The sequence below is a fragment of the Paenibacillus sp. cl6col genome (genome assembly GCF_900102125.1).
In the GTDB taxonomy this organism is placed as follows: Bacteria; Bacillota; Bacilli; order Paenibacillales; family Paenibacillaceae; genus Paenibacillus_B; species Paenibacillus_B suaedae.
The window spans coordinates 1-105,505 of the sequence record NZ_FNAZ01000008.1; the positions used below are offsets into that span (position 1 = coordinate 1).

Below are 105,505 nucleotides of genomic sequence, written 5' to 3' on the forward strand. Positions count from 1 at the left end.
TCAAGTCCGCTCGACTTGCATGTATTAGGCACGCCGCCAGCGTTCGTCCTGAGCCAGGATCAAACTCTCCGTTAAAGTTAAGTTTGAACTGCTCATATCTTTTGACGAGGTATTGCTACCTCATTCACAAACGTTGCTCGTTGTTCAGTTTTCAAAGAACAATTTTCATTTCTTGCTGCTCCGACATTTTTCAACATCTTTCGCAACAGGAACTTTATCTTATCACAGGAGCTAATTTGTTGTCAACACTTTTTTTAAAAAATCTTTTTTAGAAGATTCGTTTGAAGCGTTGAAGCTCTACTGCGCCGCCGCATCTCGCGACTGGATTTATAATATATCATGGCCTGTCCCATCTTGACAACAGGAAATATCAACCATGAATATTCTGCTTAATGCAGTCTCTCTCATAGTTGATACTCCAGCTTCCTTTGGACTATCCGTTGATCCACGGAATGCTTCTCGAGTTCACGTTAGAACGCTTCTGCGCCGTTTTCTTTTTTTCCGTGCTCTTCTTTTTTGTCGTCCGGGAAGGCGACCCTTTAATCCTCGCCTGTTGTTCCTTTTTTGTACCTACACTGGATACATGCCCTTCTTTGTCCGTTGTGGATGCCGATTCTCTGTTGAACTCCACTTCATGTTCTGCACGTTTGCCATGACCACCCGCTCCGATTGAAGCGTTACTCCCCAAAGACGAATTGGCGAATCCCGGAATGGATCCGTATAAGTTTGGATTGTAGAAGTGCATACCGTCCGAACCATACCCTGTTGGCTGCTCATAAGAATCGTTTCCTTGTGCACCTACTGGGGCGGCATTCATTAATGACTGATTCGCATATGGATGCTTGCCATGCTCTTCTCCACAACCACAAGCATACACAAATGGTTGAGCAATCGGCCCCCATACTGCTGTTGGTACTGCAGCCGGAATTGCAGAAGGAATATATCCCGGAACCGTCGATACTGCACCACCATACACAGGAGGATATGGCGGATAGATAGCAGTTGGTACAGGCGGAAAGCCAGGATTGCAGAAGACGGGTGTCGGTGGGCAGTAACACTCATAAGGAGAAAACGGTTGATTCGACTCTGTGATCGGCGATACATTCGGCTGTATATTCGATTGTACGTAAGGCTCGATATTCGGTTGAATGTTTGGTTGGACATTTGGATAGATGTTCGGGTGGATGTTCGGTTGTACGTAAGGTTCGATATTCGGTTGGATGTTCGGTTGTACATTTGGATAAATGTTCGGTTGGATGTCCGATTGTACGTAAGGTTCAATATTCGGTTGGATGTTCGGTTGTACATTTGGATAAATGTTCGGTTGGATGTCCGATTGCACGTAAGGTTCAATATTCGGTTGGATGTTGGTAGGGTACCAATTACTAGCTATATGATTACAACCACAAGGCTCATACTGTACAGGGGACACATATTGCGGCATAACTGGGACAGGAATTTCGTAGCTTGGCGGAAATGATGGAACTGGGGCGGCATAAGGTTGTTGCATGTTTGGCTGGTTTAGAAAAGATTGATTCCCCATAGATGGGTCAAAGTTTGACGGGTAGTTCATAGGCTGATTGTACCCTACCCATGGATGCGCATGTTGGGTACTTCCATAGTCCACCTTTTCCATTTCATATACAAATTGAGTTGCATGGTGTGGTTTCTTGACCTCTTTCTTGGGCTGTACAATCTCTTGGATAGGTTTTAGCTCATTCACTTGCTTGTTCTCTTCGTTCGGTTGAGGAACTTTGGTTTGCGGCATAACTTCTTTTTTCGGCTCTACAATTTCTACTTTTGGCTTCGTGATTTCAACCTTTGGCTTTTCCACTTCTTCCTTCGGCTTCATGACCTCTTCTTTCGGTTTCGTTACTTCTTCTTTCGGCTTCACGACCTCTTCTTTCGGTTTCGTTACTTCTTCTTTCGGCTTCACGACCTCTTCTTTCGGTTTCGTTACTTCAGACTTGGGCTTCGTCATTTCTTCCTTAGAGGATGGCGGTTTATTAACATTAGGGGCCGGAACATTGCTATCTGACTGCATTTTAGGGATGTTTACAACTTGACCGATCACCAGCACATTCGGATTTTTGAGCTGCGGATTCGCATCGATTAAAGTTTGAAGAGGTATTCCCCACGCTTTAGACAATTTCCATAGGGTGTCCCCTTCCTTTACAACGTGCTTGTGAACGATCTCATGTCCACTTGAGGGAACCGGAGTCGACGGGACTTTAATTTTCATGCCAACATCCAGTTCGTTCGGGTTAGCAAGCTGACTGTTCATAGCAATAAGTTCTTCTAAAGTAATTCCGTATTTTTTCGCCAGCGCATATAGCGTGTCGCCTTTCTTGACAATGTGTATTTTCACTTCATGCAACCTCCCACACGTTCGTCATCCTACTCTTACCGGACATAAGCCCGAAATCACCTACTTTATCCTATGCAGCAAATAGGCGTTTGACATCCATGTGTGCAATAAAATCAAAAAAAATCCTCCCTTGTTAGGGAGGACAACGATCCGGAATACTCGCACAGCACTACAAAACTACTTATATCATTGCAGCTTGCAGCGCTGTTATTTGTCTTTAATATATCTTTTCCCTCACCCATTTGAATCCGCTAATGAGAACTCATACGAATAACTTGGATAAGAACCAAGAATACGAACTTGGCAGCCGATCGCTTCAATTTCTTCGATGGCAGCAGGGAGCAGAACGGTATCTAACGCCATTTCTACATCAATGTAAAAGTAATAACTGCCTAATTTCCTCTTGGTTGGACGGGACTCAATGCGAGATAAATTAATCCGTCTCCAAGCAAATGCAGACAAAACCTGATGAAGCGCCCCCGGGAAATCCTCAGGCAAGGTAACCAAAATGGTCGTCTTATGTGCAGTTGAAGGAGGTAATTCTAGTGGTTTCCTCCCAATGAGCACAAATCGAGTAAAGTTGTTATTATGATCCGTCACTGTTGGCGCCAATATATCCAACCCATGCGTATGCGCACCTACAGTCGTTCCAATAGCTGCCCAGCCGCGACCTGGATTCTGCTTCACAATATTGATTGCTTCAGCTGTACTGCTCACATGTTCGAGTTCCGCATGCGGCAAATACTTGCGAATGTACTGCATGCACTGTGCCATCGCTACAGGATGTGACATTACTTTTTGAATACTTCCCCAATCTCCCTGCAGTTCCTCACGGCGTCCAATCAAATTCTGAATAGACGGAAAGACCCATTCCGCTTGAAACGGCAAATCCACCTCATGAACAATCCAGTCCATATGTAGGTTGACCGAACCTTCAATTGTATTCTCAATGGGGATGACACTATATTCTGAATCGCCACGCGCAGTCGAAAGAAACACATCCGAAATCAGCTTATAGTGTACAAATTGATGATCATGTCCTGCTAAATGCAATGCCGCTTCATGCGAAACGGAGCCTTCCGGCAATAATGCAATTCGTGCCATGTATGCTAACTCCTTCGTAGACTATTCAAGCATGCGCGCAGATAAGATTGATTCCATATCGCTCCATGTACCAATACATACTGCACCTTCATGACTCGGCTCCAATTCCTTTACAACAACATCGATTCGATGCTCACTAAATGTATCTCGCATAAACGAAATGAGTTCTTGGCTGTCACTGCGCTTGTCAATAAACGCAAGCAGAGTCGGGCCCGCGCCGCTGAGCGCGACACCAAGAGCACCATGCTGCACAGCATGCTCCAAAATATGAGTCATACCTGGAATCATCGGAGCACGGTATGGTTGGTGGAGACAATCCTTCATCGCTTCAGACAAGATGTCGTATCTCCCACTGCTCAACGCAGCTACAAGAAGTGAAGACCGACTGATATTAAATACGGCTTTGGCCATGTCTACTTGGCTCGGCAGCACACCTCGAGCTTGCTTTGTTTCAAGCTGGAACTGAGGGATAGCGACCACAGTGGATAGGTATCTATCCGGCTCAACACGAGCATAAGTCGTATGTTCTCCATCCCATGCAGCTGCTACAATCCCGCCTATGAGGGATGCTCCAACATTGTCAGGATGGCGTTCAATAGCCGTCGCCATGTCGTAGAGACGACCCGCATCGAGCGGTTCACCGATCAGCTGATTCGCCGCTACCAAACCGCCAATAATAGCTGAGGCACTGCTTCCGAGTCCTCTTGTCAACGGGATTTCACTATATACTTCCATTTCAATCGGGCGACGATCAATTCCCGCTTCATCAAATACTGATTGTGCAATTCGATAGATAAGATTGCTCTCATCCGTCGGTACCCCCTCAAGATCAGAGCCGTGCAATCGAATGATAGCTTGATCCGCTGGTTTCATCGCAACCCACAGATGAAGTTGAAGCGCCATGCCCAGTGTATCGAATCCTGGCCCTAAATTCGCGGTGCTCGCCGGTACACGCACGAGCACCCCTTCTTCCCGCCACATTATTGTTCACGCTCCAGCTTCGCAATTGCTTCCATAACAGCTTCTTCTGTATCCTGAACGACGAGCGGTTCCTTCGCTACTGTCTTAATTGCGATATTCGGATCCTTCAGACCGTGTCCAGTAAGCACGCTCACCACAGTCTCTCCGCCCTTGAAGTATCCTTCCTTATGAAGCTTCAGCACACCAGCAAGCGAAGCAGCAGAGCCCGGCTCAGCAAATACCCCTTCCCTCGCAGCCATTAATTGATAAGCTTCAAGGATTTGTTCGTCGGTTACGTAATTAATTTGGCCAGCCGATTGTTCAGCAGCTTCTACTGCTGTCTTCCAACTTGCCGGATTACCGATTCGGATAGCAGTAGCCACCGTCTCCGGATCCGAAATCGGTTCACCCTTTACAATCGCCATTGCACCTTCTGCTTCAAACCCTACCATTCTCGGCAGGGAGTCTGTCTTGCCGGCAGCATGATATTCCTTGAACCCTTTCCAATAAGCCGAAATATTGCCAGCGTTGCCAACCGGAATTGCAAGCACATCGGGCGCTTTCCCCAATTGATCACACACTTCGAAAGCCGCCGTCTTCTGACCCTCGATTCGATATGGATTTACCGAATTCACGAGTGTAATCGGGTGCTTGGCCGTAATCTCTCTCACGATCTCCAACGCACGGTCGAAGTTGCCCTGAATCGCAATAATTTTGGCACCATAGATCATTGCTTGAGCGAGCTTGCCGAGCGCAATATTATTGTTCGGTATGAGAACGATACAATTCAAGCCAGCACGAGCTGCATAAGCTGCAGCCGCAGCAGATGTATTGCCTGTAGAAGCACACATGATTGTGCGGCTCCCCTCCTCTACTGCCTTCGCTACTGCCATAACCATGCCGCGATCCTTGAACGATCCAGTAGGGTTCAATCCCTCATATTTGAAATACAAATTCAATCCAAGCTCTTCGGATAGACGATCCGCGCGAATGAGCGGTGTATTCCCCTCATGCAGTGTCAGCTTTGGCGTATTGTCGTTGATAGGCAAATATGATTTGTATGTTTCTAGTAGTCCCATGTATCTCATCGAAATAACCCCTTTTCTGCTGCCTGATTAGTGGATTAGCCTTCTACCCGATATGCACTCTTGATGGATTTAATAACATCCAAGTTTTCAAAATGCTTAAACACTTTCTTCATGTTCGCCTGGCTGGCTTGATGTGTGATAATGATAATTTCAGCATCTGGATGATGCGAATTCGGCTGTTGGACGACGGAATCAAGGCTCACATCGTACTCCGCGAATACTTGCGTAATCTGTGCCAATACCCCCGCCTTATCTTCCACATGAAGAAGAATAAAGTTCTTATATGAAATTTGATCATCTGTTTTTAATTTCTTTTCCTTATATGGAGTCAGCGCCCGCAATCCGTTCACGCCGAGCTTCATATTTTTGATGACAGCCGCCAAGTCTGCGACAACAGAAGTGGCTGTAGGCATCTCACCAGCACCAGGGCCATAGAACATCGTCTCGCCAACGGCTTCGCCATACACATATACAGCGTTGAAGACGCCATTGACCGAAGCAAGCGGATGAGCATTGCTGACCATCGTAGGCTGCACAACAACACTTATCTGATCATCCTGACGTTCTGCGATACCGAGCAGCTTCATCTCATAACCGAGACGCTTCGCAAACATAATGTCTTCTTTTTTGATTTGTGAAATTCCGCGAACTTCAACATCCTCCAACGCCACGTCCGCGTGGAAGCCAAGTGTTGCTAAGATGGCCATCTTGCGTGCAGCATCAAGCCCTTCTACATCCGAAGTAGGGTCAGCTTCTGCATATCCAAGCTGCTGCGCTTCCCTCAGCACTTCCTCATAGCCCGCGCCTACCTTGCTCATCTTCGTCAAAATGAAGTTCGTCGTTCCGTTCACAATCCCCATAATCTTCTTAATCCGGTCAGATGAGAAGCTCTCCATCAAGGTGCGGATAATAGGAATGCCTCCAGCTACACTTGCCTCGTACAATACATCGCAATGATTCGCTTTCGCTTTGGCCATAATTTCACGCCCGTGCAGCGCCATTAAGTCTTTGTTCGCCGTAACCACATGTTTGCCGCGCTCCAGCGCATCCATGATATATTGCTTCGTTGGCTCAAGACCACCCATGACTTCAATCACAATATCAATATCCGGGTTGTTAATAATATCTTCTGCATGTTCTGTTAGCTTATGTTCAGGAATGCTAATGCTGCGCTCCTTATGAATGTCATTCACGAGTACCTTCTCAATTACAATCGGCGAGCCCACTTGGCTGGACAAATCCTCTTGATGCCCCTCCACAATACGTACAACACCAGTTCCTACCGTCCCCAATCCTAGCAATCCAACTTTAATCGGCTTCATAAATCAGTTCCTCCCCTTCTCCCAGCAGCTGTCTGTATCTAATGTAGTTATAGAGTAATACCGATGTAATTAAGCAAGTACACTTACCCTTGTCCGATGATCGTCACACGCTTTACCCCAGGGATATCCCGAAGCGCATCCAGCATATTGCCGAATGGCTCTGCGATAAGTGACGTTTCAACCGAGATTACAACATTCGCAATTCCTTGCAGGGGTATCGTCTGATTGATTGTCAATACGTTTCCCTCATAGGAAGCGACAGAACCAAGCACTTTAGATAAAATGCCTGAACGGTGATCCAAATCCATTGAGATCGTTACAATCCGTTCGCGCTCCAATTGATTGAGCGGAAAGATACCGTCTTTATATTTGTAAAAAGCACTGCGGCTCAAATCAACTCGTTCTGCAGCTTCATGAACCGTCTTCACTTCACCTGTCGCGAGCAATTGCTTCGCTCTTACCGTCTTCACTACCGCCTCTGGCAATATGTCTTCTCTCACCAAGTAATATCGCTCTGCCATGATTGAGTCCTCCGTATAAAGACTTTTGTTTATTTATAGAGGACATTATAGCGGATATGTGCGCAAGTTGGCAATAGGCCAATCTATAAATATTTTCTCTAATCCATTTTACAGGCATAAAAAGTTTAATCTATTATACACGATTATCCCTATCGTCTTCCTTGTTTTTATTTTAAAGTAATGAAAAAACGAAAAAAAAAAAAAAAAAACGAAACCTTCTCTTCCCTTCACAGTAACAGTATAAAATGATTAAATTTGAAACTGCTTCATTTTTCCATAGAGGAGGTAAAGTTATTCATGATGCACACACTGCTTGGTACTACTCAAATACAGGTGTCAAAGCTCGGCCTAGGATGCGCTCCACTATCTGTAGCTGGCAGACCTGACCGAGGGCAAGCGATCGCGACCATCCAAGCTGCCTTCGAAAGCGGAATCACGTTATTTGACACTGCCGATACGTACTGCCTTGATGATCACGATCTCGGCCACAATGAACAATTGCTGCAAGAAGCACTATCTGCCTACTCCACGGAAGAGTACCTAATTATTACAAAAGGGGGGCTAGCTCGTCCGAATGGGTCCTGGATATGCGACGGCCGACCCGATTCTCTTCGCTCTGCATGCGAGCTCAGCTTACATACTCTAAAGCGGGAATGCCATCCTCTATACATTTTGCACGCTCCCGATCCTTCTGTTCCTATTGAAGAATCTGTTGGAGCGTTAAGCCGACTTCAGGAAGAAGGCAAAATTCTCCATATAGGCCTATCTAATGTTACTGTGAGCGAGTGTCAGCGTGTCCAGCAAATCGCACCCATCACTTGTATTCAGAACCGTCTCCATCTTCATGACAGACACTCGAATGACGTGCTTCGATACTGTGATGAGCATAGCATCAGCTTCATTGCGTATAGCCCATTCGGTGGGCCGAGCAATTCCATCCATTTGCAGAACCATCCTGTATTGTCAGAACTGGCACAGAAGTATTCGGCAAGCCCTTATCAGATTGTGATTGCGTGGCTGCTTGCACTATCCCCTAATCTCATTCCCATACCGGCAGCCACCAAGCCTTCCTCTATTCAAGACAGTGTACGCGGAATGGATATTCTGCTGGATGAAGCTGACCTGCTTCGTCTTACGAATATTGATCAGGCCAATACTCCTACTTGATCGAAGCGCGCCACTTCCATTGGCTCAATAAACAAAAAAAAGAACGCCCGACCCAAAAGGGTCAGGCGTTCTAATCATTTTCTTATGAACTTCAATAGTAGCTGCTGCCTTCTACGAACTCAAATTCAAAATCAGCAATGCGGACAATCGTCCCATCAACTGCACCACGCTTGCGCAGCGCTTCATCAATTCCCATGTGGCGCAGTGTCCGCGCAAAGCGCAAGATCGCATCATGAGAGTTCATTTGCATGCGCTTCAGCATATTCTCAACAGCTTCGCTCTCAACTACGAACGTATCGTTCTCGCGGCGAATTGTAAATTCTGAATCATGTCTTGTCTTCTCGAAGCGATAGATTTTACGCTCATCAACCTCTGCCACTGCTTCGACTTCAGGAGCATCAGGCAACTGCTCAAGCAACTCCATCGCTCGGTAGAGCAGCTCTTGAATACCTTGCCGTGTCAGCGAGGAGATTGGCATAATCTCAATATCGCTTCCCGTCATCTCGCGAACCTTCTCACGGAATACCGCTAAATTCTCTTCTGCCTCAGGCATATCCATCTTATTAGCAGCGATAATTTGCGGCCGCTCGGACAACTTCTCATTGTATAACTTCAATTCCTCGTTAATCTTCACCCAATCATCGAATGGATCTCTACCTTCCATGCCCGCCATATCCACAACATGAACAATGATGCGGGTACGTTCAACGTGACGAAGGAATTCATGACCCAATCCAATACCCGTATGAGCTCCTTCAATCAACCCAGGAAGATCGGCCATAACGAAGCTGCGTCCTTCTCCGACATCCACCATGCCTAAGTTCGGTGTAATCGTCGTAAAATGATAAGCACCAATCTTCGGCTGCGCCGCAGATACAACAGACAGGAGAGTTGACTTGCCGACACTCGGGAATCCGACCAAGCCGACATCAGCCATGACCTTCAATTCAAGGATAACCCAGCGCTCCTGACCTTCTTCTCCATGTTCTGCAAGTTCCGGTGCAGGATTGTTCGCTGTTGCGAAGCGGATGTTGCCTCGTCCTCCACGGCCGCCCTTGGCAATAACAACCTCTTGGCCTTGACGGGTAAGGTCAGCAATAACTTCCTTCGTATCATCATCGATGACTACCGTACCAGGGGGAACGCGGACAATCATATCCTCCGCATTCGCTCCATGCCGGCTCTTATTCCGGCCCTTCTCCCCGCGATCTGCCTTAAAGTGCTTCTGGTAGCGGAAATCGACAAGCGTACGCAATCCTTCATCTACACGGAAAATAACGTCGCCGCCATGTCCTCCGTCACCGCCAGCGGGGCCACCCATTGGCACATACTTCTCTCTGCGGTACGAGACGATTCCGTCGCCTCCGTCGCCGCCTTTAACATAAATCCTCGTCTTATCTACAAACATGCTGTCACCTCATTATGCACTGCATGGCACGACTATTTGGTAGGCGTCCTGCCCATCATGATGATTCGCCGACAACTGCTCCAGCCGCACGCCGCGTTCCATCGCAATTCGTCTCAGCTTCTCGGCCACTTCGCCCGGCCGAAGCAGTTTACCCTCTAATTGATATTGAATGTTAAGCTGGCTCGATTCACACCATATCGCAAGCTGCAGCGGGCAATAAGCGTCCCCCTGCTCCTTGGATGCGAAGCGGAATGTGTTAACCGTCTCGATAATCATATTCGTCAAGCGGACAGTGTCCACTTCCAGGTTCAATCGGTCGAGTTCAAGAGGCTCTGGTATCATTACCTTGAGCGGCATCGTACCGCCAGAGGTACGGTGCTGCATCAAAAACATAACGAGTTCCGGAAAACCAAGTTTGGCAATTCGGCTTTCCTCCGCCATTCTTTCTTTTATTGTTTCCACGCAGTCCGGTAATTTATCGTACTTTTTCAAACGAACATATCCATACAGAAGCTGCAAGTCGTTCATCCAATCATGCCGCTGATGATTCATTAAGTGAATTGCCGCTAATTGGGTTTCTTGAAGCATTCGTTCTCTTTGTCGTTGTTGTTGTCGCGAGAATAGCAAAAATGCTCCGCCAATACTGGCAGCCACAACGAATGCGAGTCCAATACGCCACCCGATGTGCATATTCCAACCAATGATAGCTGCTGTCCCAGCTGCAGCGACAGCCCAGCAACAGCCGATCCATAAGCTTGTCCTATTCATCACTTCGCTCCCCGATACTCACACATTTCCAGTTATGTACAAACTCCCCGAATTTCAGTATATCACGCGCCTGAAACCTCGTCCAAACAAAATCATACTAAGAAATAAAGGATTTGCACAAATCATTCCAGTAACAACAGAATTAGAAACAATGTGGACCGCGCTGATGGCGGCATTATGCGGGAAATAATGAGCAGACAAAAAGGAATTGATGTGGCATAGCCCCTTCGAAGCATTTCCTCAGATGAGCGACTATGTTATCTCTCGAACGAACAACAACTTCGGCTTTGCACAGGCTTGGTACAAGCTTGGCATAAGCTCTACATAAGCTGTGCACAGGCTCGACATATCTTGCACTTTGCCAAACAACGCATTGTCGTCTCTTATTCATTAAAAAAACCCCCGGCTCAAGCCGAGGGTTCTTCAGTCGTCTTAGTTCTCCACAGCTGCTGCAACAGGTGCAACTTCAACCGGGTAGACGCTCGCTTTTTTGCGATCGCGGCCCCAACGTTCGAACTTAACAACGCCATCCACTTTCGCGAACAGAGTGTCGTCCTTACCGATGCCCACGTTGTTACCTGGGTGGATTTTCGTACCACGTTGACGCACCAAAATGCTGCCAGCAGAAACTACTTGACCGTCGGAGCGCTTCACACCAAGACGGCGACCGATACTATCACGGCCGTTCTTTGTGGAACCTACCCCTTTTTTGGATGCGAACAACTGAAGGTTCAGTTTCAACATTATAGTCTACCTCCTTGCTCACTTAATTGTCTTCTATTTGAAGATACGAATCGTATGAAGTTTCGATCGTGTGTAAACTGACGATCATCGACTCCAACAGCAATTGAACCTTAGCTTCGATATCCGGCTGATTAATGCGTGGAACACGTCCACTCAAAAATCCATCCTTCATCTTGCATTCCAGCTCAATGCCCGTCAATGCTTCAATGGCGTTCACCGTACCCACCGATACCGAAGAGACTCCCGCACATACGATATCCTCTCCGTGGCGAGCATAATTCGCATGTCCTTCAATGGAGAAGCTCTCAATTGAATGATCCGGCTTGCGCCGTATTGTAATGCGAATCATATGGCACCTTCTTACGCCTGAATGTTCTCAATCGTCACTTTTGTATACGGTTGACGATGACCTTGCTTACGACGGTAGTTCTTTTTCGCTTTGTACTTGTACACGACAATTTTCGCGCCTTTTCCATGCTTTTCAACTTTCGCCGTAACAGTAGCACCGGATACTACCGGAGTACCTGTGACCAAGCCGTTGTCATTGGATACTGCCAATACACGGTCAAATGTCACGCTTTCGCCTTCAGCAGCGTTCAGCTTCTCGATGTACAATACATCACCAGCTTGAACTTTGTACTGCTTGCCACCTGTTTCGATAATTGCGTACATTGTGTTGCACCTCCTCATGTCTCAGACTCGCCTAAATCAGGTGGTGAAGCATCGCTTCACACTTCATACCTGTCTGGAGCGGTTACAGCATGTGCAGCACTAGACTTAACACATACCCGTAGATCTTAGCACACTCTGCAATAAAAATCAACGTATAATTTCCGGTTCCCGTTGAGAAAGCGAGGACAAAACAACTCCGCTTCCCTCGCACTCGGCACAGGGTTGGAACAGTTGATGCATGACCTGCTCACGAACCTTCTTGCGTGTCAGTTCCATTAGACCAAGCTTCGTCCAACCGACAACCAAGCACTTCGTACGATCCTTCCGCATCATCGTTTCCAATCGCTCCACAATACGCACTCGATGTTCTTCCGTATCCATATCGATGAAATCAACAATGATAATGCCGCCGATATCGCGAAGACGAATAAGACGCGCAATCTCTTCGGCCGCCTCCAGATTCGTTAAGAATACGGTCTCCTCCAGATCGCTTGTCCCCGTATATTTTCCCGTGTTCACATCAACAACCGTCAGTGCTTCCGTCTGATCCCATACTAGATATCCTCCGCTCTGCAGCCATGTCTTACGCTGGAAAGCCTTATCTAGCTGATCTTTCACCCGATAACGGGTAAATAGCGGCTCACTGTCTTTGTATACATGAATCCGATTTTCCAATTCAGGGTCAAACGAACGAACAAACGACTGCACCTTTTTCAATTGGCGAACATCATCAATGAGCAGTTGGTCAATCTCGCGTGAGAACGCATCCCGAACAAGCCGCTCCACCATGCTTAGATCACGGTGCAGCAACGCGGGAGCCTGAGCTTCCTTGGCACGATAACCAATCGTCTCCCACAATTCGCGGAGTGACTCAATATCACCCTCAAGCGTCTCCGTCAATTCACCTTGAGCAACGGTTCGAATGATCAGCCCCTCTTCGCCCTGGCGAAGCTGTTCAGCAAGCTGCTTCAATCGATTGCGTTCTGATTCCTGCTCAATCTTCTTAGATACACCGATATAATCGGCATATGGCATAAACACCGAATATCTGCCAGGTAGAGAATAATGCGTGGTTACACGCGCCCCCTTGCCTCCTAGCTGATCTTTCATCACTTGCACGATAAGTTCCTGTCCAACTCGAAGCAGACTCGTTATCGGCGGTTTCTGCTTAGGCTGCTTCTCCAAATGAGGATGTAAACAATCATCGACATATAAAAATGCATTTTTCTTCTGCCCGATGTCCACGAACGCAGCCTGCATTCCAGGAAGCACATTCACTACCCGCCCCTTAAATAAGCTGCCGACCAGCGTTGTGCCAGTTGCACGTTCGACTGCAAATTCGACGAGCCGACCATGTTCAAGCAACGCCATCTGCGTCACTTGTTCCTCACAGTGAACAATCATCTGATTCATGGTATCACCTCTACTACAGCGCGTCATCTTCCATTGTAACATGAAGCAGGATAAGGTGAACATGCCGGTTTATGGAACAGGCTAGAAAAAATGATAACCGTTTCTTTTCACCTCCAATATTGTGACCGAACTTACCTAGATAGCGCTCATGATTTCATACGATTCTGAGGCGGAGGCTCATCGAAGAAGGCATCAATTAATTGCTGTTCTGGAACGATCCGTTGGATTCGCCCTTCATCACCCATTACATAAATGAAGTGGTAGTCATCTCTGCGGAACAGACGAACGATTCGAGACAACGAACGCCCCCCTTCTGTTACAATTGGGCGTCCTAGTGCGACCGAACTCTCCCACTCGCGCAACCTCGTTGGACGATTCATCAAAAATCGTATGAAACGAAAAGGAACATTCCGATGTTCCACCCAGTTGGTCCACAGCAAAAAGAGAGCTAGCATCAAGAGATTAATATTCAGCTTGCCTCCCACAACTACCGGGCACACACTGTACAGCAGCATAATGGCACTGCATCCAAGGCTGACCCTCGCACCAACAAGCAAGGTTCGATGATAGCTCATCCACAACGAACATGCTGCTTGCATCATCCGTCCGCCGTCAAGCGGAAGAATCGGCAGCAAATTGAACAATCCAATGAACGCATTGGCCTGAATAAACCCTTTCGCCCATTCTGGACTACACCAACCCATCGCTTCCGCATACCATGCAATTAATATCATGAGACCATTTTGTAATGGCCCCGCTACCGCTACAATCCACTCTTGCCAAGCAGGCGATAGTGCTCCATCATCCGTCTCCGCCATCCCTCCGAAGGGCAGCAGCTTCACTTCCGTGATGGTCCATCCAAACGCCTTAGCACAAGCTACATGTCCCAGTTCATGAATCAGCACGATCGTAAATAACGTAAGCAATTCAAATATATAGCCTGTAGCTGCAGCTGCAGCCATAAGGATCACAAATAGCGGATGAAGTGAGTAGGTGGTCCCCCCCCATTTAATCAATTCGTATCACATCCGCCGGGTCAATATAAACGCCGCGCTGCTGCATCGCAAATGTAAGTACAGGCTCAGCACCTACCCCCGACTGGTTCTCCTGACTCTGTATCGTACCAATTGTTGCTCCGGGCTCAAGCCAGTCATCCTGTTGCACGGAAGTCGCTGTAAGCCCACTATACACCGTAACAAGACCATCGGCATGTTGGACAGTTACTGTAATTCCTGACTTCTCGTCTGAAGTTACCCGTTCAATTTTTCCCGTAGCAATATTCTGAACCTCAATCGCCGCACCACTCGCATGATCGGGAGCAATCGCGACAGACTTCAGATTCATAGCAAACGGCTGCACAATCTGCCCCTTAATCGGGGATGGATAGGTATGTGTGGACTGTACAGCCTTCGTTGATTCCTTATCTCGTGGAAACAAAGGGATGAACACAGGTGTTCCGGAGAAAGTTCGCTCATACCACGCCGCAATCGGCCGCATGTCCATCTCATCATGAAGGGACAATTGAATCCAAGCGCGCATAGGTGCATTCCATTCCGCCGGGAAGGATGTGATTCCATAAGCTGCAGCGAACAACAAGATGGTTACGAGAAGTCTGGAGCGCAAGGAGCGCCATACATTGCCTCTTCCTGTAGGAGGATCTTCCCAGCCGTAGCGTTCATTCCACTTCGAACGGCTTATCTTCCACTGCTGCTCTGGATCATACGTATACTCTTGATTGAATTCGTAGTCCACATGCTGCTCTCCGTTATTATAGACAGCCGTTGCAGAGGGAACATTCAACACGACATCCGGTTGAACAAGTGAATGGGAAGACAGATTACCTTCCACAGCTTCCTTCGCATGCGACTTACGTTTCATCTCTTCAGCCATTAGAATATCACGGATTCGTTCTTCTCTTCGGCGTCGAATATCTTCTTTCATGCTCGTCTCATCCCTTCTTAACCCATTTCAACAATATGCATCAGCTGAATGATGTGCTTATCACATGTGTATGACAAGCCTACAGCAGATATGAGCAGTGAGCCTGAGAACAAGCAGATGTACGCAAAAAAGCGGCACTACATCCGTTATGGACGTATTGCCGCCTTAGCGCTAATTTCGTAAATGATGAGACCAAGACCCTAATCTTCGACTCCATTAAGGCTCAATCTGATATTTCTCTTGATAAATGTGTATGCTCATCACCAGTCCAATACAAATCATATTCAAGAGAAGTGATGTACCGCCATAACTGATGAATGGCAGCGTAATCCCGGTAATCGGCATAAGACCGATCATCATTCCGATGTTCTCGAATATTTGGAACACGAACATCGACACAATGCCGATTATCATGTACGACCCTCGCAAGTCATAGCACTGGAAGGAAATGAGAATCATCCTGTATATCATCAGGAAGTACAGCAGCAGCAGCAGGGCCGAGCCCTGGAACCCGAACTCCTCACCGATTACCACGAAGATGGCATCCGAATACGTATACGGTATGAAGCTGCGCTGCTTCAATTCGCCCTTCATGTAGCCATCACCGCTGAGTCCGCCTGAACCGATCGCAATCATGGCATAGTTGGATTGATGCTTCGCATCGTTGGTTGCTTCCGCTGGGTTGATAAATGTGTTTATCCGCTCATACCAATGCTTCTTCTCGATCTTATTCACGAAGAAATCCTTGACTTCTTTATTGAAGGTCGTGAACGATACGTAGACCGCTCCCCCTATGACCGCAACACAGAGGAGCGCCACAAGGACATGCCGGTATTTCACCGCTCCGATCCATAGCATACCAATCAGTATTACAATATAAATAATGGCGTTACCAAGGTCAGGCTGAATCACTACTAGTCCAAATGGAAGGATCGTTACCAATCCAATTGGTAGCAAGTCCTTCGTAAGTGAGAGTGGATCACCATTCCGTCTTCCTAGCAATTGCGCTAACGCAAATATGAGCGTAATCTTTGCGAGCTCAGCTGGTTGAAAAGTCTGCCCACCGGGAAGCTTATACCAGCCAACAGCCCCGTTAAGATCCGCCCCTAGGAAAAACACGCCAACAAGAAGCAGGATTGTGATCCCCATTGAAATCGGCCAGCTCTTCAATAGCAATCGATAATCGAACAGCGCTACGGCAAACATAAGGATAAATCCGAGAATATAGAATATAATCGTCTTCATCATCATGGATGTATCGCTGAACATTGCATCCCCATGCGTTGCACTTAGGATGACCAGTGGGCTGAACACCGAGAACACGAGCAAAATACCGACTATAATCCAATCAATTCGTTTCAGCTTGTTAAACACTGATTAATCATCCCATTCCAAAAAACTTCTTCACACGGTCTAGCACGCCTTTCTTCTGTTCAAGCGGCATCAGTGGTACTGTATCCCCCAAGATGCGGCGCGCGATATTCCGATAAGCCACAGCAGCAGGAGCATCTGGATTCATGACCGTAGGTTCACCAGAATTAGCCGCTTTAATAACCATTTCATCATCAGGAACAACGCCTAGCAAGTCGATATTGAGCACTTGCAAAATATCATCCAGCTCAAGCATGCCGCCATCCTTCTTCATCATATTGGCGCGAACACGGTTCACAATCAGCTTCGGCGAGGAGACTTCCGAATTCTCCAGCAGTCCAATGATCCGATCAGCGTCACGAACCGCAGCATTCTCAGGCGTCGTAACAACGATGGCATGGTCTGCTCCTGCGATCGCGTTTTTGAATCCTTGTTCAATGCCTGCTGGACAGTCAATAATAACGTATTCGAATTCCTTCTTCAGTTCCAGAACGATATCCTTGATCTGTTCTGGAGACACTGCCAACTTATCCTTCGTCTGAGCGGCAGGCAGCATATACAACTCATCAAAGCGCTTGTCCTTCACAAGTGCTTGATTCAATCGGCAACGGCCATCCGCAACATCGCAGATATCATAGATGATACGATTTTCGAGCCCCATCACGACGTCTAAGTTGCGAAGACCGATATCTGTATCGATCATGCACACTTTTTTGCCGAGCAAAGCAAGCGCGGTACCAATATTCGCGGATGTCGTCGTCTTGCCGACGCCGCCTTTGCCCGAAGTGACGACGATTGCCTCTCCCATCCTTCTACACTCCTTTGAACATATTGATGTCCTTGCGAACGCGATGTAGCTGCGAGATTTTATCAATTTGCATGACACCTTCATGCACATAAGCAAATTCCATATGCGATTGGGTTACACCCCATTCATCTGGCGGTCTGCTAATAATTTCCCCGATGCGCAGTTGCGTCGGTGCAAATAACGAGGCCCCAATAACGGCAGATAGCTCTCCTTCTGCCCCTGCATGAACCATTCCACGCAGCGCTCCTAGGACCATTACATCGCCAGTGCATATAATCATTCCGCTAGGATTGACATCTCCCAAAAACAATAAATTTCCTTCGTGGCGCAGCACCTGTCCAGAACGTACCATACCGGTTCTCGTCTCAATACGATACCCCTTCTGCTCCGCCTTCTTGTCCTCAAAAGATTCAATCGAACGTACGAGTAAATTCCCCCGCTGACGCAGTACATCCAGCACTTCAGTCTTCTGCTCGTCTGTTGCAGCGCGGGCTCCTAACTTGACATCGACATATACAATCGGTCCGTCGAAAAAATGCGGTGTATGTTCAAGCTTGTCGCGCAATTCGCCCAACAAGACTGCAAATTCACACTTATCGTCAAGCAGGAACACTAGGCCGTCCTTCATGCCTTTAATCGTTACCAGTGACTTGGCCGTCATGAAAGGTCCCTCCCCAATTTTATCTTTTTCGAGATGGAAGAGGAAAGTTCCTGCAACACCGGGTTGAAAAAGAAATTATCGATAACAAAAAGGCATAAGCCGTCTGGAAACATATTCCAAGACGGCTATTACCCCTGTTCATCTTCGGCAGACTTCTTCCCAGACAAATGGTCGAACCATCTTCGCATCGGAACATATATGGCCAGCGAGAAGACAAGCTGTACAATCAAGCTTGGAATCATAAAATCGAATATCGCATATTCGAATGTCATTCCATGCAAGCCAAACAGTCGGTAAGCTGCATACAGCATCGTCTGATAGGCAAAACTGCCGAATACAGAAATGATTATCATCGTAATCATGGATGTGTTGCGAGACGCAAAAAGTAATCCTGTCAAATATCCGAGCAGCCCCATGCTAAATGTGTGTGGGCCCAGCATATGGCCATAATATACAATATCCTGCAGAAACCCGAATCCCAATCCCATCATCAACGCAGCATGCCGATGATGATATACGGCATGATACAGTATTACGATGAATACCAGTTGCGGGACAATCCGTCCTTGCCACGCATCTGGAATAAATACAGGCAGCAGCGAACCTTCCAGCAGGAAGAGAATGAACATAAATACGATCATCCAGTTTCGATTCATTGCTGCGCCTCTTTCCCCGTCTCCTTCATGTCCGGTGTGATAACGATGAACAACTCACGCCAGTCACGATAGGTTGCAGCAGGCTTAACCGTAGCAGAATGCGTCAATCCGATGTCCCCTACTTGCCGCGATACAACTTGGCCGAGAACGAGACCTTTCGGGAATGAACCGCCAAGGCCGGACGATACAATGGTATCTCCTTCTTCCAGCTCATCATCCTCTTGAATACGTGTCATTAAGAATGTACCACTGCTGTGGTCATAAGACTCAATCACGCCGAAAGACTTGTTTTCTTTTCCAAGTACAGTAGCTGATATTGCTGGTGAGTTCGGATCCTTCTCATCCATATTCGTCAACAACTGGACTGTGGAGGAGAATTCGAATACGCGGCTGACAATCCCGACTACGCCTTCCGTCGATATAACCGGCATTCCTTGACGAACTCCATTTTTCGAGCCAAGGTTCAAGTTCAACGTCTGGTTAAATGGATCGGCCACATTGATCGACGTCACTTGTGCAATTCGGTATTTATAAGGCATATTCATCTGCTTCTGACGCTCCGTAAATTCCAGATCGTCTAGAAGTCTCTTATTTTCTGCCGCAACCGAATTGTAGTAGGCCTTATCCCTTGTATATTGCGCGAGCATCGTCTTCAATTGCTCATTTTCTTCGTGCAGTTCCTTCAGACTGGAGACATCCTTCACGAAATTCGATACATACGATGCCGGTCTGTAGAATATTTGCTGCACAAAGGTTACCGTATCATGCACAAATTTCTCTGGCCAAGTAAGGTTTAGGCGTCCGCCTAGTGTAAACCCCATTAACGCAATAAACAAAATAAGGCCAAACAACATCAAAAATAAACGTTTGTTCCCCAGAAGCTTAAACAGTATTAACACCTTCTCATCGTAAAGAGGTACTCGTTCCCTCAGAAAAGAGGTCGCTCACGATGTCCACATGCCATCATGAAGTCGTTTCCGCAAGCTTATGCCCAAGCATCAGGCTTGGCAGCAACCTTCAGTGATAACAATGCCCGCGTCGTTGGAACGAATCGACGCGGGTATCAGACTCCCTCATGGGCGTATTCTTATCGTTTGGAACGAAGCGCAGAGCTGCTGCGTCCCTTGAACAAATGAATATTATCAAGCGCGCGTCCAGTACCAATCGCTACGCAATCAAGCGGATTCTCTGCCACGATGACCGGCATGCCAGTCTCACGAGCAAGCAGCTTATCCAAATTGCGAAGCAAAGCGCCGCCACCTGTCAATACAATACCGCGATCCATAATATCAGCTGCAAGCTCAGGAGGACATTTCTCCAATGTTACCTTAACAGCTTCAACAATAGAGCTCACTGTATCAGCCAAAGCATCTGTAATTTCGTTCGAGGAGATCGTGAGCGGCTTCGGAAGACCTGTCAGCAAGTCGCGACCGCGAATCTCCATCTGCTCTTCTTCATCAAGCCCCATAGCCGAGCCGATATCCATCTTCAGCTGTTCAGCTGTGCGCTCACCAATCATCAAGTTGTATTGGCGCTTAATGAATTGAATAATTGCTTCGTCCATTTCGTCGCCTGCAACACGAACGGAACGGCATGTCACAATACCTCCAAGGGAGATCACCGCTACTTCAGTTGTACCGCCACCAATATCTACGACCATACTTCCTGTTGGTTCCCATACAGGCAAGTCAGCACCAATTGCTGCCGCGAACGGCTCTTCAATCGTATAAGCTTCTCTAGCACCTGCTTGCTTCGTAGCATCTTCAACTGCACGCTGTTCAACAGCAGTAATACCAGAAGGCACACATACCATTACGTTCGGATGACGCGGAAACAGCGAACGCTGCTTCTGAGCTTGCCGAATAAAATATTTTATCATAGTAGCAGTTGTGTCGAAGTCAGCGATGACGCCGTCCTTCATTGGACGGATTGCACGGATATTCCCCGGCGTACGTCCAATCATATTTTTCGCTGATTCTCCTACCGCTTCAATCGTCTTCGAATCTGTGCGGATTGCTACCACAGACGGTTCGCGCACGACGACACCTTTACCGCGTACATAGACCAATGTATTAGCAGTTCCCAAGTCAATACCTAAATCTTTCGTAAAGCCACCCAACATGATGTTAATCTCCTTTTTATAACCTTCAATCTCAATCATTATATTACATGAGCCCGCGTTCCTTCAAACTCACATATTGGTTATCGCCAATAACCAAGTGATCCAGCAGTTCGATACCAACAATTTCTCCAGCTTCCATGAGCCGCCTAGTAAGCGCTACATCCTCTGGACTCGGTGTTGGATCTCCGCTTGGGTGATTGTGAGCACAAATGATGGAAGCTGCACCACACTTCAGGGCAGCCTTGAAAACTTCGCGGGGATGTACCAAAGATGCATCCAGGATTCCGATCGTAACCGTCTCCTGTGCCATAATTCGATTCTTCGTATTCAGAAACAAACAAATAAAATGTTCCTTGTCATAGTATCGCATCGACTCCATAAGCAGATCGGCTGCATCTTGCGGCCGTCGTACCTGCAGTGCATCCTCAAGACGAGAACGCGACATACGGCGTCCAAGCTCTAATCCTGCTTTTAGCTGCAGTGCCTTAGCGTCGCCAATACCACGAATCGCTGTCAACTCTGTCACAGACATATCGTGCAAATGCCGAAGCTGTCCTACGTGATTCAATATTCGCTGCGCTAATGTAATGGCCGATTCATTTCTCGTGCCTGTACGCAGTAATATTGCAAGTAATTCAGCATGACTTAATGACTCTGCCCCATATTGCATCATGCGTTCTCTCGGACGTTCTTCATGGGGAAGATCGCGTAGAAGTGGACTATGTCCCATCTTACAACCCCCTGTAGTCGATTGTCCGGTCGCCATCATGCACCGACGAAGCACCATTGGTCGGCATCCGCTGTTCCTAGGACCGTCTTGCATTCAACATTTCATACTCATCTTATCTCATTTACAATTACTGCTCCACCTTGCTGCTCCGTACTGGCAGCGCCCATTACGGGATGATAATGCCATACGAAGCAAGCATGTCGCTAACAAGCGACAACGGCAATCCAACTACGTTGAAATAACAGCCTTCAATTTGCGTGACAAGTGTTGAGCCAATTCCTTGAATCCCATAGGCCCCTGCCTTGTCCATTGGTTCACCAGTTGCAACATAGCGATGTATCTGTTCATCTGTCCATGGCTTCATATGGACTGTGGTTACACCATGCGCAACTTCTGTATGTTCGTCCGCTGAATCAATCATCGCCACGCCGGTATACACCTTGTGCGATCTTCCCTGCAGCCTAGTCAACATACGAACCGCATCCTCTTCATTCACTGGCTTGCCCAGCACTTCGCCATCCAAGACGACAATGGTGTCGGAACCGATGACAATAACGTGCTCACCAGCCGCCTTGCGGACATCTGCTACCGCCTGTGCCTTGCGCAGTGCCAGCGTCTCAACAATACAGTCAGGATCCAGATTGGGATCCACTGTCTCGTCTGCATCGCTAGGATGTACGACATAAGGAAGACCGAGTGAACGGACAAGCTCTTGTCTCCGTGGTGAGGAGGAAGCCATTACGATCGTTGGTCGCTCGAATTTGGATATACTCATTTTCGTAGTCGCTCCTCGCCATTTTTTGACACTGTTCTATTATACGCGTAACTGGCTGTCGAAACAAACATTCAAATGAGGATCTTTGCAAGATTTAGATGAACAATTTATGGTAATCTATGCAACAATCCCAAATTCATGCAGTTTTCTATCCTTCCCCTCACAACAATGCGAATGCAAGTTCTTATATACAAAACAGAGCCCCTTCAAAGAGCTACGCTCCTATCAAAAGACTCTGTTCCCAACAATATAATTGGCATGTGATCTATTCCGCTCTCAGCTACACCTTCATCGTACCCAACCAAACCGCCTCTGCATTCCGATAATGCATAACCGCCTGCTGGATACTCCATAAATGTGAGGACGAAGGCTGCTTATTATACTCATTCACTGCACTGATTGCTGTGTTCATGCTCTGAACCAGCTCCGTCCAAGCTTTCTTGGACTGGTCAGGAATCCCTTTTTGCACGTTGCTCATTTGCTGTGTCCACTTCTGATGCTCCTTCCGAAGCTGTTCCGTGATCTCTTGAGTGAATGCTTCGGTATTGGTTTTTTCTAAATACGCAATCGATTGAGACATTAACCATTCATTCACCACGTCACTTTGGCCTAAAAATTGCTCCACGGAGGCTGAGTCACCTTGGAATGCCAACTTTGTAATCGCCGGACGGTTCAAGGTTCTCACATACAAGTCCACCTGCTTGTTCTTCAGCAACGCGCTCAACCCCATCGCATCCTCCTTCGAAGGTGCGATCGCGGCATACACGCGATGCTGCTCTGACTTCTCCTCCATCGCAGCCAGCCCGAGTTCTCTCAGCTCCGTCGCTGCCTTCTGAGCCCCTTCTTCCTGGGCGAACACACCATATTGCAGCATGTAAAACACTTTCTCTGGAATATTCACATCCGTCACATACAGACCTGCTGCGGCTGCAGCCGAATTCTCTCCATTGCTAGTAGATGAGGACTTGCTTCCTGAATCCCCTGCCTTCACCGTTCCCTGTTCGTTCAATGCCGTGTCCTTAGATGCCGGCTCTCCACCTTTTCCTTGCTTATCATTCGCGAATACTGGAATAGCATCACTTGGATTAGGCATCGATACTTCGCCCTTGAATAGAGACAGAGCGAGAAATCCGAACAAGGCACCCGTTGCGAGCGCGCCCGCAACGGAAGCAACGACTCTCCACACCGGGGGCTTGCGAGAACGTGTATGAATACCATGCCATAACAACTCGCCTTGATCACTAAGTGAACTAGAGGCAGGATCTTCAATAGAGGTTGGGATCGCATAACCGTTCTTCGGAATGTCATATTCAGGCTGACGATCCGACTCCCGAATCCAGCGCTCCACTCGTTCATCTTCGCTCTCTGCCTTTTCTTGTTCCCGGTCATTGTTCGGAGCATCTATTTCGACCTTTTCTATATGATGCCGATTCTCTATGGGAGTTGATTCACTATACTCTTCAAGTTCTGATACGCTCGCCCGCTCAACTGAAACCCCATTCACAATCGTACCATCAGACATCTCCTCCCAATCTGTAAGCCGCTCTTTCTTCTTGCTCGCCTCTATGCCCTGAATCTCATGTTTATCCTTCACAGGCTGGGAATCATCGAATCGAAACGTCATCTTCGTTCGCATGTTGGTCATATCCGAACACCTACCTTGTCCTATTGGTTACTAGTAGATTTATGCTAGATTCGAATCCAATAGAACCTACCTTACAAATTATTGACTAGAAAGTGCGTCCGTCCTCCTATATGCGTCCTATCAAATCTTGCAACGCTAGCATATGATATACAATCCCGCAGCAAAGGAGGGAATAGAATGAACAGCAAGAAAAGCAAGAAAAGCAACTTGCGTTTGACCCCAGCTGAGGTACGTCGATTCGTTAGACGAAATATCGGCCGTCGCGTGATTGTCGTTCTTTTTACTGGAGAAGTACTGGTTGGCAGAATCTTATCCTCGGGGCTTATCTCCTTCCGATTACGTGTACAGCGCCGGGGCTTTTTCTTTATTCGTCGTATTCTATTTGCAGCTGTAGTTGCTATTAGACTTGTGTAATCCACTCAGACAAAGACAATAAGTCAACAGAAAAAAAGATCGAACGAAGGGCCAAAATCCTGACCCCCAGCTCGATCTTTTCTTGCTATTCTAGTTGTTTACAGACTTACATCCCACTGTTGGAACATCGCTGACTTACTGCCAGAGATACTACGATTTCAATGCCTCAGTTAAGTCACGCGCTGTCTTCCAAATATCACCTGCACCCATTGTGATTACCAAATCTCCGGACTTCACAATTGATTTCAGATGCTCTAATGCATCATTCTTATCCGCAATGTACTGTGCGTTGCTGTTGCTGTTTTCGCGAATCCGGTCAACCAGTTTCGAAGAGTGTACCCCTTCAATCGGCTTCTCCCCAGCTGGAGAGTAGATATCTGTCAGAATCAGTTCATCTGCACCCTCAAATGCCCGGCTGAACTGATCGAACAGGAAATAAGTCCGCGAATAACGCTGCGGCTGGAATACGGCAACAATACGACGGTTTGTTGCTTTGGCAGCAGTAAGTGTTGCCTCAATCTCCGTCGGATGGTGAGCATAGTCATCTACAACAAGTACGCCCTGCTCTTCCCCAATTACTTGGAAACGGCGCTTAGCGCCAATAAAGTCCACGATAGCAGCAGATGCCTGTTCAAACGGAATGCCTGCACGCATAGCAACAATAATGGTCGCCATTGCATTCAACACATTATGCGTACCTGGAATAGACAATTGTACTGTGCCAAGCGCCTTGCCTTGATGATTCATCGTAAAGGTCATGCCGCGATCTTCCGCAATAATCTCTGTAGCTGTATAATCAGCCGCTTGTTCAATGCCGTATGTCACAACACCTGCGCCCAAGTTCGGAAGCATAGAACCAACAATTGGATCATCCGCACACACTACAGAGCATCCTTCCGGATTTACTTGTGACAGGAACTGTACATAAGCTTCCTTCAATCGCTCGAAATCCCCGCCATAATTCTCTAAATGATCTGCCTCTATGTTAAGTACAACCGCTATATGAGGGTGATAATTCAAGAAGGAGCCATCACTCTCATCCGCCTCAGCTACTACATATTCACTATTTCCTGCTTGGGCGTTTGTTCCTAGGTTCGTCACTTCGCCACCAATAATATAAGTCGGATCTACGCCACAGCGTTCCATGACAAAAGCAATCATGGAAGATGTCGTCGTCTTCCCGTGAGCACCAGCTACAGCGATGCCTTTCTTAGCATTCAGCAAGCGCGCCAGCATCTGTGAGCGGTGAATGACTGGAATCCCTTGCTGTTCAGCTGCAACTCGCTCTACATTATCTTTCGGACAAGCCGTAGAGTATACTACTGTGTCTGCGTTCTGAACATAGGCAGGGTCATGCCCGATATGTACAGTCGCTCCCTTTTTGCGTAACTTTTCCGTCAAATCCTGTTCGGCCACATCGGACCCCGTGACGGTGTACCCCATTTCCAGCATGACACGAGCGATGGCGCTCATCCCATAGCCCCCGATGCCGATAAAATGAATATGTTCCGTCGTATTCAAAACGAACTCACCAACCCTTTTCAGATTCGGTCCGATGCAGAACGAAAGAACGCACGTCTGCAATCAGATATAATGTCCCCGTAACTACTGCTAAATCTCCAGGCTCTGTTATCGCTTGTAGCTGTTCCAAAGCCTTATGCCAATCCGGCTCTACAAGAATGGTTGGACATTGTATATCGCCCTCGCCCTCCATCACTTGCTCGGCAATATGTTTCAAGCTCTCCGCATCCATCTTCTTGCGGAAATCTGGTTCTGTAAAAATAACGGTATCTGCTAAAGGTAGTATATGTCGTAGAACATCGGGATGATGCTTTGTCGACAGCATACCCATCATAATATGAAGCCGTTCATACCGGTACGTATCGCGCAGCGCTTGTGCAAGCGTCGCTGCCCCCTCCGGATTATGCGCTCCATCGAGCAGCATGCGAGGCTTCTCGCATACCATCTCTAAGCGCCCTGGCCATGCTGCACGCTTCAGTCCTTCTCGCGTGGTAGCATCCTCTAACATGAAAGCCATATATTGTCGCAGCACTTCAAGCGCCATTAATGAGGCGGCCGCATTCTTCAACTGATGTGCCCCGTTCATCGTGAGCGACATTCCTTCCATCGAACGGAATGGGCCGAAGAATGTGAAGTTCTGTTCATTTTCAATCGCATGGAGCAGTTCCACCCGGAACTGTTCGTTCATGACATACAGTGTAGATTGGTTTTTCTCAGCAGCCTGCTTAATCACTTCAAGCGCTTCTGGCTGCTCCACCGTCGTCACCGCTGGCACCCCTGGTTTAATAATTCCTGCTTTCTCGGCAGCAATCTTCTCAATCGTATCCCCAAGTATGTCCATGTGATCATGGCCGATATTCGTAATAATCGATACGATCGGCGTCACGATGTTCGTTACATCAAGCCGTCCGCCAAGTCCTGTTTCCCATACGACGACATCCGGGAACGTCACTGTCGCATAGTACATAATGGCGAGCGCAGTTGATACTTCAAACGTCGTCGGCGAACCGAGCGGCGTTTGTGCGATTTCATCCACCAACGGCTTCAGCTTGTTCACAAGTTGAAGCAGCGTATCTTCAGGAATGTCCTCGTTGTTGTACTTTAAACGATTCGTATACTTCTCAATATAAGGAGAAGTAAATGTGCCGACATCATATCCGTTAGCAAGCAAGACACTTGTTAACATCGCACAGGTCGAGCCTTTACCATTTGTGCCCGCAACATGAATGAACTTCAAGCGACGGTGCGGAGAACCTAACCGCTCCATCAACAGTTCGATCCGATCCAATCCAGGACGGATTCCAAAAGGAATTAAAGAATTAATCCAATCAATTGCGTCTTCTACCCGAACAAAAGGAAAATCGGTTGCTTCCGTCTCGCTTGTCGTAGGCATAGTTCCTCATCCTTTATCAGATGTCATTAAACGACCGAACCGGCATGTGACAGCGCTCACGTCCGGATCGGTCGTACATATCGCACAGGTTGTTTACGCTTCTTTCAATTCGGTAATACGCGCCAGTACTTTATCTCTCTTCTCACTGTAATCACGCTGCTTGGCACGCTCTTCATCAATGACCGAAGCAGGCGCCTTCGCGATGAAACCTTGATTAGCAAGCTTCTTATCGACACGCTCCACTTCTTTGTTCAGGTGCTCGACTTCTTTTTGAAGACGTGCAATCTCCTGATCAATGTCAAGAAGGCCAGCGAGCGGCAAGTACAACTCGGCTCCTGTCACAATAGCGGTCATCGCTTTGTTCGGAGCAGCAGCTTCTATGCTTACCTCCAGCTTCGAAGTACCGCAGAAGCGTTCCACGAACTCAAGGTTGTTCGTAATGTTCGCTTCTACCATACGATCAGTCGGCTTCACAATCAATTCTACCTTCTTGCTCATCGGAACGTTCACTTCAGCACGAATATTGCGTACTGCGCGAATCATATCCATAAGAAGTGTCATCTCGCGAACCGCCTCAGGCGCTTCGAATTCAGCACGGTATACTGGCCATTCCGCAAGTGTTACCGTCTCGCCGGAGTGCGGCAGATGCTGCCAAATTTCCTCTGAGATGTACGGCATGAACGGATGGATCATGCGCATTGTATGGTCAAGCACGTAAGCTAAAACGGATTGCGTCTTCTTCTTCGCTTGCTCATTCGAGCCATACAAGCTAAGCTTCGCAAATTCAATATACCAATCGCATAGATCATCCCAGATGAAGTTATTGAGTACACGGCCTGTTTCTCCAAACTCATAAGCATCCATCAAGCGTGTAATTTCGCGGGCAGTCTCGTTCATACGGTGGAGAATCCAGCGGTCAGCTGTGCCCAATTCGCCTGTGATGTCGATATCCGCATAAGTGAACCCTTCCAAGTTCATCAAAGCGAAACGGGATGCATTCCAAATCTTATTGGCAAAATTGCGAGCCTGTTCTACACGTTCCCAGCGGAAGCGCAAGTCTTGGCCTGGTGTACTGCTCGTCGAAATCATGAAGCGCATTGCATCAGCACCGTACTTCTCGATAACTTCAAGCGGATCGACACCATTCCCAAGCGATTTGGACATTTTCTTACCATCAGCATCACGCACCAAGCCGTGCATCAGCACATCCTTGAACGGAATTTCGTCTGTAAATTCCAACGCCGTAAAGATCATGCGGGATACCCAGAAGTAAATGATGTCATAGCCTGTAACGAGCACATTCGTTGGATAGTAGCGCTTCAGATCTTCTGTCTGTTCCGGCCATCCAAGTGTGGAGAACGGCCACAATGCAGAGCTGAACCATGTATCGAGTACATCTTCATCCTGCTTCAAGTGGTTGCTTCCGCATGACGTACATGCAGTCGCGTCTTCTTCTGCAACATGAATGTGTCCGCAATCCTCACAGTACCATGCAGGGATGCGATGTCCCCACCATAGCTGGCGGGAAATACACCAGTCGCGTACATTCTCAATCCAATGCAAATATGTCTTCTCGAAGCGATCAGGCACAAAATTAACACCTTTGCCAGACTTCTGTGCTTCGATTGCACGCTCCGCGAGCGGCTTCATCTTCACGAACCATTGCGTAGACAAATACGGCTCTACAACTGCGCCGCTGCGCTCGCTGTGACCAACTTGATGCACATGATCTTCAATCTTGATCAGCACGCCTTGTTCTTGCAAATCCTTCACGATCTGCTTGCGGCAATCTGCACGATCAAGCCCTTGATATTGACCAGCCAGCTCGTTCATTTTACCGGACTCATCCATTACCGTAATTTGCGGCAGTTGATGGCGGAGTCCCATTTCGAAGTCATTCGGATCATGGGCTGGCGTAATCTTAACCGCACCACTTCCGAAGTCTTTATCTACATAATCATCAGCAATGACCGGAATCTTTCTGCCAACAATCGGCAGTACCAGCATTTTGCCAATCATATGCTTATAGCGCTCATCCTTAGGGTGTACAGCTACTGCTGTATCGCCAAGCATCGTCTCCGGACGTGTTGTCGCCACAGTGATTGTGCCGCTGCCATCCTTCAGAGGATATTGCAGGTGATAGAGATGCCCCTGCACTTCCTTATATTCAACTTCGATATCAGACAATGCCGTACGTGCTGCCGGATCCCAGTTGATAATATACTTACCGCGGTAGATGAGACCTTTCTCATAGAGCTTCACGAATACTTGGCGAACCGCACGAGACAGACCCTCGTCCAGCGTAAAGCGCTCACGGGAGAAGTCCAATGACAGTCCCATCTTCGCCCATTGCTCACGAATCGTATTCGCATACTTCTCTTTCCAATCCCATACACGCTCCAAGAATGCTTCACGCCCAAGATCATAGCGTGTGATTCCTTCTTCGCGCAGCTTCTGCTCTACCTTCGTCTGCGTTGCAATACCTGCATGGTCAGAACCTGGAAGCCACAAAGCATCATATCCTTGCATCCGCTTGAAACGAATCAAAATATCCTGCAATGTAAAGTCAAGTGCATGACCAATATGCAGCATACCCGTAACGTTCGGAGGCGGGATTACGATTGTGAACGGTTCAGCATCCTTGCGTTCACCTGCTTTAAAATACTCGCCTTTCATCCAGAAATCATACCATTTCTGCTCCGCTGCCTTCGGATCATACGTCGTAGGCATAGACAGTTGCTCTTGATTCTCTGCCAAGCAAATCCCTCCGTTACATAATCATGAGTATCTAATCGACAATGTTCAGCCTATATAATCGAAGCAAAGCAAATCATACTGCTCGATCCATGCATGCTTCTCTAAGCGTATAGCTCGGTATTTGCAAGGACAATTCGCTTACGTAGGCAAATAAAAAAACCTTACGCCGCAAAGGACGAAAGGTTTAGCTTCCGTGGTACCACCTTTATTCCGCTCCCAGTAAAGATCCTTACATCTTACAGATCGTGTGAGCGGCACTTCAGTTGCAAATAACGGCTGCGGCCGGCCTATTCTAGCGTATCCGGAACATGATGAACATCGTGTTCATACATTACCGTGACACGTTCAAAAGGGCAACTCCCAGGTGACTTCAGCGCGGGACAATCCTGCAGGCGTTGCACCGTGTCGCTCTGCTCTCTGTAAGGGGCCAATCGCTTACTAATCCTGTTCATAGTCTTTCAATCAGATCTTTATAAAAATAAACAATAACATTTACGATATATTGTACCTTCGCATACCGAGCGAGTCAATAGACGAAGCACAAAAGGATACTGACAAATGCTTTCCCTATTAGAGGATGTTCAAAAAGTCCGCTTTTGATCACGAAGTAAATCATGAAGTGGACTCGGCATCGAATCTTGAATTCAGCCGGGCCTAAGCAGATGCTTACGAAGTATGTTTCCTGCGGAAACATCTCAGGTGCTCATGTACCCAAAACGTACGCTCCGCTCCTCAGGCCCTAGCTTCATCCAACTGAGGCGTTTTGAAAAAACGCACATCGGAAGCATAAGCTTCGGTGCTGAAAACCGGCCTTTTTGAACTCGCACTATTAGTCATATCCTGTTTTTCATTTTTCATAACATGTACTATAGGAGGTGTTTTACATGGAACGGTGGTGGTGTCGTGTTCGAGGTTCCATTAAAGGGGTTCTTTTCCCCATCATTTGCTTGCAATTTGTTCGCACGTTGCTTCTGCCAACAGCATTTGACGTATTTTTGCTATTTGTATTATTCCTCATCTTCATTGGATTTTTGTGGGATGTATATTGAAGCTTGTACTCTTGTACAACTGCATTCAGACACAAAGAAACCCGTCGCTCATTGAGCCATACGGGTTTCTTGCCTATCTATAGGGAGTGGAGATATCGTTACGAGGTGGGAATATACAGAACTTGCCCTTCGGATATATCCGATTCCGCTAAGCGGTTGTAGAGCGCAATTTCTCTCGAGTTCATGCAATAGCGATCAGCAATTGTATCGAGTGTTTCAGAACGCTGCACAATACACAAGCGCACCTTCTTGAAAGCCCGCTCATCATCAATACGCTGCAGGAATAGCGACTGCCACTTTACTTCCTCACCAGTTGTCTCCTCATTCATTGCTGCTAGCTGCGCTGCCTCTTCTTCCTTCTGGATACGTTCCAGTTCTTGAGACTCCCGCTTCTTCTGCAGCAACGAACTGAATCCAACTGGTTCCGCTGCTTCCGGCTCACTTTGTTTCGACTTGCCGATTGCAACCTTCATCTCCTGCTTGGCAGCTGCTGGAACATCCTCCGGCTCATTCAATGGAGCAGCTGCTTCAATATCGTCCCGCTCCACTTCCTGATTCGAGGCGAGCGATTCACCTTCACCCTCTGATTGAACAGCTGCATCTACTTCGATGGATTGCACACTTTCCTTTCTCGCAACAGGCTCATTCGTATTTGCATCATTCGAGAGGGTCGGTGAATGAGACTCCAACTGAGTCATTTTCGCTGCTGGCTCGTGTTCTGCGCTATCCGTGGCAGCACTTGCTCTGCCCGGCGCTCGCCCTGCTTCGCCTTGCCCCTCGGCACTCTGAACCTCTAACCGCTCCTCCTCATCTCGCGTCTCTCTGGCCCACTGAGAACCACTCCATGTGAGCGGAATACGTTCAGATTGGGGAGTATCTCCATCAAATGCATCATGATTGGTTTGTGCAGGCAGCAGCCTCTCCCCTTCGAATTCGCGAACCTCCACGTCTTCAGCAGCTCGATCGAAGTTCTCTTCCAACTCTTCTTCTGCCTGATCCTCCATCTGTTCCTCTGCCTGTTCTTCTGTTTGTTCTTCTTGCTCCTGTTCCTCTGAAGCCCTAACAGGACTGAAATCTCTATAATCAGCTTCTGTTTCTACTTTCGATTCAGTCGCAACTTCCGATTCAATTGCAACTTCTTCAGTCACATGCTCTGCTGATTTCGTGAACGCCGGTGTGTATGTACCGTAGTCACGCAGCCACGCTGGCTCTTCCCCATCGTGCTCGAGCTCCGTTTGATGTACAACTGTAAATTGCTCCGGCTCCCAAGCCGCTGGCTCTATACTTTCCATTGAGATGCCGCGCAGCGATAAAATTCCTGTAATATTTAATGTACGTGTTGATAAAAGGTCTACATCGAAGTGCTCAATATCGACCGAAATATCATCCAAGCTGCGCACCCGATTTAAGGGGAGTGTGATTTCAACAGGGATCCAATGCTCAAGCGAATGACTGCTGCGCAGTTCATCAGCACCTACATATGCCCCAGCCAGCAGCAAGCTGCCACGCACTGTCACCTGGTCACCAGCAGGAATGACCTGAATGTGCGGTGTCAACTCCACTTCTTCCAATTGATCAATGCCGACCACTTCGTCGGACAAGTGCACACGTTCATAAATATCAAAGCGCAATCCATATGATTCTTCGTTCACAGACCGCTCCTCCTCCCGCAGTTCATATGCCATCTTCCCTTGTGACCAGCGTACATGCGATATGGCAACGATGTTAAGCTACAGTCGCAAAGTCAGACTCGTATCACTACTTCATCTATATGGGAGGAAAGAGAGGAGCATGACTATATTTTTTGCCGCAAGCGCAACATGTCCTCAGGCCACGGGGCGTCTACAACAATCTGTTCTCCTGACAGCGGATGAATGAAGCGCAAACTCTCCCCATGAAGCGCTTGTCTGCTAATGAGCTTGCCATCGCCCCCATATTGCGTATCTCCCGCAAGCGGATGCCCCTTCGCACTCATATGCACCCGAATTTGATGTGTCCGACCCGTCTCCAGCGTTAGGCGCACGAGGGACAGTTCTGAGCCGGGCTGCAGTGTTTCATAGTGGGTAATCGCAGGAGCTCCGCTATCGCTTACCCGATATTTGCCGCGATGATGACGATCCTTCCCTATGGGCGCATCTACCGTTCCAGAAGCCGGCGTCAGCGTTCCCTGAACAATCGCATGATAGATGCGCTCAATCTTCTTCTCGCGCATCATCTCATCCAGAATCACTTGTGTACACGGCTGCTTCGCGTACAGCACCGGCCCGGTTGTATCAACATCTAAGCGATGTATATGCAGCACCTTGGAAGCCTGCCCCGTCCATAGATAGTGGCATGCCACAGCATGGGCAAGACTATCCCGCCTCTTATCCTGCTCCGGTGTCGTTGGATGAACCGCCATACCTGCAGGCTTATATACAACCAAGCAAGCATCATCTTCATACAGCACCTCGGCAGGTGCGTCAGCGGGCTCATAAGCATCCGATTCAGCAACAAACCATTTCACACGCAGCCTATCTCCTGCAGTGCGAATATCTCCCGCATGATTCATTCTATGAACGAAATTCTTCGGCAAACGCAGCTCGCTAATCAGCCATGCCAGTGTAGATTGTTCATCTTGAAGCGCTGCTTTGCCAGGCATGAATTCTATCCATTCTCCTTGTCGTCTCCAATATCGTGTCATAACGCACCTCCTCCGTTTCTATCCATTTCAAAGCCGGTCTCCACTTCTAACGCGGAATCGCCGGGCTCGTATTCGTCCTATTTATGCGTATAGATTGACCATACCATCCTATATTCAAGCCTGCATATTCTTAGATCGATTTCTTTAGTGCAGCATAGTTGGCTTGAATTGTAAATTCAATGTCCTCATCGGTATGAGCCGCCGACACAAACATCCCCTCGAATTGCGAAGGCGCTACATTAACCCCTTCATCGAGTAGATGCTTAAAGTACGTGCGGAACAGCTCTTGATTGGACGTGCGAGCCGTATCAAAATTCGTTACCGGCTCATTCGTAAAGAACGGGCATACCATCGAGCCAACACGGTTGATTGTACACGGCACTCCCAGTTCTTGCGCATTGCGGATAAAGCCTGCCTCAAGCTTGGCACCCTTACGATCCAATTCTGCATACACCTCCTGCGTAAGCAAAGACAATGTCGTATAACCGGCAGCCATAGCCAGCGGGTTGCCGCTAAGCGTACCTGCTTGATAGATCGGGCCACTCGGTGCAATTTGCTCCATGTACTCGCGTTTGCCTCCGTATGCACCTACTGGCAGTCCACCACCGATAACCTTGCCGAAGCAAGTCAAGTCCGGTGTGACGCCAAACAACCCTTGCGCACAGCTGTAGCCCACACGGAATCCTGTCATAACCTCATCGAAAATAAGCAGACTTCCATATTGCTCCGTCAAATGCCGCAGGCCTTCCAAGAACCCTTCCTGAGGCGGTACAACCCCCATATTGCCTGCAACCGGCTCTACAATGACACAGGCAATATCTTCGCCATATCGATCAAAGGCCAGCTTCACTGCTTCCAGATCATTATACGGAACCGCAATCGTATTGCTGGCAACCCCTTCAGGCACCCCCGGGCTGTCTGGTAGTCCCAATGTCGCTACACCCGAACCAGCCTTGATGAGCAGGCTGTCTCCATGACCATGATAGGAGCCCTCGAATTTAACAATCTTACTCCGCTTTGTAATACCGCGCGCCAATCGTATTGCACTCATCGTCGCTTCCGTTCCGGAATTCACCATACGAACGATGTCTACGGAAGGTACACGCTCACATACCAGCTTCGCCATAGCCGTCTCAATCTCCGTAGGCGCACCGAAGCTTGTCCCCTTCGCTGCCGTCTCTTGGATCGCACGCACAACTTCGGGATGCGCATGACCCATAATTAGCGGTCCCCATGAGCATACATAATCTATGAATACATTGCCATCGATATCATACAGCCGGGATCCTTCCGCCCGTTCAATATAAGCGGGTGTCAGACCGACGGATTTGAATGCGCGTACAGGGCTGTTCACACCGCCAGGTATGTATTTCTTTGCTTCTGCAAATGCTGCCTGCGAACGTGTGTCTACACGGCCAGATTTTTTTTCAGACATGTTGGTTGCTCCTTCTTATTTATTCCTCTGTTCTATGTTACACTAATAAAAAATCGGCTTGGCAAAGAGGGGAAAGTCATGATTGAATTGCTCAAACGCGTCCCACTGTTCTCTGATTTGACTGATGAACAGCTGGAAATCGTATCGTCCATCACATCCCGCCGGGAGTATGCCCCACATACGATCTTGTTCCAGCAGGGAGATCCAGGGCACACATTCTGCATCGTATTTCGCGGTGCCGTCAAAGTATACACATCCAACAAGAAAGGCCAGCAGAAGATCCTTTCTGTCTTTCAGAGCGGCGACAACTTCGGCGAGCTTGCGCTTATTGATGGCAAGCCGCGTTCTGCAACAGCAGAGACATTAGAGGATACGGTTCTCTTTACCGTCACATCCGAGAGCTTCCACTTACTGCTGCGCGCCCACTACGATATTGCGAAGCAGGTTATGATTCAACTATGCGGTCGACTGCGCTCGACGAACGGATATGTCTATGACTTAACGTTCTTAGATGCACCAAGCCGCATCGTAAAGAACATCGTTCGCATCGCTCAGCAGCAAGGCGAGCGCCGCGGAGATAAAATCTACATCCGTGCCGCCTTCGACGCTGATGCCATGTCAGGTCTTGCTGGCGTACATCGGAACGTATTAGAACAAGTGATTCGTGATCTCGAGCATCAGCGTATCCTGACGCTGCAGCCGACCGAATACACGCTGGACGTATCCCGACTGTTCCAGAGTCCTTACGTTAGCTAGCTCCATACATCGGGTAGACAATCTCCCCGTCGGCACATTCAACGAACTTTGCCACGGGGAGATTGCTATTTATACAGAAGTCGCTTCTTTTAATCAAGCCCCACTGCAACAATTGTTACGCTCGCTCAGACAGCCAACGTGCAGCATCCTTCGCATGATACGTAATAATCATATCTGTTCCCGCGCGCTTCAGACCAAGCAGCAGTTCGCTCACAATAGCGCGTTCATCAACCCATCCAAGCTTGCTCGCTGCCTTCACCATGGAATACTCGCCGCTCACATTGTAAGCCACTAGCGGCAAATCGAATTGATCCTTCATCACACGGATAACATCCATGTATGCCATGGCTGGCTTCACCATAAGCATGTCCGCACCTTCCAGAACGTCCTCTTCTGCTTCACGAATTGCTTCGCGCACATTGGCAGGATCCATCTGATAAGTCTTGCGATCACCGAATTGAGGCGCGGAATGAGCCGCATCTCGGAATGGACCATAGAATGCCGATGCATACTTCACCGAATAGGACATGATCGGCACATCATGATAACCTGACTCGTCAAGACCTACACGAATCGCATGCACGAATCCATCCATCATATTGGATGGCGCTATAATATCAGCCCCCGCTTCTGCTTGAGACACCGCCGTACGCACTAAGTACTCGAGCGACTCGTCATTATCAATCTCGCCTACCTCGCATCCATTCACTTCATGCACATGAACCATTCCACAATGCCCATGATCGGTATATTGGCATAGACATGTATCCGCAATAATAAGCAGGTCAGGGTGAGCCGCCTTAATTCGTCTTGTCGCTTGTTGGACGATTCCATCCGCGGCGAATGCAGAGCTTCCGACAGCATCCTTCGAAGCTGGGACACCAAACAGCACAATAGCTGGTATACCCAATTGAACAATTTCGTCTATTTCTTCATCCATACGGTCAAGGGAGAAATGATAAACTCCCGGCATGGAGCTAATCTCTTCCTTAATCCCTGTACCATGCGTCACAAATATAGGCATAATCAAGTCATTGACTGTCAATACAGTCTCGCGAACCATATTGCGGAGAGCTGCCGTCTTCCGTAGGCGGCGTAATCTTGTAGTTGGAAATACCATGTTAGCAACCTCCTTGAATGTGTATATGCGCCTTGTCAGCACTGCTAAGTCTGCACATCTCGTCCACCATACTGCTAATGGTAGATCGTTCTGCGACTGCAGCAACCTGCAAGCCTGCATCACGCGCCGTGCGCGCTGTAATCTCCCCGATGCACACCACTTGAGCGCCACCAAGCTTCGCTACAGGGTCAGGAACCCCCATGCGTTCGAGTGCGGCGATCAGGTTCGTAACCGTCGAGGAACTTGTAAACGTAATCAGATGAATCGCGTTCTCTTCCAGCAATTCCACTAAATAAGGATCATCGTACTCCGGCAGTACGGTCTCGTACAAATCCACCTCATCCACAAGAAGGCCATGCTGCTGCAGCATCTCCTTCAGCCAAGGGCGCGCCAGATCACCCCGCGCAAGAAGCACGCGCTCTTCTGGCGAGATTAATGGACGAAGGGCATCCCATACCCCTTCTTGACTATACTGAGCAGCAGATACATCTGGCTGCACTCCATATTCGCGAAGCGCTTCAGCAGTCTTGGGGCCTACCGTTACGATTCGTACATTCGCCCATTGGCGAATATCCTGCCCTTGCTCCTGCAAGTGTTGGAACCAATACTTGACGCCATTCACACTTGTCAGAACTAGCCATTGATATTGCTGTGCATGGATAAAAGCCTGATGAATCGCTTGCTGTTTCCCAAGAGAGACAGGCGCCCGCATCTCAATGACCGGGTATTCATACGTCTCCCCTCCAAGCTGTTCAATGGGCTTAACAAGCTCGCTAGCCTGCGAACGGCTCCTCGTGACAAGTACTCTCTTACCGAACAGCGGGCGCTCCTCTGCCCAAGCTAGCTGTTCTCGCAGCTTCACAACATCCCCTACGACAATGACTGCCGGCGACTCGAAGCGAGCACGCTCTGCCTCATCCGCAATCGTCGCTAGAGTCCCTACGAGCGTGCGCTGCTCAGCCCTTGTTCCCCAGCGCACTAATGCAACAGGCGTATCCGCTGCCCGTCCATGACTCATCAATCGTTCGGCAATTACACGCAGCTTGCCGATACCCATAAGGAACAGCAAAGTTCCAGCACTTTGGGTCATCTGCTCCCACTCGATGAACTCATCCAACTTGTCCGGGTTCTCATGACCTGTCACTACACAAAAGGAAGACGCATAATCCCTGTGAGTCACAGGTATGCCTGCATATGCAGGAACCGCAACAGCAGAGGTGACCCCTGGAACGATCTCATACGGAACTCCATGCTGCTTCAGTACAGCTACTTCTTCTCCCACTCTTCCGAACACACAAGGATCGCCCCCCTTTAAGCGAACGACCTTGTTTCCTTCCTGTGCTAGATCAGCAAGCAATTGGTTAATATCCGCCTGCTTCATCGCATGTCGATCAGGCAGCTTGCCCACATAGATCCTACGAGCTCCCCGCTTCATATATCTGAGCAATTGAGGGCTAGAGAGACGATCATAGACAACAACATCCGCCTCCTGCAGACAATTCAAGCCTTTGACCGTTATCAACCCTACGTCACCTGGCCCAGCGCCTACCAGATAGACAATACCTATTCCAGAGGAATGCCGCTCCATTCATATCAGCCCCTTAATTGGGATAGCATTTGTTCCGCCCCTCGATCCAGCAGCCGCTCTGCAACTGCAATGCCAAGCTCCTCTGGTTGTCCACCTTCCATTGTGTCACTCAGTATCGTATTCTCTTCCGCCGATCCGACAAGACCAATCAAGCGTATCGTGTCATCTGCCTTATGAAGCTCTGCATACGCTCCGATCGGCACTTGGCACCCGCCATTCAAACGGCCTAAAAAAGCTCGCTCCGCCTGAACGGTACGAGCAGTATTTACATCGTGATAACGCGCAAGCAGCGACAATACTTCCTCATCATCTGCACGGCATTCAATCCCCAATGCCCCTTGCCCTACCGCTGGGAGACACAGTTCTGTCGGCAAATAGGATGTGATACGATCCTGCCATCCCATCCGATGAAGTCCTGCTGCAGCAAGAACGATTGCATCGAATCCTTCCGTCTCTAGCTTCTTCAACCGTGTATCAATATTGCCGCGCAATGGCTCGATCTGCAAATCCGGTCTATACGCCTGCAATTGACAAGCTCTGCGCAGACTGCTCGTGCCTACCTTCGCACCTATAGGCAAATCCTCAATCGAGGTGCCAGACTTCATAATCAAGCAATCTCTTGGATCTTCCCGCTTGGGCACAGCGCCAACCGTCAGTCCATCCTGAAGTTCCCAAGGCATGTCCTTCATGCTATGAACCGCGATATCCACTTCCTTATCCATTAACGCTTGTTCAATCTCCTTCACGAATAACCCTTTGCCGCCTACCTTGGACAAGGTGACGTCCAGGATGCGATCTCCTTTCGTTACGATCTTCTTAATTTCGAATCGGAACGGAAGGTTGTTCTCTTTGCAAATGGTCTCCAACGCCGCAATCACATGCCCGGTCTGCGTCAACGCCAAGGCGCTCTGCCTTGTCCCAACAATGATAGTACGCATCTAGTTGCCCCTCCTGCTTGCCTAAATTATTCATTCATTTATTGATATTGGGCGAGCCACGCCATGACCCAGTCCTCCCATTTGGGAAGTGTGACATTACATTCATAGGCCCGCCAGCATTCTTCTGCATAGTGCCGCATTGCTCGCTGGCGATCTACCGTGTCTGGCAGCACATCATGCGAAGCCTTGCGTGCATGCAGCAGCATCTCTGCTACTTGCGCCAACTCATCATCCATTAACTTGGACAGCTTGGCTAATATGCTTCTCGTCAAGGTTGGACTAGCGCCGCCAGTCGATACAGCGAGATGGACATCTCCGTGCTGCACCGTCCCAGGATTGGCGAAGTCACTCTGTTCCGGACTATGAGCAATATTGATGAGCGCCCCACAGCGCCTTGCTTCCTCAGCTACTCGCTCATTCACTTCACAATGATCTGTCGCAGCAAATACAAGCAGCGCTCCAATGGCGTCCCCCTCTTCATACTCTCTTGCGATATGAACAATGCTGCCTTCATGGACAAAGTGCCAAAGCTCTGCAGTCAATACGGGACTGACCACTTTCACTTCAGCACCACTCGCCAGCAAGTGACGAACCTTGCGCGCAGCTACCTTGCCGCCGCCAATCACCGTACATGGCTTGCCAACAAGCTTCAGCATAATCGGATACAGAGGGGAATCACCCATTCGCTACACTCCAATCCAGCGATGAAATGTCGACAATGAATTCAATGCGAAATTGAGCATCATTACCGCATAACATCCTAAATTCAACAAAGAAAGTCGAAATCCTGTTGAATCATTACGCGAGCGTTTCACAATATAAGAGCCATAGAATAAAAGCGCTAATAACGTAAACCATATCTTAAAATCAATCAGCAATTCCGTACGATTGTCGAGCAGAATAGCCCCAACTGCTACGGCAAGCGACAGTAAAATCATCGGAATGCCAATTACGACAGCTAGAAACGAAAAGCGTTCAATTCGTTCAAGACTAGGCAAGCGCCGCACCGCGTCAGACCATTGCTTAGCCTTCAACTTATGATGGAGAAATACATACATGCCCGCGAATACGGCACTAATCGTTAAGGCCGCGAAACCAAAGGCTACAAGCGAGATATGGAAAGAGAGCAAATTGCGCATCATCTCCCATTCCTTCATCGATGCAGGCATTGTCGGGTCGTTAAGCATATTCACGAGCAATAAGGCAAACCCAATAAGATTGACGAAAAAAACGATAAATTCGATATGAAAGAACCTGCTAATGACAATGGATACGGTCACGAGGAACCATGAAAACAAAAACATAAATTCAAAACTACTAAAAACGGGCACATCCTGATGCCTCACCATTCTTACAATCAAGAAGATCGTCTGAAGTACCCATACAAAAGTAAGAAGCCCTGCGCCCATCCGCTTCGCTTTCCGATTGACTCCTACCACATCGGAAAAATAAAACAGAAGGCTCAGGGCGTATGTGTAGATAATCGCATCGTAAATCCAACTATTCGTAACCATCGATGCCTGCCGCCTCCTGTTCTTCCTCTACCATGTGACGGCTGCCCAAGACAGCACAGACTTCCCCCGCTCGGGTTCCGTATTTCGATTCACGGTGACTTGGGGTGAGGGCTGTTCCTTGCCTCGCTCCTCCATGCCACCCGCTTCTGGCTGCTCCAGTGCGAAAATTTGCGAAAATAACCGCAATGCCTCGTCCCCATTTTTCTCAGCGGCGAGCTCTTTAATTTGATTAATTGGGTCGTGCATCATTTGGTTCAACATGCTCTTCGTCAGACGGCGTATCAATTTTTCTTCCCGTTCAGACAGCTCGGGAAGCTTATTGAACAAGCTTTGCAGCGTATCCTGGTGGATACGTTCTGCTTTGGACTGTAAAGACCGAATCATCGGAGTTACACCCAGCATTTTGAGCCAATAACGATGCTCCTCGAGTTCATCTGCGATGAAAGCTTCAATCTTCGCCGCTTCCTTGCGGCGACGTGCCAGATTGCTCTCCACAATACCTTGCAGATCATCGATATCATATAAGAATACATTCGACACGTCACTAATCGCCGGATCCAGGTCACGCGGCACGGCAATGTCAATGAAGAACAGCGACCGAGATTTGCGCCTGCTCATCGCCCGCTTCACATCATCCGCTGTAAGCACATATTCCTTCGAACCCGTTGAGCTAATCACAATATCAGCCTCAACCAGCATCTGTTCGGCCGCATCAAGCGTACCTGCCCGGCCGTTAAACTGCTTCGCCAGCTCTTCCGCGCGAGATAGGGTACGGTTTGCCACCATTACCTCCGCAGCACCGTTGGCATATAAGTGCTTCACAGTCAGCTCGCTCATTTTGCCTGCGCCTAGAATGAGCACCTTCTTTCCTTGGAACGATCCGAATATTCGCTTGCCAAGCTCCACTGCGGCATAGCTGACCGAAACCGCATTTTCGTTAATGCTTGTTTCGGCATGTGCTCTCTTCGCGAGTGTTATTGCCTGCTTAAATACGGTATTCAGCCACGTCCCGGTTACCCCTTCATTTTGCGCGAACAAGAAGGCATTACGGATTTGGCCTAAAATTTGCGTTTCGCCGATGACCATGGAATCCAAGCCGCAGCTGACCCGGAACAAATGCTCGACAGCCTGATCATCTTCATATATATAGAGGTACGGTGTAAATTGCTGTCTGGAAATGCCGAACCACGTCTCCATAAAGCTGCGGATGAAGTGACCGCACATGTGCAATCTGTCGACAACCACATACAGTTCTGTGCGATTGCATGTCGACACCATCACGCATTCGAGCACGCTCTTCGTCTGTCTCAATTGTCTCAGCGCCTCTTGCCAATCACTTTCGGGCACCGCAAACTTCTCCCGAATTTCTACGGGCGCCGTACGATAGTTCATGCCGACGACGATGATGTGCATTCATTTCACCTGCTTTTCAAAATTTAGTACATTCTCAGATGATAATCATTATAACATAGATCAACAAGAACATTCGTTCGTAATTTGAAAATATTATGAAATGCATGTCAAATTTTAGTTTGTACGGGCTAACTGCACCTTATACTATCATTGCAACGCCCCAATGTCATTCTTTTTTTATGTACTTTTTGCCAGTTCACTTCGGTGTAAAATTAGATTCCAGCACTTCCTTCAAATCCTTGTCTGCGCTAACCAGTTCTTCACGCTTGGATGTGACCCATCCCCCGCTGCTGCTATAGACGAGCGCATAGCTGTCATAGAGTCGGTTCATTGCCTCAGCGCTCATGCTGATCATCTCTTTTTCACTGTCCGTTAATGGGCGATCGCCATTTAACTGCATCAATGTGATGGTTTCTACAACCTTATTCAGACTTGGCAGCTCTGGCAGCTGCTTCTTCCCTGCCGCACGAACCAGTCTTTCATGTGCAAATGCTGCTGAATAAGCAACAAGCTTCAATTTTTGAAGTGGTTCTGTCGAGTCATATCGCGCCGCTTCCTGCAATGATCCTTTTAACAGGTTCGTTTGAAATTGAGCTACTTCGTACAGCATTTTAAGCGGATCGGACGCTTCTGCCTTCGGAGAGAATAAGTTGTACACTTGAATGGAAGGCCATATTAACAGCATGAACAACACAACCATCCATACGATACCGCCTCGAAATCGTCTAGGTCTCATCAGCATTCTCCTACTATATATGATTATGTATATAGCTTATGGAGCAACAAGTGGACAAATAACCGAGCTATGAGGTTGACTCTCTATAAGAATAAAAAAAGCCCGCTCCACCCTGTGCCAAGCACGAGGATGAGCGGGACTTTATTGTCGTTTATACCAATTCGGATACTTTCATATCCGGAGTAACCACTTGCAATTCGCCTAATCCGCGAATAAGTTTCTTCGCGTACGTTTTCTCCGGTTTCAACACAGAGACCAGGTAATCAATGGCTAGCTGCGGGTCTACTGTTTCTCCGCAAGTGTAACAATCGATTGCTGCAAATCCACGTTCAGGATAAGTGTGGATTGAAAGATGACTTTCTGACAACATAACTAGAACTGTTGCCCCTTGTGGGTCAAACTGTTTAGATTGAACAGACAAGACCGTTGCACCACACGCTTCAGCGGCTTCTACCAGTTGTGCTTCAAGCAATTGAGCATTGTTCAGCAAATCGAAGTCGACTCCCCACGTGTCAACAGCAACATGTCTTCCGAAAGTTGAGTATTCCATCTTTCGGTTCCCCCTTCCTAGGAATAAAATGTTTGAAAAAATAATTTCATCCGCTAGGACCTACGTCATTCACTTCCCGAGGGAAAAATCTCTCGCAACATGCAATGTCCTGAGTGAATCCTGGTTCCTATATTGTTTTCAACGAGATTAAAAATAACATCTTACTCACATAAATGCAACACTTTTTTATCCACTTATCCCCTGACTATTCCATTTTCCCTGTCTACTATATGGCGAAAGCCTCTAATAGGTGTCTAGTACGCCCGCCCAATATTCGCTGCAGAACAAAAAAAGAACTTAAGGCATACGCCTTAAGTTCTTTCATATTCAAGTGCCGCTCAGGCTTCCAAGATGAACAATTGCTTTGCCAGTGCTGTTAGCTGCTGATCTACAGCTTGAACCTCATCTGCTGACAGGCTTCGATTGCGCTTATCGAGCAAACTGTTGATGCGCTCCTTAATACTCGCAATTCGTATTTCTACATGTTCGTTTCGGTACATGTTATGCAAGTCCTGCACCGTATCCTTATGTTCGAAAATAACGCGAGGCTCTTCCTTCTGCTCTACAATCTTGCGAACAGCCCCATCTGCGTAATAATAAGTGATTGTAAATCCCGCAAAAATCCGATTGACTACCGCTTCGCCACGGAATGTCGCCACAAGCTTATGCATCACTTGTGTCAATTTCGGATGAACCAAGCGGCAAGACGTTACACAGACATACCGATTGCCTTGTTTCTCGAACAGGAATATGATCTCATCACCCTGGCCGTCCTCAAGAACCACCTCTTGATTACCGTTTTCTAATACTTTCACCCGCCCCACAATAGATTGCTTCGCGAGCGATTGCACAAATCGGGTCAATTGAGCTTCCGTTAACTGTAAACTGGCTTTCACATACTCTGTGGCTAACCGCCGAGCCATAAAAACTCTCCTTACCTGTATTCAACATATAATATTTATACATGTTTATTATACTACAGGGAGAATATGAATTCCTGTTCATGAGCCGCCATTTTATGGTGCATTTCGCAAAAAAACGGACTGAGGCCGGAACTACCCCGCTTTTTATCCAACATGCTTACGAATTAACGCTTGCATGCTGATTAATAATGTCCCATAACTCTTCACGGCCTTGTCCTGTCTCCGCGGAGAACATGACAAACGGAGCATCCGATGACAACCCAAGGGTGGTACGAACTTGCTTCACATGCTTCGGAAGATGGTTTCTCGATATTTTATCAGCCTTCGTCGCAACCACACATACCGGGACGCCGTAATGCGTAAGCCAGTCATGCATCATGCAATCGTCTGCTGTAGGCGCATGGCGCAAATCAACAACCAGCAGCACAAGGCGAAGTGTCTCACGCTCTTGGAAGTACGCTTCAATCATGCGTCCCCACGCAGCGCGCTGCGTCTTCGATACCTTTGCATACCCGTATCCCGGTACGTCCACGAAATACATATTGTCATTAATGCGATAGTAGTTCAACTGCTGTGTCTTACCCGGCTGCGAGCTTGTACGCGCCAAGTTCTTGCGCATAATCATACGATTGATTAACGATGACTTCCCTACATTTGATCGGCCTGCCAGACCAATCTCCGGAAACCCGTCATCTGGATACTGTGCAGATCCAACAGCACTAATAATAAATTCAGCATTTGTTATTTTCATACGCGATTATCCTCACCTTACATTCTGTTCTGTCTATTGTACAATTGTACACGATTCCCGTCATTTCACAAAAAAAAAGAAAAACGGATGCGCTGCACGCGCATCCGTCTTGTTGCTATGCCATTATGATGAAGTCGCCTCCAGCAACGCATGCTGCAGCACTTCATCCATATGAGCTACTGGTATAAAGGTCAGCTCCCGCCGTACTGTATCTGGGATATCCGCTAGATCGCGTTCATTGTCATGCGGGAACAGTACCGTCTTGATTCCTGCACGAAGCGCGGCCAGCGACTTCTCTTTCAATCCACCAATCGGGAGTACTCTCCCGCGCAATGTAATCTCACCGGTCATTGCAACATCCTTGGATACATACCGATTAGTGAACGCCGATACAAGTGCCGTCGCAATTGTGATTCCGGCGGAAGGGCCATCCTTCGGAATCGCTCCTTCAGGGACATGGACATGAATATCCAGCTTCTCATGGAAGTCGGGCTCCAATCCCCACTGCGCCGCCTTCGAGCGGATGTAGCTAAATGCAGCCTGTGCTGACTCCTTCATGACATCGCCTAGCTTGCCTGTCAATTGCAGCTTGCCGGAACCAGGAACAACGGTAACCTCAATATTAAGCGTATCCCCTCCCGCTTCGGTCCACGCAAGACCTGTCACCGTTCCTATCTGATCATCTTGTTCTGCCAGACCATAGCGATATCGAGCTACACCTAAATATTCGGATAATTGCTGGGCGTGAATCTGTATGTCCTCCACCTGTTCAGATACAATTCGCTTTGCAGCCTTGCGGCATAGCGCAGCCAATTGCTGTTCCAGTTGGCGAACTCCCGCTTCACGTGTATATTCACGAATCACTTTCAGAAGGCAGTCCTCTTGAACCGTCAGCTGATTCGCCTGCAATCCATGGGCTTCCTTCTGCTTCGGAAGCAGATGCCTGTTCGCGATTTCCAGCTTCTCAAGCTCCGTATATCCAGACAAGGACAGCAGTTCCATCCGATCCAGCAGCGGACGCGGTATATTGTGAACCGCATTGGCAGTTGTCACGAACAGAACCTTGGACAGATCGACCGGGAGCTCAACGAAATGATCACTGAATGCATTATTCTGTTCTGGATCCAATACCTCCAGCAGTGCAGACGCCGGATCCCCACGGAAGTCAGATGCCATCTTGTCGATTTCATCAAGCAGCATTACTGGGTTCATCGTGCCCGCATTTTTAAGCGCCTGAACAATTCGTCCTGGCATTGCACCTACATAGGTACGACGATGACCGCGAATCTCCGCCTCGTCACGCACCCCACCTAACGAGATACGAACAAATTTCCGTTCAAGCGACTTCGCAATTGACCTTGCAAGCGACGTTTTCCCGACACCCGGAGGGCCAACAAGGCATAGAATCGGCCCTTTCATTTCTTTGACTAGCTGCTGTACAGCCAAATATTCAAGGACACGTTCCTTCGGCTTCTCAAGTCCATAATGATCGGCCTCCAGAATGGATTCTGCCTTGCTCAGATCCAGATCATCCTCCGAGAGCTGAGCCCACGGAATCTGAAGTAGCCAATCGATATAGTTTCGAATCACCGAACCTTCTGCGGAAGAAGCCGGCATTTTCTCCAATCGATCGATTTCTTTGCCAATCTTCTCACGAACTTTATCCGGAGCCTCGAGCTCCTTCAATTGGGCACGCAGCTCCTCGGCCTCGCCCGCGCGGCCTTCTTTATCTCCCAATTCCTTCTGGATCGCCTTCATTTGCTCACGCAAATAGTATTCCTTCTGTGTCTTCTCCATCTGCTTCTTCACGCGCTGGCCAATCTTCTTCTCCATCTCCAGCACTTCGCTCTCATTATTGAGCAGCTCAAGCAGCTTATGCAGACGGGCTTTGCTATCCACCGTCTCCAGAAGCGCCTGTTTATCTTTGAGCTTGATGGACAAGTGGCTGGCGATTACATCCGCCATCCGACCCGGTTCTTCGATGTCCGTTACGGAAGCTAGTGTCTCTGGCGACACCTTCTTCGACATTTGCACATAGTTCTCGAACTGGGTCAATGCCATGCGCATGAGTGCTTCTGTCTCTGAAGGATCACCCGACGTCTCTTCATGCAATACATGCACCTGAACCTCATAGAACTCCTCATTAGGCACATATTCAACGATCTCAGCGCGCTCAACACCCTCAACAAGCACACGTATTGTGTTATTAGGCAGACGTAACATTTGACGAACCTTCGCTATCGTGCCTATACGGAAAATATCATCCTGAGAAGGCTCCTCGATGCTGACCTCTGACTGCGTGCACAACAGCAGCAATTGATCTTCCAGCATCGCATGTTCAAGTGCCCGTACCGACTTATCGCGCCCCACATCCAAGTTCAACACCATGCTCGGGTACACGAGCAAGCCTCGTAGCGGGAGCAGAGGCAGGCGGCGGTCTTTGTTCGATTTAAGCCCCATCGTTCGGCACCCCCATGGCTATCATGATCTATCTAGTACATTGCATCCAACATTTTATCAAATGTTCAAGTAAAACACCAATTTTCCACAGGCCGATCAGCTATAGCTGCTCCCATCAGAAGAACTGCTATTCTTCTCCGATCCTTCTGCATGCAGCAACGGCAGCGAGGTGCCCGCGGCACGTTCGAACGGTTGCGGCTTATGCTGTGCATCTCCCTTCCATTCACTGCCGAATGCATGTTGGAAGCCTTCCTCAATGTGTTCGACGGGTATGACTTGCACTCCATCCAAGCCTGCGAAGATATCCTGCCAATTCTCCTTCGGAATAAGCACGCGAGTTGCTCCTGCTTGAAAAGCCGCTTCCACCTTGGCAAGTACGCCGCCGACCGGCTTAATGCGCCCATGAAGACTGATTTCACCTGTCATCGCAAGCTTATTGTCCACAGGCCATCCATTCAATGCTGATGCGATGGCAATCGCCATTGCCATGCCCGCGGATGGACCATCTACTGGCGATCCACCTGGGAAGTTAATGTGCAAATCGAAATTGGACGTCTCATGTCCCAGGCTGCGAAGCACGGTCAATACGTTCTCAATAGACCCCTTCGCCATACTCTTGCGGCGCAGCGTTCGGCTTCCACCGCCCAGCTCTTCTTCCTCGACAACACCCGTAATTGTATACTTGCCGTGCCCACTCTTCACGCGGATCGCACTCACTTCAATTTCCAGCAGCGCTCCCATGCTAGGACCGTATACAGCCAAGCCATTCACGAGACCTACCTGTGGTTCTGCGGGAACTTTGCGATCAGGACGCGGAGCAATCTGGCTGCTGTTGGCAACCCATTCAACATCAGCCGCATCAATCGATGTCCGCCCTTCTGACATCGCCAGTCCAGCCGACAGTTGGACAATATTCACCGCCTCACGCCCATTGGTCGCGTACTTTTTCACCATATCTACCGCTTCTGGCGAGTGCGGGAAGCCAATTTTCTTCAGCCCATTTTCTGCAATAGCTCCGATTTCATCAGGAAGCAGCGGCCTGAAGTAGATTTCCATACAACGTGAACGAAGCGCTGGCGGGAGTTCTTGGGAAGAACGGGTCGTCGCTCCCACAAGCCTGAAGTCCGCAGGCAATCCATTCTGAAAAATATCGTGAATATACGAAGGTACATTCGAGTCTTCCGAATTGTAATAAGCGCTCTCCAAAAATACTTTACGATCTTCAAGTACCTTCAACAGTTTATTCATCTGTATCGGATGAAGCTCTCCAATCTCATCAATAAACAGCATGCCCCCATGTGCCTTCGTCACCGCTCCCGGCTTCGGCTGTGGAATCCCAGCGACTCCCATCGCACCAGCACCTTGATAAATTGGATCATGAACCGAGCCTATTAATGGGTCGGCAATGCCACGTTCATCAAATCTTGCTGTCGTCGCATCGATTTCAGTGAACTTGGATTCCATTGTAAATGGCGAGCTTGCATTCTTCTTCGCTTCCTCCAGCACTACTCTCGCAGCAGCCGTCTTACCTACGCCTGGTGGGCCATAGATGATCACATGCTGCGGGTTCGAACTGCACAAAGCAGCTTTGAGCGCCTTCAATCCATCTTTCTGCCCAACAATATCACTCATGATCGCAGGTCTTGTCTTCTCTGCTAGCGGCTTCGTCAAGGAAATAGACCTTAGCTTGCGCAGCTTATCCATCTCCTTGCGCGATTCTCGATCAACAGCTGTGCGATTTCCTTTCTGACTGCGCAGCAGATTCCAGAAGTATATGCCAATAACTACGGCAAAGAACGCATTGATCAGCATCAATATTACGCTTAAATTCATCGTTTCATCCTCCCATAACGCCCTCGCAAGGACAAAAAAATCCGGCAAAGTTTACTACTTGGTAGTATTACCCTTTGCCGGATGCATTATAAGCGTATGTGATTATGAGTTATTATTTCTTTCCCAACATTCTGCATGCTTCAGTCCTGGAACAGAATCTGCATAGAAGACTGGCTCCTCGCCACGCTTACGCTGACCCATATAATCTTTCAAAGCCGCAAATGCCACTTTACCAAGCAGCATAATGGAAATGAGATTAATAAACGCCATGAAGCCCATGAACAAGTCTGCCAAATTCCATACTAGGGTCATCTTCGCAACAGAACCGAAGAGAACCATCGCTATGACACCTAGTCGATAGGCAAGCATCCAACCCTTTTTCTTCGTAATGAATTCGATGTTGCTTTGACCGTAATAGTAGTTTCCAATCAGCGAAGTAAATGCGAATAAAAAGACAGCTAAGCCAATAAAAATGTGCGCCCAATCTCCAACCTGAGCCGCAAGCGCATGTTGAGTCAATCGAATGCCGTTCTGCTCGCCCGTCGTCGAAATCCCGGAGAACAGGATAATGAACGCTGTTGACGAACAAACAAGCAATGTATCGACGAATACCCCAAACGACTGGATCAAACCTTGCTTGACTGGATGACTAACATGGGCTGTCGCCGCCGCATTGGGAGCACTACCCATTCCGGCCTCGTTCGAGAACAGACCGCGTTTAATTCCGTTCATTACTGCTGCACCTACACTGCCAGCCAACGCCTCCCCAAATCCAAAGGCATTTTGAATAATAGAAGCAAACACGCCCGGAATTTCTCTAAAATTCACGAACATGACGAACAAGGCAATCGCTATATAGGCTAGTGCCATGATCGGAACTACAGTCGCAGAAACCTTAGCAACCCGCTGAACCCCACCGAATATCGTCGGGATGACAAGAACTGCCAAGATAACCCCCATCCAAATCGGATCCAAGTTAAATATATCCTGGAATGCAGCACTTGCTGTGTTGGCCTGTACAGAATTAAAAACGAATCCGAAACTGAAAATAATGAGGACTGCAAAAATAATGCCTAGCCAGCGTGCGTTCAACGCTCGTTCCATATAGTAAGCTGGGCCGCCTCTGAAATCCTTGCCATCGCGCACTTTATACACTTGTGCCAATGTGGATTCGACGAACCCCGAAGCCGCGCCAATAATGGCAATCATCCACATCCAGAATACAGCGCCAGGGCCACCTAACGAAATGGCAATAGCGACTCCGGCCAAATTCCCCGTACCAACACGCGAGGCCGTACTCATTGCGAATGCCTGGAAGGAGGAAACGCCTTGTTTCTCACCGGAAGACTTTCCTTTATCCCGCCCCAACATAAGACGGAATGTTTCTTTAATCGCGGAAAGCTGCACGAAGCCTGTTCGGAATGAAAAATATAATCCTGCTGTTATCAGGACAAATATAAGCATCAAATACCACAAATCATTAAACTTTCCGATCCAATCCTGAATTTGATCGATCAATATATCGCACCTCTCTTATTGTCTAGTCCTGTTGCACGCTATATGTTAACTTTGCTAACACGTACTATCTGATTGTAGCCTAAATCGCAGGCAATGGCAAAATGTTTTTTATCATTTTTCAATTTGTGATAAAATTTACCTTTTCGTCATTCGACACAAACCGATTTTTATGTCGAATCGTTGCATTATCTACTTACTTTTCACCGAAAATCATGTACAATAGGAATGTTATGTAAACGTTTCTAGCTTATTTTACCTTTGTGTCGTTAAGGAGGAATCCTTGAATTATGACGAAATCAAACGATCGCCACTGGACATGGATGCTCATGCGAGGACCAAATCGGCCAGTTATTCAATACAGTATTCCAACTGTTGTGGTTAAACTTGTCATGTTTATTGTCATTGGCGGGATTAGCGCATTACTTTTATCGTTAGTCATTCAACGATTTACCATGTATGATATTGTTGCTCGTCATGAACAATTACAGCTTGAACTGCAGGAGAAGAATCAACTGTTAGCAGAGATGGACAAGCAATTATCCATTATTACCGCTTCTTCCAACGATATGAAACAGAAAATGGACAGAATCTCACAATGGGAACAGCAATTGCAATCCTATTTACAAGTCCCATCTGGCACTAACCCTCCAAAGAATAGCAAGCTATCACCTGGCACGGGTAAGCCCAATTCTATGTCAACCAAGCGCGACACGGCATCCTTGCCTTTGCCGCTAGGTGGTGAGTATATTATGCTTCCTGCATCTAAGTTGTCGACGCTTCGTTCTGCCGCTACAGAAGTGAACAGCAGCGACCAAAAGCCTGTCTCACCACTTGAAGCATGGGAGAACGTGAATAAGCAGCTCCATCATATGAATAAGAAGTGGCAGGATTGGGAACGAACAATGCCTCCTCTATTTAAGAATGCCGAAGCCTTCCAGCAGCAGTTGAACGCTACTCCAACCTTATGGCCAACAGGTAGCACACGAATCACCTCTCTTTTCGGAGAACGCAGTGATCCGTTTCAACGCAATGAAGCATTCCATGCTGGATTAGATATAGGCGGAGATACAGGCGATCCGGTCTACGCTACTGCCGAAGGGGTCGTCATTGATTCCGACAGGGATGAACTGAAGGGGAATTATATCATCGTGAATCATGGCAGCGGACTTACTACACGTTACTTGCACCTAAGCGAGAGAGTTGTGGCCAGCGGAGATTCGGTGAAAAAAGGGACACTCATTGGCAAAATCGGTACAACAGGTCGGAGCACAGGACCTCATCTACATTTCGAAATTCGTAAGAACGGACAGCCTATTGATCCAATGACTTATGTAAACACTCCTGAATAAGATTTTTATATAAGAAAGGAGCACGATATGTTCGCCAAATCCTCTGGCAAAAAAATTAGCGGAACCGACACCTTAATTGGACAGGCTACTACATTTGAAGGAAAGCTTGTATGCGAAACTGACCTACGGATCGAGGGAACCATTACTGGTGATGTTCATTGCAGTCAGAACGTAATTATTGGAGAGTCGGGCAAAGCCTATTCCCATATTCAAGCTTCCAGCCTAGTTATCGCAGGGTTCATGCAAGGTGATGTCAACGTCACAGAAAGTGTCATCATCGAGAGCTCTGGCAGATTGGAAGGCAATGTATTGTGCCAATCCTTCATTATCAAAGAAGGCGGCAAATTCAACGGAAACAGCAAAATGCAGCAAAATGCTCCCTCACTAACCAATGCTCCTATCGCTGAGGTTACTAACTCGTCTGACACATGAACGAGATCATTGAATTAGAAACTTGGATACAGACAAAGAAAACACCCACATGCGCCACTGCTGCATGTGGGTGTTCTTGTATCATACGATAACAAGATAGCTTCTTATATTTCGATTAGTGCTTACGCCCTGGAATCTGACCCGTACGCTCATATTCAGCGACGATATGGTCGATTTCCTTCTTCAACTCAGAGACAAGCTCTGCCTCCGGTACTTTACGAATCATTTCTCCGTAGCGGAACAACAGCCCTTCACCACGAGCTCCAGCGATGCCGATATCCGCTTCACGAGCCTCGCCCGGACCGTTTACCGCACAACCAAGCACCGATACCTTAATTGGAACTTTCACTTTGGAGATATACTCCTCTACTTCGTTCGCAATCGAGAATAAATCGATGTCAAGTCGACCGCATGTTGGACATGATACAAGTGTAGCTGCATTGGAAATCAAGCCGAAACACTTCAGCATCTCACGCGCAACCTTCACTTCTTCTACTGGATCCGCACTCAAGCTGACACGAACCGTCGAGCCAATTCCAAGTGATAACAAGGCTCCGAGCCCTGCCGCACTCTTAATCGTCCCTGAGAACAGTGTTCCAGCTTCTGTAATCCCTAAGTGAAGCGGGTACGGAATTACCTCAGCAGCCTTTGTATAGGCAGCGATGGCCATAGGCACATCTGATGCCTTCAACGAGACAATAATATCGTGGAAATCAAGTTCTTCTAAAATTCCGATATGGAATAGAGCACTTTCGACCATCGCCTCTGGCGTTGGATATCCATACTTCTCGAGCAGGTGGTTCTCCAGCGATCCTGCATTAACACCGATTCGAATCGGAATGCCGCGCTCTTTGCACGCCTTCACGACTGCTTCCACTTTCTCACGGCGGCCAATATTGCCCGGATTGATCCGAACCTTGTCAATACCGTTCTCAATCGCCTTCAAAGCGAGCCTGTAGTCAAAGTGAATGTCAGCAACGAGCGGAATCGAGATACGCTTCTTAATCTCCTTAATCGCATCCGCTGCTTCCTCATTGTTGACCGTAACCCGAACAAGCTGGCATCCAGCTTCTTCAAGTCGATGAATTTCCGCAACAGTGGCTTCTACATCTGCCGTCTTCGTCGTGCACATGCTCTGAATGACAACCTCATTGTTGCCGCCAATCGTTACATCGCCCACTTTTACAGCTCTAGTCTGATGTCGCAAATACATGATACATTCTCTCCCATGTCGGAAACGGACGGAAAAGCGCCTATTAGGCGCTTTCCTCTTGTTTCTTATCTGTCGTCAGTTCCGGAATCATTCGTTCTTTTACTACTTGCTCCGTAATGACACATGTTGTTACATCATCGCGCGATGGCACTTCATACATCACGTCAAGCATAATGCCCTCGATGATGGCACGCAATCCACGCGCTCCAGTGTTGCGCTTGATCGCTTCGCGAGCAATGGCTTCCAGTGCACCAGACTCGAAGTCAAGCTTCACATTGTCCATCTCAAGCAACTTCTGGTACTGCTTCGTCAGCGCATTCTTCGGCTCGCTCAAGATACGAACCAATGTATGCTCATCAAGCGGCTCCAACGTCGAGATGACTGGAAGACGCCCAACAAATTCAGGAATAAGTCCGAATTTCAGCAAATCCTCCGGAAGTGTCATCGTCAAGTATTCGCCAGGCTTCAAATCCTTCTGACCACCATCAGCATTGAAGCCAATAATTTTCTTCCCTACACGACGCTTGATAATTTGCTCCAGTCCGTCAAACGCACCGCCGCAAATGAACAAGATGTTCGTCGTATCAATTTGAATAAATTCTTGGTGAGGATGCTTACGGCCACCTTGCGGCGGAACAGAAGCAACGGTTCCCTCCAAAATTTTCAGCAATGCCTGCTGTACCCCTTCACCAGATACATCGCGTGTAATCGAAGGATTCTCGGATTTGCGAGCTACTTTATCGATTTCATCGATGTAAATAATACCGCGTTCCGCCTTCTCCACGTCATAGTCTGCCGCTTGGATCAGCTTCAGCAGAATATTTTCAACATCTTCGCCCACATAACCTGCTTCTGTAAGCGATGTGGCATCCGCAATTGCGAATGGCACGTTCAAGATTTTAGCCATGGTCTGCGCCAAAAGTGTCTTACCGGAACCAGTAGGCCCCACAAGCAAGATGTTACTCTTCTGCAGCTCAACATCCTCGATCTTGTTCTGGGTGTTAATCCGTTTGTAATGGTTATATACCGCTACGGACAACGACTTTTTCGCTATTTCTTGACCAATGACATATTGATCCAGAATCGCACGAATTTCCTTCGGCTTCGGTATATCCTTCAGATCAACTTCCTCTTCGTGACCGAGCTCTTCCTCTACAATCTCATTGCACAGCTCGATGCACTCGTCACATATATATACGCCAGGACCGGCAACCAACTTGCGTACTTGCTCCTGCGACTTGCCGCAGAACGAGCACTTCAATTGCCCCTTCTCATCATTAAATTTAAACAATCGGTGTCCCCCCTTACTTAAGCCCCGGGCTTGCCGGATGTAAAACTTGGTCAACAAGACCGTATTCTTTCGCTTCATCAGCGCTCATGAAGTTGTCACGATCCGTATCGCGTTCAATCTTCTCAATCGGCTGACCTGTGCGATCCACATATATTTGGTTCAGCTTATGTCTTGTCTTCAAGATCCAGTCCGCATGAATCTTAATGTCGGACGCTTGACCGCGCACGCCACCCAGCGGCTGATGAATCATGATCTCACTGTTCGGCAGAGCAATACGCTTGCCTGGTGCCCCAGCCGTCAGCAAGAGCGAACCCATACTTGCAGCCAAGCCTACGCAGATTGTAGATACGTCAGGTTTGATATGCTGCATCGTATCGTAAATTGCCATGCCGGCCGTAACTGAACCGCCCGGTGAGTTGATATACAAGAAAATGTCCTTCTCTGGATCATCTGCTTGAAGGAACAACAACTGCGCAATGACGCTGTTCGCTACGTCATCATCGATGGCGCTGCCCAGAAAGATAATGCGATCTTTCAGCAGACGCGAGTAAATATCATAAGAGCGTTCGCCGCGATTTGTCTGTTCGATGACCATCGGGATTAAATTCATGGTACCGACCTCTTTTCTTTACATAGCTTTACATTTCTATTCTAACATTTTCTGAACGTGGTGTCATTTTTACACCGATTACCATTATTCTATGTGCGGCAAATGCCCGTAATCCCTGCAAATAAGCTCTATATTCGTGACTTCTCGCGGGTCGGAATCGCCTAATATGTTACATACTGATTATGTACACCCTTTACTGGGTGGTGAAACGTTATGTAGTAAATCAAGAACTTACAATCCAGCAAACTTTCACCAGACAGGTGGTAAAAAATAAGGCACGCCCTTAAAAAGTAACGTGCCTTATCCTGTTACGCCGCTCTCACATGCATGATGCAGTTGCAGCCGATATGCAATTAATTCTTGCTGTTGTCCACAATGAACTTAACTGTTTTGCGAAGAGCTGCCTCTTCACGCAAGTTTTCAATCGTGCCGTTCTTCTCCAAGATGGAGCGGATTTCGTCCGCAGAACGTTGGTAAGAAGCTGCCATTTTATCAAGCTCTTCTTGCAGCTCTTCTTCGGAAATTGTGATGTTCTCTTCTTTCGCGATTTGCTCAAGAACGAGGTTGTTTTTCACACGCTTGTCAGCCTCTTGTTGCATTTGCTCGCGCAAGTCTGCAATCGTTTGGCCAGACAATGTCAAGAACATATCCATGTTCATGCCTTGCATGCGAAGACGGTTGTCCAAGTCTTTAACCATGTGCTGAATTTCAGTCTCGATCATCGCACGTGGAATTTCTACTTCTGCATTTGCAGATGCTTTTTCAACGAGCTCAGCTTCACGAGCTGCTTCCAGTTCGCGTCCTTTGCGCTCTTTCAACTGTTTTGTAAGATCAGCTTTGTACTCATCCAAAGTTTCGAACTCGCTAACATCTTTAGCGAACTCATCATCAAGCTGTGGAAGCTGCTTGCGCTTGATTTCATGAACTTTCACTTTGAATGTTGCAGGCTTGCCAGCCAAGTTCTCTGCATGGTAGTGCTCAGGGAATGTAACTTCAACATCTTTGAAGTCGCCTGTCCCAAGACCAATCAATTGATCTTCGAATCCAGGAATGAACGTGTTAGAGCCAAGCTCCAATGTGTAGCGCTCACCTTTGCCGCCTTCAAATGCTTCGCCATCAACGAATCCTTCGAAGTCCATAACAACGCTGTCGCCTTTTTGTGCTGTCTCTTCGTCAACGATAACGAGTTCAGCATGACGCTCTTGCAGACGCTTCAATTCAGCGTCAAGCTCTTCTTCCGTAACTTCAGCTTCTTTAGCTTCTACTTCAAGACCTTTGTAGTCGCCAAGCTTCACTTCAGGCTTAACTGTTACTTTTGCTTTGAACTTGAACGTTTTGCCTTTTGCAAATTGTTCAACTTCGATTTCCGGCTGATCAACCGGTTGGATGTTTGTTTCTTTCACTGCTTGTGTGTAAACTTCGCCCAAGATGATGTCAATTGCATCTTGATACAAGCTCTCTACACCATATTTTGCTTCGAAAATTGGGCGAGGTACGCGACCTTTGCGGAAGCCAGGAACGTTAACACGCTTGGACACTTTTTTGAATGCCAAGTCCAATCCTTCTGCTACGCGATCTTCATTAACCTCTACTTCCAATACCCCAATGTTCTTCTCTATTTTTTCCCAAGTTGCTTTCATTTTATGCCTTCCCCTCCAAAAAAAGATCATGGCTAGAGTGTACCTAACATAACACGTCCAGAATAACCATTTTAGTATAGCCGACTACGATAACTTTTTCAAGGAGGGCGTCATTCCCACATTCGGCCTTCCACGAAAGCGCTATCGACCGTTCATTGCTTAGCCTCAGATCCTATGACTGTACGCGCAATGATCGATTTAATGATCGGAGCGCTAGCTCATATTGCACACGCAGTTCATTCGTGACACCGTACAGCTGCTTCACTTCCACTTCTTCGTCGACACGCAGCATTCGAGCCACGATGAAATGCAGCGCCGCCGCCCAAGCGTTCGAATCCTCTTGCCCATGCCCGCACAACTGTTCATAGGATGGAGAACCGTATATATGCTTCAAATACTGCTGCCATATCTCCTGAGCAAAATAAGCGAGAGAAGGCTCTCTTACAGAAGCAGCCTCGTTCACACGCACCGCTGGTGCCTTGGTGGCCTCTGGGAACCCCGAATTATCAAGCGGAGTATCCTCTATTTGTACGACCAGCGACTCCTGCCCGCGAGGGAAGCGGATTTCTCCATGCATTCCCCGTCTCTTCATAACTTGAAGAATTCCGAATTGAAGCAAGGAGTTAAGGTTCTCCTCTTTGAGCAGTTTAGCCAAAGCTTCATCAACACCCGGATCTTCTGCTGCTGCAAGCTGCTCAAGAATAAGGAGCTTGCGGTCATCCATCTCTCCCTCTACAAGGGTAGCAAACAATCGCTCTGTATATTGTCCGTCCGCATTCAGCTTCTGCTGGAATTGGCGTCGCAGGATATCTTGTTCGGTCTCTTCAGACTCCTCTTCCGGTGTGGACTCCGGCCAACTGGCTATTCCCTCAGCCATATTCAAATCACGAGCAGCACGTTCTGCCTCCGGGAACGCCGACACGAGCCATTGCAGCAGCGCGTCCCACTCTTCCCGAATCCGTTCGTCCTCACCATCACATGTCAGCAGGAATTGAAGAAGGGCAATTGCTTCGCCGTAACGCTCAGATTCCAGCATCCGTGTCAACTCAATTTGGTAGTAATCATGAGTTTTCGGAAACAGGATGACATTATTCTTTGCCGGCTCTTTGTAATCTTCTGTCATACGAACACCTGCTTTCTGTACTGCGCCTATGTATTACGATAATCTCTCCTATGTATGCAGCTCGTTCTCCCTCAATTAGGTGAGCTTCTTATATGATGTATTATACCATATTCACTCTTTATCCTGCGCGGTCACCATATGTGCTTTCCTAACACTCAAACTGTAAAAGATATGTAAATTAATATTTTTTTCATTTTCCTATTGCTAAGAGTCAATTTCTTTGATACAATCATTTATGTTCTAAATTTAACTTATTCATGTCCCAGTAGCTCAGCTGGATAGAGCAACGGCCTTCTAAGCCGTCGGTCGGGGGTTCGAATCCCTCCTGGGACGCCATTCATTTGCTTACTAATATACATGAACATGCCTCACAGAACCTTTTATTGGTTGGTGAGGCTTTTTTTTATTTCCCACTCACATCGATCCCAGAATACCTCTGCATGAGAGGCTCTGCTTATCGCAGAGCCTTGTATAATTGCCGCCTTCTTTTGATACAGAACTTACTTATTTTCTTATTTACTTATTGTGAAACTCCCAATGGTTCTTCTCGCCTGGATGCTTGAAGTTTTTCGATAATACGGCATCCGCATGTTTCTTTTGATGGGCATATTTATTGCCCTTGTTTTGCTTGAATTGCTCTGACATCGTTTCTCACCTCCCTTCATCGTTCCTTGATCATTTCTTTCCACGAAGCCGATGATAAGAAAGCGAACCATTTCCGCTGCATGATAACGGATAGCATTACGTGTCTAATTGAAACAACTCATCCACTGCTGCTCGAACTTCTGTGGAACCTAAGACAGCATCAACAATCGAATCGCGATCACTGCAGCTGATTTCGTTATTGCTTATCATGAATTCCTCCGCAGCGATTTCCTCGAAGGCGTTATGCAAATTGTTGTCATACCAATCTGCTTCATAATGCGCATCGTTGCGCAGAAGGCGAACAATCTCATAACCACCATCTCGTACAGGAGCCACATACGCAAGCAGAGGAGTCTCCTTGTCATCATCAGGGATAAGTCCTACTTCTGCACACAGACGCCCTTCGATTTCAACAGGACGACGAAATTTCGCAGCCTTAAATTCCATTATTGACTCACTCCTTATTTAAAATTTGCTCCACAAACCGCTTGGTATCAGTAGTCCCGAATTTGTATATGTAGGCATATACTTTGTTGAGGTTATGCTGATACGGAACGTTAATCGTATCATCCGATAGGCTTGTCAATAACAAGAGGCTATCCCGCATCTGATCCGTTTCGGCATCCCCCACTTCATTCAGCAGCCTTTGAAGCTCATCCCTTTCCGCTTCATTTACATGGACTACAAATTCATAACTCCCTGCATGTTGTTCCGCAACAACAGAATGATTCTGTACGGATACATAATAAGGCTGACGCTCCATGGAGCACCTCCTTTCCATTTAAGGGCCATTGCCTCGCCCTGTTTACTTCGGGGTTCAGCTTTTATGTGAAGCTTTTTTTATCATCTCCCGATGGACATACATCTTATGCCGATTTGCGCATACCCATGGTATTATCTCAATCTTCCAGCATGCCGGTGCTCGTTCTTCCGGTTGGACAGATTGGTGCGGAAAGGATGAACGTAACATGTGTGGAATTACAGGATGGATTGACTGGAACCGTGATTTGACCCAATGTTCTGGTGTTGTCGAACAAATGACCGCAACATTATCCGCTCGTGGGCCGGATGCGAAGGGAACATGGTTAACCAGTTCATGTGCGCTGGGGCACCGGCGCTTATCTGTCATTGATCCCGGGAATGGCGCCCAGCCGATGATTCGGCACACGGAGCAAGGGGTGTTTGCCATTGTATATAATGGCGAACTGTACAATATGAAGGAATTAAGAAAAGAATTAATCAGCCGCGGGCATTCATTTGTCACGCAGTGTGATACGGAAGTGCTGCTTGTTGCCTATTTGGAGTGGAAAGAGGCTTGTGTTGAACGATTTAACGGTATCTTTTCCTTTGCAATATGGGATGAAACGGAAAGACATCTGTTCATAGCTCGTGATCGGCTCGGGGTGAAGCCATTGTTCTATTCACAGGGCGAGGGCTGGTTCGCATTCGGTTCTGAGCCTAAATCATTGCTTGCTCACCCGGACATCGAACCGGTTATCGGGCTGGAGGGAGCCGCTGAATTATGGATGATTGGTCCCGCTCGAACCCCGGGACACGGTATATACCAAGCGCTATCAGAACTGCGGCCAGGCCACACCTTGAAGTACAGTCCGGATGGTCTTAGAATTCATTGCTACTGGAAGCTGGAGAGCATCCCGCATGAAGAGGACGCCGAGCAGACAGCTAGACATGTGCGTGAGCTGCTGGAGGATACCGTTGAGCGGCAGCTCATCTCTGATGTACCCGTCTGCACCTTGTTATCTGGCGGGCTGGACTCCAGTGCGCTGACGGCCCTTACCGTTCAACATTACGAGCGGCATAATCTTGGCCAAGTGCATACGTACTCGGTCGATTATGTTGATAACGATCTGTACTTCCAATCACATGCATTTCAGCCCAATGCCGATGAGCCCTGGATTTACCGTATGGTGGAGGAACTTGGCACAACCCATCATTGGATCAAATTCGATACCCCTGAGCTTGTCACCTCCCTAGAACAGGCTGTGAAGGTTCGTGATTTGCCAGGCATGACCGATATTGATGGTTCTCTCCTCTTATTCTGTAAGGAAATCAAGCAAGGCGCCACTGTCGCTCTCTCCGGCGAGGCGGCCGATGAAGTATTCGGCGGATATCCTTGGTTCCATCGAGAAGATGCCCTGAATGCCGGTACCTTCCCGTGGGCACTAGCTACCCCACTGCGTTCCAGCCTCCTGAAGCCTGAAGTCGCTTCCTTGCTTCGCGCAGAGCAGTACGTAGCCGATCGGTATGCAGATGCCGTTCGCGAAGTCCCTGTGCTGCCTGGCGAAGATGCACAAGCCGCCAAGATGCGGGTCATGTCCTATCTCAATATTACCCGGTTCATGCCTACCTTGCTGGATCGCAAGGACAGAATGAGCATGGGGGTAGGATTAGAAGTTCGTGTACCTTATACAGACCACCGCCTCGTCCAGTATGTATTCAACATTCCATGGAGCATTAAGACATATGGTGGGCGAGAGAAGGGTCTGCTTCGCAAAGCACTTGAAGGCGTATTGCCGGAAGATGTGCTGTACCGCAAGAAGAGCCCTTATCCGAAAACCCACAATCCGAACTACTTGAATACCGTTCGTCGTCTTGCGTTGGAGCGGCTGGATGACACATCATCCCCACTCCATCAATTTGTGAATGTGGAGCGAATCCGCAGTATCGCAGCCTCTGAGGAAGCGAGCTCGAACTTTCCTTGGTTCGGTCAACTTATGTCCGGCCCTCAATTATTTGCTTATTTGCTTCAAATGGACACTTGGCTGCGAGAATACCGCATTCGTGTAGCATGGTAACCTGAAACCTGAAGCCCACAAGAGCTCATCATCCAATAAAAAGAAGACACACGGGATACGCAGCAGCGTATCCCGTGTGTCTTTGTTTTTTATGGCTTCTTATTTGACAGCAGCAGGCTGACTTGCACGGATCGCCTGATCCAAATCAAATAAGATATCGTCAATGGATTCCGTACCGATAGATAAACGAATAAGTCCTGGATTTACACCTGCAGCAATTTGCTCATCTTCACTCAATTGCTGATGCGTTGTGCTGGCAGGATGGATAATGAGCGACTTCGAATCACCAACATTCGCAAGATGAGAGAAGAGCTTGACGTGATTGATCACTTGTCGTCCTGCTTCGATTCCGCCCTTAATCTCAAATGTTAAGATGGCACCCTGGCCCTTCGGCAAATACTTCTGTGCAAGCTCATAAGATGGATGGCTAGACAGACCACTGTAGCTGACCGACTGTACACCTTCATGTGCTTCAAGGAACTGAGCAACCTTCAATGCATTCTCACTATGGCGCTCCATACGCAGGTGAAGCGTCTCGAGCCCTTGAAGAAGCAGGAATGCGTTGAATGGAGAAATGGCAGCTCCCATATCTCGCAGCAATTGCACACGTGCCTTAATAATGTATGCGATTGGCCCAACAGCATCCGTGTATACAACTCCATGATAGCTAGGATCCGGCTCTGTCAATCCCGGGAACTTATCATTGGCAGCCCAATTGAACTTGCCTCCATCTACGATTACTCCGCCAATCGAGGTGCCATGACCGCCAATGAACTTCGTTGCGGAATGAACAACAATATCCGCACCATGCTCAAGGGGGCGAAGCAGGAATGGGCTTGGGAATGTATTGTCTACGATGAGCGGAATACCATGATCATGTGCGATATCGGCTACTGCCTCGATATCGAGAACATCGCCCCTAGGGTTGCCGATGACCTCCGCATACAGCGCCTTCGTCTTGCTCGTAATCGCCTTGCGGAAGTTTTCCGGATCGCTGGAATCAACGAACCGAACCGTAATGCCGAGCTTCGCTAATGTTGTCGAGAACAGATTATACGTTCCGCCATACAGACTCGTCGCAGAGACAATCTCATCCCCTGCTCCCGCGATATTCAATATAGCGTACGTAATCGCAGCCTGACCAGAGGCAGTAGCCAGCGCCGCTGCACCGCCTTCCAAAGCAGCAACCCGCTTCTCAAACACATCTGTTGTAGGGTTCATCAACCGTGTATAAATGTTGCCAAATTCCTTCAAAGCAAATAAATCCGCAGCATGATCAGTATCCTTGAACGCGTAAGACGTTGTTTGATACAGCGGAACCGCGCGGGACAATGTAGTCGGGTCAACCTCCTGTCCAGCATGCACAGCTAAAGTTTCCAATCCGAATTCACGTGGAGCTTTACTCATCTTCAACCAATCCTCCTTCGCCTTATTGCCCATTATTTTCTCATATTTTTCCGTTGTTGGAAAGTATAAATCCTGAGTATTTTGATATGAAAAAAAGGACAACTTAACTAACTATGTAGTCAGGTGCCCTCCGATGCTTGTTATTCCGTTGTAAATAGGTTAAAAATGCTTCTGTGCGTTTGTTCTCTACAAGAGGAACATACATTATGCAGCTATGTAACATGCAGTAATCAGGATTCAGCATGCGGATCAAGATGCATCTTGCGGCTACCCGCTATACTTCCGCTTGATCCGCCTTCATCACTTCAAGCAGCTTGCGAATCGCGTTGCCGCGATGGCTAATGCTCTGCTTCTGCTCTGGAGACAGCTCCGCCATCGTCTTGCCGAATGCAGGAACATAGAAGAGCGGATCGTAGCCAAATCCATGCTCTCCACGCGCCTCATCAATGATGAATCCATCACATGTGCCCGTGACATCGACATACCGCTTCTCTGCTGGATCATACAGCACGAGGCAGCAGACGAATTGAGCCGCACTCCGTACATGCTCTGCTACTTCTCCCAGCTCCTCATGTTCTGTACGGGATACCGGCAGCTTCTCCAACTCTTCGAGAAGCTTGGCATTGTTCGCCTTCGTATCGCCATGCCCACCAGCATATCGTGCAGAATACACGCCAGGGGCGCCCTCTAAGAGATCCACACAAAGTCCTGAATCATCAGCAAGAACAGGAAGTTGAATCGCTTCAGCGACTTCCTGCGCCTTCTTCAGTGCGTTTGCCTTGAAGGTATCTCCGTCTTCTACTACTTCAGGCAATTGCGGATAGTCTGCCATGCTGAGCACACGCTTGCCAAGCGAGGCAAAAGCAAGCTGAAATTCCTTCAGCTTGCCTTGGTTGCTCGTCGCAATAATGATCGTATCACTTGCTAGATGCATGACCGGCTGCCTCCCCACGCTCCAATGCTGCCCGTGCAGCGATCTTGTCTGCAATAGGGCCAAGTGCTTCCTTCTGCATCTCAACAAGCTCCAAGATCCCTTTCTCCGCGCTGGCAAGGAGTTGGTTAAGCTCTTCACGGGAGAACGGACTCTCTTCCCCCGTACCTTGCACTTCAACGAACTTGCCTTGTCCTGTCATCACAACATTCATATCGACCTTCGCTGAAGAATCTTCTTCGTAATTCAAGTCAAGAAGGGTATTTCCTTGAATGACACCAACGCTAACCGAAGCAAGGAAATCTGTAATCGGGTATTTGTTCAATGAATGCTGGTTCGCCACTTTATGAATCGCCATTGCCATCGCAATAAAGGAACCGGTGATGGAAGTGGTACGTGTACCACCATCAGCCTGAATAACGTCGCAATCAAGCGTAATTGTTCTCTCACCTAATGCATGCAAGTCAACAACCGAGCGTAGAGCCCGCCCAATCAGCCGTTGAATTTCCATCGTACGGCCAGTTAACTTGCCCCGGTTCGCTTCACGCTGGTTGCGTGTCTGCGTTGCACGTGGGAGCATAGAATATTCTGCCGTGATCCAGCCCTTGCCTTGCCCCTTCATAAAAGGAGGAACTTTCTCGTCAACCGTAGCCGTGCACAGCACCTTCGTGTCGCCTACTTCGATGAATACGGATCCTTCCGCGTATTTGTTCGTGTTTGTTCGAATCGTAACCGGGCGGAGTTCATCCGCCTTGCGTCCGTTGCTTCTCATTTAATAGTGCCTCCTACATTTCCACTGTCGTCCGTAAAAAGTAACATCCCCTATTCTACCAAAGAGCTTGGCGAAAAGCATCTATCCTTTCCAAGCCATATTTACAACAGGCCGCGTGACCGGCTCCGAATAGTTTATCTTGTCTGTTCCTTGAATATCCATATTGCCGTTTATTTTCAACTGAACCTTCTTCACACCTTGCCGTTCAGTAAGCGATAGAACAACCGCCTTCACCAATTCTGCAGGAACTTGATCCCCTTTTTCGAACATCGTATCAGCGAGATCCACTGTCAGTGTATCGCCGTTAGACGTAATATCATTAATTTTCGTTTCTTTGGTCATGACCATGTTCATCGCTTTCTTATTCAACGGCCCGGATATCATCTGTTCCAGTGTTGCTCTCACTGAATCCGATGATGGCTCAACCAGTCTAGTCACAGGAATAAAATAGGCCTTCCCCTCTTCACTGTAACTGGAAAAATACAACGTAACCGGCATGGAGCGCAGATAATTGACCGACAAATCCTTCTCTAAATTAATTCCTAATTGTCTGGAAAGCGGCGTATCCATTGGGGTGTGGTCTACTGGCATCTCAGACAGCCTCTTAGAATCCATCCATAATTGCACCTGATCTACATTCGGCAGAGAAGTAAGCGTCCACGTGATAGACTCCATCACCTTGCGCTCATCGTTCTTGTCGTAAGCGGCAAACTCCTTCGATAATTCCACAAATGCAGTCTTCTGCTCCGGCTTGAGCGTTACCTTCAAGCTCGTCCCCTTCGGCAGCGTGGCCGTAAAGCCTGGAGGCAGCATTCCCTTATGCACCCCGTCTTTCACCAGCATCTCCAGCGAGGCCTGCGCCACTACCGCCGGATCCCCGGAATTCCATTGATACGATATTGGAGCCAAGTAGCCATGGCGATCCTGTGCATATATCGTCATATTCGCTTGCTGCTGCGCTGCATCCTTTGGATTAACAGTTAATTCGCTCTTACCATCTGTTGCAGTCATCATCTTAGCCTCAACATCTGCTGGCGGCGGATCAATCGCACCGCTCGTGCCATTGCAAGCTGTTAATAGCAAGGGCAGCGTCAGTACTGCTGCCAGTACACCTTGTCGGAAATATTGTGTCCGCACCATAGGCGAAGCAACCTCCTCTATGCATCTATCGTGTGATCAGCGGGAGCCCGTCTCCTTATATAATGCGTGCATAAGGCGTCCCTTCGTCATACACCTATATATACGAGAGGGCTGTCCAAAACATGACGAGGTTTCTATATTGCAACGAGAAAATACAAGAGAAAGAGAGTAAGGAAAGCAGGGATTGGGTATATCATTGTCGTATACTTTCCTCATGCAATGGTGCAAAATGATAGGTATAGGAATGATGACAAGAGATAGAGGTGACTTCCGTGACAGATCATAAACATACTGCCAAGGCGTATAGCCTAGACAGTGAGAAAGTCGAAGCTGAGACACGCGAGTGGCTGCGCAAACGGGGAGTTCGCGTAGAAGAAATTGCAGAGTTGGTCATGTTCTTGCAGCAAAAATATTTCCCTGAATTGACAATCGACTATTGTATCTACAATGTGGAACAGGTGCTGCGCAAACGCGAGGTTCAAAATGCGGTTCTGACCGGTATCCAGCTTGATATCATGGCAGAAGAAGGGAAGCTGACACCCGCGCTGCAAGAAATGATTGAGAATGATGAGGGACTGTATGGCGTGGACGAAATTCTAGCCTTCTCCATTGTTAATGTATATGGAAGCATCGGATTCACCAATTACGGATATGTCGATAAACTGAAGCCAGGAGTCTTGGAACGATTAAACAATAAGGATAGCGGGCAGATCCATACGTTCCTTGATGATATCGTAGGCGCCATTGCCGCTGCGGCAAGCAGTCGAATTGCTCACCGCAAGCAGGCGGAACGCGAGCAAGAAATGCAATCTTTGTAGTTTATGATGACTTCCACAGCATGAACTCGCCAGAAGCAGAAGTAGTCATCGCTAAGCCGCGCCGTTGAAGTTCGACGAGATGAGCCAGAGTCTCTCCCATTGCAAAGCGGAATTGGTGCACAGTTAGACGATCCAGCGTACCGAAGCTGATACAGCACAGCTCGTAGGCTGTCATCGGCTTGTGGAGCACGGCCTGCATCTCCTGCAGACGTGCTTCATGATGCTGGATTAACTCTTCCGCACGACTCCTGAAATGTTGGAATGGATGTCGATGCCCTGGAAGCGCCAGTTCTACATCCAGAGCAGCAAGACGCTCAAGCCCGATGAGGAAGGACTGCAGTGGCTCGGGATCACTATTCGGCATGAAGCTGACATTCGGCGTTATTTGCGGCAGAACGTGATCACCGCACAATATTATACGCTCTTCCGCATGATAGAAACTCATATGGCCTGGAGCATGCCCTCCTGTCTCAAGTGCCTGCCAAGCATCATCCCCTAGCGTCACCAAATCTCCATCGCTAAAGAACGATATTTCGGGCAGCGGGGTTACCTGGGGAATGAAGCTATCCATATGAACTCCGATGGATTCCACTACCGCTATCGGCGCCCCATGCTTACGGTACAACTGCTGCATGTCCACAGTCATAGGAGATCTCCCATCCCACAGTCTCTCAACGTGATTCCAGCCTATTTCCGACAACCATACGGGTACGGACAACTGCTGCTGAAGCCAGCCGGCAATCCCGCTATGATCTGGATGGTAATGCGTCAGCACAATGGAAGCCGTGTTGCCAGCATGAATGTCCATTTCCCCCATTAAGCTGACCCATCCACTCTCTGTCTCATTGTTACGAAGCCCCGGATCAATGATAGTCCAGCCTGCTGAGCCATGAAGCAAATAGGTATTCACCCACCGAAGTGAGTTAGGGAGCGGCATTCTGGCTACATAAATATTCGCATTCACCTGCTGCAACTTCATTACTTGTTCCCCCTCATCCACAGATTGAGTCACATTTAATCATCTATACCGGTCTAATGCACCCATGTTATCGCTGCCAATTGCTAGTTCGGACTTACTCCGGACGTGTTCCAACCATGATAAGTCGAGAAGAAACGGCTTCATTGTATAAGGAACCATCATACCCACCATATACCTTCTCCATTTGCAACCCTGCCTCTTCAATCATATGATGGAAATCGCCTAATTCATACAGTCTAACACGCTCCTCATAATGGCGCTGTTCCCCTGTGCCCTCATCCGTCAACGTAATTTCCTTCTTCACGAATCCATTCTCAATATGCCGCTTCTCTTGAATCCATGTCCCTTTATCTTGGCGCTCAGATACTGGAACCAGATGCTGCATAACATAGCTCGGATTTAAGAAGTCTATAATAAATTGCCCGCCCGGCCGGAGCACCCGATGTATTTCATGGAATACCTGGCCGTTGTCTTCATCCGCTTGGAAATATCCAAAAGACGTAAATAAATTCACAACGGCATCAAACGCCCCCTCCACTGGCAGCTCTCTCATGTCCCCTGCCAAGAAGGTTACGACATGCTCTTCATCCAGCTTCGCCGCCTCTCGTAGAAGCACCTCCGACAAATCTACTCCTGTCACCTTGTACCCAGCTTCCGCGAGCGCCAGTGAGTGCCTGCCCATCCCACAGCATAGATCCAGCACAGAGGCTGCTTCGGGCAGCTCCAGCCACTTCATCATCCGATGCACTTCTTGTGCGGCCCCTTGAAAATCACGATGTTTATATACAACTAAATAGTCGCGACCGAAACTACGCTCGTACCATTCTTTCATACCTGTCACCTCAATTTATTTCTCCATTTCATTGTATCGAGTTAGGATCTAAAAGCAATGATTCCTACTGATTCCTACAGCATTACCTATTTCTATTATGTAAAAGGACCGCCCAGCAGATAAGTGACTATCTGCCAGGGCAGTCCCTTTCCTATAACCTAAACCAGTTCATCCATCATCGTATCTACTTGTAGATTTCGTTTCCGTTTACTTCATTTTCCCTTAATTTCATTCTTCTTGCTTCCTACAGGATTGACTTCCGTCAACAATACTTGCAGCTGGTCGAATGAGAAGGCACTATTGTCCTTCTCTTCGACGAAACCGCCGAAATTCGGCGAGGAGGAGCGCTGCACGGCAAATTCATACATTCTCCGCTTCAATTGCTCCGCAAGTCCATGCTCATTCTTCAGCTGGAGGATCCGAACAGCAACCGCATAAACTGATGGAGATTCAAAGGTTTCTCGGACACTCCCATCCTCTGCGTATACACTCGGGATCTTCCCTTTGTGGAGGCTCCATTCCTGTTTCAGAAATCGGATTGTCGCACTTACATCCTCGCCTTCTTCCGCCAAGTACAACGCAGTGTATAAGGAATCGATCATATTGATGGATCCCGTTGAGGAATAACCTTGATCAGGTGTCCAGTACGTCTTGAACAACCCGTTCCCAAGCGAGCCCTTCTTCATTAGCTGCAAACTGTTATTCCGAACCGTCTCCCACTTCTTATCGAACACAGCCAGCATTCCCATCGTATGAATATCCATATAGGAGATCGTTGCACGGTCTGAGCGGGATTTATACTTCCAATCATAATGGTCGAACATGTAGTCCTTGCTCACATTGCCATCCAACAGCGTCTTGCTGATTCCCTTCGCGATCCGTCTTGCTTCCTCGACTCCCCATAATTGATCCGCATCGAGCAGTGCCCGAGCAATACGCAGATCATCGACCGCCGCATTAACGTCAGTCTGTTCATGCTTAGGGGAGTAGCGCCAGCGGACGTAGCCTTTCTCCGCTAATAGACGCCGCTGCAAGAACGCGAGCTGATTATCGAACAGGTTACGATTGTTCATCTGTACTGCATACAACATCATCAGCCCTGTTGATTCTGAGAGCATCTGATGATTGGCTGCTTGATGCTCTGACTCGGGCAAGTCGTCACGCAAATTCGTAAAGACTCCGCCATCGCTGCTCATCATGTGTTTCGCGACAAACAACAGGAGCGGCGATTGCTGCTCCGTTAGCTGCAGAGGAACAGCAGCAACCTGTTTCGTGTCTGAATACCACATATCCGCAGCAACCCATATTAATACAATGAATAAGGCGCCCCCTATGATCTTTACACCTATCGATCGATTTCTCTTCAAATTCATTGGAGATGGCTCCTCCCTTAGTTTCCGTTATTTCCGTCTCCGCTGAATCGCTCTCCATTTAAGTACAGTGATTGCAAATAGCGCAATCCAAAGACAGCCTCTATCTCAAATCGAACCTAGATCTGATCGTCAGTACGGAACGATTTGCATTTCAAGGAGATGGCATTATATGAATGCATCCATCCTTCTCAGGATGCCATACTTTCCCCTCTAGTGTCCACCCTACGGCGGGCCGGTGAAGATGAAATGCTTGTCCTGCTGCTGGGCAAACTGGAACTCCGACGCCTTCACGGCAGAATAGGCAACACGGCTTCCCGGCAATTGACGCAAGTTGTCACACCATGAACCAAACGTAATTTTTAGGATGTGCTTGTTGAACACAAAAAAAACCTGAGTACAAATGAGCGTACAGCACATTTGTTCTCAGGTTTACATCAGCATGAATGGCTATAGAGACAATCTTACTTCTTGGCCAAGCTTCGCCGATTCATAAATCGCATTTAGTATGCGGATCATGTCTACACCCTGTTCTGGTGTGAATATCGGATCAGCTTTGCCTAATATCACATCGACAAAGTGATCCACATTCTCCTTATGTCCTGATCCGTCTGTAAATCCTTCCGGCTTCATGTTCATATGCTTGCCAGCTGCAACTGTGAACATCTGAAGCTCATTATCATGCAGGCTGAAGCCAGCTTGTGTCCCGCGCAGCTCCACGAACGATTGTTCCTTCTCGATATGTGAAGCCCAGCTTACTTCCAGCTGGAGCGTCGCCCCATTGTCAAAGCGAATGAATCCAGTTGCCAGATCTTCCACATTGAACGTATCCCGACTGCCTGATGGAGCAGCTTTATCCATGAAATGGCCGTATGTCGCTCCTGATACTGCAACTGGCTTCGGATTGCCCATCAGCCAGATGGCCAAGTCGATCATATGCACACCCAAATCGATCAGAGGCCCTCCTCCAGATTTGGATTTGGTTGTGAACCAGCCTCCTGCACCTGGAATGCCATATCTGCGCACCCAGCCGCATCTTCCCGTGTATATCTGCCCCATCTGTCCTTCATCAATGTACTGTTTTAGAAATTGAGAACGCGAGCGGAAGCGATTATTCCGCATGACCATCAGCACTTTGCCCGACTTCTCGGCAGCCTGCTGCATACGTACCGCATCTTCTGGATTCGTCGCATCAGGCTTCTCGCAGAATACGTGCAACCCTTTTTCTAAGGCAGCAATCGCAACTGGAGCGTGCAAATAGTTCGGGGAGCAAATATTTACAATATCCAACTCCTCGTGTTCAAGCATCTCCTGCCAGTCTTCATAGACTCGAACCTGACCAATTTGATCCGCAACTTCGCAAGCAGATGGCTTATGCGGATCGCATACAGCGACGATCTGAACATGCGGATTTGAGAGAAATGCAGGCATATGCGCCCCACGGAATATGTTGCCTGTTGAAACAACTCCGACGCGTAATGGTTGTGATGATTTAAATGATGTCATGTTTATACCCACTCTTTCTTTCAAATTACATTAGGCTGTATGAGGATAACTCCAACGAAATCCGTGCATGTTGTCTAACTTGTCCCATTAATTCAATGGTTCAAGCGGTTGAGCGTTGCCATACTTCGGATATGTGCGTTCCGACGGCTTAGCCCACTTCACTGCATTGGCGATGACACGACGGATTTGCTCATTGTAATAGGTCGGATATGTCTCATGACCTGGGCGGAAGTAGAAAACTTTGCCCATGCCGCGCTGATAGCAGCAACCGCTGCGGAATACTTCTCCGCCAGTAAACCAGCTGACGAATACAAGCTCATCCGGTGCCGGAATGTCGAAGTGCTCGCCGTACATTTCTTCCGCTTCAAGCTCAATATACTCCCCAATTCCTTCTGCGATCGGGTGCCCAGGAGATACGACCCACAGCCGTTCCTTGTCGTTCGCTTCACGCCATTTCAAATCACAGCCGGTTCCCATAAGCTTCTTGAAAATTTTCGAAAAATGACCGGAATGAAGGACAATCAGTCCCATCCCGTGGAGCACGCGTTGATAGACACGCTCTACAATCGCCTCGTCCACCTCTTCGTGTGCCTTATGCCCCCACCAAATCAATACGTCTGTCTCATTCAATACTTCCTCTGTCAACCCATGTTCAGGCATATCGAGCGTTGCATAGCGCACATGAAACTCCTGACCCAGTCCCTCGCCGATCGCTGTATGAATCCCTTGCGGATAAATATCAGCTACGGTCTTGTTGTGTTGTTCATGTCTGTATTCATTCCAGATCGTTACGTTTTGTTTTGTCATCGCTGCATGCTCCTTTGTCCATTCATATAGATAAGCTTCTCATTACTGATATCATCTTATTTAGAACAGCAATCGCACCTTCCATTCATCCATTGATGCACGAGAACGAGGAAGATGCGATGCCTATATCACGTTACTTGGCGTGCATGATTTGAGGCCTAGACCCACCACATCTCGCCAATCGGTTCCTTCATTAAGATCGGCTTCAAATTCTCAACAGCTTTCGTGAAACCCTCATCAACGGACATCAAGCCATCCTCATGTTCTATGCTCACAACATAGTCATAACCGACAAGGCGAAGGGCACTAATTATATCTGCCCATGTCTTCGTATCATGACCATAACCAACAGTACGGAACTGCCAAGCGCGATCCAACATCATCGTATAAGACTGCATATCTGTTATCCCGTGCTTATGGATGTTCACAGGATCAATGGTCGTATCCTTGGCATGGAAGTGATGAATGGCATTCGCCTGCCCCAGAATACGGATTGCCTGTACCGGATCTATGCCTTGCCACCACATATGGCTCGGGTCAAGGTTCGCTCCGATTGCCTCGCCTGCCGCTTCGCGGAGACGAAGCATCGTACCTGGCGAGTGAACGGAGAAGCCGCCGTGCAGCTCGAGTCCGATCTTCAAGCCGCGTTCAGTGGCTAACTTGTCCACCTCTGTCCAGTACGGAATAACCTTTTCCTTCCACTGCCAGTCCAGAATTTCCTGATAATCTGTAGGCCATGGTGCCACAGGCCAGTTCGGGTATTTCGCGCCTTCATGGTCACCCGGGCAGCCGGAGAAGCCGTTCACAACTGGCACTTCCAGCTTCGCAGCGAGATCCAGCGTCGCCATGAAATCTTCATGATACTGCTTCGCAATATCCTTCTGTGGGTGAAGCGGATTGCCATGACAGCTTAGCGCACTGATCGTCAAGCCCCGGGAAGCAACAGCTTCCTTAAATGCCTTGAGCTTCGCCTCACTAGCTAACAGTTCATGCGGGTTGCAATGCTTCGCACCTGGATACCCGCCAGTACCTATCTCAACAGCTTCCACACCTTTAGCTGCTACTGTATCCAATGCCTCTTCTAATGGCAATTGTCCGTACAGAACTAAGAATACGCCTAATTTCATGAGTGTTCTTTGCCTCCTTCGGTACGATTCATGTGCATTCGTGCTGCTTATTCCGATTAGTCAAAGTAAATTGCTTTGCCTGTGCGCGAGGATTCGTAAATGGCTTCCAAAATCTCAGAAACGACGCACGCTTGTTCCGGCGTAATGATTGGCGTCTTGTCATTTTCAATCGCATCAATCCACATATGCATCTCTACATCTGGCGGATTATCAGAATCACCTTCATAGAAATCAACGCCACTTGCAGTCAAATGGAATTTTTGATCGTACAGTTGGCCGTGTCTTTCCCCGTTAATCGTCAAGCCGTCATTCATATCTGCGCCGCCTTCTGTACCGCATAGCGTACACTTCGCTTCGATGTTGGATGTTACGTTAAGCGCCCAGCTGGATTCCAAAATAACTGTCGCTCCGTTCTTCATCACAATCATCCCGAACGCGGAATCTTCAACCGTGAACTTCGCTGGATCCCATGAACCCCAAGCGTTCGCTGCATTCTCACGGCCGCTCAACTTATGATAAGCCTTGCCAAGCACGATATGCGGCTCGTAGTTGTCCATCATCCACAACGTCATATCCAGCGAGTGTGTGCCGATATCGATAAGCGGGCCTCCGCCTTGCTTCTCTTCATCCAGGAACACGCCCCATGTAGGAACCGCGCGGCGACGAATCGCATGCGCTTTGGCGAAATAAATCTCACCCAAGGTGCCCTCTTCACACAGCTTCTTCAAATAGCGGCTGTCACTGCGGAAGCGGTTATTGTAGCCTACTGTAAGCTTCTTGCCTGTACGCTTCGCCACTTCAACCATGCGGCGTGCATCTTCCGCCTTCTTCGCCATTGGCTTCTCACACAATACATGCTTATCGCTTTCCAGCGAAGCAATTGTAATCTCTGCATGGGAATCATTCGGCGTACATACATGAACGATGTCGATGCTCTTATCTTCCAATACAGCCTTATAATCGGTATAGACTTTAGCATCCGGTGTGCCGTACTTTTCCTTCGCCTCAACCGCACGCTCCTCAACAATGTCGCAGAATGCTACCATTTCAACATTTTTCAGCTTGGCCAAGCTAGGCATGTGCTTGGCATTGGCAATGCCGCCGCATCCGATAATCGCAATTTTATATACTTTTGACATGAATCTATTCCTCCCGAGTTTAGATTGATGGTGTAGGTCATGTATTCAACCGTACTATGTGTAGAGGTCATACCTCTTGAAGTTTCTCTTGAAGTCTTCTATTAAAGTCCGAGATTGTCCTTAATCCATTGACGGCTTCCGCGCACGCTATCAAGCGGTGCACGCTGACAATCATCCTGCTCTACGATAAGCCATTCCGTTCCTGCTTCTCGAGCAGCTTGAGCTACACCCACTAAATCGAGTTCACCCTGACCAAGCTCCATTGTCATTGGCTTGCCGTCTCCATCATATTTGAGATCCTTATAATGAATGAACGGAACACGACCTGAATATTGAGCGATTACTTCCAACGGGTTGAAACCACCATGCTTCACCCAACAAACATCCAGTTCCGCGAAGAGACTGTCTTCAGGCAGCTTGCCGAACAGCAAATCAAAAACCGTCTCCCGCCCAATCTTTGCTTCAAATTCATATCCATGATTGTGATAGCCCAGCTTAATTCCATGCGCTGCAAGTCGCTCTGCAACAGCTGCAAGCGCGCGAACCGACTCTTCCAAGATGTCTTCATCGGCTTCGTGCAGCTTCGGAATTCCCGGACAAATGATGTTACGGTTGCCGATGGCAAGATTCATTTCAATTTGCTCATCTAGGTGTTCAGTCAATTGCTCGATGCTGACATGAGACCCGGCCGCCTTCAAATTCAGGCGCTTCAGTTCACCTGCTAATTTCTCCGGCGCCAATCCGCCGTAGCCGGCAAATTCTACACCTTCATAGCCCATAGCCGCCACTTGCTCCAGTGTTCCGATAAAGTCTTTTTGCATCTCATCGCGCAATGTATAAAGCTGTACTCCAATTTTCAATGGATCCACCTCATTTTGTATAAATCGTTATGAACGATTATGATATCGGCTTACTTTTTGAAAAGGTTTTCAATGAACTGACTTCATTGTGCCACATTGCTTTCGGGGTGTGAATGAAGGATATCCTTTTAACATGAACAATCTTGCTATCTTTGCTATACTCTTTGTAAAGAGCGTAGACACCTATATATGGACATGATGGAGGAGAATATGTCGCAATCTGCTATCAATCAAGAAGAATTTACGATTATGTACTCCGGGCATGCGAGACATACGAAGCCATTCACTCTCGTCATCCCCAGGCTGGAGCATTACCTCATCCGCATACAATTGGAAGGCAATGCTCATGTCTGGATGGATGATCAATATACGGAAATTACACCTGGCGATATGCTCATGCTGTCACCGGGCTCTCATTATGATTTGAAAATAGGGTACCGCCACCCCGAATCAGGCATCCCTCACAAAAAAGTGCACAGCCTCGACTACTACTTCATATTGAATGGTCCATGGATACAAGCGTGGTGGAACCAGATTACCACTCACGGCAAGGTAGACATCGGAATCGACGATCGTCTTCTGTCGATATGGCGGGAGATTATGCAGGAGCAGCGGCTTTATGGAAGCCACAACATGAACGATATTGTTAGACACCTAAGCTTTGCTTACTTCCGCATGTTGGAGAGAACCTTAAATGAACGCGCACATCCCTCTTATTTGAATCGCAATCGCAGTGAGCAGGTCGCCCATCAAATGAAGCATTATATTGAAATGAATGTTACGGAGCCGTTTACGCTGCAGGATGTTGCAACCCGCGTGCAGCTAAGTGTGTCCAGAGCATCACATATTTTCAAGGAAACATTCCATCAATCCGTCATGGACTATGCCATCCAACTCCGATTGACGATGGCTTGCGAACGGATTTTGCATGGGTATATGCCGCTAGAGCAAATCGCTGAAATGTGTGGATTTCAAAGTTACTCCTATTTCCATCGAACGTTCAAAACTCGCCTTGGCATAGCGCCACGTGATTTCCGGGAGCAACGGCAGCTGGACAACCATGCGGATTCGAGCAATTGACGGTCGTGAAATGATTTGTGAGGAAATTGTGGTATTTTGCATAATCAGCTTGTGTTTCTGCTGTGGATTGACTATGATGATATTGAAATAATTTTCATCAAGATTAGATGTATGGTTAAAATTATTTTCACCATTTTTCATGTAAGAGGATGATATTTTTGTCGAGCATTTTGCATGCGATCCGGCAGCAGGTTCAAGATTTTCACCCGCAGGAGCGCAAAGTGGCGGACTATATTTTGCAGTTTCCGGGCAATGTAGTGACGATGGGCATCACAGAGCTGGCTGAACAATCCGGCACTTCACCCGCAACCGTCACTAGATTTTGTAAAACCCTTCATTTCCGTGGATTCCCGGACTTCAAGACGAAGCTGGCGGCCGACATGGCACAGCAGTCCACACCACTATCCTATCAGGACATTATCGCAGGTAATCCGCTGCGCGATATTATTACGGCCATCGAGTCCAATCATATACGCTCGATATCCGACACGACGCGGCTATTAGACATGGTTACGCTGGAGCGGGCAATGCATGCTTTTCAGCAGGCAAGACAGATTGATCTGTACGGAATGGCAACGTCCGGTATCGTAGCACTGGACTTCTACCAGAAGCTGATTCGTGTTGGCAAACGCGCGACCTGCTTCTCCGATCCGCATATGCAGATTACATCTGCCGCCAACTTGAATGAGCTTGATGTGGCATTCGCCATTTCCTATTCTGGAGAGACACCCGAGACGATCGATGCGCTGCAATGCGCCAAGGAGCGCGGCGCGACCACCATCTCACTAACGAAGGTTGGTTCTAATCGCCTCGCTAGTCTTGCTGATATTCATTTATCTGCTTCTTCTCTCGAAGAAGGCATGCGTCGCGGTGACATGGCTTCCCGTATCGCACAGCTCCATATAATTGATATTTTGTTCGCGGGAATGGTCACGGAGCAGTTCGATGATCATATTCCGAAGCTAGAACAGTCGTATCGCATGGTACGCAAGTACCGTAAAGATAAAGGGAGGTAACTCAGTTCATGAACATCTTAACGTTCCAAACAAACGAGGAATTAAACCAAATCGCTGCAGGCATCTTTGCAAGCCTCATCCAGACAAAGCCTAATGCCGTACTCGGCTTGGCAACTGGCAGTACGCCAATCGGCATCTACCAAGAGCTGATTCGCCTGAATGAGAAAAAGTATGTAAGCTTCAAAAATGTGCGTTCCTTCAACCTGGACGAATACGTTGGTCTGCCTGAAGGCCATCCAGAATCGTACATGTCGTTCATGAACAAGCAACTGTTCGATCATATCGATATCAATAAAGAGAACACTCGTGTACCAAACGGCAATGCAGCCGACTTGGAACAAGAGTGCAAGCAATATGATGAGATGCTCTCTGATGCATCCATCGACCTGCAGCTGCTCGGCCTTGGCCACAATGGTCACATTGGCTTCAACGAACCAGACCAAAATCTGCATGCAGGCACACATCTTGTCCAATTGAAAGAAGAGACTCGCCAAGCGAACAAGCGCTTCTTCGATTCTATTGATGAAGTGCCAACACAAGCGGTAACAATGGGCGTTGGCTCGATCTTGAAGGCTAAAATGATTATGCTCGTTGTTCGCGGTGCGGACAAGGCTGACATTGTTCATCGCGCTTTGACTGGCCCGGTTACAACAGAAGTTCCGGCATCATTGTTGCAAACTCATTCGAATGTAGTAGTTTTGCTTGACAAGGAGGCGGCACAACATTTCCATGGCTAATTCAACGTTTACCCTAACCAATGCAAATGTCGTAACACCGAACGGCGTATTGTATGATGGAGTCGTTCGGGTAGAAGATGGCCTTATTTCCTTTATTGGAAAGTGGTCAGAATTGGCACAGCCTGAGCAGGATGCTTGGGGCAAGGAAGCAGTAGACGCTAAGGGCGGCTGGGTGCTACCAGGCTTTGTCGATCTGCATATTCATGGCGGCTTCGGTGCAGACTTCATGGATGCAAATGCCGAATCTTACGATAAAATTACGAAGTTCCATATGGAGCACGGTACAACTGCTATGCTCGCTACTTCGATGACACAATCTCATGAAGCACTGGATCGTGTTATGGTAGCGGTTGATGCCTACATCAAGCAAGGCATGAAGTATACTCAATTGGCAGGCGTTCACTTGGAAGGTCCGTTCGTGAATCCGAAGTACAAGGGCGCACAGAACGATATCTACATGATCGATCCACAAATCGACTGGTTCGAGGATTGGCATGCACGCTTCCCTGGCCTAATGAAGCAAGTGAGCTTAGCGCCTGAGCGTAACAACGCTACGGAAGCCATCCGCTGGCTTCGCGCTCACGACGTAAATGCTGCTGCAGCACATACAGCAGCTACGTACGATCAAGTAACGGCCGCAGCCAATGCTGGTCTGAACCAAGCGGTTCACACGTTCAACGCAATGACTCCAATCCACCATCGTGATCCAGGTGTAGCCGGAGCCGTGCTTACCGATGACCGCATTACAGCTGAGATTATCTCCGACGGAATTCACGTACACCCTGCTTGCATCAAAATGCTGAGCCGTACGAAGGCTTCCGGCAAGCTCGTAATGATTACAGACGCGATGTCCGCAGCTGGTATGCCTGATGGACAGTATGATCTTGGCGGTCTCGCTGTAACGATGAAGGAAGGCGTATGCCGATTGACTGACGGCGGTTCGCTCGCAGGCAGTACGCTTACGATGATTCAGGCCGTGAAGAATATGATTCAATTTACAGGACTCCCGCTGCATGAAGTATCACGCCTTGCAAGCTTGAATCCTGCGAAGCAAATTGGAATCGACGGCTATACAGGCAGCATCGAAGTTGGCAAGCAAGCTGACTTGGTATGGACAGATGCTGATCTGAACATTGAACGCGTATGGGTAAAAGGCAGCACGCATATGTAAGCAGCTGTTGTCATCATACCTTGTTTACAACCATATCCGCATAAAAAAGAATGGCTTTCCGAAACGATACCTGCATCGTATTCGGGAAGCCATTTGTTGATTGCAGGGCATGACCATCGGAACAAAAAATAAAGCGTACTTGCCACGATGCTCGTTCTATGCAGCATGGGTATACGCTCGAATCTATCCGAGTCTGTCATCCGGACCTACTCATCAAAGACCTTCCTTCCCACATCAACCGATGTGTTCCAGAAGGCTGAATTGTCAGGGCGATGGGCTTAGCTTATTGTTAGATTTTTAACTCCCCAAGCTTGATTAGCTCGACTACCGCTTGCGAACGACCTTTTACATTCAATTTCTGCATCACATTCGAAATATGATTTCGAACGGTTTTCTCACTAATGAACAATTGTTGTGCAATATCACGGGTCGTTTTGTCCTGAACTAATAATTCAAAAACTTCGCGCTCACGATTAGTCAGTAGAAACTTATTTTTGTGATCGCTACCCTTCAAGTGTCACCCCTCCTTGCCCGAGTTTTTGTAATTTAACAAGGTTTAGGGATACAGTCAAATTTATACTATGAAGGGCCATTACACTTGGTGCGGTAATGCGCAAAAATGGGCTAACTAACGTGTTTGTTTGGCTAAAACAGTATAATTCCTTATGTTCGTCAAATGCTACCCTTATCCGAGTATGTAAACAGGACTCCGCCCTCAACAGAGTGAGGAATGAAGTCCGTTCGAAGCCTGAAATTAACGAGTTCCTGTTGTTCCTGTTCCTGGAGCCATATTGTGCAAGCGAGTTGGATGATTGTACGATTGATTTGTTACATTGGTTGGGAACAAACGGTACACCATCTCAGAGAATTCATTAGCAAATCCTGCAATCGGGTGGCCTGCACCTGCTTGCTTGCTGTACTCATTCATGCGGTTGACGAAGTCTGGATTGGCAGATACATACACATTATTGCAGCTCGGATCTTCCTTCTTCACCGCGTTGGCAATATGTGCCTTCAAGTCACCAGATATGTTATCATTCACATTAGATGTACCATCATAAGAACCGAGGCTACCAGCAGAGTATGGCCGTGGTCCATGTCCAGGCTTAACGCTCTTGCTGTGAACTCCTTTAGATGTATGATCAGTCACAACAGCAACATAAGCATTGTTGTTGTTCGTCATCATGACATGTGCCGACTTCACACCCTTAATGGAAGCGATTTTTTTGGCCAGTTTTTGGTTCATTTCCAGCTTGTTCGCGGAATGAGTGCCGTAGCGCCCTCCATTAAAGGCATTGTTACCATACGTACCATTACCATACGAACCATTGTAACCATACGTACCATACTGTCCATACGTACCATTGTTGAAATTATTGGTGCGGTAACCTCCATCATAACCGTAACCGCGTGTATAACCATCTGGGCTGAACTGATTCATGTTATAGGAACGTAGTCCATCACCCGAGAAGTTCGTATTGTAGCGGTTCGCGTTATAACGATGATCCGTTCCGAGCGGTCTTACACCATCATTGCCATAATTCATATTATGCTGACGCACACTCTTCGTGGACATATTGTCCCGATTTCCACAACCTGTAAGCCCCATTGTCATCACTAATGCTGCCGTCAACGTTAGCAAAACTGCTTTTGCTCGCATCAATGTTCCTCCTTGTTCAGTTCATAATTGAGGTGCCAACAATGTTAGCATGCGCTGACTGCCTGATGTTATGCCGATAGGTTTTTCCGATACTTCCACTCCTTGCATCTTGTTATCAGCTTGTCCTAAAAAGAATGACGAATTCCCCAATCGGCAAATTATAAAGCATGGATTGACAATTTTTTACCTGACGTATTATCATATTAGTATTAGACTATAGTACCTGGTACTAATTTATATTATATACACTAATTTTTGTTTAGGCGTTCATTCATCTCGATTTACTTGGATCGCACGCTCCCTTTCGGTCCGAACATAAAGAAGGAGGACAAGCATGCAAACGGTGAAACTGCACACCAAAGCGCAAATTACAGCATTCGGCACCTATGTGCCTGAGCGCCGCTTAACAAATGAGGATCTGTCGCACATGGTTGATACGAACCATGAATGGATTGTTCAACGAACGGGCATGATTGAACGACGGATTGTAGATGAAGGAACATATGCCAGCGATCTTGCTTTCAAAGCTGCTAAGAATCTGGCAGACACGTATCATGTTGATCTGCAAACGGTTGATGCAGTACTTGTAGCAACATCAACACCAGATGCCTTCTTCCCAAGCACGGCTGGCATCATTCAAGGAAGACTTGGCATCCCTCAAGCAATGGCGCTTGATATATCGAATGCATGTGCAGGATTTGTTAGTGCCATGCAATTGGCGATAGGACTCATTGATGCTGGTATGCATCGCAAAGTATTAGTAATTGGAACGGAAGTGCTGACCCGCACGGTTGATTACACGGATCGCAGCACTTGCATCTTATTCGGAGATGGGGCTGGAGCGATTCTTCTAGAAGCTGGGACTGCTGAGCAGCAATCTTGTTTCCTTGCTTCTGCATCATTAACGACAGGAGACTTAGGCGGGATCTTGCATCGCAAGGCTGTCGCCGATCGGATTGGCGATGTGGAGATGAAACCTGACAGCACGTTAGTTCAAAATGGGCGCGAAGTCCTTAAGTGGGCGCTCCGCCAAGTTCCGGTAGGCATTCAGCAATTGCTTCAAGACACTGGCTACACGACAGAGCAAATTGACATCTTTGTGCCACACAGCGCTAATCTACGGATGATAGAGTCCATATGTGAACGAAGTGGGATTCCGCTTGAGCGCACGCTTACTAGTGTCCAATATTATGGTAATACATCTGCAGCCAGTATTCCGCTGGCGATAGCGGGAGGATTAGCAAACGGCCGTCTGAAACCGGGAGCACTCACTTTACTGTATGGATTCGGCGGCGGATTCTCGCAATCGATCTTGCTGCTGCGCTGGCCGGATTTACAAGCATAAGGCTCGGATTGGGCATCTCTATGATTCACCTAATTCTCTTATAACTCCTACACAATGGAACCAGAGGGTACCCCTAATTTTGAATGAGCATGCATAAAAAGACGCTTCCATCCCCACCAATACAGTGGTTCCGGAAGCGTCTTTGTTCTTCTAGCAGGACTAGCTCACATTTCTTGGGACAGACCCACATGCATTCCTACTTATATCATGAACACGTACAAACTCTATTTACCTGTTGCAGATGCACTATTTCCTTCAATTTCCCATTCTTTGATTGCTTCATCAAGCTTCGCCATCGGGACAGCATATGCCCATTGCCCGTCTTGAGGGATTATCCATACCTTCTCTCCAATCACGTATCCTTCAAATATCCTCTTCTCCGTAGCATTGATGGCATCTGGCTTCAATGAGAGTTCCAGCTTCCAACCTGGCTCGTGAGATGATCCTGCCAATAACTCCTTCTTCTGCTTCGGCAATTCGGTTGTCGACCAATCTCGGAATTGATTGATGAGCACATTAGCTTTATCTTCCGTAATAGACTTGTCCTGAAGCCGCCAATTCATCTCTGTTTGATTGCCTGAATCTGAATTCCCTGCTGAAGATTCTCCCTCACTCACATTCGTTGGAACGGATCCTGGATCATCATTTGAACTTAGGTTATATGTTTTCCCCGCATAGCTCCAACTGAATTGTTCCACCCGTTCAATTGGGAATGTTATCGGTTCCTTCAACACAAAATCATACGCGCTCCGCTTCAATCCCGACCATTCAGTAGCAGGGACTTGATATACCTTATTATTGTCATCTACCATCGCATAGTAAGTTCCTGAAATCGGGGTTTCATTGCCGATCTTAAGATTATGTCTTATCCCGTTAGCACCAGTTGCCTGGAATACCCACGTTGGCTTATCCAAGCCATATTTCCCAAGGTTCGCTGACTCTCCCTCAACGATCGAATCTGCCTTCGCCTTTGTCACTATAGAGATCCAGTCATTAATCGGATACGAATTGAGCGGATACGGACGCGGCTCTAACATCTCCCACTGTTCGCCCTTCTTATGAAGCGATACTCGGGAACCTTCCCCCGCTATCATAATAGAATCAATATCCTGCGCTTGCATCGTTATGAGCGGCACGGCCTCCGTATTCTCCTGTTTGGTGCGGAAGAAATCGTGTGTAGAGGCGTACACATAACCGGCTATGAATACAATCAGTAGTAGAAAGGTTGGGATGAGCCTTCTCATCTGTCTCATATTATTCACGACGCCCGTCTCCTTCTCCACCATAATGCTGCCCCTATACCAAGCAATAGCACCGGGAAGCCGATAACAGTCGTCCATAGAATTGCCTTGCCCTGTCCAGGAGTCAGGTATGCAATTGGATAGGCTGCATTCTCCCGTGGTCTGATCGTCACTTGTTCTTGATTCCCCTGGAGCCAGTTCATGCTATTCAGCGCGAAGTCCCGATTACCCTGCGTATATAGATTCTGATCTTCAATATAACTCGATCCACCAATAATAACTGCCTTTGGCTTCCCGTCTGTTGTCGTTACGGCTACGCCCAGCGTTAATGGTCCAGCAAGATCCTTATCGTCGCGTTCGCTTCCCTCTTGCATTAGCCTTGGAATATCTGTCTCCCCATAAGAAGTTGTAGAAGTCTTCAAGATCGGCTCCACTGACAGCTTATCGGTAGACGAAGCTTCTAAAGGCAGCCCCAACGTCAGCAAAGTAAGCAAATTATACTGCGACAGCTTGGATGTTAGTTCATGCTCTCCGTATTCAGGCACAATCGTAAATGGATCATACAATGTGCTCTTCTTCTGCTCGACTGCGACTGCATGCTTGTTCGTCACACCAAGATGCTTGAGCAAGCTGTCAATGTTCTTCCAAGATTTCGACATGTCTGGATTGAAGCCAAGCGCAATGTACAACTTCCCCTTGTCATCCACATACTGTTGCAGAAGCTTCGCTTCCTTATCCGTAATATCTTTGTTGGCGCCTAGTATCATGACCATGTCCGCATCCTGTGGGACTGCACCTTCTCGATATAAATTCAGCTCTTTGACTTGGATATTGTCCTCTTCCAAGCTGGAGCGGAGGGCAGTTACTTGCGACAACGGCAGCTCTTCATGGCCAGACAATACGTAAGCTGTTGCTTTGCGCTCAGATGTTAGGCTTCTAAGTGCTTGGGTCATTTTTTCCTCGCCACTAAAACGATAAGCCCCATAGTCCTCTCCACCACTGAACATCTCATACAGTCCAACAGTCTTGCGCTTCGTTCCGCGCTCGAACACAAGGGAGCTCCCCGCTAAGCCATATTGCTGTGCAAGGGAGGGTTCCTTCATTAAATCAATTTGTTCGACCTTAATATGTTTATTTCGCAGTGCATACTGTTCTGCCATGTCAGCAACTTCCCTAATTAGCACAGGATCATCCTGCGGCGTATAGAACAGCTTCAGATTGACCTTATCTTCGACCGAAGTCAGAGCGGCAATCGTTTGTTCCGATAGCGTGAAAGACTTATTCTTCGTGAAGTCCCACTGCCACCCCGTCATCGATTGTAGAAAATAGGTCAACAACACAAAAATTCCGAGGACAGCGACTGATCGTACTGCCGCATTCGTTCTTCGCAGCCACTTGTTCATCATTCGTTACCTCCACCGTTTTCTTTCAAGTACTTGGATACTCAGCACGACAAATACAATCGCGAGTGTTAGGAAAAAGAGTACGTCCGGCCCATTCAGTACCCCTTTCATAAAGGACTGCAATCGATTGTTCATCGAAAATGGAGCAATCCAATCACCGACGGCAGAAGAAGGAATGGCATCCAGCAGCCAGAACATGAGCAGGATCACGAATGCAGCGATGGCGGTTACCATCTGATGCTCAGACAGTGCAGATGCAAATAAGCCAATAGAAGCCATTGCTATCGTAAGCAGCAGCAATCCGAGTACAGAAGTCAGCAGCACACGCATATCCAATGTTCCGAAGAACGACATGACGAATGGATACACCAAGCTAAACCCGACAAGCACAACCATCAAGACACATGCTGCAGCATATTTGCCAAGAACAATCTCGCTCAGACGGGCAGGCGAAGTAAGCAGCAGCTCATCGGTACCGTGGCGGAATTCATCTGCGAACAGCCGCATCGTCAACAAGGGAATGATAAAAATATACATAAATGTGGTATTGCCCGTTACAAGCCGGAAATCAACGATACTAGGTTGGAACAATACAAAATTCAAATAAAACATAATCCCTGAAATCAACACATACACCGAGAAAGCCGCATAAGATGTCGGCGATGTGAAATATGCGAGCATTTCTTTGCGAAATATCGCGCTAAATCTGCGCATCACCAGACTCCTCCTCTGTCGTCAATCTCGTAAATACATCCTCCAGACTTGTCGATTCCCGCTTCATCTCTAGCAGGGGATACCCTGCATTAGCCAAAGTGAAAAAAAGAGCTTCCCTTATATCCGCCTGCTCCTTCGCAGTAACCTGAAGATGAACCTCTTGATCATTGCTTTCAGATTCGATGTGGGCGATCTCGGGAATAACCGTTATCGCTTCAACCACCTCAGCAGCTGCTCCCTTCACAATGAGATGCAGCTTCGATTCTTGACCAAGTGCAGTTCCCAATTGTTCAGGCAGCTCGTCAAGCACAATTTGCCCTTGATGAATAATAATGACCCGGTTGCATAGTGTGTTCACTTCCGGGAGAATATGTGTACTGAGCAATACCGTATGCTGCTCCCCGAGCTCTCGAATGAGCTGGCGTATTTCCACGATCTGATTCGGGTCTAGCCCTGATGTAGGCTCGTCCAGAACAAGCAGTTCCGGCTTGTGAATGATGGCTTGCGCAAGTCCTAGCCGCTGCTTGTAGCCCTTGGATAGCCCCCGAATCGCCTGATTCTCTCTGCCTTGTAGGCCCAATCTGTCTACCATTTCACTAATTCGCACGCTGCGTTCTCGTACCGATACACCTCTTATATCCGCTACAAAACGCAAATACGACTTCACCGTCATATCTGGGTACAGCGGCGGGCTTTCCGGCAAATAACCAATCTTGCTTCTGGCCATACCTCCATGGTCTGCCATGGAAACGCCATCAATGGAGATGCTCCCGCTTGTCGGATGCAAATATCCCGTAATCATCCGCATCGTCGTCGTCTTCCCCGCACCGTTAGGGCCTAGAAAGCCCACAACTTCGCCGCGCGCCATAGAGAAGTCGATATGCTGAACACCACGACGCTCGTTGTACAGCTTACTAACGTCCTTCACTTCTAACATCTGTATCCCCCTTGTCCAGACTTCATCCAAGACATACCTCACCCATGTTAACTAAGTAAGTCTGTATGAATCGCTATACTCATGTTAACGATTCAACTCTAAATCAAGCTGAAAAGAGGCTGAAAGGTAACTTAAAAACCCGTGTCTAATTTGTGAACAAAAAAATCATAGCCCGGCAAGGCTATGATTCATGACATTGATATAAAAATAGATAAATAGAGGGATAGATAATAGGTTATCGCACTCGCAAGTCCTCCCATTCAGAGAGAACTAGCACATCCATATGCCTCGCATGACGCACCAACGCCTTCATAGCTCCTAACCTGCCCAAGCGGCGTACACGACTCGGCATCCCTACGATGATTTGGCTTGCCCGCAGTTGATCTGCTACATACACAGCCGTACTGGCCCATCTTATGCGTGCAACTGCCTCATATTCTTGGTACGTACCGCCAAGCCGTTCGGTCAATGCCTGCACAGCGGCCATCTCCTTCTCCATATCTGCCGTCTTTCCTCTTCTTCTCCATGGAGCAATAGGCAGATGTACCACATGCATAGGTGCCTTCAAGCGATGGGCAATGCGGAAGCCATGGCGCACCAATCTCTCGGGCCGCACGTCAGAGTCGATACATACGAATATCACTTCCTGCCTCCGCCACGGTCCACGGAACAGTGCTCTTCGTTCCCATGACTCCAATCGCTCATCCACATCGTCAGCAACCTCGCGCAGTGCAAGCTCCCGCAGGCCAATCAGATTCGGCGTACGGAAGAAATTCGATAAGGCTTGATCTACCTTATCCGCCTTGTAGATCAACCCAGCGCGCATTCGTTCCTGGATCGTCTGCGGCGTTACATCAATCAATTGAATCTCCCGCGCCTGCCGAAGCACGATATCCGGAACTGTCTCACGCACGCGCACTCCTGTTACATGCTCTACTGCATCATTCAAGCTTTCAATATGCTGGACATTGACCGTCGTCACAACGGATATCCCCGCCTCAAGCAAACATAAGACATCTTCATATCGCTTGGCTCGAATACTTCCCGGCACATTCGTATGCGCCAGCTCATCGACAAGTACAACCTCTGCATGAATGCGGAGCAGCTCCTCCGTATCCATCTCCTCCAGCATCTTGCCATTATACGCAATGCGCTTGCGAGGAATAACCGGAAGCCCTCCTACTTGACCGGCTGTCTCCGCTCTCCCGTGCGTTTCCAGCAAGCCAATGACGACGTCAACGCCCTGCTCCCGCAAGCGGTTGCCTTCCTGAAGCATATGATAGGTTTTCCCTACCCCGGGTGCCGCACCAATAATCACTTTCAGCTTCCCTCGCTTTAGTCCGGCTGCCTTCTCTTGAACCCGCTGTTCCGTCACCCGCTTAAATGGCGTCTCAGCCTCAGCTGCGCCGGATAGGCGGGCAGGCAGTATCCGCTCCCCTTCTGCAATCGAGTGATCGGCAATGAGGAACAAGTCCGTCATCTCGATACGTTTCAGCAGAGCTCCAATCAGCGAACCTTTCAACAGCTCCTGCCACCGCGTCTGACGAGAATGGCCGAGTACGAAGCGGGTTATCCCATGCATCTTCGCATATTCAGCCAGTGCAGATGCCATATCGCGGCGCGATCGGGAAGCAATCTCCTCCCATACCGCTTCCGTCTTCATCGCCATCTTCTTCAGCGAGCGGCGGAATGCAGCCTGCTCCGTCGTCAATTCCATATCTGGCTGAACAAAGGTCACAATATACAGTTCACCGTTAAGCCGCTTCGCAATTTGCTGCCCTCTTCGAATATGAATCGATCCATTCCAGCCGTATTGTGCAAGAACAAGAATCCGTTCGGAAGCTCCCGAAGGGCCTGTAAGGCCCATCTCATTCCGATGCTGCTCAAGTGAGCCGTTGACATGCTCCGCCATCGTGCGGAGCGCGAGCTCGCGCAATATACTTATACGGCTTCGCTCTTCCTCTCGATGCTTCCGCGAATGCTTAGCTCGACTGAACTGCCCCTGCATTCTACGCTCCATTAAAGACTCTGCAGACACATCAAGGAGGCGGACTTCGTCTGCCTCCTTCAGTGCCTCACTTGGTATCGTCCATTCGCTGACGACGCCGGTCATTTTCTTTGCCGCAGCTTGAACACTTTCCTCTTCATAAGCATTCATCGTCGCAATTACGTTCATGCCCCGTTTCAACAATTCTCTTACGTCTTCCAGCCTCGTTGAACGTAAGGCTTCCGGTCGATTACGATGAGCAAGTCCATCAATAAGCACCACATCCGGCATCCGAACTGTAATGGCCTCCACATCGATGTCGTAACGATCCTGTCCATCCCTCTGCCATGCGATCATCGGAATGGCTTGAATGGGGGAAGAATCAATGCCAACGTGCAGCCCAGCCTCATTCCATATTTCCTGCGTCGGCAGCACTGTGCCGTACACCACATCCAGCCCTTGCTTGGTACAATTCACCCCTTCCAGCAGCAGCTGTGTCGTCTTGCCCGCCCCACTGGCAACAGCCATAAGAATCCGCAGCCTTCCCCGCTTCATCTGCTCAAGCATTCGCAATATCATTTCCGGCGATTGCCTACGGTACTCATCCCCTTCATTCACAGCCGACACCTAACCTTTCATTTCGTGCTGTACTTCCAGGTTCAGCAACAATACATTGATGCGCTGTTGACCGAATACTCCCAAGTCTCTTCCTTCTGTATATTTCGTAATCAACTGTTCAAGTCGTTCCTTCGAGATTCCGCTAGCCTTCGCTACACGAGGCAGCTGTACACGTGCCGCCTCCGGTGTAATGTGCGGATCCAGTCCCGAGGCAGAGTTCGTCAGCAAATCCTGTGGAATCCGCTTCACATCCGCATCTGGATTCTCCTTGCCCCATTCCTCAACTGACTTCTCAACTCTCTCTTTAAGCGCTGGATTCGAAGGAGCGTAGTTCGGCGAACCAGAGCCAGCAGCATCGTTCCCGATGCTAGATATTCGCCCATGGAAATATTGCGGTTCTGTAAATGTCTGTCCGATCAACTTCGAGCCCAGCAACTGCCCCTTCTCATTGTATACCATGCTGCCGTTCGCTTGATTCGGCATTACCGCCTGTGCAAGCCCCGTCATCGCAAATGGATAAGCAAGGCCGCACAGCAGCAGCAAGCCGATTGTCGTCCGCACCATCGCTCCACCAATATTCATACGCTCTGTCATGTTCGTTCATCCTCTCTTCTTCCTTGCTTGAACCCGATATGATTATTTCAACAATTTTCTCTATCTACATACCAACCATTAGCGTTATTTCAGTTATTGCCGCTAATTACAATTTGGGACAGCTACTCAGCTATTACAGTTAAAGTTGTTATTCGGCTATTTGCAGTTACAATTGTTGCAAGGTTACACTAAGATGCCCACAATTAGATCGATCAGCTTAATGCCGACGAACGGAGCTACTAATCCGCCCAAGCCGTATACGAACAGGTTGCGCTGCAGCAGCTTAGCCGAAGACATCGGCTTATACGCCACGCCTTTGACCGCCAGCGGAATTAATAACGGAATGATGATGGCATTAAAAATAAGCGCCGACAAAATGGCCGATACGGGCGAATGCAAGCCCATAATATTCAGGGCTGACATCTGCGGAATGGCAATCATGAACATTGCTGGAATGATAGCAAAGTATTTCGCCACATCGTTCGCAATACTGAATGTCGTCAATGCGCCACGCGTCATGAGAAGCTGCTTGCCGATCGATACCACCTCAATGACCTTCGTCGGATCAGAATCGAGATCGACCATATTTGCCGCTTCCTTCGCTGCTGCCGTGCCGCTGTTCATCGCGATGCCGACATCCGCCTGTGCCAGTGCCGGAGCATCATTCGTACCGTCTCCAGTCATTGCTACCAGCTTCCCTGCCGCCTGCTCCTTGCGAATCAGAGCCAGCTTATCTTCTGGCTTGCTCTCTGCGATGAAATCATCTACCCCCGCTTCCCGAGCAATGGTTGCTGCCGTCAGTGGATTATCCCCTGTACACATGACGGTGCGAATGCCCATGCGGCGAAGCTGTTCGAACCGTTCCCGCATGCCTGGCTTCACCGTATCCTTCAAGTAGATCAGCCCATAAATATCGCGTCCGACGGCCACAGCCAGCGGCGTTCCGCCAGCAGAAGCAATCGCATCTGAATTGGCATCCAAATCCTGCGGAACGGTACCTCCCTGGGCGATAACCCAGCGTTTCACCGCATCAACAGCCCCTTTGCGCACGCTGCGCCCATCCTTCAGGTCAACACCGCTCATGCGTGTTTCCGCTTTGAACGGGATGAATTCCCCTTGTATAGCAAGTTCTGCTTCATACTTAATTCCTGCCTTGGATACCCAATCCACGACAGAGCGACCTTCAGGTGTCTCATCATGATGAGAGGCAACAGCTGCCCACTGAGACAATGTGTTTACATTCGTTCCTTGCACCGGAATGAGTTCATGAGCCAAGCGATTCCCGAACGTAATGGTTCCCGTCTTATCTAGAATAATTGTATGAATATCCCCGCAGGCTTCAACCGCCTTACCTGACGTTGCAATGACATTGAACCGAGTTACGCGGTCCATACCTGCAATACCGATCGCGGACAGCAACCCCCCAATCGTAGTAGGAATCAAGCAGACCAGCAGGGCAATTAGCACCGCCGCATTCAATTCGACCTGCAAATAATGACTGAATACAGGCAAGGTCACAACGACAACCAAGAAGATAAGCGTCAAGCTGACAAGTACAGTATGAAGAGCAAGCTCATTCGGAGTCTTCTTGCGCTGCGCGCCTTCAACTAATGAAATCATTCGATCTAAGAACGATTCTCCCGGATCGCTTGTAATCCGAATACGAATCTCATCACTAATTACCTTCGTTCCAGCAGTTACCGAGCAGAAATCCCCGCCTGCTTCTTTCAATACTGGCGCAGACTCCCCAGTAATCGCTGATTCATCCACAGAGGCCAATCCGGAGATGACCTCGCCATCGCCAGGAATCGTCTCCCCTTCACGAACGACTACGACATCACCCTTACGGAGCTCGGATGAGGATACGCGAACCGTTCCACCTTCAGTTATCTTGTTCGCCCACAAATCCCGCTTCGCCTGCTTCAACGAATCCGCCTGTGCCTTGCCGCGACCTTCAGCGAGAGCCTCAGCAAAGTTCGCGAACCAAACCGTAATGAATAAGATGAAGCTGACCGCGCCGTTGAACCAACGTGGCATTGGCGAACCAAAGGCATCCGGCACGAACGTAAGCAGCAGTGTAATAACGAAGCCAACCTCGCAAATAAACATCATCGGGTTTTTAACCATCTGACGCGGATCGAACTTCCGCAGCGCATCGATCGATGCTGCCCGCATTAAGCTGCCTTGGAACATGCTCCGTTCCTTGTCTTGATGTGTATGCGTACGCGCCGGTTCAAATGGCGCAGGTGTTTTCATCTGTTTTTCCGTCTTCATTTTCCGTTCCCCCTTATTTCCACAACGTCAGATGTTCTGCGACCGGACCGAGCACGACTACCGGGAAGAACGTCAGAGCACCCACAATAAGTACTGTGCCGACAAATACGATACCGAACAGCGCCGTATTCGTCTGGAACGTACCACTTGTGTTCGGAATTGGCTGCTTCTTCGCCATCGATCCTGCTACGGCAAGGAGCGTAACGAGCGATACGTAGCGCCCTAAGAACATGACAATACCTGTGGAAATGTTCCAAAACGGCGTTGCATCTCCCAACCCTTCAAACCCGGATCCATTGTTCGCCGCAGATGATGTAAACTCATATAATGCTTGCGACAATCCGTGGAATCCTGGATTGGACAGGGTGTCCGCCTGTGTAGCAACTGCAATTGCAGTCGGTACTAGAATCAATATCGGATGCACCAGCAAGGTAACCGCCAGCAGTTTCATCTCCTTACTTTCCAGCTTGCGGCCCAAAAATTCAGGTGTCCGTCCGACCATGAGACCGGATAGGAATACGGCGATCATGACGTACAGCAGCACGTTCATAAATCCAGCACCGACGCCGCCGAATACGGTATTCAGCATCATATTCGCCATCGGGATCAAGCCACCGAGTGGTGTCAGCGTGTCATGCATATTATTGACTCCGCCCGTCTCCGATGCAGTCGTAACGACCGAATACAGTGACGATTGCACAACGCCAATGCGCACTTCCTTCCCTTCCATGCTGCCTGTTCCACTTAATCCTGCTGCGTTCAGCACAGGATTGCCCATATGTTCGGCCGTAAGCGATGATCCGAGCATAATGAGGAACAAGATCGCCATGGAGACGAACAGCACTCGCCCTTCCTTCTTGTTGCCGACCATGCGGCTGTAGGCAAACGGCAGCCCCGTGCACAGCATCAGCATGAGTAAAATATGAATTAAATTCGTCACACCGTTCGGATTCTCGTATGGATGTGCGGAGTTCGCTCCAAAGTGGCCGCCGCCATTGTTGCCAAGCTCCTTAATCGACATCATAGCTCCTACAGGGCCGAGCGGAATGTGCTGCTCTGCTCCTTCAACGGTTACTGCACTTTCCATTGGACTTAAGGATTGCGGAACCCCATTCCAGATGAACAGTACACTGGCAGCGATCGCAATAGGCAGGAAAATGCGCGTAATCGAACGCACAAGGTCTGCCAAGAAGTTGCCGAGCGGCTTGCCAGTCAAACCGCGAATAATCGCCATTACTGCCGCAAGCGCAGTAGCAGGTGACGTAAACATCAAGAAAATAATGCCCGTCATTTGTGACAGCGGAGACAGTCCACTTTCACCGCTATAGTGCTGCAAGTTCGTATTCGCCATGAAGCTGATCGCCGTATTGAATGCTACTCCCGGTTCCATGCCAGGAATGCCATTCGGATTCAACGGCAATACCCCTTGAAGGCGGAATATTGCATACGTCACCACAATCATTAGCACGTTCGTGGCAACTGCTGTAAAGGCGTATGCCTTCCAGCTTTGCGATTGATCCTTAATGCCGAAACACTTAAATAAAAAACGATCTATCGGACCAAATACAAGGTCCAACGGTCTTGGAGCTCCGCTATTATCAAACACCCCTGCCATATATATTCCGATCGGACGCGCTATCGCCAAGGCAAGCAATAAGGTAATTCCAATGGCGATCCATTCGATTGCACTCATTGTTCCGTTCCACCCTTCTCTAATGTACAAATATCAACAATCACTCTGCCCAAACTAAAATCGTTCCGGCTTGACTAAGGCATATAACAAATAAATGAACAGCGCCGTAATCAAGGTGAATAACACGATCATCATGAGCGATCACCCCGTTCATCCACTTCCGCCTTGCACCAATGGAGAATGCCCATTACGCTTAGTCCAAGCAGTGCGAGAAGAATCATCATGACTGCATCAAACATAGTCCCTTCCTCCTCCTGAATAAGGTTCTCATCTCTCCAGGCAATGCTGCCGCGATCCCGCTCCTACCAAGACTTCTCGCTCTGTAGGAACGCGCAGGCAACACAAAAAGCCACACGGAAAGAGGGACCCTTTCCGTGTGGCTTTTTTCGCGCGTCGTCAAATAAACGTGCGCGTAATGTTCCACGACGAAATAAAGGCTGCCTCCTTGGACGCTTACGAGGTTAGCTGACGGATTCGGGCGCGAAGAGTCGCCCTACCAGCCAGGAACGGATTCCTGTGCCGGATTCACCCCTTGCGCGAACTGCAGATGTACAGCTGGCGCACTAACATTGGTTCCCCCGTTCCCATGAATGGGATTCAGCGGTGAGCATTGCCTATATGGATAAATTAGATGATATCTGATAGTAAAAATGAAACTTGATCCGATTGCGTATAAATGACGTAATTTGCACCAAGCAATCGGTAGATCGACTGCGGATGATGACGCTTCGTCACGATTGTGATCGGATCCGTCGTCCATTGCCGGCATATTTGAAGCAGCCGGCAGGAAAGCGCAAAGCTCTGTTCAAACACATAGATTCGGCCAATCGGGACATGAGGGACGGCCCACGCCTTCGGCTCCGTCGTATTGATTCGGCATATGGAATGAACGCCAATACCTTCCAATCGCTTTGCCAATCGCCCATTATGGGCAATTCCCGCCACCGAATATCCTGCTCCTTTCAACTGACGTATGAATTCAATCCCCGTCTCACAGCCTGCGAACACTGTAATGACCCGGTCCGCATCGTACATATCCAGTTCCTCCTGTTCATCTGTCCGAAGCCCTACTTGCAAGAAAGAGGTGCGTCGCCATATGATCAGGCGCGCCTCTCCCGTACGCTTACGAGGTTAGCTGACGGATTCGGGCGCGAAGAGTCGCCCTACCAGCCAGGACAGTAATCCTGTGCCGGATTCACCCCATGCGAACGGTGGCTGCTGACTGTCCACTCAGCTCCATTCACTTGATTGGTTCCCCCGCTTCCGCTTCCTGCGGAATTCAGCGATTGAGACGCAACGGATAACGTTGTTGTTGCTGAACTGAATCTTACGCCTTTCCCCCTCCTGCTGTAAATGAAATGAAAACCATAATTTCTCCATTTCCGGGCAATTGTGATCAACTAATCCCATCTTATCTCCCATTACAGCATCATTACCTCGCAATTTCTCAACTTTGCTTATGCGGCGATGATTTCATGAGAAAAACAAAGAAATTTAAATAAATACCTGTATGTAAACGCTTTGTTTGACCATTTGTTTGGATTTCCTGGATTGGATTCTATTTACAATCTCTATTCCAAAAGGTAGGATACGCACAACAACTGAGACGCTGCTTGCAATCGATTTCGATCTGCACGGCAGATATTGCATCTCATCGAGAGGAGGCACGATATGCAAGACCTAGAACTTGCACAATTACTAAGTCACAAGCTATCTGAACACTGGGGAAAATGGAGCGAGCAGCATGGAGACAGAATCTTTCAACCAGAAGAGATGGACGTTCATCTTGCTTCCGACCTTGTTTATATTCGACTTCAACCGCGTGAACAGCTACTCGACAGTACGGAACACAACTATAGCGGCAGCACTCGTCTACGAGCTCACAAGGCGATCTCCCAATGGGAAGTGCAGCAGCGTGGAATCATGTGGGATACGATCATTCCTCGTGCATGGGGAGTAAGCGTTATGCGCATGTGGCTCGATCTACCCCTGGTAGGCGGAACCACGCTTGACGTCATACAACTGGAGCCACATTCAAGCAGGAAGCTATGTCTCTCCCCTTGAAACCAATTTATAGAGAGCTGTAATCGATAATCAAGTTTCTGACGATGCGCAGGCATACAACTGCGCATCGTTCTACCCCGTTTACCCAAACGTGATACTTGTTCAAGTTCCTTCTTGCCCGAATCCTATCACTCGATAGCCATTAAAAAACAGCCCTCCTCTTGCCCATGCAAGTGTCAGACTGTTCACTTCGTTATGCTTGATTGGCATAGGACAGTTGATGTGCATCTTCATATCCTTTCGCATACCCCACCCGATATCCATCTTGATATGCAGGATGCTGAATGCGATGATGAGTCGAATGTGTTGAGGCAAATTGCTTCGTTGTACGCCGACGATCGGGCTGCTTCACAACCTGAAGACGGCGTTGCGATTTCCGTTGCGGAACCTGCTTGCCCGCTTTCCTTACGCTTCCCGTTGATCCAATGCCGCTAACCAACTTCTGCTGTCCTATTTGCCGCCGGGATCTCCGTGCTCGCTTCAGCTTATTCACTTGCAACTTCTCCCTCCTCCACTCTCATCTCCTCGAATTGACAATCCGGATGCAGCCATGGAGGCGCAGCTGTGCCTGTCTTGCGAATACGGGTCTGAAAACCTGTGACCATGCCGCATAGTGCAAGCTGATACATGGACAACAGACGAATATTGTCCTTGAGCAATTTCGTTGCAGCTTCTGAATGTGCTGTGAGGTCAGCCATTTGATTCAACATACGTGCCAATGCGGATTGGCTCTGCACAATAGCCTTGATCATTTCAATCTGCACCTGCTGCTCCTCGTGCGCTGCAGCCATTACATTTTGTCTCCTATTCCGAACTCCCCATTCAACATGCCCCCTCCGAGGCTATCCCCGTAACCCTCGGATTCCTCACGCCGGAGCAGTACCTTCATATTGTGGGACAGACTGACTTGCAGCTTCGTCAAACTCTCGATTACTTCAACCACTTGCGCATGCACGTCAAGAGGTTCGACAATCTGTTCCCGATGATTCGTGAACGAATGCTCTGTCATATGATTCAACGTCCAGTTGCGCATCTTCTCGGCCTCTACTGCTTTAGCTTCTAGGATCTTCGCTACATTGCCCTGCATCTTGGCCATAGCCTCCAGAATGACGTGATAGGACTGTTCTCTATTCATGCAGATCCCCCCTTGCATGCGCATTATTCCTCTGTATCATCCGAAATCTCCTTCAACACATGCTGCAGCTGTTCCGCCATCGCTTCCTCTAGCTCGGCGATTCCGTTCAGATAAGCTACGATACTTTTCGTTAATGCCTGGGAGTATTCCTTATAATCGTTCTCCCCCCCGAATTGAGGGTCAACATCCGGCAGTGCATGCACGATTTGCGCCATGCGAACCGCTACTTGCCGCTCTGCGTCAAGCACGCGCGCCATATGCCGCTGTGTATATGACATTTGACCAATCATGTCCGTGATGAAATGTTGCAATATTCTCCCCTCCCAAGCACAAGGCCTAACTTCCACTCTTCAATTCCTCAAATGTGATAGGAATGAATGACCGGGTGCGCCATAATTGGCAACTGTTCCGTAAGGTTGCTTCTCTCTTGTTCCGTACGGATTGCTACCTTATCAGCGAATCCCCAGCGGTTCAGCGCATGATCACTAACAAGCTCTCTGCATGCTTCACCCTCACGACGATAATACTTTCCTAGTTCCGTTTTAAATACAGCACCGTCAGGAATCTTTCCCTCTGTTGCATGCTGTTTACTCCATTTCTCCGCAACCGCAGCAGCCTCAATTGGTACTCCTGTTGGCCAGCCTCGCAATTCAAGCTGACTTACCCTTACAATCGGGATACGCAACTCCCCTTGAACAGGACGTTTTGCCCCATTTTCAATCCAATAATTTGCATCGTTTAGTCCAGTAACTGCCACCTGAGACGGATAAAATGCCTGACATTGCCGGCCCGCAAGCATCCCATGCTGCGTACGAATACGCTGAAGCCAATCATAAGCATTGCCCCACTTCTCTTGAAAGAAAGCCGCATGCTTATCCTGACTAGATTGAGTGTGACCGCCCTGCTCCTGCAGGCTTGCTTGGAACGAGCGATGGATAAATACGTCCCTCGATACGATAAGCTTGAGCCCTAGCAGCCGCATGCGCAAATGATAATCTTCATCTGCAAATCCGCTATTCTCAAATCGCTCATCAAAGTATCCATTCGCTTCAAATGTGCTGCGGCGCATAAGGCGGCACACATGGAACAAACGATCTGTGCTATGCCACCGGCTTGCATCTGGGATATTATATTCAGCAGCAAAGTCATACATATCTTGGACATGTTCGTAAGGCACAGGTATCTGCTGTTCGCCGTCAACACGGTTCGACACTGATCCAACCATACCAAATTCTATGTTGCTGTGTAAGCAATTCAGCATACCGGACAACCACTTCGGCGTTACGAGCGTATCACTGTTCAATATGCATATCGTGCTGCCTTTGGACATCATCAATCCAGTATTGATTGCACTTGCCAGACCTCGATTGGTCTCATGGCTGTGATATCTAATCTGTCCGCTAAGCCTTTGCAGATAGGCCAGCGTATCATCGGTGGAGGCATCATCAACAACGATCACTTCGATCGGTCTGTCCGTATTCGAGAAAATACTGTCCAAGCACTGCTCCAACTGATTCCGTTGATTATAAACAGGTAAAATGATGCTCGTTCCGTCGAATGGGGTGCCATACCGTTCTTGACCTGCCTGAAAGCCTCTGACATAACCTAACGAATAACCATGATCGAATCGGTCTTGCCTCCGGTCACCCTTGCCCTTCCCTGATAGCTGGTGTGTGCTGTTTGATGTTCGAGCTCCTGCCCTCCGCGTCTTCTGCAGTACCGGCCGACGATGTCGAGTCATAAACGTGTCACACCTCCCCTTCCCCTTAATGCAAGTTCACACTACCGAATCCAATCTCAACTTCATATTGCAATGACTCCATCCGCGATCTTATTCGCTAAATGGCCGAAATCAATGGCCACTTTGTTGTATCGCTCTGCTATTTGCTGTGCCAGGATGACCGCTGGAATTCCTGCCGCTACCAAAGCGATATCAAATTCATATCGGGACACCTCATCTAGAATGCGTGGGATATCCGTTGTCCCCCGAACAGGAGCAATTGTACCGGTTACTGTAATTCCTCGCTTCCTCAACATGGATGCTAATCCCACGGCGGCATTGCCCACAGTCAATACGCGGCGCCTTCTAAGCAAGCCATAAAGGTGTCCCTGCAATGCAATAGCGTAATTCACTGTCGAAACGGTCAGCCTCATATCACCCATGTGTAAGCCATGTGCACGAAGCACCGGCAAGAGGAGGCCATGGAAATTCGGAGAACGGAAGGTAGGTACACCGACAAATGACGCTTTGCGCACAGCTTCAGCCAATTGTTCCCGACAATTATGATCAGGAATTTCAAGTCCTGCATAGGCCAGGAAATCGCCATGTCTCCGCACGAGTTCAGTCGAAACGACTTTATCATGTGCCAAGGCGAACATCTCTCCATCACCAAGTCGGACAAGGGACATCGGTCTTCGCTCTTCCAGCGCCTTATGAAGCTCTGCGCATACTGCCTCCGGTTCTATGAACGACTGCAACTGATGCCGGAACTGTTCGAAGCCTGCAGTGATGACGTCTTCTACGGATATATCAGGGAGATACGTATTCTCAGGCAATAAATTCGCCAGAATCAACTCGCCTCCCTCATACCTTCCATGACGGTATCCATCTTCAAAGCTAAGCCGCTTCTCATCCTCCAGATTGGGGATGGTCGGAATGAATTGATGAATAACAGGGTCGCTTTTTCCTAGCTTCGGCAGCCTCGACTGCTTCGGTAGCTTCGATAGCCTCGATAGCCTCGATCTCAGAACCCCCTTTTTCCGTAACCCTCTTCGCGCCCCTTTGCGTCTCAGACTGCCCGCTCGACCATTCTTTGTTCGCAATCGCTTGCCAAGCGGGCGACGCTTTCTTTTGCGTGGAGTACGAATAGAAGCTGTAGTTAGAATAAGCAGCGGCCTCTTGCGGCCCACAGTCGTACTCATGCCTTCACCTTCCCTTGTCATCATGCAGTTATCTGCCTATAAAGCCTATATGCCTGAAGCCTGAATCAGTGTGCGCCTAAATAAGCGCCGGTGCGAACCCTCTCCCACCAAGTTCGGTTGGATACGTACCAATCGATCGTTTCCTGCATCCCTTGCTCCAGATTGACGGTTGGGCGCCATTCCAGCTCACGCTCACTTTTTGCTGGGTCGATGGCATAACGCTTGTCGTGTCCAGGACGATCTGAGGTAAAGGAAATGAGTGATTCCGGTTTATCCAGCACTTGAAGAATCATCTTCACGATGTCAATATTCGTACGCTCATTATGCCCGCCAATGTTATAGACTTCCCCTGCCTTGCCCGCTCTCAATGCCGCATCAATTGCCGCACAATGGTCTGTAACATACAGCCAATCCCGCACGTACATCCCGTCACCATATACAGGAATCGGTTCATCATGCAATGCACGCAGGATAATCGTCGGAATAAGCTTCTCTGGGAACTGTCTTGGCCCATAATTATTGGAGCATCGAGTAATTACAACAGGCATTCCATACGTATGTGCATAAGCTCGCACAAGCAAGTCAGATCCCGCTTTCGATGCAGAATAGGGGCTGTTCGGCGCCAATGGAGACTCTTCTGTGAAATAACCTGTCTTGTCTAGCGATCCATATACTTCATCCGTAGATACATGAATGAACTTCGAGATCTGGTGACGCTTCGCAGCCTCAAGCAACTGAAATGTTCCGAATACATTCGTACGGACAAATGCCTCTGGATCAGAAATGCTGCGATCAACATGGGACTCGGCCGCGAAATGGACTACCGCATCATACGCCGTCTCCGAAAAGATCTGTTCGAGACGCGCCTGATCTGTAATGTCCGCTTTAATAAAACGATAACGACCGGATGTTACAACGTCCCCCACATTATCTGGGTTGCCAGCGTAAGTGAGTGCATCCAAATTCGTAATGCGCAATCCCTCATATTGAGAGAGCATATATGAAATAAAGTTGCTCCCGATAAATCCCATGCCGCCGGTTACGAGCAAATGCGTCACAACCGCACCTCCCACAATTGTTGCGAAGCCTCTGATAAGGAATCAAATGTCCCCGCATCGATCCACCATTGCTGAAGCGTATTGTATTGCAGCTTGCCAGCTTGCGCATAGCAGTTGTTCACGTCGGTAATTTCCAGTTCCCCTCGCGCGGATGGCTCAATTGCGCGAATATGTTCGAACACCTGAGTATCGTACATGTATATGCCTGTGACACAATAGGATGATGGGGGGCTTTTTGGCTTTTCTACAATGCATGCTATTCGATCTTGATGCTCTCTATCGAATTTAGGGACGCCGTATCGATGCGGATCCTTGACTTTTTTGAGCAGAATACGGGCCTCTCCAGCATCTTGTTGATGAAACGCTTCTACATAAGGGGTTAAATTGTCCAAAAATAAGTTGTCGCCCAGCAACACAACAAACTTCTCATCCCGCGTCAAATAGGGCTCTGCCAACGACAGCGCCTGCGCGATGCCCCCTGCTTCCTCCTGAATTGCATACGTTATGCGCACCCCCATAGACTGGCCGCTGCCGTAATATTCGATATACAACGAAGCAGACATTTTACCAATCACCATGAAAATGTCGGTTATGCCCGCTGAGCGCAATCGTTCTATCCCATAGCTAACCATAGGATGTTTGCCTACAGGTATTAAGTGCTTATTCATTAGCTTGGTCAGTGGATAGAGACGGGTTCCAGTCCCCCCAGCCAATATGATGCCCTTCATGACGTACATCCTCCCTACATGAACATATGCGTTCGATACTTGATCTCGCACATTTATCCGTTACTTGCGCGCATTATATGTTGATTTGATCATACTGGTGTGTGGATACGGATATGATTTCTTCAACCAACATTTCTTCCCCTTGCAATGCGCTCTCGCTCCACGTTGTCTGTTTGAACTGTATCCCTCTCCATCATTAGCGCCTGGAAGGCTTCCATGTGATCGCCAAGAATTAATGTGGCAACCGGATTGCTTGCTCCGACATTCGTTTGTCTAATTCGGTTATTATGAATGACGTCCACGACCTGTACGGCCTGAACATGGAGCCCCCGTACGATAGCAAGTGCCTGCGCCTTAGGTGGAACACAGAGCGCCTCTTCACCCACCGTCTCGATGGCATGGCGGCTAAGGGCATGCGGAACTGCTGTCATTGAGTTCGCATACAGATCTTCTCTCCCCAAGCAGCGATTGAGCCATTGCTTGCAGTGCGTAATTCCATCCTGCTGTCCGAAATGATGAAGTAATGGAGTAATATTATTCAGTGCAACATCGACCCCCGTCTCAATTGCCCATATGAACGGAGCCAAATTATCAGCAGGTACTGGAAAGTCCCCATCCATAAACAATACAATATCAGCGTCCGACAGCCTTGCCCCTATTGAGCGGCCTATATCGTGCCCTAGCGGATCGGTATAATGAACAATGGTTGCCTCCTGGGCCTGCTCTTTGGCGACCTGCAGCGTACCGTCTTTGGAACCATTGATGATGACAAAGAGAGCATTTAGCGACAATTGCTGCAATTGCTGCAGAACAGCTCCAATGCTTCTCTCCTCATTGCATGCGCTGAGCACGACGTCTACACGCTTCGTTGTCGGCACAAGCACCGCATCTGCAGCCTGAGGGAAACGACTCTGTACGAACCCGTCTCGGAACGATTCAGCCATAGCCCTTATCCACTCAAAGTGCCGCAGGATGGGGCGATAAGGCTCCATAAACGATGCAAACCGCCTCTGCATCTCATTCTTGACGATTGGACGCGGGACTTCTGTCGACACTTCTTGTTGCATAGCGTATTCGATGCCTTGCACCTGTCCAGCCCTTGAGGCCTCCATGCACATTTCCCGTGGGACGCGGGGAACAGCCGTGATGCTAACCTTCGGAGCAATTGGGTGAGGCTTCCTCCTCGTCCTCCGTTGGGATTTCCGCTGGCGGATTTTTTTGCGTCGCCGCCGACTGGCCACGCTGAATACTTGCCGGGTTCTACGCCGTATCTTGATGCGCCGTTGTCGCTTTCTCCTTAGTTTCACTTAATTCACCCGCCATCGTTGTCTAGTCAAGTCAGTATGTCCACCACGATCTCCAGCCTGTTCGAGCAGCCAGCAAACTGCCCGCATATGATCGTCATTGATGAGCTGTTCTAATGGATCCGCTATGTGCCCTTTGGTGCGAATTCGGTTCAATTTCCCTACATCGATGGAAGGAGCGGTCGTGACAGCGAGCCCTTTGTTGATGGCCATGGCCTGTGCGAGCGGCGGTACGGACAACGCATCCGCTCCGATAACTTCCAATCCCCGACGGCTAATGACGTGGGGCACCGCTGTCATTGATGCTCCCTTCAAGTCAGGACGTGATAGCAGCGCGTTAAGCGCATGCTTGGCCAAGACGACCTGATGCACTTCGTGGCGATTCACAGGTCCTGAATAGTCATTAAGTACAATGTCTTTGCCTTCTTCAACCTTCCGTATATAAGGTCTGAGCTTCGAGGATGCGATCACCATATCGCCATCCAAGAATAATAAAATATTCCCCCGAGCTGCCTGTGCCCCGACGGTTCGACCTATGTCATGCCCTAATGGCTGATCATATCGGAGCACCCGGGCTCCCATTGACTCAGCAATCCGATCTGATCCGTCTGTACTGCCGTTAGATACCACGATAACTTCTGTCCTTGGATGGACTCGGGCAGCCTGTTCAATGACTTTTGACAGCGTGCGGCGTTCATTTAAGACAGGAATGATCACAGATAAGACCGGATAAGAATGTGCAGGTATTTTTAGCTTGGGACTCCATCTGCGCATTCTCCGTTTACGCTTTTTTGTAGAACGGATCCGACGCCGACGCAGTTTCACTCTCCGCAATTCGCTTCACCCCCTAGGACAGTTATGCCTGTGTAACCACCACATTGTATGTGCCTACCTGATAAGTTGTAACGGCATCTGTACATACACGAGGGATTAGCGGGGATAAACGGCTGAAATATGTGGGTGAATAACCGCCAGCAGCCATGTTGACGCTGACGGTCACTCATAATCACGAATCGGCATTCGCGAAGTGATCCTTTTCTATCCGATCACGATCCATGATACGAATCCTTCCGGCTGCGGACCAATGCGTGTACGGATAATTTCAATGACGACATGATCCGTGAACTGCGACTTCAGAACTGCATAACAAGAAGGATGATTGGTCATTGCGACGAAAACATAGTTTTCATGCGGATAGGATTCTTCGAACTGTATCGTTAACTCAATCTTCTCGTCTAGTTCACGGAAAGCGAAAGACGACATCCCGAATTGCTGCAGTGCAGAGGTTCTCGTCGATGTAGTACGAATAGACGAGAACGTACAATGTTCTGGCGTTATTGCCCCAAGGCGCACATGCTCAGAACTTATTGCTCCTTGGCTCACGTGCTCCGAGCTTATTGCTCCTTGGCTCACATGCTCCG

99 protein-coding genes, 1 tRNA gene, 1 rRNA gene, 2 riboswitches and 2 other annotated features are annotated in these 105,505 nt (G+C 48.3%); of the genes, 15 read left to right on the plus strand and 86 right to left on the minus strand.

The window, feature by feature from the left end; genetic code table 11:
• The 7 genes from BLS15_RS19890 to BLS15_RS19920 all read right to left on the minus strand — a co-directional run.
• Positions 1 to 75 (minus strand): 16S ribosomal RNA (locus BLS15_RS19890); the annotation flags it as partial.
• 358 nt (positions 76 to 433) lie between these two features.
• Positions 434 to 2,368, minus strand: a complete 1,935-nt coding sequence (locus BLS15_RS19895; protein ID WP_175460811.1) for a LysM peptidoglycan-binding domain-containing protein — start codon at positions 2,366 to 2,368, stop codon at positions 434 to 436.
• A 234-nt stretch (positions 2,369 to 2,602) separates the two neighbouring features.
• Positions 2,603 to 3,472 carry a prephenate dehydratase gene (pheA, locus tag BLS15_RS19900; RefSeq protein WP_021254236.1) on the minus strand — a complete coding sequence of 290 codons (870 nt, stop codon included), beginning with the start codon at positions 3,470 to 3,472 and terminating at the stop codon, positions 2,603 to 2,605.
• 21 nt (positions 3,473 to 3,493) lie between these two features.
• A complete protein-coding gene (gene thrB, locus BLS15_RS19905; RefSeq protein ID WP_021254235.1) occupies positions 3,494 to 4,453 on the minus strand; it encodes a homoserine kinase in 960 nt (319 codons plus the stop codon).
• Positions 4,453 to 5,520 carry a threonine synthase gene (gene thrC / locus BLS15_RS19910; RefSeq protein WP_028533801.1) on the minus strand — a complete coding sequence of 356 codons (1,068 nt, stop codon included), beginning with the start codon at positions 5,518 to 5,520 and terminating at the stop codon, positions 4,453 to 4,455. Before thrC ends, thrB begins: the two co-directional genes overlap by 1 nt.
• 35 nt (positions 5,521 to 5,555) lie before the next feature.
• On the minus strand, positions 5,556 to 6,842 hold the full coding sequence (locus tag BLS15_RS19915) for a homoserine dehydrogenase (protein ID WP_021254233.1): 1,287 nt from the start codon (positions 6,840 to 6,842) through the stop codon (positions 5,556 to 5,558).
• Positions 6,843 to 6,925: 83 nt separating this feature from the next.
• Entirely contained in the window at positions 6,926 to 7,363 is a 438-nt protein-coding gene (locus BLS15_RS19920; protein ID WP_021254232.1) for an ACT domain-containing protein, read from the minus strand.
• A gap of 297 nt (positions 7,364 to 7,660) precedes the next feature.
• Here BLS15_RS19920 and BLS15_RS19925 point away from each other — a divergent pair, with 297 nt between their 5' ends.
• Positions 7,661 to 8,530 (plus strand): aldo/keto reductase, encoded by an 870-nt coding sequence (locus tag BLS15_RS19925; protein ID WP_021254231.1) that lies wholly within the window; start codon positions 7,661 to 7,663, stop codon positions 8,528 to 8,530.
• A gap of 91 nt (positions 8,531 to 8,621) precedes the next feature.
• On the opposite strand, the gene obgE is transcribed toward BLS15_RS19925, so the two are convergent.
• The 17 genes from obgE to BLS15_RS20010 form a co-directional block, all read right to left on the minus strand.
• Complete coding sequence (obgE, locus tag BLS15_RS19930) at positions 8,622 to 9,938, minus strand: GTPase ObgE (RefSeq protein WP_021254230.1); 1,317 nt, start codon at positions 9,936 to 9,938, stop codon at positions 8,622 to 8,624.
• Between the two features lie 12 nt (positions 9,939 to 9,950).
• A complete protein-coding gene (locus BLS15_RS19935; RefSeq protein ID WP_021254229.1) occupies positions 9,951 to 10,706 on the minus strand; it encodes a Spo0B domain-containing protein in 756 nt (251 codons plus the stop codon).
• A gap of 432 nt (positions 10,707 to 11,138) precedes the next feature.
• A complete protein-coding gene (gene rpmA / locus BLS15_RS19940; RefSeq protein WP_021254228.1) occupies positions 11,139 to 11,450 on the minus strand; it encodes a 50S ribosomal protein L27 in 312 nt (103 codons plus the stop codon).
• 22 nt (positions 11,451 to 11,472) lie between these two features.
• On the minus strand, positions 11,473 to 11,799 hold the full coding sequence (locus BLS15_RS19945; protein ID WP_021254227.1) for a ribosomal-processing cysteine protease Prp: 327 nt from the start codon (positions 11,797 to 11,799) through the stop codon (positions 11,473 to 11,475).
• A gap of 11 nt (positions 11,800 to 11,810) precedes the next feature.
• Positions 11,811 to 12,122, minus strand: coding sequence for a 50S ribosomal protein L21 (gene rplU / locus BLS15_RS19950; protein ID WP_021254226.1), 312 nt, complete (start codon positions 12,120 to 12,122; stop codon positions 11,811 to 11,813).
• 13 nt (positions 12,123 to 12,135) lie between these two features.
• Positions 12,136 to 12,216 (minus strand) — a sequence feature (ribosomal protein L21 leader region).
• 53 nt (positions 12,217 to 12,269) lie between these two features.
• Positions 12,270 to 13,535, minus strand: a complete 1,266-nt coding sequence (locus BLS15_RS19955; protein WP_021254225.1) for an Rne/Rng family ribonuclease — start codon at positions 13,533 to 13,535, stop codon at positions 12,270 to 12,272.
• A gap of 146 nt (positions 13,536 to 13,681) precedes the next feature.
• Positions 13,682 to 14,551 carry a site-2 protease family protein gene (locus tag BLS15_RS19960; protein ID WP_028533800.1) on the minus strand — a complete coding sequence of 290 codons (870 nt, stop codon included), beginning with the start codon at positions 14,549 to 14,551 and terminating at the stop codon, positions 13,682 to 13,684.
• Complete coding sequence (locus BLS15_RS19965; protein WP_090513537.1) at positions 14,544 to 15,476, minus strand: M23 family metallopeptidase; 933 nt, start codon at positions 15,474 to 15,476, stop codon at positions 14,544 to 14,546. Before BLS15_RS19965 ends, BLS15_RS19960 begins: the two co-directional genes overlap by 8 nt.
• 216 nt (positions 15,477 to 15,692) lie before the next feature.
• The gene (locus BLS15_RS19970; RefSeq protein ID WP_021254222.1) at positions 15,693 to 16,850 is read right to left on the minus strand and encodes an FtsW/RodA/SpoVE family cell cycle protein; all 1,158 of its coding nucleotides are present in this window, start codon (positions 16,848 to 16,850) and stop codon (positions 15,693 to 15,695) included.
• Between the two features lie 7 nt (positions 16,851 to 16,857).
• A complete protein-coding gene (gene minD / locus BLS15_RS19975) occupies positions 16,858 to 17,655 on the minus strand; it encodes a septum site-determining protein MinD (protein ID WP_021254221.1) in 798 nt (265 codons plus the stop codon).
• 4 nt (positions 17,656 to 17,659) lie between these two features.
• Positions 17,660 to 18,316 carry a septum site-determining protein MinC gene (locus BLS15_RS19980; RefSeq protein ID WP_021254220.1) on the minus strand — a complete coding sequence of 219 codons (657 nt, stop codon included), beginning with the start codon at positions 18,314 to 18,316 and terminating at the stop codon, positions 17,660 to 17,662.
• Between the two features lie 128 nt (positions 18,317 to 18,444).
• Positions 18,445 to 18,972: a rod shape-determining protein MreD gene (mreD, locus tag BLS15_RS19985; protein ID WP_021254219.1), complete on the minus strand. Its 528-nt coding sequence runs from the start codon at positions 18,970 to 18,972 to the stop codon at positions 18,445 to 18,447.
• Positions 18,969 to 19,871 carry a rod shape-determining protein MreC gene (gene mreC / locus BLS15_RS19990; protein ID WP_036591306.1) on the minus strand — a complete coding sequence of 301 codons (903 nt, stop codon included), beginning with the start codon at positions 19,869 to 19,871 and terminating at the stop codon, positions 18,969 to 18,971. The genes mreD and mreC overlap by 4 nt, the downstream gene beginning before the upstream one ends.
• A gap of 188 nt (positions 19,872 to 20,059) precedes the next feature.
• Positions 20,060 to 21,094 carry a rod shape-determining protein gene (locus BLS15_RS19995; protein WP_021254217.1) on the minus strand — a complete coding sequence of 345 codons (1,035 nt, stop codon included), beginning with the start codon at positions 21,092 to 21,094 and terminating at the stop codon, positions 20,060 to 20,062.
• A gap of 43 nt (positions 21,095 to 21,137) precedes the next feature.
• Positions 21,138 to 21,824 (minus strand): RadC family protein, encoded by a 687-nt coding sequence (radC, locus tag BLS15_RS20000; RefSeq protein ID WP_021254216.1) that lies wholly within the window; start codon positions 21,822 to 21,824, stop codon positions 21,138 to 21,140.
• A 166-nt stretch (positions 21,825 to 21,990) separates the two neighbouring features.
• Positions 21,991 to 22,599 carry a Maf family protein gene (locus BLS15_RS20005; protein ID WP_021254215.1) on the minus strand — a complete coding sequence of 203 codons (609 nt, stop codon included), beginning with the start codon at positions 22,597 to 22,599 and terminating at the stop codon, positions 21,991 to 21,993.
• Positions 22,600 to 22,879: 280 nt separating this feature from the next.
• Positions 22,880 to 24,244: an SPOR domain-containing protein gene (locus BLS15_RS20010; protein ID WP_021254214.1), complete on the minus strand. Its 1,365-nt coding sequence runs from the start codon at positions 24,242 to 24,244 to the stop codon at positions 22,880 to 22,882.
• Between the two features lie 177 nt (positions 24,245 to 24,421).
• On the opposite strand from BLS15_RS20010, the gene BLS15_RS20015 reads away from it, so the two are divergent.
• The gene (locus BLS15_RS20015) at positions 24,422 to 24,658 is read left to right on the plus strand and encodes a hypothetical protein (RefSeq protein WP_021254213.1); all 237 of its coding nucleotides are present in this window, start codon (positions 24,422 to 24,424) and stop codon (positions 24,656 to 24,658) included.
• Positions 24,659 to 24,808: 150 nt separating this feature from the next.
• On the opposite strand, the gene murC is transcribed toward BLS15_RS20015, so the two are convergent.
• The 3 genes from murC to BLS15_RS20030 all read right to left on the minus strand — a co-directional run bounded on the left by murC (position 24,809) and on the right by BLS15_RS20030 (position 30,335).
• A complete protein-coding gene (gene murC, locus BLS15_RS20020; RefSeq protein WP_021254212.1) occupies positions 24,809 to 26,179 on the minus strand; it encodes a UDP-N-acetylmuramate--L-alanine ligase in 1,371 nt (456 codons plus the stop codon).
• Positions 26,180 to 26,186: 7 nt separating this feature from the next.
• The gene (locus tag BLS15_RS20025; protein WP_090513542.1) at positions 26,187 to 27,572 is read right to left on the minus strand and encodes a bifunctional folylpolyglutamate synthase/dihydrofolate synthase; all 1,386 of its coding nucleotides are present in this window, start codon (positions 27,570 to 27,572) and stop codon (positions 26,187 to 26,189) included.
• A gap of 93 nt (positions 27,573 to 27,665) precedes the next feature.
• On the minus strand, positions 27,666 to 30,335 hold the full coding sequence (locus tag BLS15_RS20030) for a valine--tRNA ligase (protein WP_269321462.1): 2,670 nt from the start codon (positions 30,333 to 30,335) through the stop codon (positions 27,666 to 27,668).
• Positions 30,336 to 30,497: 162 nt separating this feature from the next.
• Positions 30,498 to 30,790: a binding site (T-box leader), on the minus strand.
• Positions 30,791 to 31,213: 423 nt separating this feature from the next.
• On the opposite strand from BLS15_RS20030, the gene BLS15_RS29105 reads away from it, so the two are divergent.
• Positions 31,214 to 31,378 (plus strand): hypothetical protein, encoded by a 165-nt coding sequence (locus BLS15_RS29105; RefSeq protein WP_162833933.1) that lies wholly within the window; start codon positions 31,214 to 31,216, stop codon positions 31,376 to 31,378.
• Positions 31,379 to 31,476: 98 nt separating this feature from the next.
• On the opposite strand, the gene BLS15_RS20035 is transcribed toward BLS15_RS29105, so the two are convergent.
• The 3 genes from BLS15_RS20035 to hemL all read right to left on the minus strand — a co-directional run bounded on the left by BLS15_RS20035 (position 31,477) and on the right by hemL (position 35,496).
• On the minus strand, positions 31,477 to 33,030 hold the full coding sequence (locus tag BLS15_RS20035) for a LysM peptidoglycan-binding domain-containing protein (protein ID WP_090513546.1): 1,554 nt from the start codon (positions 33,028 to 33,030) through the stop codon (positions 31,477 to 31,479).
• A 143-nt stretch (positions 33,031 to 33,173) separates the two neighbouring features.
• The gene (locus tag BLS15_RS20040; RefSeq protein ID WP_028533792.1) at positions 33,174 to 34,061 is read right to left on the minus strand and encodes an RluA family pseudouridine synthase; all 888 of its coding nucleotides are present in this window, start codon (positions 34,059 to 34,061) and stop codon (positions 33,174 to 33,176) included.
• Positions 34,062 to 34,191: 130 nt separating this feature from the next.
• Positions 34,192 to 35,496 (minus strand): glutamate-1-semialdehyde 2,1-aminomutase, encoded by a 1,305-nt coding sequence (gene hemL / locus BLS15_RS20045; RefSeq protein WP_021252319.1) that lies wholly within the window; start codon positions 35,494 to 35,496, stop codon positions 34,192 to 34,194.
• 78 nt (positions 35,497 to 35,574) lie between these two features.
• Between hemL and BLS15_RS20050 the strand changes: the two genes are divergently transcribed.
• Entirely contained in the window at positions 35,575 to 36,252 is a 678-nt protein-coding gene (locus BLS15_RS20050) for a Crp/Fnr family transcriptional regulator (RefSeq protein WP_021252320.1), read from the plus strand.
• Between the two features lie 115 nt (positions 36,253 to 36,367).
• Here BLS15_RS20050 and hemB read toward each other — a convergent pair whose 3' ends face one another.
• The 13 genes from hemB to BLS15_RS20115 form a co-directional block, all read right to left on the minus strand.
• Entirely contained in the window at positions 36,368 to 37,372 is a 1,005-nt protein-coding gene (hemB, locus tag BLS15_RS20055) for a porphobilinogen synthase (protein ID WP_021252321.1), read from the minus strand.
• A 1-nt stretch (position 37,373) separates the two neighbouring features.
• Entirely contained in the window at positions 37,374 to 38,960 is a 1,587-nt protein-coding gene (gene cobA / locus BLS15_RS20060; RefSeq protein WP_021252322.1) for a uroporphyrinogen-III C-methyltransferase, read from the minus strand.
• A gap of 5 nt (positions 38,961 to 38,965) precedes the next feature.
• A complete protein-coding gene (hemC, locus tag BLS15_RS20065; protein ID WP_021252323.1) occupies positions 38,966 to 39,898 on the minus strand; it encodes a hydroxymethylbilane synthase in 933 nt (310 codons plus the stop codon).
• Positions 39,899 to 39,936: 38 nt separating this feature from the next.
• The gene (locus BLS15_RS20070) at positions 39,937 to 40,581 is read right to left on the minus strand and encodes a precorrin-2 dehydrogenase/sirohydrochlorin ferrochelatase family protein (RefSeq protein WP_021252324.1); all 645 of its coding nucleotides are present in this window, start codon (positions 40,579 to 40,581) and stop codon (positions 39,937 to 39,939) included.
• Positions 40,582 to 40,584: 3 nt separating this feature from the next.
• A complete protein-coding gene (gene ccsA / locus BLS15_RS20075) occupies positions 40,585 to 41,412 on the minus strand; it encodes a cytochrome c biogenesis protein CcsA (RefSeq protein ID WP_021252325.1) in 828 nt (275 codons plus the stop codon).
• Positions 41,413 to 41,439: 27 nt separating this feature from the next.
• Positions 41,440 to 42,825, minus strand: coding sequence for a glutamyl-tRNA reductase (gene hemA, locus BLS15_RS20080; RefSeq protein ID WP_021252326.1), 1,386 nt, complete (start codon positions 42,823 to 42,825; stop codon positions 41,440 to 41,442).
• A 196-nt stretch (positions 42,826 to 43,021) separates the two neighbouring features.
• The gene (locus BLS15_RS20085) at positions 43,022 to 43,561 is read right to left on the minus strand and encodes a hypothetical protein (RefSeq protein WP_028533791.1); all 540 of its coding nucleotides are present in this window, start codon (positions 43,559 to 43,561) and stop codon (positions 43,022 to 43,024) included.
• 151 nt (positions 43,562 to 43,712) lie between these two features.
• Entirely contained in the window at positions 43,713 to 44,111 is a 399-nt protein-coding gene (gene speD / locus BLS15_RS20090) for an adenosylmethionine decarboxylase (protein ID WP_021252328.1), read from the minus strand.
• 338 nt (positions 44,112 to 44,449) lie between these two features.
• On the minus strand, positions 44,450 to 45,034 hold the full coding sequence (locus tag BLS15_RS20095) for a hypothetical protein (protein WP_021252329.1): 585 nt from the start codon (positions 45,032 to 45,034) through the stop codon (positions 44,450 to 44,452).
• A 157-nt stretch (positions 45,035 to 45,191) separates the two neighbouring features.
• A complete protein-coding gene (gene yihA, locus BLS15_RS20100; protein ID WP_021252330.1) occupies positions 45,192 to 45,785 on the minus strand; it encodes a ribosome biogenesis GTP-binding protein YihA/YsxC in 594 nt (197 codons plus the stop codon).
• A 123-nt stretch (positions 45,786 to 45,908) separates the two neighbouring features.
• Positions 45,909 to 48,245: an endopeptidase La gene (gene lon / locus BLS15_RS20105; RefSeq protein WP_021252331.1), complete on the minus strand. Its 2,337-nt coding sequence runs from the start codon at positions 48,243 to 48,245 to the stop codon at positions 45,909 to 45,911.
• A gap of 96 nt (positions 48,246 to 48,341) precedes the next feature.
• The gene (lonB, locus tag BLS15_RS20110) at positions 48,342 to 50,078 is read right to left on the minus strand and encodes an ATP-dependent protease LonB (protein WP_021252332.1); all 1,737 of its coding nucleotides are present in this window, start codon (positions 50,076 to 50,078) and stop codon (positions 48,342 to 48,344) included.
• 102 nt (positions 50,079 to 50,180) lie between these two features.
• Entirely contained in the window at positions 50,181 to 51,542 is a 1,362-nt protein-coding gene (locus BLS15_RS20115; RefSeq protein WP_090513639.1) for an alanine/glycine:cation symporter family protein, read from the minus strand.
• A 341-nt stretch (positions 51,543 to 51,883) separates the two neighbouring features.
• Here BLS15_RS20115 and BLS15_RS20120 point away from each other — a divergent pair, with 341 nt between their 5' ends.
• Together BLS15_RS20120 and BLS15_RS20125 are read left to right on the plus strand one after the other, a co-directional pair.
• Complete coding sequence (locus BLS15_RS20120; protein ID WP_090513549.1) at positions 51,884 to 52,945, plus strand: M23 family metallopeptidase; 1,062 nt, start codon at positions 51,884 to 51,886, stop codon at positions 52,943 to 52,945.
• Between the two features lie 27 nt (positions 52,946 to 52,972).
• Entirely contained in the window at positions 52,973 to 53,377 is a 405-nt protein-coding gene (locus tag BLS15_RS20125) for a bactofilin family protein (protein WP_021252335.1), read from the plus strand.
• 115 nt (positions 53,378 to 53,492) lie between these two features.
• Here BLS15_RS20125 and ispG read toward each other — a convergent pair whose 3' ends face one another.
• The 5 genes from ispG to BLS15_RS20150 form a co-directional block, all read right to left on the minus strand.
• Positions 53,493 to 54,590 carry a flavodoxin-dependent (E)-4-hydroxy-3-methylbut-2-enyl-diphosphate synthase gene (gene ispG, locus BLS15_RS20130; protein WP_021252336.1) on the minus strand — a complete coding sequence of 366 codons (1,098 nt, stop codon included), beginning with the start codon at positions 54,588 to 54,590 and terminating at the stop codon, positions 53,493 to 53,495.
• Positions 54,591 to 54,633: 43 nt separating this feature from the next.
• A complete protein-coding gene (gene clpX, locus BLS15_RS20135) occupies positions 54,634 to 55,881 on the minus strand; it encodes an ATP-dependent protease ATP-binding subunit ClpX (protein WP_021252337.1) in 1,248 nt (415 codons plus the stop codon).
• 13 nt (positions 55,882 to 55,894) lie between these two features.
• A complete protein-coding gene (gene clpP, locus BLS15_RS20140; RefSeq protein ID WP_021252338.1) occupies positions 55,895 to 56,491 on the minus strand; it encodes an ATP-dependent Clp endopeptidase proteolytic subunit ClpP in 597 nt (198 codons plus the stop codon).
• A gap of 353 nt (positions 56,492 to 56,844) precedes the next feature.
• Positions 56,845 to 58,131 (minus strand): trigger factor, encoded by a 1,287-nt coding sequence (gene tig / locus BLS15_RS20145; protein ID WP_021252339.1) that lies wholly within the window; start codon positions 58,129 to 58,131, stop codon positions 56,845 to 56,847.
• A 172-nt stretch (positions 58,132 to 58,303) separates the two neighbouring features.
• Entirely contained in the window at positions 58,304 to 59,254 is a 951-nt protein-coding gene (locus BLS15_RS20150; RefSeq protein WP_021252340.1) for a hypothetical protein, read from the minus strand.
• Positions 59,255 to 59,513: 259 nt separating this feature from the next.
• Here BLS15_RS20150 and BLS15_RS20155 point away from each other — a divergent pair.
• Positions 59,514 to 59,590 (plus strand) — tRNA-Arg (locus tag BLS15_RS20155).
• A 180-nt stretch (positions 59,591 to 59,770) separates the two neighbouring features.
• Here the strand turns inward: BLS15_RS20155 and BLS15_RS29860 are convergent.
• From BLS15_RS29860 to BLS15_RS20165, 3 genes are all read right to left on the minus strand, one after another.
• Positions 59,771 to 59,899 carry a hypothetical protein gene (locus BLS15_RS29860; RefSeq protein ID WP_260612424.1) on the minus strand — a complete coding sequence of 43 codons (129 nt, stop codon included), beginning with the start codon at positions 59,897 to 59,899 and terminating at the stop codon, positions 59,771 to 59,773.
• Positions 59,900 to 59,995: 96 nt separating this feature from the next.
• On the minus strand, positions 59,996 to 60,346 hold the full coding sequence (locus BLS15_RS20160; protein WP_254777380.1) for a carboxypeptidase: 351 nt from the start codon (positions 60,344 to 60,346) through the stop codon (positions 59,996 to 59,998).
• Positions 60,347 to 60,353: 7 nt separating this feature from the next.
• On the minus strand, positions 60,354 to 60,662 hold the full coding sequence (locus tag BLS15_RS20165) for a hypothetical protein (protein ID WP_021252342.1): 309 nt from the start codon (positions 60,660 to 60,662) through the stop codon (positions 60,354 to 60,356).
• Between the two features lie 205 nt (positions 60,663 to 60,867).
• On the opposite strand from BLS15_RS20165, the gene asnB reads away from it, so the two are divergent.
• Positions 60,868 to 62,715 carry an asparagine synthase (glutamine-hydrolyzing) gene (gene asnB / locus BLS15_RS20170; RefSeq protein ID WP_090513555.1) on the plus strand — a complete coding sequence of 616 codons (1,848 nt, stop codon included), beginning with the start codon at positions 60,868 to 60,870 and terminating at the stop codon, positions 62,713 to 62,715.
• Positions 62,716 to 62,814: 99 nt separating this feature from the next.
• Here asnB and BLS15_RS20175 read toward each other — a convergent pair whose 3' ends face one another.
• The 4 genes from BLS15_RS20175 to BLS15_RS20190 form a co-directional block, all read right to left on the minus strand.
• Positions 62,815 to 64,122, minus strand: a complete 1,308-nt coding sequence (locus BLS15_RS20175) for a homocysteine synthase (RefSeq protein ID WP_028533787.1) — start codon at positions 64,120 to 64,122, stop codon at positions 62,815 to 62,817.
• Positions 64,123 to 64,396: 274 nt separating this feature from the next.
• Positions 64,397 to 65,056 carry an XTP/dITP diphosphatase gene (locus BLS15_RS20180; RefSeq protein WP_021252345.1) on the minus strand — a complete coding sequence of 220 codons (660 nt, stop codon included), beginning with the start codon at positions 65,054 to 65,056 and terminating at the stop codon, positions 64,397 to 64,399.
• On the minus strand, positions 65,040 to 65,825 hold the full coding sequence (gene rph, locus BLS15_RS20185; RefSeq protein ID WP_021252346.1) for a ribonuclease PH: 786 nt from the start codon (positions 65,823 to 65,825) through the stop codon (positions 65,040 to 65,042). The genes BLS15_RS20180 and rph overlap by 17 nt, the downstream gene beginning before the upstream one ends.
• A gap of 81 nt (positions 65,826 to 65,906) precedes the next feature.
• The gene (locus tag BLS15_RS20190; RefSeq protein ID WP_021252347.1) at positions 65,907 to 66,965 is read right to left on the minus strand and encodes a GerMN domain-containing protein; all 1,059 of its coding nucleotides are present in this window, start codon (positions 66,963 to 66,965) and stop codon (positions 65,907 to 65,909) included.
• A 272-nt stretch (positions 66,966 to 67,237) separates the two neighbouring features.
• Between BLS15_RS20190 and BLS15_RS20195 the strand changes: the two genes are divergently transcribed.
• On the plus strand, positions 67,238 to 67,783 hold the full coding sequence (locus tag BLS15_RS20195) for a phosphatidylglycerophosphatase A family protein (protein WP_021252348.1): 546 nt from the start codon (positions 67,238 to 67,240) through the stop codon (positions 67,781 to 67,783).
• 1 nt (position 67,784) lies between these two features.
• Here BLS15_RS20195 and BLS15_RS20200 read toward each other — a convergent pair whose 3' ends face one another.
• The 8 genes from BLS15_RS20200 to BLS15_RS20235 all read right to left on the minus strand — a co-directional run bounded on the left by BLS15_RS20200 (position 67,785) and on the right by BLS15_RS20235 (position 76,412).
• The gene (locus BLS15_RS20200) at positions 67,785 to 68,762 is read right to left on the minus strand and encodes an MBL fold metallo-hydrolase (protein WP_036667652.1); all 978 of its coding nucleotides are present in this window, start codon (positions 68,760 to 68,762) and stop codon (positions 67,785 to 67,787) included.
• Between the two features lie 94 nt (positions 68,763 to 68,856).
• Positions 68,857 to 69,594, minus strand: a complete 738-nt coding sequence (locus BLS15_RS20205; RefSeq protein ID WP_036590195.1) for a class I SAM-dependent methyltransferase — start codon at positions 69,592 to 69,594, stop codon at positions 68,857 to 68,859.
• 212 nt (positions 69,595 to 69,806) lie between these two features.
• Positions 69,807 to 70,967, minus strand: coding sequence for a glycosyl hydrolase family 8 (locus BLS15_RS20210; protein WP_090513557.1), 1,161 nt, complete (start codon positions 70,965 to 70,967; stop codon positions 69,807 to 69,809).
• 447 nt (positions 70,968 to 71,414) lie between these two features.
• Positions 71,415 to 72,470 carry a Gfo/Idh/MocA family protein gene (locus BLS15_RS20215; RefSeq protein WP_090513560.1) on the minus strand — a complete coding sequence of 352 codons (1,056 nt, stop codon included), beginning with the start codon at positions 72,468 to 72,470 and terminating at the stop codon, positions 71,415 to 71,417.
• Positions 72,471 to 72,557: 87 nt separating this feature from the next.
• The gene (locus BLS15_RS20220) at positions 72,558 to 73,277 is read right to left on the minus strand and encodes a ThuA domain-containing protein (RefSeq protein ID WP_021252353.1); all 720 of its coding nucleotides are present in this window, start codon (positions 73,275 to 73,277) and stop codon (positions 72,558 to 72,560) included.
• A gap of 158 nt (positions 73,278 to 73,435) precedes the next feature.
• Complete coding sequence (locus tag BLS15_RS20225) at positions 73,436 to 74,404, minus strand: sugar phosphate isomerase/epimerase family protein (RefSeq protein WP_090513563.1); 969 nt, start codon at positions 74,402 to 74,404, stop codon at positions 73,436 to 73,438.
• Between the two features lie 56 nt (positions 74,405 to 74,460).
• Positions 74,461 to 75,543 carry a Gfo/Idh/MocA family protein gene (locus BLS15_RS20230; RefSeq protein ID WP_021252355.1) on the minus strand — a complete coding sequence of 361 codons (1,083 nt, stop codon included), beginning with the start codon at positions 75,541 to 75,543 and terminating at the stop codon, positions 74,461 to 74,463.
• A 101-nt stretch (positions 75,544 to 75,644) separates the two neighbouring features.
• A complete protein-coding gene (locus BLS15_RS20235) occupies positions 75,645 to 76,412 on the minus strand; it encodes a sugar phosphate isomerase/epimerase family protein (RefSeq protein ID WP_090513566.1) in 768 nt (255 codons plus the stop codon).
• A 201-nt stretch (positions 76,413 to 76,613) separates the two neighbouring features.
• On the opposite strand from BLS15_RS20235, the gene BLS15_RS20240 reads away from it, so the two are divergent.
• The 4 genes from BLS15_RS20240 (at position 76,614) to nagA (ending at position 80,407) form a co-directional block, all read left to right on the plus strand.
• A complete protein-coding gene (locus BLS15_RS20240; RefSeq protein ID WP_028533781.1) occupies positions 76,614 to 77,483 on the plus strand; it encodes a helix-turn-helix domain-containing protein in 870 nt (289 codons plus the stop codon).
• A gap of 158 nt (positions 77,484 to 77,641) precedes the next feature.
• A complete protein-coding gene (locus BLS15_RS20245; protein WP_021252358.1) occupies positions 77,642 to 78,499 on the plus strand; it encodes a MurR/RpiR family transcriptional regulator in 858 nt (285 codons plus the stop codon).
• 8 nt (positions 78,500 to 78,507) lie between these two features.
• Entirely contained in the window at positions 78,508 to 79,236 is a 729-nt protein-coding gene (nagB, locus tag BLS15_RS20250) for a glucosamine-6-phosphate deaminase (RefSeq protein ID WP_021252359.1), read from the plus strand.
• Positions 79,229 to 80,407 carry an N-acetylglucosamine-6-phosphate deacetylase gene (nagA, locus tag BLS15_RS20255; protein ID WP_021252360.1) on the plus strand — a complete coding sequence of 393 codons (1,179 nt, stop codon included), beginning with the start codon at positions 79,229 to 79,231 and terminating at the stop codon, positions 80,405 to 80,407. Before nagB ends, nagA begins: the two co-directional genes overlap by 8 nt.
• A 289-nt stretch (positions 80,408 to 80,696) precedes the next feature.
• Here the strand turns inward: nagA and BLS15_RS20260 are convergent, their stop codons facing one another.
• Together BLS15_RS20260 and BLS15_RS20265 are read right to left on the minus strand one after the other, a co-directional pair.
• On the minus strand, positions 80,697 to 80,921 hold the full coding sequence (locus tag BLS15_RS20260) for a helix-turn-helix domain-containing protein (RefSeq protein WP_005547175.1): 225 nt from the start codon (positions 80,919 to 80,921) through the stop codon (positions 80,697 to 80,699).
• Between the two features lie 240 nt (positions 80,922 to 81,161).
• Positions 81,162 to 82,067 carry a YhcN/YlaJ family sporulation lipoprotein gene (locus BLS15_RS20265; protein ID WP_021252361.1) on the minus strand — a complete coding sequence of 302 codons (906 nt, stop codon included), beginning with the start codon at positions 82,065 to 82,067 and terminating at the stop codon, positions 81,162 to 81,164.
• Between the two features lie 334 nt (positions 82,068 to 82,401).
• Here BLS15_RS20265 and BLS15_RS20270 point away from each other — a divergent pair, with 334 nt between their 5' ends.
• Positions 82,402 to 83,412, plus strand: a complete 1,011-nt coding sequence (locus tag BLS15_RS20270; RefSeq protein WP_021252362.1) for a ketoacyl-ACP synthase III — start codon at positions 82,402 to 82,404, stop codon at positions 83,410 to 83,412.
• A gap of 224 nt (positions 83,413 to 83,636) precedes the next feature.
• Here BLS15_RS20270 and BLS15_RS20275 read toward each other — a convergent pair whose 3' ends face one another.
• The 10 genes from BLS15_RS20275 to BLS15_RS20320 form a co-directional block, all read right to left on the minus strand.
• Positions 83,637 to 84,665, minus strand: coding sequence for a DUF4340 domain-containing protein (locus BLS15_RS20275; protein ID WP_231515223.1), 1,029 nt, complete (start codon positions 84,663 to 84,665; stop codon positions 83,637 to 83,639).
• Between the two features lie 5 nt (positions 84,666 to 84,670).
• Positions 84,671 to 86,059, minus strand: a complete 1,389-nt coding sequence (locus BLS15_RS20280) for a GldG family protein (protein ID WP_231515218.1) — start codon at positions 86,057 to 86,059, stop codon at positions 84,671 to 84,673.
• A 3-nt stretch (positions 86,060 to 86,062) separates the two neighbouring features.
• Entirely contained in the window at positions 86,063 to 86,770 is a 708-nt protein-coding gene (locus tag BLS15_RS20285; protein WP_021252365.1) for an ABC transporter permease subunit, read from the minus strand.
• Positions 86,757 to 87,707 carry an ABC transporter ATP-binding protein gene (locus BLS15_RS20290; protein WP_021252366.1) on the minus strand — a complete coding sequence of 317 codons (951 nt, stop codon included), beginning with the start codon at positions 87,705 to 87,707 and terminating at the stop codon, positions 86,757 to 86,759. The genes BLS15_RS20285 and BLS15_RS20290 overlap by 14 nt, the downstream gene beginning before the upstream one ends.
• Before the next feature lie 235 nt (positions 87,708 to 87,942).
• Complete coding sequence (locus BLS15_RS20295; RefSeq protein ID WP_036590215.1) at positions 87,943 to 90,273, minus strand: histidine kinase; 2,331 nt, start codon at positions 90,271 to 90,273, stop codon at positions 87,943 to 87,945.
• Between the two features lie 48 nt (positions 90,274 to 90,321).
• Positions 90,322 to 90,906: a potassium-transporting ATPase subunit KdpC gene (kdpC, locus tag BLS15_RS20300; protein WP_021252368.1), complete on the minus strand. Its 585-nt coding sequence runs from the start codon at positions 90,904 to 90,906 to the stop codon at positions 90,322 to 90,324.
• A 183-nt stretch (positions 90,907 to 91,089) separates the two neighbouring features.
• A complete protein-coding gene (gene kdpB, locus BLS15_RS20305) occupies positions 91,090 to 93,099 on the minus strand; it encodes a potassium-transporting ATPase subunit KdpB (protein WP_227775126.1) in 2,010 nt (669 codons plus the stop codon).
• A 94-nt stretch (positions 93,100 to 93,193) separates the two neighbouring features.
• Positions 93,194 to 94,864 carry a potassium-transporting ATPase subunit KdpA gene (gene kdpA, locus BLS15_RS20310; RefSeq protein ID WP_028533776.1) on the minus strand — a complete coding sequence of 557 codons (1,671 nt, stop codon included), beginning with the start codon at positions 94,862 to 94,864 and terminating at the stop codon, positions 93,194 to 93,196.
• A gap of 63 nt (positions 94,865 to 94,927) precedes the next feature.
• Positions 94,928 to 95,008: a K(+)-transporting ATPase subunit F gene (gene kdpF, locus BLS15_RS30065; protein ID WP_065291998.1), complete on the minus strand. Its 81-nt coding sequence runs from the start codon at positions 95,006 to 95,008 to the stop codon at positions 94,928 to 94,930.
• 300 nt (positions 95,009 to 95,308) lie between these two features.
• Positions 95,309 to 95,486: riboswitch (cyclic di-AMP (ydaO/yuaA leader) on the minus strand.
• A 14-nt stretch (positions 95,487 to 95,500) separates the two neighbouring features.
• Entirely contained in the window at positions 95,501 to 95,908 is a 408-nt protein-coding gene (locus tag BLS15_RS20320; RefSeq protein ID WP_028533775.1) for a hypothetical protein, read from the minus strand.
• A 70-nt stretch (positions 95,909 to 95,978) separates the two neighbouring features.
• Positions 95,979 to 96,168, minus strand: a riboswitch (cyclic di-AMP (ydaO/yuaA leader).
• Positions 96,169 to 96,544: 376 nt separating this feature from the next.
• Between BLS15_RS20320 and BLS15_RS20325 the strand changes: the two genes are divergently transcribed.
• Positions 96,545 to 96,937 carry a hypothetical protein gene (locus BLS15_RS20325; RefSeq protein ID WP_028533774.1) on the plus strand — a complete coding sequence of 131 codons (393 nt, stop codon included), beginning with the start codon at positions 96,545 to 96,547 and terminating at the stop codon, positions 96,935 to 96,937.
• 193 nt (positions 96,938 to 97,130) lie between these two features.
• Here the strand turns inward: BLS15_RS20325 and BLS15_RS20330 are convergent, their stop codons facing one another.
• The 11 genes from BLS15_RS20330 to BLS15_RS20380 form a co-directional block, all read right to left on the minus strand.
• Positions 97,131 to 97,430 (minus strand): hypothetical protein, encoded by a 300-nt coding sequence (locus tag BLS15_RS20330; protein ID WP_028533773.1) that lies wholly within the window; start codon positions 97,428 to 97,430, stop codon positions 97,131 to 97,133.
• On the minus strand, positions 97,423 to 97,728 hold the full coding sequence (locus tag BLS15_RS20335) for a hypothetical protein (protein WP_021259107.1): 306 nt from the start codon (positions 97,726 to 97,728) through the stop codon (positions 97,423 to 97,425). The genes BLS15_RS20330 and BLS15_RS20335 overlap by 8 nt, the downstream gene beginning before the upstream one ends.
• The gene (locus tag BLS15_RS20340; RefSeq protein ID WP_021252375.1) at positions 97,728 to 98,072 is read right to left on the minus strand and encodes an alpha-helical endospore appendage domain-containing protein; all 345 of its coding nucleotides are present in this window, start codon (positions 98,070 to 98,072) and stop codon (positions 97,728 to 97,730) included. The genes BLS15_RS20335 and BLS15_RS20340 overlap by 1 nt, the downstream gene beginning before the upstream one ends.
• A gap of 23 nt (positions 98,073 to 98,095) precedes the next feature.
• Complete coding sequence (locus tag BLS15_RS20345; RefSeq protein WP_021252376.1) at positions 98,096 to 98,383, minus strand: hypothetical protein; 288 nt, start codon at positions 98,381 to 98,383, stop codon at positions 98,096 to 98,098.
• A 47-nt stretch (positions 98,384 to 98,430) separates the two neighbouring features.
• Positions 98,431 to 99,813 carry a glycosyltransferase family 2 protein gene (locus BLS15_RS20350; RefSeq protein WP_028533772.1) on the minus strand — a complete coding sequence of 461 codons (1,383 nt, stop codon included), beginning with the start codon at positions 99,811 to 99,813 and terminating at the stop codon, positions 98,431 to 98,433.
• A gap of 62 nt (positions 99,814 to 99,875) precedes the next feature.
• Positions 99,876 to 100,994, minus strand: a complete 1,119-nt coding sequence (locus BLS15_RS20355; RefSeq protein ID WP_254777381.1) for a GT-D fold domain-containing protein — start codon at positions 100,992 to 100,994, stop codon at positions 99,876 to 99,878.
• A 65-nt stretch (positions 100,995 to 101,059) separates the two neighbouring features.
• Positions 101,060 to 102,052, minus strand: coding sequence for a dTDP-glucose 4,6-dehydratase (gene rfbB / locus BLS15_RS20360; protein ID WP_021252379.1), 993 nt, complete (start codon positions 102,050 to 102,052; stop codon positions 101,060 to 101,062).
• Positions 102,049 to 102,780, minus strand: a complete 732-nt coding sequence (locus tag BLS15_RS20365; protein ID WP_021252380.1) for a sugar phosphate nucleotidyltransferase — start codon at positions 102,778 to 102,780, stop codon at positions 102,049 to 102,051. Before BLS15_RS20365 ends, rfbB begins: the two co-directional genes overlap by 4 nt.
• A gap of 122 nt (positions 102,781 to 102,902) precedes the next feature.
• Entirely contained in the window at positions 102,903 to 103,892 is a 990-nt protein-coding gene (locus BLS15_RS20370; RefSeq protein ID WP_021252381.1) for a glycosyltransferase family 2 protein, read from the minus strand.
• Between the two features lie 195 nt (positions 103,893 to 104,087).
• Positions 104,088 to 104,909, minus strand: coding sequence for a glycosyltransferase family 2 protein (locus tag BLS15_RS20375; RefSeq protein WP_331281230.1), 822 nt, complete (start codon positions 104,907 to 104,909; stop codon positions 104,088 to 104,090).
• 213 nt (positions 104,910 to 105,122) lie between these two features.
• On the minus strand, positions 105,123 to 105,505 hold a 383-nt coding region (locus BLS15_RS20380; protein ID WP_090513578.1), incomplete at its 5' end, for a WIAG-tail domain.

Coding starts and splice junctions, on each gene's coding strand:
- pheA (WP_021254236.1), bottom strand. CDS start 3,472: ATGGCACGAATTGCATTATTGCCGGAAGGCTCCGTTTCGCATGAAGCG.
- thrB (WP_021254235.1), bottom strand. CDS start 4,453: ATGTGGCGGGAAGAAGGGGTGCTCGTGCGTGTACCGGCGAGCACCGCG.
- thrC (WP_028533801.1), bottom strand. CDS start 5,520: ATGAGATACATGGGACTACTAGAAACATACAAATCATATTTGCCTATC.
- BLS15_RS19915 (WP_021254233.1), bottom strand. CDS start 6,842: ATGAAGCCGATTAAAGTTGGATTGCTAGGATTGGGGACGGTAGGAACT.
- BLS15_RS19920 (WP_021254232.1), bottom strand. CDS start 7,363: ATGGCAGAGCGATATTACTTGGTGAGAGAAGACATATTGCCAGAGGCG.
- BLS15_RS19925 (WP_021254231.1), top strand. CDS start 7,661: ATGATGCACACACTGCTTGGTACTACTCAAATACAGGTGTCAAAGCTC.
- obgE (WP_021254230.1), bottom strand. CDS start 9,938: ATGTTTGTAGATAAGACGAGGATTTATGTTAAAGGCGGCGACGGAGGC.
- BLS15_RS19935 (WP_021254229.1), bottom strand. CDS start 10,706: ATGAATAGGACAAGCTTATGGATCGGCTGTTGCTGGGCTGTCGCTGCA.
- rpmA (WP_021254228.1), bottom strand. CDS start 11,450: ATGTTGAAACTGAACCTTCAGTTGTTCGCATCCAAAAAAGGGGTAGGT.
- BLS15_RS19945 (WP_021254227.1), bottom strand. CDS start 11,799: ATGATTCGCATTACAATACGGCGCAAGCCGGATCATTCAATTGAGAGC.
- rplU (WP_021254226.1), bottom strand. CDS start 12,122: ATGTACGCAATTATCGAAACAGGTGGCAAGCAGTACAAAGTTCAAGCT.
- BLS15_RS19955 (WP_021254225.1), bottom strand. CDS start 13,535: ATGAATCAGATGATTGTTCACTGTGAGGAACAAGTGACGCAGATGGCG.
- BLS15_RS19965 (WP_090513537.1), bottom strand. CDS start 15,476: ATGAAAGAAGATATTCGACGCCGAAGAGAAGAACGAATCCGTGATATT.
- minD (WP_021254221.1), bottom strand. CDS start 17,655: ATGGGAGAGGCAATCGTCGTCACTTCGGGCAAAGGCGGCGTCGGCAAG.
- BLS15_RS19980 (WP_021254220.1), bottom strand. CDS start 18,316: ATGACGGCCAAGTCACTGGTAACGATTAAAGGCATGAAGGACGGCCTA.
- mreD (WP_021254219.1), bottom strand. CDS start 18,972: ATGAATCGAAACTGGATGATCGTATTTATGTTCATTCTCTTCCTGCTG.
- BLS15_RS19995 (WP_021254217.1), bottom strand. CDS start 21,094: ATGTTGGGTGGCTTTACGAAAGATTTAGGTATTGACTTGGGAACTGCT.
- radC (WP_021254216.1), bottom strand. CDS start 21,824: ATGGGACATAGTCCACTTCTACGCGATCTTCCCCATGAAGAACGTCCG.
- BLS15_RS20005 (WP_021254215.1), bottom strand. CDS start 22,599: ATGAGTATATCCAAATTCGAGCGACCAACGATCGTAATGGCTTCCTCC.
- BLS15_RS20010 (WP_021254214.1), bottom strand. CDS start 24,244: ATGACCAACATGCGAACGAAGATGACGTTTCGATTCGATGATTCCCAG.
- BLS15_RS20015 (WP_021254213.1), top strand. CDS start 24,422: ATGAACAGCAAGAAAAGCAAGAAAAGCAACTTGCGTTTGACCCCAGCT.
- BLS15_RS20025 (WP_090513542.1), bottom strand. CDS start 27,572: ATGCCTACGACAAGCGAGACGGAAGCAACCGATTTTCCTTTTGTTCGG.
- BLS15_RS29105 (WP_162833933.1), top strand. CDS start 31,214: ATGGAACGGTGGTGGTGTCGTGTTCGAGGTTCCATTAAAGGGGTTCTT.
- BLS15_RS20040 (WP_028533792.1), bottom strand. CDS start 34,061: ATGACACGATATTGGAGACGACAAGGAGAATGGATAGAATTCATGCCT.
- hemL (WP_021252319.1), bottom strand. CDS start 35,496: ATGTCTGAAAAAAAATCTGGCCGTGTAGACACACGTTCGCAGGCAGCA.
- BLS15_RS20050 (WP_021252320.1), top strand. CDS start 35,575: ATGATTGAATTGCTCAAACGCGTCCCACTGTTCTCTGATTTGACTGAT.
- hemB (WP_021252321.1), bottom strand. CDS start 37,372: ATGGTATTTCCAACTACAAGATTACGCCGCCTACGGAAGACGGCAGCT.
- cobA (WP_021252322.1), bottom strand. CDS start 38,960: ATGGAGCGGCATTCCTCTGGAATAGGTATTGTCTATCTGGTAGGCGCT.
- hemC (WP_021252323.1), bottom strand. CDS start 39,898: ATGCGTACTATCATTGTTGGGACAAGGCAGAGCGCCTTGGCGTTGACG.
- BLS15_RS20070 (WP_021252324.1), bottom strand. CDS start 40,581: ATGGGTGATTCCCCTCTGTATCCGATTATGCTGAAGCTTGTTGGCAAG.
- ccsA (WP_021252325.1), bottom strand. CDS start 41,412: ATGGTTACGAATAGTTGGATTTACGATGCGATTATCTACACATACGCC.
- hemA (WP_021252326.1), bottom strand. CDS start 42,825: ATGCACATCATCGTCGTCGGCATGAACTATCGTACGGCGCCCGTAGAA.
- BLS15_RS20085 (WP_028533791.1), bottom strand. CDS start 43,561: ATGAGACCTAGACGATTTCGAGGCGGTATCGTATGGATGGTTGTGTTG.
- speD (WP_021252328.1), bottom strand. CDS start 44,111: ATGGAATACTCAACTTTCGGAAGACATGTTGCTGTTGACACGTGGGGA.
- BLS15_RS20095 (WP_021252329.1), bottom strand. CDS start 45,034: ATGGCTCGGCGGTTAGCCACAGAGTATGTGAAAGCCAGTTTACAGTTA.
- yihA (WP_021252330.1), bottom strand. CDS start 45,785: ATGAAAATAACAAATGCTGAATTTATTATTAGTGCTGTTGGATCTGCA.
- lon (WP_021252331.1), bottom strand. CDS start 48,245: ATGGGGCTTAAATCGAACAAAGACCGCCGCCTGCCTCTGCTCCCGCTA.
- lonB (WP_021252332.1), bottom strand. CDS start 50,078: ATGAATTTAAGCGTAATATTGATGCTGATCAATGCGTTCTTTGCCGTA.
- BLS15_RS20115 (WP_090513639.1), bottom strand. CDS start 51,542: ATGCTTATATTTGTCCTGATAACAGCAGGATTATATTTTTCATTCCGA.
- BLS15_RS20120 (WP_090513549.1), top strand. CDS start 51,884: ATGACGAAATCAAACGATCGCCACTGGACATGGATGCTCATGCGAGGA.
- BLS15_RS20125 (WP_021252335.1), top strand. CDS start 52,973: ATGTTCGCCAAATCCTCTGGCAAAAAAATTAGCGGAACCGACACCTTA.
- ispG (WP_021252336.1), bottom strand. CDS start 54,590: ATGTATTTGCGACATCAGACTAGAGCTGTAAAAGTGGGCGATGTAACG.
- clpP (WP_021252338.1), bottom strand. CDS start 56,491: ATGAATTTAATCCCGATGGTCATCGAACAGACAAATCGCGGCGAACGC.
- tig (WP_021252339.1), bottom strand. CDS start 58,131: ATGAAAGCAACTTGGGAAAAAATAGAGAAGAACATTGGGGTATTGGAA.
- BLS15_RS20150 (WP_021252340.1), bottom strand. CDS start 59,254: ATGACAGAAGATTACAAAGAGCCGGCAAAGAATAATGTCATCCTGTTT.
- BLS15_RS29860 (WP_260612424.1), bottom strand. CDS start 59,899: ATGTCAGAGCAATTCAAGCAAAACAAGGGCAATAAATATGCCCATCAA.
- BLS15_RS20160 (WP_254777380.1), bottom strand. CDS start 60,346: ATGGAATTTAAGGCTGCGAAATTTCGTCGTCCTGTTGAAATCGAAGGG.
- BLS15_RS20165 (WP_021252342.1), bottom strand. CDS start 60,662: ATGGAGCGTCAGCCTTATTATGTATCCGTACAGAATCATTCTGTTGTT.
- asnB (WP_090513555.1), top strand. CDS start 60,868: ATGTGTGGAATTACAGGATGGATTGACTGGAACCGTGATTTGACCCAA.
- BLS15_RS20175 (WP_028533787.1), bottom strand. CDS start 64,122: ATGAGTAAAGCTCCACGTGAATTCGGATTGGAAACTTTAGCTGTGCAT.
- BLS15_RS20180 (WP_021252345.1), bottom strand. CDS start 65,056: ATGCATCTAGCAAGTGATACGATCATTATTGCGACGAGCAACCAAGGC.
- rph (WP_021252346.1), bottom strand. CDS start 65,825: ATGAGAAGCAACGGACGCAAGGCGGATGAACTCCGCCCGGTTACGATT.
- BLS15_RS20190 (WP_021252347.1), bottom strand. CDS start 66,965: ATGGTGCGGACACAATATTTCCGACAAGGTGTACTGGCAGCAGTACTG.
- BLS15_RS20200 (WP_036667652.1), bottom strand. CDS start 68,762: ATGAAGTTGCAGCAGGTGAATGCGAATATTTATGTAGCCAGAATGCCG.
- BLS15_RS20205 (WP_036590195.1), bottom strand. CDS start 69,594: ATGAAAGAATGGTACGAGCGTAGTTTCGGTCGCGACTATTTAGTTGTA.
- BLS15_RS20210 (WP_090513557.1), bottom strand. CDS start 70,967: ATGAATTTGAAGAGAAATCGATCGATAGGTGTAAAGATCATAGGGGGC.
- BLS15_RS20215 (WP_090513560.1), bottom strand. CDS start 72,470: ATGACATCATTTAAATCATCACAACCATTACGCGTCGGAGTTGTTTCA.
- BLS15_RS20220 (WP_021252353.1), bottom strand. CDS start 73,277: ATGACAAAACAAAACGTAACGATCTGGAATGAATACAGACATGAACAA.
- BLS15_RS20225 (WP_090513563.1), bottom strand. CDS start 74,404: ATGAAATTAGGCGTATTCTTAGTTCTGTACGGACAATTGCCATTAGAA.
- BLS15_RS20230 (WP_021252355.1), bottom strand. CDS start 75,543: ATGTCAAAAGTATATAAAATTGCGATTATCGGATGCGGCGGCATTGCC.
- BLS15_RS20240 (WP_028533781.1), top strand. CDS start 76,614: ATGTCGCAATCTGCTATCAATCAAGAAGAATTTACGATTATGTACTCC.
- nagB (WP_021252359.1), top strand. CDS start 78,508: ATGAACATCTTAACGTTCCAAACAAACGAGGAATTAAACCAAATCGCT.
- nagA (WP_021252360.1), top strand. CDS start 79,229: ATGGCTAATTCAACGTTTACCCTAACCAATGCAAATGTCGTAACACCG.
- BLS15_RS20265 (WP_021252361.1), bottom strand. CDS start 82,067: ATGCGAGCAAAAGCAGTTTTGCTAACGTTGACGGCAGCATTAGTGATG.
- BLS15_RS20270 (WP_021252362.1), top strand. CDS start 82,402: ATGCAAACGGTGAAACTGCACACCAAAGCGCAAATTACAGCATTCGGC.
- BLS15_RS20275 (WP_231515223.1), bottom strand. CDS start 84,665: ATGAGACAGATGAGAAGGCTCATCCCAACCTTTCTACTACTGATTGTA.
- BLS15_RS20280 (WP_231515218.1), bottom strand. CDS start 86,059: ATGATGAACAAGTGGCTGCGAAGAACGAATGCGGCAGTACGATCAGTC.
- BLS15_RS20285 (WP_021252365.1), bottom strand. CDS start 86,770: ATGCGCAGATTTAGCGCGATATTTCGCAAAGAAATGCTCGCATATTTC.
- BLS15_RS20290 (WP_021252366.1), bottom strand. CDS start 87,707: ATGTTAGAAGTGAAGGACGTTAGTAAGCTGTACAACGAGCGTCGTGGT.
- BLS15_RS20295 (WP_036590215.1), bottom strand. CDS start 90,273: ATGATATTGCGAATGCTTGAGCAGATGAAGCGGGGAAGGCTGCGGATT.
- kdpC (WP_021252368.1), bottom strand. CDS start 90,906: ATGACAGAGCGTATGAATATTGGTGGAGCGATGGTGCGGACGACAATC.
- kdpB (WP_227775126.1), bottom strand. CDS start 93,099: ATGTTCCAAGGCAGCTTAATGCGGGCAGCATCGATCGATGCGCTGCGG.
- kdpF (WP_065291998.1), bottom strand. CDS start 95,008: ATGATGATCGTGTTATTCACCTTGATTACGGCGCTGTTCATTTATTTG.
- BLS15_RS20320 (WP_028533775.1), bottom strand. CDS start 95,908: ATGTACGATGCGGACCGGGTCATTACAGTGTTCGCAGGCTGTGAGACG.
- BLS15_RS20325 (WP_028533774.1), top strand. CDS start 96,545: ATGCAAGACCTAGAACTTGCACAATTACTAAGTCACAAGCTATCTGAA.
- BLS15_RS20335 (WP_021259107.1), bottom strand. CDS start 97,728: ATGGCTGCAGCGCACGAGGAGCAGCAGGTGCAGATTGAAATGATCAAG.
- BLS15_RS20340 (WP_021252375.1), bottom strand. CDS start 98,072: ATGAATAGAGAACAGTCCTATCACGTCATTCTGGAGGCTATGGCCAAG.
- BLS15_RS20350 (WP_028533772.1), bottom strand. CDS start 99,813: ATGACTCGACATCGTCGGCCGGTACTGCAGAAGACGCGGAGGGCAGGA.
- BLS15_RS20355 (WP_254777381.1), bottom strand. CDS start 100,994: ATGAGTACGACTGTGGGCCGCAAGAGGCCGCTGCTTATTCTAACTACA.
- BLS15_RS20365 (WP_021252380.1), bottom strand. CDS start 102,780: ATGAAGGGCATCATATTGGCTGGGGGGACTGGAACCCGTCTCTATCCA.
- BLS15_RS20370 (WP_021252381.1), bottom strand. CDS start 103,892: ATGGAGGCCTCAAGGGCTGGACAGGTGCAAGGCATCGAATACGCTATG.